This is a genomic window from Arthrobacter sp. B3I9, assembly GCF_030816935.1.
Lineage (GTDB): Bacteria > Actinomycetota > Actinomycetes > Actinomycetales > Micrococcaceae > Arthrobacter.
Window position 1 is genome coordinate 3,077,053 of record NZ_JAUSYO010000001.1, and the last position, 112,201, is coordinate 3,189,253.

General features: G+C 67.1%; 102 protein-coding genes, 3 tRNA genes and 3 pseudogenes (2 of these 108 running past the window's edge). 35 read left to right on the top strand and 73 right to left on the bottom strand.

Annotation, left to right across the window (positions count from 1 at the left end; translation table 11 throughout):
- Together dapA and QFZ65_RS14320 are read right to left on the bottom strand one after the other, a co-directional pair.
- Window positions 1-153 carry the 5' portion of a 4-hydroxy-tetrahydrodipicolinate synthase gene (gene dapA, locus QFZ65_RS14315; protein WP_306911374.1) on the bottom strand. 756 nt of this gene lie to the left of the window's left edge, so the window shows 153 of its 909 coding nt (coding positions 1-153); the start codon lies at window positions 151-153; its stop codon lies off the left edge, out of view.
- A 197-nt stretch (window positions 154-350) separates the two neighbouring features.
- Window positions 351-728 carry a hypothetical protein gene (locus tag QFZ65_RS14320; protein ID WP_306911375.1) on the bottom strand — a complete coding sequence of 126 codons (378 nt, stop codon included), beginning with the start codon at window positions 726-728 and terminating at the stop codon, window positions 351-353.
- Between the two features lie 117 nt (window positions 729-845).
- On the opposite strand from QFZ65_RS14320, the gene QFZ65_RS14325 reads away from it, so the two are divergent.
- The gene (locus tag QFZ65_RS14325) at window positions 846-2,081 is read left to right on the top strand and encodes a heparan-alpha-glucosaminide N-acetyltransferase domain-containing protein (RefSeq protein WP_306911376.1); all 1,236 of its coding nucleotides are present in this window, start codon (window positions 846-848) and stop codon (window positions 2,079-2,081) included.
- On the opposite strand, the gene QFZ65_RS14330 is transcribed toward QFZ65_RS14325, so the two are convergent.
- From QFZ65_RS14330 to QFZ65_RS14360, 7 genes are all read right to left on the bottom strand, one after another.
- Window positions 2,082-2,549, bottom strand: coding sequence for a hypothetical protein (locus QFZ65_RS14330; RefSeq protein WP_306911377.1), 468 nt, complete (start codon window positions 2,547-2,549; stop codon window positions 2,082-2,084).
- A gap of 5 nt (window positions 2,550-2,554) precedes the next feature.
- A complete protein-coding gene (dapB, locus tag QFZ65_RS14335; protein ID WP_306911378.1) occupies window positions 2,555-3,313 on the bottom strand; it encodes a 4-hydroxy-tetrahydrodipicolinate reductase in 759 nt (252 codons plus the stop codon).
- Between the two features lie 93 nt (window positions 3,314-3,406).
- On the bottom strand, window positions 3,407-3,907 hold the full coding sequence (locus tag QFZ65_RS14340; RefSeq protein ID WP_306911379.1) for a molybdenum cofactor biosynthesis protein MoaE: 501 nt from the start codon (window positions 3,905-3,907) through the stop codon (window positions 3,407-3,409).
- Window positions 3,897-4,409: a MogA/MoaB family molybdenum cofactor biosynthesis protein gene (locus QFZ65_RS14345; RefSeq protein ID WP_306911380.1), complete on the bottom strand. Its 513-nt coding sequence runs from the start codon at window positions 4,407-4,409 to the stop codon at window positions 3,897-3,899. The genes QFZ65_RS14340 and QFZ65_RS14345 overlap by 11 nt, the downstream gene beginning before the upstream one ends.
- Complete coding sequence (moaC, locus tag QFZ65_RS14350) at window positions 4,406-4,927, bottom strand: cyclic pyranopterin monophosphate synthase MoaC (protein ID WP_306911381.1); 522 nt, start codon at window positions 4,925-4,927, stop codon at window positions 4,406-4,408. The genes QFZ65_RS14345 and moaC overlap by 4 nt, the downstream gene beginning before the upstream one ends.
- Window positions 4,915-6,138, bottom strand: coding sequence for a gephyrin-like molybdotransferase Glp (glp, locus tag QFZ65_RS14355; RefSeq protein ID WP_306911382.1), 1,224 nt, complete (start codon window positions 6,136-6,138; stop codon window positions 4,915-4,917). The genes moaC and glp overlap by 13 nt, the downstream gene beginning before the upstream one ends.
- A 90-nt stretch (window positions 6,139-6,228) precedes the next feature.
- Window positions 6,229-7,806: a molybdopterin-dependent oxidoreductase gene (locus QFZ65_RS14360; RefSeq protein ID WP_306911383.1), complete on the bottom strand. Its 1,578-nt coding sequence runs from the start codon at window positions 7,804-7,806 to the stop codon at window positions 6,229-6,231.
- A 127-nt stretch (window positions 7,807-7,933) separates the two neighbouring features.
- Here QFZ65_RS14360 and moaA point away from each other — a divergent pair, with 127 nt between their 5' ends.
- The 3 genes from moaA to QFZ65_RS14375 all read left to right on the top strand — a co-directional run bounded on the left by moaA (window position 7,934) and on the right by QFZ65_RS14375 (window position 10,863).
- Window positions 7,934-9,088 carry a GTP 3',8-cyclase MoaA gene (gene moaA / locus QFZ65_RS14365; protein ID WP_306911384.1) on the top strand — a complete coding sequence of 385 codons (1,155 nt, stop codon included), beginning with the start codon at window positions 7,934-7,936 and terminating at the stop codon, window positions 9,086-9,088.
- Between the two features lie 7 nt (window positions 9,089-9,095).
- Window positions 9,096-9,362 carry a MoaD/ThiS family protein gene (locus QFZ65_RS14370; protein ID WP_306911385.1) on the top strand — a complete coding sequence of 89 codons (267 nt, stop codon included), beginning with the start codon at window positions 9,096-9,098 and terminating at the stop codon, window positions 9,360-9,362.
- A 232-nt stretch (window positions 9,363-9,594) separates the two neighbouring features.
- Entirely contained in the window at window positions 9,595-10,863 is a 1,269-nt protein-coding gene (locus tag QFZ65_RS14375; protein WP_306912593.1) for an MFS transporter, read from the top strand.
- Window positions 10,864-10,867: 4 nt separating this feature from the next.
- Here the strand turns inward: QFZ65_RS14375 and QFZ65_RS14380 are convergent, their stop codons facing one another.
- The 7 genes from QFZ65_RS14380 to QFZ65_RS14410 all read right to left on the bottom strand — a co-directional run bounded on the left by QFZ65_RS14380 (window position 10,868) and on the right by QFZ65_RS14410 (window position 18,978).
- The gene (locus QFZ65_RS14380; RefSeq protein WP_306911386.1) at window positions 10,868-11,353 is read right to left on the bottom strand and encodes a DUF1579 domain-containing protein; all 486 of its coding nucleotides are present in this window, start codon (window positions 11,351-11,353) and stop codon (window positions 10,868-10,870) included.
- A 70-nt stretch (window positions 11,354-11,423) separates the two neighbouring features.
- Window positions 11,424-12,767: a pitrilysin family protein gene (locus QFZ65_RS14385; RefSeq protein ID WP_306911387.1), complete on the bottom strand. Its 1,344-nt coding sequence runs from the start codon at window positions 12,765-12,767 to the stop codon at window positions 11,424-11,426.
- A gap of 122 nt (window positions 12,768-12,889) precedes the next feature.
- On the bottom strand, window positions 12,890-15,139 hold the full coding sequence (locus tag QFZ65_RS14390) for a polyribonucleotide nucleotidyltransferase (protein ID WP_306911388.1): 2,250 nt from the start codon (window positions 15,137-15,139) through the stop codon (window positions 12,890-12,892).
- Between the two features lie 244 nt (window positions 15,140-15,383).
- A complete protein-coding gene (gene rpsO / locus QFZ65_RS14395; RefSeq protein ID WP_306911389.1) occupies window positions 15,384-15,653 on the bottom strand; it encodes a 30S ribosomal protein S15 in 270 nt (89 codons plus the stop codon).
- A 139-nt stretch (window positions 15,654-15,792) separates the two neighbouring features.
- Entirely contained in the window at window positions 15,793-17,076 is a 1,284-nt protein-coding gene (kynU, locus tag QFZ65_RS14400; RefSeq protein WP_306911390.1) for a kynureninase, read from the bottom strand.
- Window positions 17,073-17,927, bottom strand: coding sequence for a tryptophan 2,3-dioxygenase (kynA, locus tag QFZ65_RS14405; protein ID WP_306911391.1), 855 nt, complete (start codon window positions 17,925-17,927; stop codon window positions 17,073-17,075). The genes kynU and kynA overlap by 4 nt, the downstream gene beginning before the upstream one ends.
- Window positions 17,928-17,994: 67 nt before the next feature.
- Window positions 17,995-18,978 carry a bifunctional riboflavin kinase/FAD synthetase gene (locus QFZ65_RS14410; RefSeq protein ID WP_306911392.1) on the bottom strand — a complete coding sequence of 328 codons (984 nt, stop codon included), beginning with the start codon at window positions 18,976-18,978 and terminating at the stop codon, window positions 17,995-17,997.
- Between the two features lie 238 nt (window positions 18,979-19,216).
- Here QFZ65_RS14410 and QFZ65_RS14415 point away from each other — a divergent pair, with 238 nt between their 5' ends.
- The 3 genes from QFZ65_RS14415 (at window position 19,217) to QFZ65_RS14425 (ending at window position 21,253) form a co-directional block, all read left to right on the top strand.
- Window positions 19,217-20,002 carry a DUF937 domain-containing protein gene (locus QFZ65_RS14415; protein ID WP_306911393.1) on the top strand — a complete coding sequence of 262 codons (786 nt, stop codon included), beginning with the start codon at window positions 19,217-19,219 and terminating at the stop codon, window positions 20,000-20,002.
- A gap of 96 nt (window positions 20,003-20,098) precedes the next feature.
- On the top strand, window positions 20,099-20,554 hold the full coding sequence (locus QFZ65_RS14420; RefSeq protein ID WP_306911394.1) for a hypothetical protein: 456 nt from the start codon (window positions 20,099-20,101) through the stop codon (window positions 20,552-20,554).
- A 144-nt stretch (window positions 20,555-20,698) separates the two neighbouring features.
- Window positions 20,699-21,253 (top strand): NUDIX domain-containing protein, encoded by a 555-nt coding sequence (locus QFZ65_RS14425; protein WP_306911395.1) that lies wholly within the window; start codon window positions 20,699-20,701, stop codon window positions 21,251-21,253.
- Window positions 21,254-21,363: 110 nt separating this feature from the next.
- On the opposite strand, the gene QFZ65_RS14430 is transcribed toward QFZ65_RS14425, so the two are convergent.
- Together QFZ65_RS14430 and QFZ65_RS14435 are read right to left on the bottom strand one after the other, a co-directional pair.
- Window positions 21,364-22,497, bottom strand: a complete 1,134-nt coding sequence (locus QFZ65_RS14430; protein ID WP_306911396.1) for a glycosyltransferase — start codon at window positions 22,495-22,497, stop codon at window positions 21,364-21,366.
- Complete coding sequence (locus tag QFZ65_RS14435; RefSeq protein WP_306911397.1) at window positions 22,487-23,827, bottom strand: family 1 glycosylhydrolase; 1,341 nt, start codon at window positions 23,825-23,827, stop codon at window positions 22,487-22,489. The genes QFZ65_RS14430 and QFZ65_RS14435 overlap by 11 nt, the downstream gene beginning before the upstream one ends.
- Window positions 23,828-24,209: 382 nt before the next feature.
- On the opposite strand from QFZ65_RS14435, the gene QFZ65_RS14440 reads away from it, so the two are divergent.
- The 4 genes from QFZ65_RS14440 (at window position 24,210) to QFZ65_RS14455 (ending at window position 27,764) form a co-directional block, all read left to right on the top strand.
- Window positions 24,210-25,079 carry a cytochrome c oxidase subunit II gene (locus QFZ65_RS14440; RefSeq protein WP_306911398.1) on the top strand — a complete coding sequence of 290 codons (870 nt, stop codon included), beginning with the start codon at window positions 24,210-24,212 and terminating at the stop codon, window positions 25,077-25,079.
- A gap of 19 nt (window positions 25,080-25,098) precedes the next feature.
- Window positions 25,099-26,859, top strand: coding sequence for a cytochrome c oxidase subunit I (gene ctaD, locus QFZ65_RS14445; protein WP_306911399.1), 1,761 nt, complete (start codon window positions 25,099-25,101; stop codon window positions 26,857-26,859).
- 216 nt (window positions 26,860-27,075) lie between these two features.
- Window positions 27,076-27,333, top strand: coding sequence for a hypothetical protein (locus tag QFZ65_RS14450; RefSeq protein ID WP_306911400.1), 258 nt, complete (start codon window positions 27,076-27,078; stop codon window positions 27,331-27,333).
- A gap of 2 nt (window positions 27,334-27,335) precedes the next feature.
- Window positions 27,336-27,764 (top strand): hypothetical protein, encoded by a 429-nt coding sequence (locus tag QFZ65_RS14455; RefSeq protein ID WP_306911401.1) that lies wholly within the window; start codon window positions 27,336-27,338, stop codon window positions 27,762-27,764.
- 4 nt (window positions 27,765-27,768) lie between these two features.
- Here the strand turns inward: QFZ65_RS14455 and glgX are convergent, their stop codons facing one another.
- From glgX to truB, 4 genes are all read right to left on the bottom strand, one after another.
- Complete coding sequence (gene glgX / locus QFZ65_RS14460; RefSeq protein ID WP_306911402.1) at window positions 27,769-30,003, bottom strand: glycogen debranching protein GlgX; 2,235 nt, start codon at window positions 30,001-30,003, stop codon at window positions 27,769-27,771.
- A gap of 143 nt (window positions 30,004-30,146) precedes the next feature.
- On the bottom strand, window positions 30,147-30,638 hold the full coding sequence (locus tag QFZ65_RS14465) for a hypothetical protein (RefSeq protein ID WP_306911403.1): 492 nt from the start codon (window positions 30,636-30,638) through the stop codon (window positions 30,147-30,149).
- 19 nt (window positions 30,639-30,657) lie between these two features.
- On the bottom strand, window positions 30,658-31,011 hold the full coding sequence (locus tag QFZ65_RS14470; protein WP_306911404.1) for a hypothetical protein: 354 nt from the start codon (window positions 31,009-31,011) through the stop codon (window positions 30,658-30,660).
- Window positions 31,012-31,013: 2 nt separating this feature from the next.
- Window positions 31,014-31,949: a tRNA pseudouridine(55) synthase TruB gene (gene truB, locus QFZ65_RS14475; protein WP_306911405.1), complete on the bottom strand. Its 936-nt coding sequence runs from the start codon at window positions 31,947-31,949 to the stop codon at window positions 31,014-31,016.
- Between the two features lie 85 nt (window positions 31,950-32,034).
- On the opposite strand from truB, the gene QFZ65_RS14480 reads away from it, so the two are divergent.
- From QFZ65_RS14480 to QFZ65_RS14490, 3 genes are all read left to right on the top strand, one after another.
- Complete coding sequence (locus QFZ65_RS14480) at window positions 32,035-33,192, top strand: pyridoxal phosphate-dependent aminotransferase (RefSeq protein ID WP_306911406.1); 1,158 nt, start codon at window positions 32,035-32,037, stop codon at window positions 33,190-33,192.
- 157 nt (window positions 33,193-33,349) lie between these two features.
- Window positions 33,350-33,559: a hypothetical protein gene (locus tag QFZ65_RS14485; RefSeq protein ID WP_306911407.1), complete on the top strand. Its 210-nt coding sequence runs from the start codon at window positions 33,350-33,352 to the stop codon at window positions 33,557-33,559.
- 188 nt (window positions 33,560-33,747) lie between these two features.
- Window positions 33,748-34,890 (top strand): ScyD/ScyE family protein, encoded by a 1,143-nt coding sequence (locus tag QFZ65_RS14490; RefSeq protein WP_306911408.1) that lies wholly within the window; start codon window positions 33,748-33,750, stop codon window positions 34,888-34,890.
- A 7-nt stretch (window positions 34,891-34,897) separates the two neighbouring features.
- Here the strand turns inward: QFZ65_RS14490 and rbfA are convergent, their stop codons facing one another.
- The 5 genes from rbfA to rimP all read right to left on the bottom strand — a co-directional run bounded on the left by rbfA (window position 34,898) and on the right by rimP (window position 40,889).
- Window positions 34,898-35,407: a 30S ribosome-binding factor RbfA gene (rbfA, locus tag QFZ65_RS14495; RefSeq protein ID WP_306911409.1), complete on the bottom strand. Its 510-nt coding sequence runs from the start codon at window positions 35,405-35,407 to the stop codon at window positions 34,898-34,900.
- Between the two features lie 239 nt (window positions 35,408-35,646).
- Window positions 35,647-38,586: a translation initiation factor IF-2 gene (gene infB / locus QFZ65_RS14500; RefSeq protein ID WP_306911410.1), complete on the bottom strand. Its 2,940-nt coding sequence runs from the start codon at window positions 38,584-38,586 to the stop codon at window positions 35,647-35,649.
- Between the two features lie 152 nt (window positions 38,587-38,738).
- Window positions 38,739-39,200, bottom strand: a complete 462-nt coding sequence (locus QFZ65_RS14505; protein WP_373427596.1) for a YlxR family protein — start codon at window positions 39,198-39,200, stop codon at window positions 38,739-38,741.
- A 91-nt stretch (window positions 39,201-39,291) separates the two neighbouring features.
- On the bottom strand, window positions 39,292-40,272 hold the full coding sequence (nusA, locus tag QFZ65_RS14510; RefSeq protein WP_306911412.1) for a transcription termination factor NusA: 981 nt from the start codon (window positions 40,270-40,272) through the stop codon (window positions 39,292-39,294).
- Complete coding sequence (gene rimP / locus QFZ65_RS14515) at window positions 40,272-40,889, bottom strand: ribosome maturation factor RimP (RefSeq protein ID WP_306911413.1); 618 nt, start codon at window positions 40,887-40,889, stop codon at window positions 40,272-40,274. The genes nusA and rimP overlap by 1 nt, the downstream gene beginning before the upstream one ends.
- 105 nt (window positions 40,890-40,994) lie before the next feature.
- Here rimP and QFZ65_RS14520 point away from each other — a divergent pair, with 105 nt between their 5' ends.
- The 3 genes from QFZ65_RS14520 to QFZ65_RS14530 all read left to right on the top strand — a co-directional run bounded on the left by QFZ65_RS14520 (window position 40,995) and on the right by QFZ65_RS14530 (window position 44,121).
- Complete coding sequence (locus QFZ65_RS14520) at window positions 40,995-42,095, top strand: DUF4439 domain-containing protein (RefSeq protein WP_306911414.1); 1,101 nt, start codon at window positions 40,995-40,997, stop codon at window positions 42,093-42,095.
- 180 nt (window positions 42,096-42,275) lie between these two features.
- On the top strand, window positions 42,276-43,010 hold the full coding sequence (locus tag QFZ65_RS14525; protein WP_306911415.1) for a VIT family protein: 735 nt from the start codon (window positions 42,276-42,278) through the stop codon (window positions 43,008-43,010).
- A 58-nt stretch (window positions 43,011-43,068) separates the two neighbouring features.
- Window positions 43,069-44,121 carry an aminoglycoside phosphotransferase family protein gene (locus QFZ65_RS14530; RefSeq protein ID WP_306911416.1) on the top strand — a complete coding sequence of 351 codons (1,053 nt, stop codon included), beginning with the start codon at window positions 43,069-43,071 and terminating at the stop codon, window positions 44,119-44,121.
- Here QFZ65_RS14530 and QFZ65_RS14535 read toward each other — a convergent pair.
- The 11 genes and pseudogenes from QFZ65_RS14535 to QFZ65_RS14585 all read right to left on the bottom strand — a co-directional run bounded on the left by QFZ65_RS14535 (window position 44,118) and on the right by QFZ65_RS14585 (window position 55,901).
- Entirely contained in the window at window positions 44,118-45,533 is a 1,416-nt protein-coding gene (locus QFZ65_RS14535; RefSeq protein ID WP_306911417.1) for a pyridoxal-dependent decarboxylase, read from the bottom strand. The two genes, QFZ65_RS14530 and QFZ65_RS14535, sit on opposite strands and share 4 nt — an antisense overlap.
- Window positions 45,534-45,613: 80 nt before the next feature.
- Window positions 45,614-46,409: pseudogene (locus QFZ65_RS14540) on the bottom strand (sulfite exporter TauE/SafE family protein).
- Between the two features lie 17 nt (window positions 46,410-46,426).
- Window positions 46,427-48,238, bottom strand: a complete 1,812-nt coding sequence (locus tag QFZ65_RS14545) for a proline--tRNA ligase (protein ID WP_306911418.1) — start codon at window positions 48,236-48,238, stop codon at window positions 46,427-46,429.
- Between the two features lie 385 nt (window positions 48,239-48,623).
- Complete coding sequence (locus QFZ65_RS14550; RefSeq protein WP_306912594.1) at window positions 48,624-49,511, bottom strand: GNAT family N-acetyltransferase; 888 nt, start codon at window positions 49,509-49,511, stop codon at window positions 48,624-48,626.
- Window positions 49,474-50,640, bottom strand: coding sequence for a flavodoxin-dependent (E)-4-hydroxy-3-methylbut-2-enyl-diphosphate synthase (gene ispG, locus QFZ65_RS14555; RefSeq protein WP_306911419.1), 1,167 nt, complete (start codon window positions 50,638-50,640; stop codon window positions 49,474-49,476). Before ispG ends, QFZ65_RS14550 begins: the two co-directional genes overlap by 38 nt.
- Window positions 50,641-50,707: 67 nt before the next feature.
- Entirely contained in the window at window positions 50,708-50,998 is a 291-nt protein-coding gene (locus QFZ65_RS14560; protein ID WP_306911420.1) for a YciI family protein, read from the bottom strand.
- Between the two features lie 129 nt (window positions 50,999-51,127).
- Window positions 51,128-51,634 (bottom strand): hypothetical protein, encoded by a 507-nt coding sequence (locus QFZ65_RS14565; RefSeq protein ID WP_306911421.1) that lies wholly within the window; start codon window positions 51,632-51,634, stop codon window positions 51,128-51,130.
- Entirely contained in the window at window positions 51,631-52,383 is a 753-nt protein-coding gene (locus QFZ65_RS14570; protein WP_306911422.1) for a MarR family transcriptional regulator, read from the bottom strand. Before QFZ65_RS14570 ends, QFZ65_RS14565 begins: the two co-directional genes overlap by 4 nt.
- A gap of 171 nt (window positions 52,384-52,554) precedes the next feature.
- The gene (locus tag QFZ65_RS14575) at window positions 52,555-53,886 is read right to left on the bottom strand and encodes an RIP metalloprotease (RefSeq protein WP_306911423.1); all 1,332 of its coding nucleotides are present in this window, start codon (window positions 53,884-53,886) and stop codon (window positions 52,555-52,557) included.
- A gap of 18 nt (window positions 53,887-53,904) precedes the next feature.
- Window positions 53,905-55,089 (bottom strand): 1-deoxy-D-xylulose-5-phosphate reductoisomerase, encoded by a 1,185-nt coding sequence (dxr, locus tag QFZ65_RS14580; protein WP_306911424.1) that lies wholly within the window; start codon window positions 55,087-55,089, stop codon window positions 53,905-53,907.
- Window positions 55,090-55,157: 68 nt separating this feature from the next.
- Window positions 55,158-55,901: a sulfite exporter TauE/SafE family protein gene (locus QFZ65_RS14585; RefSeq protein ID WP_306911425.1), complete on the bottom strand. Its 744-nt coding sequence runs from the start codon at window positions 55,899-55,901 to the stop codon at window positions 55,158-55,160.
- 60 nt (window positions 55,902-55,961) lie between these two features.
- Between QFZ65_RS14585 and QFZ65_RS14590 the strand changes: the two genes are divergently transcribed.
- Window positions 55,962-57,431 carry a lipase maturation factor family protein gene (locus QFZ65_RS14590; protein WP_306911426.1) on the top strand — a complete coding sequence of 490 codons (1,470 nt, stop codon included), beginning with the start codon at window positions 55,962-55,964 and terminating at the stop codon, window positions 57,429-57,431.
- A 66-nt stretch (window positions 57,432-57,497) separates the two neighbouring features.
- On the opposite strand, the gene QFZ65_RS14595 is transcribed toward QFZ65_RS14590, so the two are convergent.
- Both QFZ65_RS14595 and QFZ65_RS14600 read right to left on the bottom strand, forming a co-directional pair.
- Window positions 57,498-58,184 (bottom strand): response regulator, encoded by a 687-nt coding sequence (locus QFZ65_RS14595; protein ID WP_306911427.1) that lies wholly within the window; start codon window positions 58,182-58,184, stop codon window positions 57,498-57,500.
- The gene (locus tag QFZ65_RS14600; RefSeq protein WP_306912595.1) at window positions 58,181-59,776 is read right to left on the bottom strand and encodes a sensor histidine kinase; all 1,596 of its coding nucleotides are present in this window, start codon (window positions 59,774-59,776) and stop codon (window positions 58,181-58,183) included. The genes QFZ65_RS14595 and QFZ65_RS14600 overlap by 4 nt, the downstream gene beginning before the upstream one ends.
- A gap of 310 nt (window positions 59,777-60,086) precedes the next feature.
- Between QFZ65_RS14600 and QFZ65_RS14605 the strand changes: the two genes are divergently transcribed.
- The 4 genes from QFZ65_RS14605 (at window position 60,087) to QFZ65_RS14620 (ending at window position 63,697) form a co-directional block, all read left to right on the top strand.
- Window positions 60,087-61,100, top strand: a complete 1,014-nt coding sequence (locus QFZ65_RS14605; protein ID WP_306911428.1) for a tripartite tricarboxylate transporter substrate binding protein — start codon at window positions 60,087-60,089, stop codon at window positions 61,098-61,100.
- On the top strand, window positions 61,097-61,600 hold the full coding sequence (locus tag QFZ65_RS14610; RefSeq protein WP_306911429.1) for a tripartite tricarboxylate transporter TctB family protein: 504 nt from the start codon (window positions 61,097-61,099) through the stop codon (window positions 61,598-61,600). The genes QFZ65_RS14605 and QFZ65_RS14610 overlap by 4 nt, the downstream gene beginning before the upstream one ends.
- Window positions 61,601-63,217, top strand: coding sequence for a tripartite tricarboxylate transporter permease (locus QFZ65_RS14615; protein ID WP_306911430.1), 1,617 nt, complete (start codon window positions 61,601-61,603; stop codon window positions 63,215-63,217).
- Window positions 63,218-63,307: 90 nt separating this feature from the next.
- Entirely contained in the window at window positions 63,308-63,697 is a 390-nt protein-coding gene (locus QFZ65_RS14620) for a universal stress protein (RefSeq protein WP_306911431.1), read from the top strand.
- Window positions 63,698-63,789: 92 nt separating this feature from the next.
- On the opposite strand, the gene QFZ65_RS14625 is transcribed toward QFZ65_RS14620, so the two are convergent.
- The 7 genes and pseudogenes from QFZ65_RS14625 to QFZ65_RS14655 all read right to left on the bottom strand — a co-directional run bounded on the left by QFZ65_RS14625 (window position 63,790) and on the right by QFZ65_RS14655 (window position 71,891).
- Complete coding sequence (locus QFZ65_RS14625) at window positions 63,790-64,623, bottom strand: CoA ester lyase (protein ID WP_306911432.1); 834 nt, start codon at window positions 64,621-64,623, stop codon at window positions 63,790-63,792.
- Between the two features lie 29 nt (window positions 64,624-64,652).
- On the bottom strand, window positions 64,653-65,246 hold the full coding sequence (locus tag QFZ65_RS14630; RefSeq protein WP_306911433.1) for a MaoC family dehydratase: 594 nt from the start codon (window positions 65,244-65,246) through the stop codon (window positions 64,653-64,655).
- The gene (locus QFZ65_RS14635) at window positions 65,243-66,004 is read right to left on the bottom strand and encodes a CoA transferase subunit B (protein ID WP_306911434.1); all 762 of its coding nucleotides are present in this window, start codon (window positions 66,002-66,004) and stop codon (window positions 65,243-65,245) included. The genes QFZ65_RS14630 and QFZ65_RS14635 overlap by 4 nt, the downstream gene beginning before the upstream one ends.
- A 2-nt stretch (window positions 66,005-66,006) precedes the next feature.
- The gene (locus QFZ65_RS14640) at window positions 66,007-66,792 is read right to left on the bottom strand and encodes a CoA transferase subunit A (RefSeq protein ID WP_306911435.1); all 786 of its coding nucleotides are present in this window, start codon (window positions 66,790-66,792) and stop codon (window positions 66,007-66,009) included.
- Window positions 66,793-66,831: 39 nt separating this feature from the next.
- Window positions 66,832-68,007, bottom strand: a complete 1,176-nt coding sequence (locus tag QFZ65_RS14645; RefSeq protein WP_306911436.1) for an acyl-CoA dehydrogenase family protein — start codon at window positions 68,005-68,007, stop codon at window positions 66,832-66,834.
- Window positions 68,008-68,063: 56 nt separating this feature from the next.
- Complete coding sequence (locus tag QFZ65_RS14650; RefSeq protein ID WP_306911437.1) at window positions 68,064-70,274, bottom strand: biotin carboxylase N-terminal domain-containing protein; 2,211 nt, start codon at window positions 70,272-70,274, stop codon at window positions 68,064-68,066.
- Window positions 70,275-70,281: 7 nt separating this feature from the next.
- Window positions 70,282-71,891: pseudogene (locus QFZ65_RS14655) on the bottom strand (carboxyl transferase domain-containing protein).
- Window positions 71,892-72,051: 160 nt separating this feature from the next.
- Here QFZ65_RS14655 and QFZ65_RS14660 point away from each other — a divergent pair.
- Both QFZ65_RS14660 and QFZ65_RS14665 read left to right on the top strand, forming a co-directional pair.
- Window positions 72,052-72,756 (top strand): TetR/AcrR family transcriptional regulator, encoded by a 705-nt coding sequence (locus QFZ65_RS14660; RefSeq protein WP_373427597.1) that lies wholly within the window; start codon window positions 72,052-72,054, stop codon window positions 72,754-72,756.
- Window positions 72,757-73,271: 515 nt separating this feature from the next.
- On the top strand, window positions 73,272-74,150 hold the full coding sequence (locus QFZ65_RS14665; protein WP_306911438.1) for a hypothetical protein: 879 nt from the start codon (window positions 73,272-73,274) through the stop codon (window positions 74,148-74,150).
- Window positions 74,151-74,188: 38 nt separating this feature from the next.
- Here QFZ65_RS14665 and QFZ65_RS14670 read toward each other — a convergent pair whose 3' ends face one another.
- From QFZ65_RS14670 to pdhA, 4 genes are all read right to left on the bottom strand, one after another.
- Entirely contained in the window at window positions 74,189-75,649 is a 1,461-nt protein-coding gene (locus QFZ65_RS14670) for an FAD-dependent monooxygenase (protein WP_306911439.1), read from the bottom strand.
- Between the two features lie 168 nt (window positions 75,650-75,817).
- Entirely contained in the window at window positions 75,818-77,185 is a 1,368-nt protein-coding gene (locus tag QFZ65_RS14675) for a dihydrolipoamide acetyltransferase family protein (RefSeq protein WP_306911440.1), read from the bottom strand.
- A gap of 8 nt (window positions 77,186-77,193) precedes the next feature.
- Complete coding sequence (locus QFZ65_RS14680) at window positions 77,194-78,204, bottom strand: alpha-ketoacid dehydrogenase subunit beta (RefSeq protein ID WP_306911441.1); 1,011 nt, start codon at window positions 78,202-78,204, stop codon at window positions 77,194-77,196.
- Window positions 78,204-79,382, bottom strand: coding sequence for a pyruvate dehydrogenase (acetyl-transferring) E1 component subunit alpha (gene pdhA / locus QFZ65_RS14685; protein ID WP_306911442.1), 1,179 nt, complete (start codon window positions 79,380-79,382; stop codon window positions 78,204-78,206). The genes QFZ65_RS14680 and pdhA overlap by 1 nt, the downstream gene beginning before the upstream one ends.
- Window positions 79,383-79,577: 195 nt before the next feature.
- On the opposite strand from pdhA, the gene QFZ65_RS14690 reads away from it, so the two are divergent.
- On the top strand, window positions 79,578-80,051 hold the full coding sequence (locus QFZ65_RS14690; protein ID WP_306911443.1) for an Lrp/AsnC family transcriptional regulator: 474 nt from the start codon (window positions 79,578-79,580) through the stop codon (window positions 80,049-80,051).
- Between the two features lie 143 nt (window positions 80,052-80,194).
- Here the strand turns inward: QFZ65_RS14690 and QFZ65_RS14695 are convergent, their stop codons facing one another.
- The gene (locus QFZ65_RS14695) at window positions 80,195-81,811 is read right to left on the bottom strand and encodes a cation acetate symporter (RefSeq protein ID WP_306911444.1); all 1,617 of its coding nucleotides are present in this window, start codon (window positions 81,809-81,811) and stop codon (window positions 80,195-80,197) included.
- Window positions 81,808-82,188 (bottom strand): DUF485 domain-containing protein, encoded by a 381-nt coding sequence (locus tag QFZ65_RS14700; RefSeq protein ID WP_306911445.1) that lies wholly within the window; start codon window positions 82,186-82,188, stop codon window positions 81,808-81,810. The genes QFZ65_RS14695 and QFZ65_RS14700 overlap by 4 nt, the downstream gene beginning before the upstream one ends.
- Window positions 82,189-82,390: 202 nt before the next feature.
- Between QFZ65_RS14700 and QFZ65_RS14705 the strand changes: the two genes are divergently transcribed.
- The 4 genes from QFZ65_RS14705 to QFZ65_RS14720 are packed head-to-tail and all read left to right on the top strand — an operon-like array spanning window position 82,391 to window position 86,233.
- Window positions 82,391-83,605, top strand: a complete 1,215-nt coding sequence (locus QFZ65_RS14705; protein WP_306911446.1) for a sensor histidine kinase — start codon at window positions 82,391-82,393, stop codon at window positions 83,603-83,605.
- Between the two features lie 48 nt (window positions 83,606-83,653).
- Window positions 83,654-84,373, top strand: a complete 720-nt coding sequence (locus QFZ65_RS14710) for a LytTR family DNA-binding domain-containing protein (RefSeq protein WP_306911447.1) — start codon at window positions 83,654-83,656, stop codon at window positions 84,371-84,373.
- Complete coding sequence (locus QFZ65_RS14715) at window positions 84,370-84,759, top strand: hypothetical protein (RefSeq protein WP_306911448.1); 390 nt, start codon at window positions 84,370-84,372, stop codon at window positions 84,757-84,759. The genes QFZ65_RS14710 and QFZ65_RS14715 overlap by 4 nt, the downstream gene beginning before the upstream one ends.
- A gap of 7 nt (window positions 84,760-84,766) precedes the next feature.
- A complete protein-coding gene (locus QFZ65_RS14720) occupies window positions 84,767-86,233 on the top strand; it encodes a cation acetate symporter (protein ID WP_306911449.1) in 1,467 nt (488 codons plus the stop codon).
- Between the two features lie 66 nt (window positions 86,234-86,299).
- Here the strand turns inward: QFZ65_RS14720 and QFZ65_RS14725 are convergent, their stop codons facing one another.
- The 6 genes from QFZ65_RS14725 to rpsB form a co-directional block, all read right to left on the bottom strand.
- A complete protein-coding gene (locus QFZ65_RS14725) occupies window positions 86,300-86,887 on the bottom strand; it encodes a DivIVA domain-containing protein (protein ID WP_306911450.1) in 588 nt (195 codons plus the stop codon).
- A gap of 70 nt (window positions 86,888-86,957) precedes the next feature.
- Window positions 86,958-87,878 carry a phosphatidate cytidylyltransferase gene (locus QFZ65_RS14730; protein WP_306911451.1) on the bottom strand — a complete coding sequence of 307 codons (921 nt, stop codon included), beginning with the start codon at window positions 87,876-87,878 and terminating at the stop codon, window positions 86,958-86,960.
- Window positions 87,878-88,435, bottom strand: coding sequence for a ribosome recycling factor (gene frr / locus QFZ65_RS14735; RefSeq protein ID WP_306911452.1), 558 nt, complete (start codon window positions 88,433-88,435; stop codon window positions 87,878-87,880). The genes QFZ65_RS14730 and frr overlap by 1 nt, the downstream gene beginning before the upstream one ends.
- 130 nt (window positions 88,436-88,565) lie before the next feature.
- Window positions 88,566-89,303: a UMP kinase gene (gene pyrH, locus QFZ65_RS14740; protein ID WP_306911453.1), complete on the bottom strand. Its 738-nt coding sequence runs from the start codon at window positions 89,301-89,303 to the stop codon at window positions 88,566-88,568.
- 157 nt (window positions 89,304-89,460) lie between these two features.
- Complete coding sequence (gene tsf / locus QFZ65_RS14745) at window positions 89,461-90,297, bottom strand: translation elongation factor Ts (protein WP_306911454.1); 837 nt, start codon at window positions 90,295-90,297, stop codon at window positions 89,461-89,463.
- A 143-nt stretch (window positions 90,298-90,440) separates the two neighbouring features.
- Window positions 90,441-91,319, bottom strand: a complete 879-nt coding sequence (gene rpsB, locus QFZ65_RS14750) for a 30S ribosomal protein S2 (protein WP_306911455.1) — start codon at window positions 91,317-91,319, stop codon at window positions 90,441-90,443.
- A 441-nt stretch (window positions 91,320-91,760) separates the two neighbouring features.
- Between rpsB and QFZ65_RS14755 the strand changes: the two genes are divergently transcribed.
- Window positions 91,761-92,354, top strand: a complete 594-nt coding sequence (locus tag QFZ65_RS14755) for a M23 family metallopeptidase (RefSeq protein WP_306911456.1) — start codon at window positions 91,761-91,763, stop codon at window positions 92,352-92,354.
- A gap of 55 nt (window positions 92,355-92,409) precedes the next feature.
- On the opposite strand, the gene QFZ65_RS14760 is transcribed toward QFZ65_RS14755, so the two are convergent.
- From QFZ65_RS14760 to QFZ65_RS14785, 6 genes are all read right to left on the bottom strand, one after another.
- Window positions 92,410-93,600 (bottom strand): acyl-CoA dehydrogenase family protein, encoded by a 1,191-nt coding sequence (locus QFZ65_RS14760; RefSeq protein WP_306911457.1) that lies wholly within the window; start codon window positions 93,598-93,600, stop codon window positions 92,410-92,412.
- Between the two features lie 232 nt (window positions 93,601-93,832).
- Window positions 93,833-93,906: transfer RNA gene (locus tag QFZ65_RS14765), tRNA-Ile, on the bottom strand.
- A gap of 96 nt (window positions 93,907-94,002) precedes the next feature.
- Entirely contained in the window at window positions 94,003-95,199 is a 1,197-nt protein-coding gene (locus QFZ65_RS14770) for a glycosyltransferase (protein WP_306911458.1), read from the bottom strand.
- Window positions 95,200-95,302: 103 nt separating this feature from the next.
- Entirely contained in the window at window positions 95,303-96,208 is a 906-nt protein-coding gene (locus tag QFZ65_RS14775; protein WP_306911459.1) for a DMT family transporter, read from the bottom strand.
- Window positions 96,208-96,849: a CDP-alcohol phosphatidyltransferase family protein gene (locus tag QFZ65_RS14780; RefSeq protein WP_306911460.1), complete on the bottom strand. Its 642-nt coding sequence runs from the start codon at window positions 96,847-96,849 to the stop codon at window positions 96,208-96,210. Before QFZ65_RS14780 ends, QFZ65_RS14775 begins: the two co-directional genes overlap by 1 nt.
- A gap of 56 nt (window positions 96,850-96,905) precedes the next feature.
- Window positions 96,906-97,796 (bottom strand): phage holin family protein, encoded by an 891-nt coding sequence (locus QFZ65_RS14785; RefSeq protein WP_306911461.1) that lies wholly within the window; start codon window positions 97,794-97,796, stop codon window positions 96,906-96,908.
- Between the two features lie 181 nt (window positions 97,797-97,977).
- On the opposite strand from QFZ65_RS14785, the gene QFZ65_RS14790 reads away from it, so the two are divergent.
- Complete coding sequence (locus QFZ65_RS14790; RefSeq protein WP_306911462.1) at window positions 97,978-99,201, top strand: multidrug effflux MFS transporter; 1,224 nt, start codon at window positions 97,978-97,980, stop codon at window positions 99,199-99,201.
- Window positions 99,202-99,633: 432 nt separating this feature from the next.
- The gene (locus QFZ65_RS14795) at window positions 99,634-100,041 is read left to right on the top strand and encodes a hypothetical protein (RefSeq protein ID WP_306911463.1); all 408 of its coding nucleotides are present in this window, start codon (window positions 99,634-99,636) and stop codon (window positions 100,039-100,041) included.
- Window positions 100,042-100,146: 105 nt separating this feature from the next.
- Here the strand turns inward: QFZ65_RS14795 and QFZ65_RS14800 are convergent.
- The 6 genes from QFZ65_RS14800 to QFZ65_RS14825 form a co-directional block, all read right to left on the bottom strand.
- Window positions 100,147-100,219, bottom strand: a tRNA-Asn gene (locus QFZ65_RS14800).
- Between the two features lie 136 nt (window positions 100,220-100,355).
- Window positions 100,356-100,428: transfer RNA gene (locus QFZ65_RS14805), tRNA-Asn, on the bottom strand.
- Window positions 100,429-100,481: 53 nt separating this feature from the next.
- A complete protein-coding gene (gene dnaG / locus QFZ65_RS14810; protein WP_306911464.1) occupies window positions 100,482-102,422 on the bottom strand; it encodes a DNA primase in 1,941 nt (646 codons plus the stop codon).
- A 64-nt stretch (window positions 102,423-102,486) separates the two neighbouring features.
- Entirely contained in the window at window positions 102,487-103,785 is a 1,299-nt protein-coding gene (locus QFZ65_RS14815) for a deoxyguanosinetriphosphate triphosphohydrolase (RefSeq protein ID WP_373427598.1), read from the bottom strand.
- Window positions 103,769-104,950, bottom strand: a complete 1,182-nt coding sequence (dusB, locus tag QFZ65_RS14820) for a tRNA dihydrouridine synthase DusB (RefSeq protein WP_306911466.1) — start codon at window positions 104,948-104,950, stop codon at window positions 103,769-103,771. The genes QFZ65_RS14815 and dusB overlap by 17 nt, the downstream gene beginning before the upstream one ends.
- Window positions 104,951-105,026: 76 nt before the next feature.
- Window positions 105,027-106,484, bottom strand: coding sequence for a YibE/F family protein (locus QFZ65_RS14825; RefSeq protein WP_306911467.1), 1,458 nt, complete (start codon window positions 106,482-106,484; stop codon window positions 105,027-105,029).
- A 355-nt stretch (window positions 106,485-106,839) separates the two neighbouring features.
- Here QFZ65_RS14825 and QFZ65_RS14830 point away from each other — a divergent pair.
- The 3 genes and pseudogenes from QFZ65_RS14830 to QFZ65_RS14840 form a co-directional block, all read left to right on the top strand.
- Window positions 106,840-107,130, top strand: a pseudogene (locus QFZ65_RS14830) (alpha/beta fold hydrolase); the annotation flags it as partial.
- Between the two features lie 361 nt (window positions 107,131-107,491).
- Window positions 107,492-108,310, top strand: coding sequence for a DUF1295 domain-containing protein (locus tag QFZ65_RS14835; RefSeq protein WP_306911468.1), 819 nt, complete (start codon window positions 107,492-107,494; stop codon window positions 108,308-108,310).
- Between the two features lie 72 nt (window positions 108,311-108,382).
- The gene (locus QFZ65_RS14840) at window positions 108,383-109,819 is read left to right on the top strand and encodes a short-chain fatty acid transporter (RefSeq protein WP_306911469.1); all 1,437 of its coding nucleotides are present in this window, start codon (window positions 108,383-108,385) and stop codon (window positions 109,817-109,819) included.
- A gap of 99 nt (window positions 109,820-109,918) precedes the next feature.
- On the opposite strand, the gene QFZ65_RS14845 is transcribed toward QFZ65_RS14840, so the two are convergent.
- Entirely contained in the window at window positions 109,919-110,920 is a 1,002-nt protein-coding gene (locus tag QFZ65_RS14845; RefSeq protein WP_306911470.1) for a GNAT family N-acetyltransferase, read from the bottom strand.
- 2 nt (window positions 110,921-110,922) lie between these two features.
- On the bottom strand, window positions 110,923-112,201 hold the 3' portion of the coding sequence (locus QFZ65_RS14850) for a glycine--tRNA ligase (RefSeq protein ID WP_306911471.1). It continues 107 nt past the right edge of the window; 1,279 of the gene's 1,386 nt are visible here — the last part of the coding sequence; its start codon lies beyond the right edge, outside the window; its stop codon occupies window positions 110,923-110,925.

Consider the following 112,201-nt stretch of genomic DNA (forward strand, 5'->3'; position numbering starts at 1 on the left):
GGAGATCACGAGGGCATCATTGCCGTCTTCCACGAGCTTGTTGGCCAGCTCTGCCGACTGCCGATAATCGACCTCACCGTCGGAGGTGAAAGGCGTGACCATCGCGGTCACAAGGGTTCCGAACGTGTAAGAGCGAATGTCAGAGTCAGCCATGGTAAAAACGTTACCCTGTCCCCTGCGTGTTAAGACAATGGCGGCGGCGTGATGAAGATCAAATCCCGCCGGGTCCACGCCCGGAGGATAAGGGCAGCGGGGGCGCGGCGAGCAGCCCCGGCCTCCGGCGCCTCACTCCCGGCACTCCACCGACACCTCACCTTCCGCACCTCAGGTTCCCCGCGTCATCCTCCGCCTCACCCCGCGGGCCGGGTCCGGAAGGACTGCAATGGGGCGTCCGGCCGCGCCGGCTCCGCCCCGGCGGAGCAGTAACGTCCGACGGCGGTCTCACGCAGGTGCTCCGCCCAGGTGGCGAGCCGTTGGGCGGCGCGCACATAGTGGAAGAGCTCGGCGGGCGTGAGGGCCTCGAGGTCCGTTTCGGCCAGCCGTCGGGCGAGTTCCGCCCCGGGCGCCTGGGCGGAGAGGGCGGTCCCCTCCTGCTGCCAGCGGTGGTCCTCCGCAGGCTCTCCGGCAACCAACTGCCGGAAGAGGAAGTCCACCACGCCCGGGCTCATCGCCTTGAGCACGCCGGACGCCTCGTCCGGACGGAAAGCTGGTTCTGGTGACGTATTCATGGCCCTCATGGTATTCGAACATATATTCGAATACAAGACCTGTGCCGCTCCTGTGAACTTAGCTCAGCCGCGCTCCGGAGAGGGCATCAGCCGGGCAGGTCGTGAGACGATCGGACCATGACCCCGCGCGGAACCGCCCCTGCCTCCCGGACCGCAAAAGGCAGGGCATCAGGGGTGCGGCTGGCCGGTATCGATGCCGCACGCGGGCTGGCGCTCCTGGGCATGATGGCCACTCACGTGCTGCCTATCTTTGAGCACGACGCCCAGCTCACGCCGACGTGGGTGGGGCTCGTGTTTTCGGGACGGGCGTCAGCACTTTTCGCGGTCCTCGCCGGCGTCGGCCTGGCACTTTCCACCGGAAAGGAACGGCCGCTGCAGGGGCCCGAGCTTTCAGCGGCCCGCCGGGGAGTCGCATGCCGGGCCCTGGTGGTGGCCGCTGTGGGTCTCACCGTGGGCGGACTCGAGGTGAACATCGCGATCATTCTGGTCCACTACGCCCTGCTGTTCCTGTGCGTGTTGCCGTTTCTCGGACTCGACGTGGGACGCCTCCTGGTTCTGGCCGCCGGCTGGGTCCTGGTGACGCCGATCCTGGCCTTCCTGCTGCGTCCCTGGCTCCTCGCGGCCCGGCCTGCCCTGCATCTGGGCCACAACCCCCAATGGGAGGATCTCTCCACGCCCGGGGTCCTGCTGGGCGACCTTTTCCTGACCGGTTACTACCCGGTCTTGCAGTGGCTCGCCTACCTGCTGATCGGGCTCGCGATCGGGCGGACGGCCCTTCGCAAGGCGCCCGTGCAGGTACTGCTGCTGGTCGGAGGAACGGTCGTCGCAGTACTGGCGAAGTGGCTCAGCGTGGTGATGATGGAGGACTGGGGCGGCCTGGCCGCCTTGAAGGCCTCCCTGTACAACCCGTCCTATCCGCTGGAGAGCCTTCTAGCGGTCAACCTGGCCGGGGTTGCGCAAACCGGTTCCGGCTGGTGGCTTGCCGCCAGCGCCCCGCATTCCGGCACCACGCTGGATCTGGTGCACACTTCGGGGGTGGCCGCCGCCGTCGTGGGCTTCTGCCTGCTGCTGGGACGGCTGGCCGAGTGGATCGAGCTGGATCTGCTGCTCCCGCTGCGCGGCGCCGGCGCCCTCACATTGAGCTTCTACACCGTCCACTTGTGCGTCATGGCGGCGCTTTACGAGAAGCCGCTGTGGCCCGGCTGGACGGTGGAGGGTGTCTACTGGGCGCAAGCGGCCGCCGTCCTGATGATCGGCTCGGCCTTTGCGGCGCTCTCCTGGCGTGGGCCCCTTGAATGGGTGGCGCATGCCGCAAACCACCTCGGCAGGCACCAGCCGGCACGCACCCGCTAGCTAGGCGCGGAAAAGCTTGACGGCGTCCCGCATGGAAGCCCGGGCCCGCTTGCGGTCGCCCGAGGCGTCGTAGGCGCAGCTGAGCCGGAACCACGAGCGCCAGTCCCCCGGTGACGCCTCCGTCTCAGCGCGGTATTTCTCGAATTCGAGGTCCGCGGCCTCCCGGATGATCCTGCCGGCCGGCGTACGCGGCAAGGTGTCTTCCGGCAACCCGCCTTCGGCTTCCAGGATCCTGGCCATTTTTTCGGTGCGGGCGCCGAACAGCAGCTCCCGGACCAGGGCCCAGGCGCCGACGAGCGGAAGGAGCAGGTAGGCCGCGCCGATGGCCTTCGCCGTCAGGTTCGGGTCCGACATCAACAGCACCGAGCGCTGGAAGGACACCACCAGGTAGAACACCAGCAGCAGGGTGACGGCGCCGACCCAGATCTTGGTGCGGTTGGCTTTCAGGGCGGTAAGCACATTGGCCACGGGGGTCAGACTCCCAGGTCCAGGTAGCCGTCCAGGCCGACTGTCAGGCCCGGGTGCGAAGCAACGTTGCGCACGCCCAGGAGCACCCCCGGCATGAAGGACGCACGGTCAAAGGAATCGTGGCGGAGGGTCAGCTGTTCCCCCGGTCCGCCGAGGAGGACCTCCTGGTGGGCCACCAGGCCGCGGAGCCGGACGCTGTGCACGCGTACGCCGTCGACCTCGCAGCCGCGGGCTCCGGGACGTTCGCTGGTGGTGGCATCCGGGCTGGCGGGGACCCCGGCGGAAGACCGCTCGGCGGCGATCAGCTGGGCCGTGCGCACCGCCGTTCCCGACGGGGCATCCACCTTGTCCGGGTGGTGCAGTTCAATGATCTCAACCGAATCGAAGTACCGGGAGGCCTTGGCGGCGAAAGCGGAGGCCAGAACCGAGCCGAGGGCGAAGTTGGGGGCAATCAGGACTCCGGTCCCCTGCTGGCCGGCGAGGAGTTCCTCGAGCCGTTCCAGGCGGTCCGCGTCCCAGCCGGTGGTGCCGACGACGGCGTGCATGCCGTGCTCGACGGCGAAGCGGACGTTGGCTTCGGTGCTTTCGGGAACCGTCAGGTCCACCACTATCCGGGCCCCGGATTCCACCAGGATGTCCAGGGGATCGTTCCGGCCCAGGGCGGCCACCAGCTTCAAATCCGGGGCGGCTTCGACAGCCTTCACGGCTTCGGCGCCCATGCGCCCGTTCGCGCCCAGCACGGCGACTGCGAGTTGTTCGGTCATGCCATCAACCCTACCGCCGGGGCTTACGTGTCTCTGAACCGGTAGTCCCGCGTTACACTCCCAGAGCCTGCGGCCGCCCGGCCTTCCGGGCTCCTACCCGCCGGCGCCGACCCATTCCACCGTGCCGTCGGTGAAGAACTGTTCCTTCCAGATGGGAACCTGCGCCTTGATCCGGTCCACGAGCTCCGAGCAGACCTCGAAAGCCTGGCCCCGGTGCGCGGCCGACACGGCGCAGACCAGCGCCGGGTCCCCGATCTCCAGCATGCCGATCCGGTGCGCCGCCCAGATCCGCACCGGCGGGCGCTGCCCGCCGTCGGCCTGCCCGGAAGCGAGGGACGCCCCGGCGCCCGCGTCGTCCGCCTGCTCCGCGACGAGGGCAGCGACGACGTCGGCCATCACCTGGTGCGCTGTGGGGTGCGCGCTGTAGCTGAGCCGCCGGACTGGCTTGCCGCCGTCGTGGTTCCTGACCACGCCGCTGAAGCTGACGACGGCCCCCGCCGTGTCGGATTCGACGGCGGCGATGGCCTGGTCCACGGAGATCGGTTCGGTGCTGAGGACCGCGTGGACGATTTCAAAGCCTGTGTCAGTGCCCATGGCTGCCTTCCAGCTGGTCGCAGAGGTGCCCGAGAATGGGATCCAGCACGCTCAGGCCGTCCATAACGCCTTTCGGCGATCCCGGGAGGTTGACAATGAACGTCTGCCCGGCCGCTCCCGCGTGGCCCCGGCTCAGCATGGCCGTCGGCGTCTTGGCCGTTCCCGCGTTCCGGATCCCTTCCATGATGCCCGGAATTTCCCGGTCCAGGAGGGGCAGGGTCTGCTCGGGGGTGGCATCGGTGGGGCTGAGGCCTGTGCCGCCGCTCGTGATGATCACGGCGGGGCGCTGGGTCAGGAGGGCGCGGAGGGCAGCACCCACCGCGTCCCCGTCGGGGACCACGAGCGCCGGGAACGGCTCGAATCCGTGTTCGGTGAGCCAGTCGATGATGACGGGACCGGTGAGGTCCTCGTAGATGCCCGCCGCGGCCCGCGTGGAGGCAATCACGACGCCGGCCTTCCGCCCGGTCGCTTCACCGTGGCGGTGGGGTTCGGGCATGCTCATATGGACCAGTCCCCGCTCTTGCCGCCGCTTTTGGCCAGCACCTTGATGTCTGTCAGGACCGCATGCTTGTCCACGGCCTTGATCATGTCGTACACGCTGAGCGCCGCCACCGAGGCCGCGGTGAGGGCTTCCATCTCCACTCCGGTCGCGCCCCGGGTCTTGACCGTGGCGAAGACGGTGACCCTGGCGGTGTCCAGCTCGAAGTCAACGGTGACCTTCGCGATGGGGAGGGGGTGGCACAGCGGGATGAGGTCAGGGGTCCGTTTCGCGGCCATGATGCCGGCGATCCGGGCGACGGCCAGCGCGTCACCTTTGGGCAGCTCGCCGGCACCTAGCAGGGCCAGGACCTCGGCCGTGCTGTTCACCGTGGCGGTGGCGGTGGCTTCCCGGGTCGTTTCGGCCTTGTTTGAGACGTCCACCATCTGGGCGGTGCCGTCCTGGCGCAGGTGGGTCAGGACCGGCTTTGCGGCCGCTGGGCTCACCGAGGCGGGGGTATCTGCTTCGTTCACAACATCCATACTTCCACCTCAGCGCCCCGCGGGAGGTCAGCGGTTCCTTCCGGAACATGGATCAGGGCGTTGGAGCGCGCCAGGGCGGAGACCAGGTGGGAACCGGCGCCGCCCTCCAACCGGACCGTGCCGTCCGGCTGGAACGTGCCGCGCCGGACCTGATGCTTGCCGCGCGGTGACGTCAGGGCTTCAGCCAGCCGGGCCCGGACCGCCGGGCGGCGTGCGGGCGAGCCGAACAGCTCGCCCAGCACGGGGCGGAGGAACATCTCAAAGGAGACGAGGCAGCTCACCGGGTTGCCCGGGAACCCGAGGACGGGCACGCCGTCGAACGTCCCGATCCCCTGCGGGCCGCCGGGCTGCATGGCGACGCCGACGAATTCGACGTCCTGGCCGTCCAGCGCCTGCCGGACCACCTCGTAGGCGCCCTTGCTGACACCGCCGGTGGTGACGATGAGGTCCACGCCGGGGGCGTGACGGCGCAGCACTGCGGCAAGTTCCTCGGGCCGGTCGGTGGAGATTCCGCTGCGGGTCACGCCGAGGCCTGCCTGGAGCATGGACGACTCGAGCAAGGTGGCGTTGGAGTCGTAGATTTTGCCGGGACCGAGCGGGCGGCCTGGTTCCACGACTTCATCTCCGGTGGTGACGAGCAGGACGCGCAGGGTGCGGTAGACGGCCGCCTCGGTGAGCCCGAGCGCGGCCAGAAGCCCCAGTTGTCCCGGCCCCAGGAACGTCCCGGCGGCCAGCGCCGGTTCCCCGGCGCGAATGTCGCTGCCGGCGCCGCGGATGAAATTTCCGGCGGGGGCGGCGGGCAGGGTCACCGTGGCCGGCTCCCCCGGGACGGGAAAGTAATCGGGAACGGCCTGCTCGATGGGTACGACGGCGTCCGCACCCGGCGGCATCATGGCCCCGGTCATGATGGGCGCAGCCGTGCCGGGGAGGAGCCGCTCCGGAGCGGCACCGGCGGGAATGGGCGCCACGACGCGGAGTTCGGTTCCGCCGTCGGCCACGTCCGCGCTGCGGATGGCGAAGCCGTCCATCTGGGAGTTCGCGAACGGCGGCAGGTCCACCGGGGCCACGACGTCCGCTGCGAGTCCCCGGCCCAGGGCCGCGAGCAGCGGGAGCAGTTCGATCCGGTCCGGGGTGCGGAGCGGGGCCAGCAGCCCGCGGACCGACTCGCGGTGCGCTTCCACGCTGACGCTCCGTGTATCCGTGCGGTGCATACGTCCCCTTGCTCCCTTGTGGTGATCGCGTCCGGCTGTTGCTCCCGGTCCCTCTGTCACCTCACGTCAGCTGTCACCTCACGTCAGCTGTCACTTCACGTCAACTGTAACCGTGTGATAGCCGGTGGCTCCGCTGGGCGCGGGCGAGGCGCGGTCCTCCACCTGCGCGGCGCCGTCGAGGTCGGTGGCCCTTACCTGGACCTCGTAGCGCCCGGCATCCAGCCGCAGGGCAAGCTTCCACTGATACCAGGTGTCCTTGGAGATGCCCGGCGCCAGGTCGGCCTGCTGCCAGCCGCCGCGGTTGACCCGCAGTTCCACTTTGCCGATGCCGGTGTGCTGGGCCCAGGCGACGCCGCCGAAAGTCACCTCCCCCGCCGGGACCGAATTTCCACGGGGAACATCGATGCGGGAGGAAGTCTTGATGGGGCCGCGGTCGCTCCAGCCGCGGGGTGTCCAGTAGCCGACATCGTCCACGAAGCGGGTCACCTTCAGCTCGGTCACCCATTTTGTCGCGGACACATAGCCGTAGAGGCCGGGAACGATGAGGCGCACGGGGAAGCCGTGTTCCAAGGGGAGCGGTTCGCCGTTCATACCGACCGCCAAAAGCGCATCCCGGCTGTCCGTCAGCACCTCCAGCGGGGTGCCGGCGGTCCAGCCGTCGGCGCTCCGGGACAGCACCATGTCCGCACCGGCCTTGGGTCCTGCCTGGGCCAGAAGGTCCCGGACGGGCCAGCCCAGCCAGCGGGCGTTGCCGATCAGGTCCCCGCCCACTTCGTTGGAGACGCAGGCAATGGTGACGTGCCGTTCAATCAGGGGTTTGGCCAGTAGGGCCGCGAAGTCGAGTTCGACCTCCCGCTCCACGAGGCCGGTGACCTTGAGTCGCCACTGCTGCGGATCCACCACCGGGACCCGCAGTGCTGTGTCGATACGGTAGAAGTCCTTGCTGGGAGTCACGAGCGGAACAACGCCATCCAGCCGCACTTCGGCCCCCGCCGGGACCGGCGGCGCGGGAGATACCGGCGTCGAGAGCACGAGTTTGCTCCGCAGCTCATTGACGGCGGCGGCAGCTCCCCTGACAGTGGCGGCGAGCACCGCGCCGACGGCGGCGACCGCGGCTGTTCCGCCGAGCACCCGGAGGAAGCGCCGGCGCGCAGGGACGCCCGCGGGGGCCGCGGAGACCGCAGGGCCTGCCTGCCACTCACGAAGGCGCCCGACCAGCCACCGCAGCAGGCCGATACCCAGCGCAGCGACCAGCAGAGGTATGGGAACCGCGGTGGCCGTCGCTTCGGCCCGTCCCAGCACGGCCGCGACGCCCACGGCCCCGAAGACGGCGATGACGGCGACCCCGGCGAAAGGGCGCCACAGCTCAAGGATTCCGGCGAGGGCCGCCAATACTGTAATCGAGAGCGCCATGCCGCCCAGCAGGGCGACCTTGTCCGCGGTCCCGAACAGAGAAATGGCCCAGTCCTTGACGCCCGGCGGAACGGCATCGATCACCGCTCCCCCGACAGCTGTCAGGGGCGAGACGGAAGGGCTCAGGAGGCCGGCGGCGACCTCACCGAGCATGACGCCGGTGCCTACCGCGACGACGCCCGCCGCCGCGGCCCACCAGCGCAGTTCCCGGTTTCCGCTGGGCGCGGAAGCCGGCGCTGACTGGAGCGTGCCCATGTCTCAAGCATAGGTTCGGGCGCATCCTGGCGTGGCTTTCCAGGCCTGGGGGAACTTGGCTGGCACATGGTTTCGGATCGGGCTGCGCGGGAGTGATGCTAGCAGCAAGGTAGCGTAGCCTGACTCTATGAGTGTTCAGCTTGGCATGCCCCAGCCGCGCGGTGGAACGGGCTCCACTGCTGATGTCTCCGGCGCGGACTCTTCGGGAAGTGCGGCGCTGTCGGGCCGCCCGGCCGGGATGACCGCCGGACTCGTGGACCGGTACGGGCGCCGGGCCACCGACATGCGCCTTTCGCTCACCGACAAGTGCAATCTGCGCTGCACGTACTGCATGCCGGCCGAAGGGCTTGAGTGGCTTGCGAAGCAGGCCGTGATGTCCGCGGACGAGATCGTGCGGATCGTGCGGATCGGTGTTGACCTGCTGGGCGTGCGTGAACTGCGGCTGACCGGCGGCGAGCCGCTGGTCCGGGCCGACCTGCTGGACATCATTGCCGCGCTGCGCCAGGCCCACCCGCAGCTTCCGATCTCCATGACCACGAACGCCGTCGGCCTGGACAAGAAGGCGGCCGGGCTGAAGGCTGCCGGGCTTTCCCGGATCAACGTCTCCCTTGATTCCCTGCATGAGGAGACCTTCACCAAGCTCACACGCCGTCCCTTCCTGGACAAGGTCCTCGCCGGCGTCGACGCCGCCTGGGCAGCGGGCCTGGGACCGGTCAAACTCAATGCGGTGCTGATGCGCGGTATCAACGACGCCGAGTCTCCCGCCCTGCTGGCCTGGGCCCTGGACCGCGGCTATGAGCTCCGCTTCATCGAACAGATGCCGCTCGACGCTGACCACGGCTGGACGCGCCGGAACATGATCACCGCGGCGGAAATCCGCTCTCTGCTCTCCGCCGACTATGTGCTCAGTGCGGATCCGCGGGACCGCGACGGCGCCCCGGCCGAACGCTTCGAGGTCCGGGCCCGCGTCCCCGGCACGGACGCGGCCACCGGACCGGTGCTGGGAACGGTGGGCATCATCGCCTCCGTCACCGAACCGTTCTGTTCCGACTGCCGCCGCACCCGGATCACGGCCGAGGGCAAGATCATGAGCTGCCTCTTCTCCCGTGAAGAGGTGGACCTGCTGGGACTGCTGCGTGAAGGCGCCAGCGACGAGCAGCTGGCCGAACGCTGGCAGGACGCCATGTGGATCAAGCCCAAGGCCCACGGAATGGACCATGTGGGGCTGGGCGCCCCGGACTTCGTCCAGCCGGACCGCAGCATGAGCGCCATCGGAGGCTGAAACACCCATGAATGTACGCTACTTCGCTGCCGCGCGCGCTGCCGCAGGCGTGGACGAGGAACGTTATGAACTGTCCGCCGGCGACACCCTTGCGACCCTGCTCGAGGCGATCCTCGCCGTCGAGCGCCCCGAACCACCCGCAGGAACTCCGCCGCTGCCTCGTATCCTCTCCCGCTCCAGCTTCCTGCTCAATGAGGTTGCCGTGCGAGACCGCAGTGCGGCGCTGAAGCCGGACGACGTCGTGGATGTGCTGCCGCCCTTCGCCGGCGGTTAAGCCCGCTGCCAGGGCTCGGGTTGGGGACATGCCCATTGTTCGTGCCAACGGATGGACTTAACGGGACTATGCCCACTCCGCGGCCTGCGCGGAGGGCATGTCCAGCGGCGGACCTTTGGCTTGCAACGTTATGGCAACGCTTTCCGGGCGACCTGTAGCCGTAGCGCGTAGGCCTGCAGGGGACGACAATGGGCACGTGGCCCCCATTCGCCCCGGCGCGGACGGAGACGCGATGAACGCCGCGTCCCGAAAGATCCAGCGCATCTATCTCACCCTGACGCTGGGAAACACCCTCGCGGCGTCGTTCATCTGGGGAATCAACACACTCTTCCTGCTCGACGCCGGCCTCAGCAACCTCGAGGCGTTCGCCGCCAATGCCTTCTTTACGGCCGGTATGGTGCTCTTCGAGGTGCCCACCGGCGTGATCGCGGACGGGTGGGGGCGCCGCGTGTCGTTCCTCCTGGGCACCGTGACGCTGGCCGCCTCGACGTACCTCTACTACCTGCTGTGGCAGATCTCCGCCCCGTTCTGGTCCTGGGCGGTGGTGTCGGTCCTGCTCGGCCTGGGCTTCACCTTCTTCTCGGGGGCCGTCGAGGCCTGGCTCGTGGACGCTTTGCGCTACTCCGGGTATGAAGGCGCGCTTGAGCCGGTGCTCGGGCGGGGACAGATGGTGTCGGGCGTCGCGATGCTCGGCGGTTCGGTGGCCGGCGGCGTCATTGCGCAGGTGACCAACCTGGGCGTGCCGTTTCTGCTGCGGGTGGGCGTGCTGGTGGCCATGTTCGCTGTGGCCTTCGGGCTCATGCACGACGTCGGCTTCACCCCCGAACGCTCGCCGCGTCCCCTCCAGGCGACCCGGGCCGTGCTGTCCGCCTCGATCGAGAACGGCCTGAAGAACCCGCCCGTGCGGTACGTCATGCTGGCCGCGCCGTTCAGCGCCGGCGTGGCGTTTTATGTGTTCTACGCCCTGCAGCCTTATCTGCTGGAGCTCTTCGGTGACCCCCGTGCCTACTCCATCGCCGGCCTGGCGGCGGCGATCGTCGCCGGCGCCGAAGTGCTCGGCGGCTGGGTCGCACCCCGCATCCGGGGCCTGGTCCGCAAGCGCACCACAGTGCTGGTCCTCAGCGGCGTCGGCAGTTCCGTGATTCTGGTGGCGCTCGGGTTCACCCGGGTGTTCTGGGTTGCCCTGGTGCTGTTGACGCTCTGGGCCGTGGTGTCCTCGGCGGCCATCCCGGTGCGGCAGGCCTATCTGAACGACATGATCCCCTCGAGGCAACGGGCAACGGTGCTCAGCTTCGACTCGCTCATGGGATCAAGCGGTGGTGTGGTGGTGCAACCGCCACTGGGCCGGGCGGCCGACGTGTACGGTTACGCGGCGTCGCTGGCCGCCAGCGGCGTCATCGCTGTGATCGCGGTGCCGTTCCTGCTGGCGAGCCGCCGGCAGGCCCCCGCGGCGGACGAGGCCGCCACTGCAACGCCAGCGGCGAACGCCCCGCCGTCGTAAGCGTTCAGGCAGGTGTCCGGCCGGTTTCCGGCACCCGCCGGCAGACGGAGGTCATGAACGGGGTGAAGTCACTCGCGGCGCCCAGCCGGAGTCCGGCGCCATGGGTCAGGACGTCGTCATCCACCCGGAAGGTATGCCGGGCGATGCCCCGGTCACTTCGCCGCTCGACGGTCAGTATTCCCTCGTGCCAGCGGGCCGGAGCCGGCGCCTCAGGGGGCAGCCCCAGGCTGTTGACGTGGTACCACAGCCTGTCCGGCCGGTCCCTGTCGGCGGTGAACGCGCCATGCCCTTCCACAGTGTTTCCGTCGGCCTCGGTATGGCGGTAGATGGCGGTGACCGCCAGTCCCGCCGCGGCCCGGGCGAAGGTGATCGTCACACCGGCAGAGCGGGCGGGTCCCCAGGGGGTTGCTTCCCACTGCGTGGTGCCGGCCCAGTGGCCCAGGAAAGCCTGGAGCGCCTCGATGGCGCTGCCCGGCGGCGGACGGTCCATATCTTCCTTCCAGGGGGTTCCTTCCAGGGGGTTCCTTCCAGGGGGTTCCTTCCAGGTGGGTCCTTCCGTGTCAGAGACCGAAGGTTTCGCTCTCCTCGAAGGGCCCCACCACGGTGATGGTCCGGGGGGCGGCCGCGAGTTCGCGGGCAAGTTCCTGGACCTCGGCCGCAGTCACGGCTTTGATCTGGCGCAGCGTCTCGTCGATATCCTGGTATTCGCCGGACACGAGCTCGGCCCGGCCCAGCCGTGACATCCGGGAACCGGTGTCCTCGAGCGCCAGCACGATGCCGCCGCACAGCTGCCCGACTGCCTTGCGGAGTTCCTCGTCCGAGATGCCGCCCTCAGCTAGCTTGTCCAGTTCGGCGCCGAGGAGATCCAGCACCTGCCGGACCTTCGACGGCGTACAGCCGGCGTACATGCCGAAGTACCCGGCGTCGGCGTACGAGGACGCGAAGGAGTAGGTCGAGTAGACCAGCCCCCGCTTTTCGCGCACTTCCTGGAACAGCCGGGAGGACATGCCGCCGCCGAGCACTGCATTGAGCACGCTCATCACGAAGCGGCGGTCATCGGTGGCGACGATCGTGGGGCACCCCATGATGATGTTGGCCTGCTCGACGGGCCGCTTGACCACATGCAGGCCGGCGGTGCCGGTGATGTCGGCACGCTCGGTGGAGCGGCGCGGCACCGGCGCGGCGTCCGGCGCCAGGCTCCAGCCGGCTGAGTGCAGGGCATCCACCACCAGCCCGCAGACGACGTCGTGGTCCAGTCCCCCGGCGGCGGTAATGACCAGCTCATCCGGACGGTAATAGCGGCGGTAGTGGTCCCAGACGGAGTCCCGGGGGACGGCGCGGATGGCGTCGGGTGTGCCGCCGATCGGGCGCCCCAGCGGGTGCGTGCCGAGGACGGCCGCGACGAAGTGTTCGTGCGCGACGTCGGTGGGATCGTCGCTGTCCATCGCGATTTCCTCCAGGATGACGTCCCGTTCCTGCTCCATCTCCCGGGGATCGAGGACGGCTCCGGTGATCATATCGGCGATGACGTCGATCGCCATCGGCAGGTCGGTGTCCAGCACACGGGCGAAGTAGCAGGTGCTTTCCTTCGCGGTGGCGGCGTTCGATTCCCCGCCCACCTCGTCAAAGGCCGAGGCGATCTCGAGTGCGGTGCGGCGCCGGGTGCCCTTGAACAGCAGGTGCTCCAGGAAGTGCGTGGAGCCGTGCTGGCCCGGAGCCTCGTCGCGGGAGCCGACGCCGACCCAGAACCCGATGGTGGCCGAACGCTGGCCGGGCATCGCCTCGGTCAACACGCGGACGCCGCCGGGCAGGACCGAACGGCGCACCTCGGAGCCGCCGTCGGCGCCGTGGATCAGGGTGTCAGCATGCAGGTTCTGCTCAAGCGGCAGGGGAACGACAGTCATCAAGGCCTTTCAGTAAACAGTGCCAAATCTGCCTGCAATCGTACCTTTAACAAAAGCGGGGCCTAACAAAAAGCGGGGCCGGTGGAATTCTCCACCGGCCCCGCTTTTGCAATCAGGTGCGACTACTCTGCGGACTCCAGGGAGACCTCAGCGGTGTCAGCGTCCTGCGAGGCTTCCTCGTCCGCCACGACGGGCGAGAGGGAAAGCTTGCCGCGGTCATCGATCTTGGTGATTTCCACCTGGATCTTCTGGCCCACGGAGACGACGTCGTCGACGTTGTCCACGCGCTTGCCGCCGGCGATCTTGCGCAGCTCGGAGATGTGCAGCAGGCCGTCCTTGCCCGGGGTCAGCGAAACGAAGGCGCCGAAGGTGGTGGTCTTGACGACCGTGCCCAGGTAGCGCTCACCGATTTCGGGGACCTGCGGGTTGGCGATGGCGTTGATCGCGGACCGTGCTGCGTCGGCAGACGGGCCGTTCGTGGCGCCGATGTAGACAGTTCCGTCATCCTCGATCGAGATGTCGGCTCCGGTGTCTTCCTGGATCTGGTTGATCATCTTGCCCTTCGGGCCGATGACCTCGCCGATCTTGTCCACCGGGATCTTGACCGCGATGACGCGCGGCGCGAACTCGGAGAGCTCGTCCGGAGTGTCAATCGCGGAGTTCAGGACGTCCAGGATGTGCAGGCGGGCTTCGCGGGCCTGCTTCAGGGCAGCTGCCAGGACCGAGGCCGGGATGCCGTCGAGCTTGGTGTCCAGCTGGATGGCGGTAACGAACTCGGCGGTACCGGCGACCTTGAAGTCCATGTCGCCGAAGGCATCTTCGGCGCCGAGGATGTCGGTCAGGGCGGCGTACCGGGTCTGGCCGTCAACCTGGTCGGAAACCAGGCCCATGGCGATGCCCGCAACCGCAGCCTTCAGCGGCACACCTGCGTTGAGCAGCGACAGCGTGGAGGCGCAGACGGAACCCATCGACGTCGAACCGTTGGAGCTGAGGGCCTCAGACACCTGGCGGATGGCGTAGGGGAATTCCTCGCGGGTGGGCAGCACCGGCATGATGGCGCGCTCGGCGAGGGCACCGTGGCCGATTTCGCGGCGCTTCGGGGAACCGACGCGGCCGGTCTCGCCGGTGGAGTACGGCGGGAAGTTGTAGTTGTGCATGTAGCGCTTGCGCGTCACGGGAGACAGCGAGTCGATCTGCTGTTCCATCTTGAGCATGTTCAGCGTGGTGACACCCATGATCTGGGTCTCGCCGCGTTCGAAGATGGCCGAGCCGTGGACGCGGGGCAGGACCTCGACCTCTGCGGTGAGCTGGCGGATGTCCGTCAGGCCGCGGCCGTCGATGCGGATCTGGTCCTTGAGGATGCGCTGGCGCACAACCTGCTTGGTGACGGAGCGGAAGGCAGCGGAGAGTTCCTTCTCGCGGCCTTCGAACTGGCCGGCCAGGGAAGAGGTGACCTCGTCCTTGAGCGCGTCCGAAGCGTCGTTGCGCTCGGTCTTGTCTGGGATCTGGAAGACGGCGGTCAGCTTGTCGGCTGCGGCGGACTCGACGGCTGCGTAAACGTCGTCCTCGTAGTCCAGGAAGATCGGGAACTCAACGGTCGGCTTGGCGGCGCGGGCTGCCAGGTCGGCCTGAGCTTCACAAAGCGCCTTGATGAACGGCTTTGCAGCCTCGAGGCCCTCGGAAACAACCTCTTCGGTGGGGGCGGTGGCGCCCTGTTCCTTGATGAGGTTCCAGGAGTTGTCGGTGGCTTCGGCTTCAACCATCATGATGGCGACGTCGTCCCCGGCGATGCGGCCTGCAACAACCATGTTGAAGACGGCGTTCTCGAGCTGGGAGTGCTTCGGGAAAGCAACCCACTGGGTGCCGTTCTCGTCGGCGACGAGGGCAACGCGGACGCCGCCGATCGGACCGGAGAAGGGCAGGCCGGAGAGCTGGGTGGACATGGAGGAAGCGTTGATTGCAACCACGTCGTAGAGCTCGTCCGGGTTGATGGAGAGCACGGTGACGACGATCTGGACCTCGTTGCGCAGGCCCTTGACGAAGGCGGGGCGCAGCGGGCGGTCCATCAGGCGGCAGGCCAGGATGGCTTCCGTGGAGGGGCGGCCTTCGCGGCGGAAGAACGAACCCGGGATGCGGCCGGCGGCGTACATGCGCTCTTCGACGTCGACGGTCAGCGGGAAGAAGTCGAAGCCTTCGCGCGGGTGCTTGCCGGCCGTGGTGGCGGACAGCAGCGCGGTGTCTTCGTCGATGTAGACCATCGCTGCGCCGGCTGCCTGCTTGGCAAGACGGCCGGTTTCAAAGCGGATTACACGCTTGCCGAAGCGGCCGTTATCAATGACTGCTTCTGAGAACTGGATTTCGGGACCCTCCAAGAGAGTCACCTCCGTTTCATGGTTCACGGAGTCCAGCCGCATCAACCCAGCCCAGCATCTGTCTACTGGCCTGCACTGCACCCGGTCATCGATCGAGACCCACGGGCCGGGCTTCGTTCCTTTGAAGCCGTTCCCGGGAATCACTACCGAAGACCGCGAATGCGTGATGCGGTTGATCCTCCTGTTGAGTTTTTGAAGAAGGCGGCCCCTTTCCGTTAAGGAGGGGGCCGCCCCCTAAAGCTGACTAGCGGCGCAGGCCGAGACGCTCGATGAGCGCACGGTAGCGGGCGATGTCAGTGTTCTTGAGGTAGGTCAGCATGCGCTTGCGGCGACCAACCATGGCCAGCAGACCGCGCTGGGTGTGGTAATCGTGCTTGTGCACCTTCATGTGCTCAGTGAGATCCTTGATCCGCTGAGTCAGGACTGCAACCTGGACCTCCGGCGAACCGGTGTCGCCCTCGGACGTTGCGAATTCCTGGATGATGGACTGCTTTACAGCGGCTTCAAGTGCCACAATAACTCCTAGAGATGTGCCGTGAGGCCCGAAACAGTAACTCACTGCCGGGGGTGCCGCGCCGGGAATCTCCTCCGAAGAGGACAATCGCCGTTCACAACAAGAGCCAGCCGCCACGGACTGCAGCCGGATCCAACGATTAGTTTACCGGCCCGGCCGTGATCTTGTCGAAACCGGAGCCCCGCAGCCGGTCCCGGATCGCGGCGACGCCGCGGTAGAGCTCGGCAAAGGACGTGCTGAGCGGCGAAAGCCCGATCCGGATGCCGTGCGGGGCCCGGAAGTCAGGGATGACATCCTGCTCCCAGAGGGCAGCGGTCATTTCCCGGAACGCCGGGTGGTCCACCGTGACGTGGCTGCCGCGTTCGTCGGGGTTCCGCGGCGTTGCGAGGGACACTCCCGCCGGCGCGAGCCAGGCGTCATGCAGTTCAATGGCGAACGCAGTCAGCAGCCGGGACTTCTCCCGGACGGCCGCCATGCCCACTTCCTCCAGCAGGTCCAGCGTTCCGCGCATGGCCAGCATCCCGAAGATGGCCGGGGTTCCGCTGAGGAAGCCGCGGATGCCGCTGGCAGCCTCGTAGCCCGGGCCCATCTCAAAGGCATCCTTGCGCCCCATCCAGCCCCAAATCGGCTGCTGCAGGCCGGCAAGATGCCGGGCGTTGACGTACGCGAACGCCGGCGACCCCGGTCCCCCGTTCAGGTACTTGTAGGTGCACCCTGCGGCAAAGTCGACGCCGGCCTCGTCCAGGTTGATCTCCACCGAACCGGCGGAGTGGCACAGGTCCCACACCACCAGCGCGCCGGCGTCGTGCACGGCAGCAGTAATTCCTGGCAAATCCGCGAGGTGCCCGGAGCGGTAGGCGATCTGGCTCAGGACCACGACGGCGGTGGCCGGTCCGGTCACCGCGCGCACCTGTTCGACGGACACACCGGAAGCGGGATCGGCGTCGATCCAGCGCAGGGTGAGCCCCTCTTCGCGGGCGATGCCCTCGACGAGGTAGCGGTCGGTGGGGAAATTCTCGGTGTCCAGCACGATTTCGGTGCGGGCCGGATCGGTGCCGGCAGCCACCGCGGCGCGGATCAGCTTGTAGAGCACCACCGTGGTCGAGTCGGCGATGATGGTCTGTCCCGGCGCCGCGCCGAGGACGGACCGTCCGAGCTGGTCGCCGATGGCTTGCGGGAGTTCCAGCCATTCCTCGTCCCAGCCCCGGATCAGCCGGCCGCCCCAGCCCTCTTCGATGAACCGGCCGATGTCCGCTGCCGTCCGCTTGAGCGGGCGGCCCAGCGAATTCCCGTCGAGGTAGGACAGATCCGTGTCCGTTCCGACGAAGTGCGCGCGGTACGCGGCCAGTGGATCGGCGGCGTCGAGTTCGAGGGCCCGCTGCCAGAGGACGTCCGTTGCCTTGGTGCCGGTGCCGATGCTCACTGGCCGATCTCCGTCCGCACCGCGAAGAGCTCGGGGAAGAACGTCAGCTCGAGGGCCTTCTGCAGGAAGGCCGCCCCGCTGGAACCGCCCGTGCCGGTCTTCATGCCGATGGTCCGCTGCACCGTGCGCAGGTGGCGGAAACGCCAGAGCTGGAAGTTGTCCTCGAGGTCCACAAGCTCCTCGCAGGCCTCGTAGGCGCCCCAGTTGTCCGCGGCGTTCTCGTAGATGTGCTTGAAGACGGGGACCAGCTCGGGGCAGAACTCGTGAGCCTTGGTCACGTCCCGTTCCAGCAGGGACGCCGGGACGTCGAAGCCCTGGCGTTTGAGGTAGGCCAGGAAGTCGTCGTAGATGCTCGGGGATTCGAGAAGTTCCAGCAGCATCGCGTGGGCCTCGGGGTCGGATTCGAAGACCGGGAGCATCTTGCGGTTCTTGTTTCCGAGCAGGAACTCGACCGCGCGGTACTGGCTGGACTGGAAGCCCGATGAATTGCCCAGGAACCCGCGGAACTGCGAATACTCGGTGGGAGTCAGGGTGGCCAGCACGGACCACTGCTCGGTCAGCGTCTTCTGGATGTGCTTGACTCGGGCGATCGCCTTCAGCGCCGAGCCGAGGTCGTCCGCGCGGAGCCACGCCGCCGCGCTGCGGAGCTCGTGCAGGACCAGCTTCAGCCACAGCTCGGTGGTCTGGTGCTGGATGATGAACAGCAGCTCGTCGTGGTGCTCGGGCGAGCTGACCGGCTTCTGGGCACTGAGCAGCGTCGGCAGCTGCAGATAGGACGCATAGCTCATCCGGGAGCTGAAGTCGCGGACAATGTCCTTGTCCAGCTCCCTGGTGTTCTTCTCGAGAGTCACCGTCTTGCCTTTCTTTGCCAGCTCGCTGTGCGCGGACGCAGCTGTGCGGTCCGTGAGCGCCGTGCGGTCAGTGCGCGAACAGGATCTCGTGGGCCTGGACGACGTCCAGCCGCATCTGGTCCACCAACGCTTCAGGGCCACGGTACGCCACCATGCCACGCAGCCTGTCGACGAATTCAACCACCACTGTCTGGTCGTACAGATCGAAGTCCTCCACGGCCTCGTCCGGACGGTCGATGACGTGAGCCTCCACCTGGCGGCTTACGCCGTCGAACGTGGGGTTGGAACCGACGGAGATCGCGGCGGGCCAGCGGGTGCCTGCCTCGTCCACGAGCCAGCCGGCGTAGATACCGTCCGCAGGGATGTAGCCGGTGGCGCTGGACGCGAGGTTGGCGGTGGGAAAGCCGAGGTCACGGCCGCGGGCGGCGCCGTGCACCACTTCACCGCGCATCCGGTGGGGCCGGCCGAGGACGGCGGCGGCGGTGGCGACGTCGCCCTCCCCAAGGGCCTCGCGGACCCAGGTGGAGGAGCAACGGCGGTCCGTGCCGGCGTCGTTATGGATGGGGAACCCTTCGGAACCAAACTCGCTGATGACCAGCACTTCAAAGCCAAGCTTCTTCCCGAGTTCCTGCATGGTGTGCAGGTCCCCCGAATTGCCCCGGCCGAACCGCGCGTCGTGGCCGATCACCACGTGGCTTGCGCGGAGGCTGCCAACCAGGACGCTCGCGACGAATTCCTCGGGCGTCAGGCTGGCCAGTTCAAGCGAGTACTTCATCACCAGCACGGCGTCGAGGCCGAGCTCGCCGAGGGCGGCCAGCTTGTCCTCCAGTCCCATGATCAGTTCGGGGGCCGCCTCAGGCCGGTGCACCTGTGCGGGGTGCGGGTCGAAGGTGATGGCGACGGCGCGGGCATGGTTCAGGCGGGCGATGCGGATGAGCTGGGACAGCACCTGCTGATGTCCCCGGTGCACGCCGTCGAAGTTGCCGAACGTGACGACGGAAGGACCGAAGTCCGCCGGGACCTCGGACGGATCGTTCCAGATGTGGACCATCAACCTCGCCTTTTGCTGCCTGCCATGAGCTTGTCCGGAGAATTAGTGCCGGCTCCGGAACTCTCTAAGATTACCTGCAATCACCGCCGGGCCCGGACGCTCCCGGCGGGCCCCGCAGGCGGCGCCTTCCACGGTGCTTCGGACCCGGTCTAGGATGCTAGGGCAACACTCTTGCGGCGTCTGCGCAGTCGCCGATTCACCTCGTCCCCGCGTTCCGGCGCGGCTGAAGGAGTAGACCATGACTGAGCTCAACGACATCCTCGGGCAGATCCCGGTAGACCAGATTGCCGGCATGCTCGGCACGGACCGGCAGACGGCGCAGGCAGCCGTGGAGGCGGCCGTCCCCACCCTGCTGGCGGGGATGCACAACAACGCCCAGGCCCCCGACGGCGCCGCCTCGCTCGAGTCGGCCCTCGGCCAGCACCAGAACGGTCTGATCGACGGAGGCGTGGACGCGGCGCAGGTCGACACCGCCGATGGGGAAAAAATCGTCAGCCACGTCTTCGGCGGACAGCAGGACCAGGTGGCCAACCAGCTGGCCGGCACCGCGCAGCTGGGCGGCGTCGGCGGGGACCTCGTCAAGAAGCTCCTTCCGATCCTGGCGCCGATCGTGATGTCCTACCTCGCCAAGAAGGTCCTCGGTGGAGGCGGGCAGTCGGATGCGGGTGGGGCCGGCCGGGCCGGCGGCATTGACCTCGGCGGGATCCTGGGCGGGATGCTGGGCGGCGCCGGTGCAGGCAGTGGCGGCGGTCAGGGCGGCATCGGCGACCTGCTGGGCGGGCTGCTCGGCGGCGGCAAGGGGCAGGACAGGCAGCTCGCCCCCGACGCCGGGCTGGACAGCCGGCTGGACCCTCAGTCCGCTCCCATGGACCAGGCCCCGGGCCAGCCCGCCGGCGGCGCACCCGTGCCCGGTGAGCTGGTCGAGGTCGACCTCCCCGAGAGCCAGCCGGAAGAGCGGAAGAACGACGACGGCGGTGACGGCGGCATCGGCGGCCTGCTGGGCGGACTCTTCGGGAAGAAGTAGGGCACTCCCCCGACATTTCCAGCCGGCATGGCCCTGCCGGGCCGTCAGGGCCGGCCCGGCATGGACCGGTCCGCGACGCGCGGCTATCTTCGGAGGATGAGGAGCCAAGCAGGGGCGGTGCTGACATCGCTTCTGGCTTGTGTTCTGACGGCGGGTTGCGGCTTCTTTCCCGGCTCCCGGACCGAGACATGCGTTGACTGGATCCGCTTCGAGACACCGCAGGAACTGTTCGACGATGCCGCCCTGGTGGTTGTCGGCACGCCGAAGGGGCGGGACGGGAAAACCAGCATCTACGGCTACAGCAGCCAGGTGCACCTTGTTGAGGTGGAGACTGTGGTCAAGGGTCAGCCGGGTCCAGGCCTCCTTCGCGTGGTGTCGACTCCGGAAACCTGCACCGGAGGGGTTTCCTACCCGCGCGGAGACCCGCTCGACGGGGAGCAGCGGATGCTGATCTACGCGTCCCGGCAGCAGGACGGATGGTTCACCCTGACACCGGCCCAGGGTGCCGTCCCGTTTGAACGGGGCGCCGCCCTCCCGTTCCGGGCGTCCTGAACGCTGAACCTGAACGCCCGAAGAGGTCGCGGTGTCTGACGCGGACCTAGGTGCGGGGACGGGATGAACCAGACATGGCCCCCCCGCGTTCCCCTCGAGTAACACTTCTGCCGCAACCGAGGGTGCCCGTGGCAAGCTGTAACGATGGACAGAACAACTGCCGCGAACCCGGCCACTGCAGGATCGGCGCCATACAGTTCTTCACCGCCGGACGAATTGCGCCGCCCGCTGGGACCGCGCGACCCGGGCGACGCATGGGTCGAGGGTGACCGCGGACGGTTCTGGGGCCGCTTCGGCTCCGCCGGGCTCCTTGTCCATGACCCCGCCAAGGGCGTCCTGCTCCAGCACCGCGCACTCTGGAGTGACAAGGGCGGAACATGGGGCCTCCCCGGCGGGGCCCTGCACCAGGGCGAGGAAGCCGTGCACGGGGCTCTTCGCGAAGCGCAGGAAGAAGCCGCCGTCCCGCCGGAGAACGTCAGGGTCCTGTTCACCTCGGTGTTCGACGTCGGCTACTGGAGCTACACAACGGTCGTGGTCGAGGTCCTGCAGCCGTTTGATCCGGCCATCAGCGACCCGGAGAGCCTTGAACTGCAGTGGGTCCCGCTGGACCGGGTCGGAGACAAGGACCTGCACCCCGGTTTCGGCGCATCCTGGCCGGACTTGCAACGCCGGTTGCTGGAGGCGTCCACAACGCTGTGACTGGCCCGCCGGAAGGCTCGGGCTGAATTTCGGGGGGCACGGGCGCCGGCGCAGTGGAGTCCCACGATTGCGCCGGCGCCCGCCTGACCTTTCCGCCCGCGGGGAGCGAGTCAGCCGGTGGCTACTGTTTCCAGGGTCGAGCGGTCCTGTGTCCGGGCGGCGATCACGGATTCCCGCATACGCTCGGCGATGGAATCCCAGTGGTATCTCTTGAGCAGCTCTTTTGTGCCGGGATCCGGCCGGGCCGCTGACTTCCGGCGTCCCAGCCGCGTGCACAGGGCGGCGAATTCTTCCGGGCGGCTGCGCAGATGCACCACCGACGAGAAATCGGCGACGACGTCGGGCACGTGCGTGGAAATGACGGGCAGTCCTCCGGCCAGGTACTCCAACGTCTTCGTTGGGCTGATGGCGCGGGTTGCCTCGTTTATGGCAAATGGCATCAGTGCGACGTCCAGCCCGGCCATGACCTCCGGCAGCTCGGCGTAGCACTTGTGCCCTGCGTAGGTGATGTTTGGAGCCTTGGGGAGGTCCCCGGGGTCGATCTTCGCCACCGGACCGACCATTCTGATTTCCCAGTTGGGCAGCGCTGCCGCTATCCCCGCGATCAGCTCCAGGTCCAGGCGCTCATCGATGACGCCGACGTAGCCAGCTACGGGCCGGTCGGAGGCAGGGTCGGGCCTGGTGAGCGCCGGGCGGTAGTGCTCGGGGGCTACGCCGCTGGGCAGGAGCTGCGCATCGGAGCGCCCCTGCCGGACGATGGAGCTGTGGATGGATCGTCCCCCGGCGAAGACGACGTCGGCAAGGCGCAGTGCCTGTTTTTGCCGGACGACAAGCTCCGGAGCGGCGTCCTTGAAGGCAGCGAGGTCGTCCATCACGTCATAGACCAGCGTGGTCGGTTGGAGGGCGAGGGCGATTTCCAGCGCCAGCGGCGTGTAGAGCCACACCACCCTGTCCCCGTCCGGCAGACCGATGAGCTCAGGCAATTGCTCTATGTAGTGGGGCACTATGTGGTCGAAGAACCCGACGTGCCGGCCTTCGTCCGGGATTTCCAGCCAGGCACGCGTCAGTCCGTCAGCCGTGCAACTCGCCATCCGGTTGGGTTCGGACGGGCCTCCCGGTGGTGAGAGGGGTTCTTCGATGAACCAGGTGGCTTGGTGGGCGCTGATCCTGGAGACGAGCTGCTGGGGACGCTGCCATACCCAGTCCCAACGGAGGTGTGAAAGTACTATCAGTTCACTTTTCATCGACGATCCTCAATTCCATGCGGGTTTCCTGATGAAACTTGTGTTCCGGCTCCGGGTCCGGCGTTGGTGACCAGGTCCAGTGGGACATCTGCGGCAGGTAGCCCGTGAGCCAGCTGGCGACGGGTTCGGCAAAGGGGTAGGCGGGCAGGTCAGCCGCAGGGCGACCGAGCGCAGCAAGTGCATACGAGTCGGACATGGCCGAGGGCCTTCGGGTCAGCTCCCGGTCCAGCCAGTAGACCCCGACAGGGTCGATGTTGCCCTTGCAACGGAACAGCAGCGAATCCCAGTCTGTGGAGTCGATGAAGGGGAACCAGCACAGGCCTTCGATCGGCACGCCCATGGCTTGGGCCACCTCGCACTGCTCCAGCACGTATTTGAACCAGGTTGCCCTGTCCGAACTGGTACCACGGATATTGGTTTCCGTGATTATGCAGGGCAGCCGGTACCGCTGCCAGTAGTCGTGGATCTGTTGCGCGAGCGGAAGCGGCTGCAAGGTGGGCGCGCTGCCTCCTCCTGATCCGAAATTCCACTGGCAGTGCGCGTAGTAGTCCAGCCCCAGCGTGTCGATCCGGCCGGGAGCCAGGTCCAGCAAGCGCTTCCCCCCGGCCTCGCGCAGCGGTGCCGCCATCAGCCCGTCAGGGTCGTAGCCCCGTCCAAGGAACGCGTCAATGACGAGGAAACGGCGCTCGTTCGCCATCTGGGCGTAGGCGATTCCGGCCGGGCTGGAGCCGGTGTGGTTTTCGCAGGTATCCACCCAGACGTGCCGGGCGTCGGGCAGCAGTTCCGCATAAAACCGGCTTGCCTCAGCGAGCGAGGGCAGCACGTTCAGGATCAAATCAACGAAAGCGTCCAGCCCCTTGTGGTACGGCGGCCAGATCGCCTCGTGTCCACAGAGGAACAACGTGGAGAACGGCTCGTTGAAGAGAGTGTATTCACGGATCCAGGGATAGCGCAGGGCCAGCGCCTCTGCGTAACGGAGGTAAGCGGATCCGAACCGGGGGTCAGCGAAGCCGCCGGTCAGCCAGCGGGGGTAGCTGGTGTGGTGGACCAGATCGACGATGGGCTCGAACCCATGATCCCGGAGGTAGTGCATGACCTTGTCGGTGGATGACCAGTCGTATTTTCCCTCCTCCGCTTCGACGCGGTGCCACCGCACCGGGTACCGCAGCCGTTTGACGCCAGTGGCCGCGAGTAGCTGAAGGTCCTGCTTCCAGCTGACGTCGTGACCGGTGGTTTCAGCAATGTCCCTGTCGTGCGCCGGGAGATAGGTGGTCTCGAAACCACCGATGATGTCGATGCCTTGTCGGCGCACTCTGGACGGGGCATTCATTCCACCACTCCCCGGGAAAGGGAATGATCCGGTCGTGCACACTTAGCTTTGCGTTGCTCCATCATGACCTTTCAGCCAGTCCCCCTGATTGGGGAACTTTCGCCAGGCAGGGGGGGTAACCCCTGGGACGGATCCTGCATACCGCCGAAGTGGCCACATCATAAGCACACTTAGTTGTTAGTAGCCATAGGCTTCATGAGTATTTCTTGGGACGCCCCCGGCGCCAGTTCGCCGAAATCACCAATAACCCCTCTTCCCATCGCACCGGGGATGTAGGTAGCCTGATGCAATCACGGCTCTGCAATCAGGCTCACCGAGGTCAGCTCAGGGCGGTGACGGCGGCTCGTGAAGCAGGGCCATTTTGCACCGTGGGGAAGAACCTATGACGGCAAAAAGTGCGGAAGTTTCAGTGGTCCGGCGGGCGTCGCAAACCGCCGGTAGTGTGCTCGCGGCAGCGGGCCTGGCGGGTTGTTCTGCGGAGGTGCAGCGGGGCTGGCTTCCGACCGAACGCGATACCACCAATCACACCCCGGAAATCATGGACCTCTGGGTGAACTCCTGGGTCGCTGCCGTGGTGGTGGGAATCATTACCTGGGGTCTCATTCTGTGGTGCGTAGTTGCTTACCGCCGAAGGAAAAACACAGAGGGATTCCCCCACCAGCTCAGCTACAACCTTCCGCTTGAGGTGTTTTATCTCTCCGTTCCCCTCATGATCGTGGGCGTGCTGTTCATCTTCACCACCAGGGAGCAACAGGCCATCGATGCCAGATACCAGGACCCCGACGTCGTAATCGATGTCCGCGGTAAGCAGTGGTCGTGGGACTTCAATTACGTCAAGGAAGATGTCCACGAGGACCCAGGTGTCCAAACGCACCAGACGGGCGCGGTGGGCGCCCGCGAACGCGTTCCCGTTCTTTATCTTCCGGTCGGAAAGCGGGTGGAACTGCAACTCAATTCCCGGGACGTGCAGCATTCGTTCTGGGTGCCGGCGTTCCTGCAAAAGCGCGACCTGTACCCGGACGCCCGCGAAATAAACCGGTACATCAGCGTCACGCCCGGCCGGACCGGCGACTTTGACGGCAAATGCGCGGAGCTTTGTGGCGAATTCCACTCCGAGATGCTCTTTCGGGTGAAGGTCGTCTCGCAGCAGGAGTATGAATCCCACATCGCGGCACTCCGCGCCAAGGGCAACACCGGAATCCGCGGCGATGAATACGACAGGGCCCCGGGGCAGCCCGCGTTGGCACACTGAAAACAGAGGTAGGCAGACAATGGCTGCATCAGCTCAAGCGCCGGCCGGGGCCGGTATGGCCGCTACGGCCGCACCCGCCGTGGTGGCACGGACCAAGGGCAGCATCGTGGTTAGTTGGATCACCTCCACCGACCACAAGACCATCGGCTACATGTACCTGCTGGCGTCCTTCGTCTTCTTCTGCCTGGGCGGTGTCATGGCCCTGCTGATCCGTGCGGAGCTGTTCGAGCCCGGGATGCAGGTCCTGCAGACCAAGGAGCAGTACAACCAGCTCTTCACCATGCACGGAACGGTGATGCTGCTGATGTTCGCGACGCCACTGTTTGCGGGCTTCGCCAACGTGATCATGCCGCTCCAGATCGGCGCGCCCGACGTCGCTTTCCCGCGACTGAACGCCCTCGCGTTCTGGTTCTTCCTCTTCGGGTCCACGGTCGCGATGTCCGGGTTCATCACCCCGCAAGGGTCGGCGTCGTTCGGCTGGTTCGCTTACTCGCCACTGTCCCTTACAACCTTCACGCCGGGCGTCGGCGGGGATCTCTGGGTCTTCGGCCTGGCCCTTTCCGGTTTCGGCACCATCCTTGGCTCCGTCAACTTCATCACCACGATCATCTGCATGCGGGCACCGGGCTTGACGATGTGGCGCATGCCGATCTTCACCTGGAACACCCTCGTGACCGCCATCCTGGTGCTGATGGCCTTCCCGCCACTGGCCGCCGCCCTGTTCGCGCTGGGTGCGGACCGCCGCTTCGGCGCCCACATCTTTGACCCGGCAAACGGCGGGGCCATCCTCTGGCAGCACCTGTTCTGGTTTTTCGGCCATCCCGAGGTGTACATCATCGCCCTGCCGTTCTTCGGCATCGTCTCGGAAATCTTTCCGGTGTTCAGCCGTAAGCCCCTGTTCGGTTACAAGGGCATTGTCTACGCTACGATCGCGATCGGTGCTCTCTCCGTGACCGTGTGGGCACACCACATGTACGCCACGGGCGCGGTGCTGCTGCCGTTCTTCGCCTTCATGACGATGCTGATCGCTGTTCCGACGGGTGTGAAGTTCTTCAACTGGATCGGCACCATGTGGCGGGGTTCCATCACCTTCGAGACGCCCATGCTCTGGAGCATCGGCTTTCTGGTCACGTTCCTGTTCGGGGGCCTGACCGGCATTATCCTGGCCTCCCCGCCACTGGATTTCCATGTCACCGACAGCTACTTCGTGGTGGCACATTTCCACTATGTCGTTTTTGGCACGGTAGTGTTCGCAATGTTCGCCGGCTTTTATTTCTGGTGGCCGAAGTGGACCGGGACCATGCTGAATGAACGCCTGGGCAAGATCCATTTCTGGATGCTTTTCCTGGGCTTCCACGCCACCTTCCTGATCCACCACTGGTTGGGCGTCCAAGGCATGCCGCGGCGTTACGCGGACTACCTGCCCGAGGACAACTTCACGGCCATGAACCAGTTTTCCACCATCGGTTCCTACCTTCTGGGCGCATCACTGCTGCCGTTCCTGTGGAATGTCTACATCACCTGGCGGGCGGGCGAAAAAGTAACAGTGGATGACCCTTGGGGCTTCGGGGCTTCGTTGGAGTGGGCAACTTCCTGCCCGCCGCCGCGGCACAATTTCAGCTCCCTGCCCCGCATTCGCTCGGAACGCCCGGCCCTCGACCTGCACCATCCCGAAATCAGAATCCGGGAACACGACGCCGACTACAGCCCCGCCGCCAGTGCGCTGGGAGCCGCCGACATCGGAGAACGGGACGTCCGCGACCCAAGCCCTGACAAATGACGCCCGGGGGCCCGGAACGCAAGGGCTACAGTCCCAGTGCCCCTCCACCCCGCTATGGACAACGGCGCCAACCACGCTTACATTTGATCCACAGACAAGGGCGCAAACCATCAGAATCTGGCCCCTGGTCCTCCTCCTCCGGTCGTGTGCGGGGCCGGAAGGAATACCCGCTGTAGCCGAACGGCGGCCAAGACGCACCCCGCGGAAGGCCCTGAAATGGCCCCCTCGCATTTCGAACAATTCCTTGATGAAGCCACTGTCCCGGACCCTGACACGGACTGCCCCCTGGGCCCCGATTGCCTCTACGGGTTGTATACCAGCTGGTGCCTGATTAAGGGCCTGGAGCCCAAGCCCGACATCACCTTCCGTGGTGCTATGCATCGATGCGGTGTGGACATCTACGACAGCCGATTGCGGATGACAGGCCCGGCAATGGCGGACTACATCCTGTCCAGCTATCCACCCGCTGCCTGATCATGACGATCGACCCCAACGGGCACACACCCGACAGCCGGCTGCCCCAAGCGTCCCCCCTGCAGTGCACCGACTGCCGCTCGGACAGTCACCTGTCCATCAGCTCCATCGAGTCACTCGGGCCGGCCTCGGAAAACCTGGTCACGGTGTCGTACACCTGCACCGCCTGCGGACAGTTCCTTTCCCACACCGCCGACGTCGCGCAGGTTGCCGTGATCCTCAACAAGTACCAGGGAAGAAACACGGATGTGCTCGTCTTTGGCGGGCACTACATCCACTGTGGCCGGCCCATGGAAAAAGCAGGATCCGGACTGCAACGCATCCACCTGCCAGTCAAAACTGACCAGCCCACCGATGGTGCCCTGGCAGTTTACCTGTCCACCCGCGTCCTGCGGTGCCCCTGCGGCTTCCAGATCGAGCTGCCCGAGTAGAAGCTCACGGGGCCGCTGCCCCGCCTCCGTTCGTGGCTTTTCGCTCCGGATCCTTTCCTGCGGCCGTATCGGGACCCGTGCCGGCGAGGACTGCAAGGGATGCTGACGCGGACACCTCGGGTTCGGCGTCGGGTTCCGTGTACGCCCTCAGCACTGCCAGGGACTTGGCCGGCAGCTTCAGCGTCTGACCGGACTGGACGGGTTTGCCGCCGGTGTCTTCGCCGGCCGTGCTGATGACCACGTCCCAGGCAGGAGCGTATTCGGAGGTGGGAAGGGTGAACTTGATGGTGTCATCATGGGCGTTGAAATACAGCAGGAAGTTCACATCCGTGATTCTCCTGCCGCGGCTGTCAACCCCATGGATGCCCTGCCCGTTAAGAAAGACGCCGATGCTGCGGTCAAAACCGTTGCCCCAGTCTTCCGGGAGCATCTCGGCGCCCTCCGCGTTGAGCCAGACGATGTCGGGAAGTTTTGCGCCCTCCACGCGGAGCACCGGCCTGCCGTCAAAGAAGCGCCGGCGGCGGAAGGTCGGATGGTCCGCCCTGAGGCGGCTGACCACAGCGGTGAACTCCATCAGGGGCTGGTCGATCTGGTCCCAGTGGACCCAGCTCAGTTCAGAGTCCTGGCAGTAGGTGTTGTTGTTGCCCTGCTGGGTGCGGCCCAGTTCGTCACCATGCAGGAGCATCGGCACGCCTTGGGAGAGCAGCAGCGTGGCAATGAAGTTACGTTGCTGGCGGGCCCGCAGCGACAAGATGTCCGGATCGCTGGTCGGACCTTCCACGCCGCAGTTCCAGGACCGGTTGTGCGATTCGCCGTCGTTGTTTCCTTCGCCGTTGGCGTCGTTGTGCTTCTCGTTGTACGACACGAGGTCGCGCATGGTGAAGCCGTCGTGGGCCGTCACGAAGTTGATGGATGCGACCGGGCGGCGGCCCGAGTGCTCGTAGAGGTCCGCGGAGCCGGTGAGCCTGGAGGCGAACTCGCCCAGGGTGGAGGGCTCGCCGCGCCAGAAGTCCCGGACCGTGTCGCGGTACTTGCCGTTCCATTCGGTCCATTGCGGCGGGAAGTTGCCCACCTGGTACCCGCCGGGGCCGACGTCCCACGGCTCGGCGATCAGCTTGACCTGGGACACGACGGGGTCCTGCTGGACGAGTTCGAAGAAGGTGGAGAGCTTGTCCACGTCGTAGAACTCGCGGGCCAGGGTGGAGGCGAGGTCGAAGCGGAAGCCGTCCACGTGCATCTCGGTCACCCAGTAGCGCAGGGAGTCCATGAGCAGCTGCAGGGAATGCGGGTGCCGCACGTTCAGGGTGTTGCCGGTTCCCGTGTAATCCATGTAGTAGCGCTTGTCGTTGTCAACCAGCCGGTAGTAGGCGGCGTTGTCGATGCCCTTGAAGGACAGGGTGGGACCAAGGTGGTTTCCTTCCGCGGTGTGGTTGTAGACCACGTCCAGGATCACCTCAATACCAGCCGCATGCAGCTCGCGGACCATGGCCTTGAATTCCTGCACCTGTTCCCCCGTGTCGCCCACGGAGCTGTAGGTGTTCTGCGGGGCGAAGAAGCCGATGGTGTTGTAGCCCCAGTAGTTGGAGAGGCCCTTGTCCTGGAGAGTGCCGTCATTGACGAACTGATGCACGGGCATCAGCTCCAGGGCTGTGATGCCCAGTTTCTGCAGGTGTCCGATGACTGCGGGGTGCGCGATGCCCGCGTACGTCCCGCGCTGCTCCTCCGGAATCTCCGGGTGCAGCTGGGTAAGTCCCTTCACGTGGGCTTCGTAGATCACCGAGCGGTGGTACGGGGTCCTGGGGGGCCGGTCACCGGCCCAGTCGAAGAACGGGTTCACGACGACGCCCAGCATCACGTGCGGAGCGGAATCCTCATCGTTGCGGGAGTCCGGGTCCCCGAAGTTGTAGGCGAACAACGCGGGGTTCCAGTCCACCTGCCCGCAAATGGACTTGGCGTATGGGTCGAGCAGCAGCTTGTTCGGGTTGCAGCGCATGCCCCGCGCGGGATCGTAGGGGCCGGTGATCCGGTAGCCGTACCTTTGCCCTGGCAGAACGTGCGGCAGGTAGCAATGCCACACGTATCCGTCGACCTCCACGAGGGGAACCCGCGTCTCGGCACCCTCGGGGCTGATGAGGCACAATTCCACCGACTCTGCGGCCTCGCTGAACAGCGCAAAGTTCGTGCCGATACCGTCAAAGGTTGCGCCAAGGGGGTAGGCGCTTCCTGGCCAAACTTCCATCGAAATCTCCAAGCCTGAGCGGGGCCGTTGTATGGGCTTATTCAATCAAAGGTAAGCCTACTGATGAAAGTCAGGATGCCAAGGTCTTGCTGGGGCCGCCGGATCCTGCCCCTGCCTGTTTCGCTCCGGGGCACCACCAGCCACTAGGGCTGTGGTGTCCCCGCGGGCCTCGGGGCCGGCCGGCGGCGGTAGAGCCACACGAGTCCCAGGATCGGCAGCAGGAGCGGGATGAAGCCGTAGCCGCGGCCGAACAGGGACCAGACGGTCTCGTGCGGGAAGTTGACGGAGTCGAAGACGCTCAGTGCCCCGATCACCAGCACGCCGACCAGCTCGGTCAGGACGGCGGCGACCGAGACCTTGAACCAGGTGCGGCCGGCCTTCGCGAGGGACACCGTGGCCACGATGTAGACGACGGCGGCGAATGCGGACAGCGAGTAAGCCAGGGGCGCTTCGGAGAATTTGGTGAGGATCTGATACCCGGCCCTGGCGGTGGCCGAAATGGCAAACACCGCATAAACGGCGATCAGGAGCCGGCCGGGGCCGGTGTTGCGGGTGTCTCTCGCCGGAGTCGCGGCGCTTGCCGCCGTCGCGCCTGTAGCGGTCCCGGCGTCCTGTGGGGACGATGGTGGGGTCACGTTTTTTGCCTCTTCCAAGTCAGTACCAGATCTGGTTCATTCGGGCGGCCATCACCAAGGCTGTGACGCCGACGGCGGCCAGGACGAAGTTGCTCCAGCGCGTGCGTTCCAGGATGGACCAGTACACCGCGCCGACGGGCAGCAGGAGGGCCGTCAGCAGGTAGCCCCAGAACTCCCAGATTTCCCCGGCGATGTGTTCGCCCGCCGCGACCCGGATGACGGAACCCACCAGGTACACCAGCAGGGACAGCTCGACGGCGGCCACGGACAGGATCGTCACGTCGTTCGGGGCCTTCTTCAGGATGCCTGCGGCGAGGCAAATGAGGCTGGAGATAAGCCCGACAGTCAGGATGATGTAGAAATACGCGTCCAAGGCTAGTCGGCCCGCTTTTCATTGTCGCGCTTTTCATTGTCGGGCGCGAAGACGAGCACGGGCTTGGCGTAGCTTCCCGCGTCGGCCAGCAACGCCACGAGCGTGCCGTCCGGGGCGAACGCCGCTGCCGGGGCGTCAGCGGTCGCCGCGTCCGCGGTGCCGGCGGCGGGCCCGGCAGCGATCCGGCGGCCGAAGGAGATCTCGGTTGTTTCCTCGTCGCTGAGTTCACGGTTCGGCATGAGCGCCCGCGCGGCCTGGGACATTTCCAGCACGTCCAGTTCTTCGGCCAGCTGCTCGAGGGTGTGGGCCTGGTCGAGGGTGTAGGGACCGACCTGGGTCCTGCGCAGCGCAGTGAGGTGGCCGCCGACGCCGAGCGCGTTGCCGAGGTCGCGGGCCAGCGCCCGGATATAGGTGCCGGAGGAGCACTCCACCGTGACATCGACATCCAGGGTGGCCCCGCCGGCCGCCGGGCGGAGCCCGTGGACCTCGAAGCGGTGGATGGTGACGGGCCGCGCGGCCAGCTTGACCTCTTCGCCGGAGCGGACCCTGGCGTAGGACCGTTCCCCGTTGACCTTGATGGCGCTTACGCTGCTGGGAATCTGCTCAATCTTGCCGGTCAGGGCGGCGACGCCGGCCCGGACGCCTTCCTCGGTGACCGCGGCGGCGCTGTGCGTAAACGTGACGTCCCCTTCGGCGTCGTCAGTTACTGTCGATTCGCCGAGGCGGATGGTGGCCGTGTAGGTCTTGGAGGTGCCCACGATGTAGGTCAGGAGCCGGGTGGCCTTGTTGATGCCGACCACCAGGACGCCGGTGGCCATCGGATCCAGGGTGCCCGCATGGCCCACCTTTCGGGTACCGGCGAGCCGCCGCATCCGTCCAACCACGTCGTGGCTGGTCCAGCCTTGCGGCTTGTCCACTATCACCAGTCCAGAAAGCACGCTTCCCAGTATATCTGCGCCGCAATGGCGCCCGATCCCGCCTCCGGGGCCGCCCCGGCAAAGGGTGCCGGTTAGGATGGCAGACATGCCCGAGCTTGCCGCCCATGTCCGCGACGTTCCCGTCAACCAGATCCGCGAGATCACCGAAGCCGCCTGGGCCACGCCCGGCGCCATCGTCCTGAGTATCGGCGAGCCGGCCTTCGCCCTGCCGCGCCACATCCTTGAGGCCGGGATGGCGTGCCTGGACCGGGACGAGACAAATTACACGCCGAACGCCGGTATCCCGGCCCTCCGGGAGGCCTTCGCCGCCCGGTTCCGGGAACACAACGCGACGGCGGTCGGCGCGGACCGCGTGTACGTGGTTGACGGCGCCCAGCAGGGCCTGCACATGGCCATGAGCCTGCTCCTCTCCCCCGGCGACGAGATCCTCATTCCCAACCCGGGCTACCCCACGTTTGCGATGACCAGCAGCCTGCTCCATGCCGTTCCCGTGCGGTACCCGCTGTACCCGGAGCATGACTTCCAGCCGCGGCTCGAGGACATCGAAGCGCTCATCACGGCACGGACCAGGGTGTTGATCCTGAACTCGCCCTCGAACCCCCTGGGCGCGGTGCTTGGTGAGGAGCTCACGCGCGGCCTCGTTGACCTGGCCCGGCGCCATGACCTCTGGATCATCTCCGACGAATGCTACGAGGCGTTCACCTACGACGTCCCGCATGTCAGTCCTGCCCGCTTCGACAGCGACGTGCCTGGCGAAGCCCGCGTGTTCACCTCGCTGACCCTCTCCAAGACCTATGGGCTGACGGGGCTGCGGATCGGGGCGCTGATCTGCCCGCCGGGTCTGGAGCAGAAGATGAACAACGTGATGGAGTCCATCGTCTCGTGTGTCGCTTCGCCGTCGCAGTACGCCGGGCTGGCCGCGCTGACCGGCCCGCAGGACTACGTGGGCGAGGCGCATGCCCACTACCGGTCCAACCGGGACGCCGCCTCGGCGGTCCTGGCCTCCAAGGGGATTCCGTTCCTCACCGCTCAGGGAGCCTTCTACCTCTGGGCTGACGTCTCCCACGTCAGCGGCGGCGATGTCCGGGCCTGGGTCCGGAGATTCCTGGTGGACGCCAAAGTGTCCTTCGCCCCGGGTACCGCCTTCGGCTCGATCGGCGAGGGCTGGATCCGGATCGCGCTCTGCAGCGGACAAGAGGATCTCGTCGAAGGGCTCAGCCGGCTGCCGGCCCGCCGGGCCTGACGCGCGCGGCTGAGCCGCGGCTCCCCGGGCCAGACGCGCGGTTCCCGCGTCGCCGATGAGGGGGTACATGGGCCCTATCGCCTCGGCGGGGGTTGCCCCTAGCCTTGGCCCACGGCGCCTTGCGCCGGAGTTTCCGGGCCCGATCAGGAGGCATGCCATGTGGTGGGAGGACTTACTCTGGGGCTTCTGGAACGGGATCACAGCCTGGATCGTGCTGATAGTCCACGTCTTCGGGCAGTGGGGAGAGTTTCCGTTCTACAACACGGCGCGCGCCGGAAACTGGTATGACTTCGGCTTCCTGCTCGGAATGGGCTCACCCCTGCTGGGCGGCTTTGGTGCCCGGCGCTCCGGGTTCAGGCGCCGCTGACCGCCGCCTGTACTGACCGCAGACCAGGCAGGATCGAGGCCGGGGCCCTAGCGATCGCCGAAGTCATCGACATCGCGCCGGGAAGAGCCTAAAATCCGCTCGTGAGGTAGACGTAATTTTCGGTTGCCCCGCAAAGGTCTCATTGGTCTCGCTGCTGTGAATTCTGGGTACCGGCACTGGAGCACACCATGAGAAAACAAACATCGTTCTTGGCCACGGCTGCCATCGCCGCGGCGCTGCTCTCCCCTGGGGCGGCTGTCATCGCTGCATCGGACGGTTCCCGGGCCGGGGAATCCCCCTCCACGCTGGTAGCCGGGCTGGCCAATCCGCTGCACCTCAGTACGGGGCGCGACGGCTCGGTGATTGTCAGCGAGCAGTTTGACGGGCGGCTGACCCGGGTGGACTCCGGGGGAAACAAGACTGTCCTCTATGAGCACGGCGACTGGGGCGTGGCCGGGAACATGCAGTGGCACGGTTCAACGTATTTCCTGGAGAGCCAGGGCGCCGGGCCGATGGACCCAGGCAAGCTCGCAGGCCACATCCGGATCATCGCGGAGGACGGCAAGGAGCGCACCATCGGTGATTTCGCCGCACTGGAAACAAAGAACAATCCCGACGGCGATCACCGGTACGGCTTCGACAACCTGCCCGCCGACTGCGCCGCCCAGATCCCGCCGGACATCCCGGCAAGCTACAAGGGGGAAGTCGACTCCCACCCGTACGGCATCGCCGCAACGGGAGACACCATCTACGTGGCCGACGCAGGAGCCAACAGCGTGGTGTCGGTGGATTCCCGCAGCGGCAAGACCAGGACCGTCGCCGTCCTGCCCCCGCGGCCCTTCAAAATCACCACGGCGGAAATGGCCAAGGCCGCCGGGCTCCCGGAGTGCGTCGTAGGCCGGACCTACGCCTTTGAGCCCGTGCCAACAGACGTGGCGGTGGGCCGCGACGGCATGCTCTACGTGACGTCCCTGCCGGGCGGACCCGAGGGGCCGGAACTCGGCGCCCGGGGCGCCATCTTCAGAATCGATCCGGACAATGGCCGCGTGAAGCTGGTGGCAGATGACATCGCTTCCCCCACCGGACTCGCCCTGGACGTCGACGGCGACATGTACGTCGCCTCCCTGTTCGGCGACGGTGTAGTCAAAGTCGACCGGCACTCGGGAAAGCAGACCCTCGTGCTCGCCGCAAAGCTGACCGCCGACGTCGACCTCCGGGACGGCACCCTGTACGCAACCACCAACGCCCTGCCGGGAGAGGGATCACCTCCTGACGGCCAGGTCCTGTACGTGAAGCTGAAGCACGGCTCGCACGACGACGACGACGACTGACGAAGGACTACTTGCTGCTGTCCTCGTCGACCTCGTCGGCGTTCCCAAGGTCGAGGTCCTCTTCGTCGAAGTCGTCCTCATCCAGGTCGACATCCTGCGGGATGTCGCTCTTGTACGGGTCGGGGTCCCCGGCATGCTGGGCGCTGGCCGCGAGGGCCGCCACTTCGGCGTCCCGCTTCTTCGCCTCCCGCAGGAGTTCTTCGAGGTTCGAGGCCACAACGGGGATCTGGTCGGCGACGAATTCCAGCGTCGGCGTCAGCCGGACGGTGATGTTGCGGCCGACTTCCTGGCGCAGCACACCCTTGGCCTTCTCCAGACCCTTCGCCGCATCGGCCTGGGCCACCTCGTCGCCAAACACGGTGTAGTAGATGGTGGCGTGCTGCAGATCGTTGCTCACGCGCGCGTCGGTCACGGTCACGCCTTCCAGCCGCGGATCCTTGACCCTCCGGCCCAACGCCTCAGCAACGACAACCTTAATCCGCTGCGCCAACTTGGCAGCCCGTGCGGGATCAGCCATTTCCACTCCTAAAATTCTTGGATGTACGACGGCGCGTTAACACAGGCCGCACATTGGTGAGTTTGGTGCCACGCGCCTAAGGCAAGCCTACGACGGACTCCCGTTGGAATTTTTCCGGCGGCCTGGGAGTGGCATCGGGCCTGACGGAGCCGGACGGTTTGCGATCGGAGATCGAAAACCGTCCGGCGAAGGGGCGGGGCCGCCGGAAAAATTCCGACGGCCCCGCCAGCGAAACCAACTTAGACGCGCGGCTTCTCGCGCATCTCGAAGGTCTCGATGATGTCACCTTCGTTGATGTCGTTGTACGAGCCAAGGCCGATACCGCACTCGAAGTCCGTGCGGACCTCGGTGGCGTCGTCCTTGAAGCGCTTGAGCGTCTCAACGGTGAGGTTGTCGCCGATGATCTTGCCGTCGCGGCTGACGCGGGCCTTGGCGTTGCGTCGGATAACACCCGAGCGCACGATCGAGCCTGCAATGTTGCCGAACTTGGAGGAACGGAACACTTCGCGGACCTCGGCGGTACCAAGCTGGACCTCTTCGTACTCCGGCTTGAGCATGCCCTTGAGGGCTGCCTCGATGTCATCGATTGCTGCGTAGATGACGGAGTAGAAGCGCATGTCCACGCCTTCGCGGTCTGCCAGTTCGGCAACACGCTCGGCCGGCTTGACGTTGAAGCCGATGATAACGGCGCTGTCCACCGTGGCCAGGTTGACGTCGTTCTGCGTGATCGCACCGACACCGCGGTGGATGACGCGGAGCTGGACACCCTCGCCGACGTCGATCTTGAGCAGCGCGTCCTCGAGGGCTTCCACGGCACCGGACACGTCACCCTTGAGGATGAGGTTGAGGGTGTCGATCTTGCCTTCGGCGACGGCCTGGTCGAAGTCTTCCAGGCTGATGCGCTTGCGGCGCTTGGCCAGGGCGGCGTTGCGGTCCGCAGCTTCACGCTTCTCGGCGATCTGGCGGGCGGTGCGCTCGTCAGCGGTCACGAAGAAGGTGTCACCGGCGCGCGGGACGTTGGACAGACCCAGCACCTGCACGGGGCGGGACGGGCCGGCCTCGGTCAGGGCGCTGCCGTCGTCGTCGAACATCGCACGGACACGGCCATGGGCTGTGCCGGCCACGATCGTGTCACCGACGTGCAGGGTGCCGGACTGAACCAGGACGGTGGCAACGGAACCGCGGCCCTTGTCCAGGTTGGCTTCAATCGCGATACCGCGGGCGTCCTTGTTCGGGTTGGCGCGCATGTCCAGGGCGGCGTCTGCGGTAAGCAGGACCGCGCCGAGCAGCTCGTCAATGTTGAGGTTCTGGCGGGCAGAGACCTCAACGAACATGGTGTCGCCACCGTACTCTTCCGGAACCAGGCCGTACTCGGTCAGCTGGCCGCGGACCTTTTCCGGGTTGGCGCCTTCCTTGTCGATCTTGTTCACAGCCACAACGATCGGCACATTGGCGGCCTGCGCGTGGTTGAGGGCTTCAACGGTCTGCGGCATAACGCCGTCGTCCGCTGCGACCACCAGGATGGCGATGTCGGTGACCTTCGCACCACGGGCACGCATGGCGGTGAACGCCTCGTGGCCCGGGGTATCGATGAAGGTGATCTTGCGGTCTTCGCCTTCGTGCTCGTGGGTGACCTGGTAGGCACCGATGTGCTGCGTGATGCCGCCGTGCTCGCCCGCCATAACGTCGGACTTGCGGATGGCATCGAGCAGCCGGGTCTTACCGTGGTCGACGTGACCCATGACGGTGACAACCGGAGGACGTGCCTCGAGGTCTTCATCGCCTTCGGCCTCAAGCTCGGCTTCAAAGTCGATGTCGAAACCGGAGAGCAGCTCGCGCTCCTCATCCTCCGGGGACACAACCTGGAGCTTGTAGCCAAGCTCCTCGCCGAGCAGCGCGAAGGTCTCTTCATCCAGCGACTGCGTGGCCGTGGCCATTTCGCCGAGGTGGAAGAGCACCGTCACCAGTGCGGCGGGGTTCGCCTCGATCTTGTCGGCAAAGTCCGTGATGGACGAGCCGCGGCGGAGCCGGACTACGGTGTTGCCGTCGCCGCGGGGCACGCTTACGCCACCCAGCGACGGAGCACTCATCTGCTCGAGTTCCTGACGCTTGGCACGCTTCGACTTGCGCTGCTTGCCACGGCCTGCGCCGCCCTTACCGAAAGCACCCTGGGTGCCACCGCGGCCGCGGCCGCCCTTACCAAAGCCACCGCCTGCAGGAGCGCCGCCGCCACCGGTGCCGGGAGCACCGGTTCCCGGAGCGCCACCCGGACGGCCGGGACCCCGGGCGCCGCCACCGGGACGGCCTGCACCAGCGGGTGCGGGACGTTCGGTGCGGTTCGGCATCATGCCGGGAGTCGGACGGTTTCCGCCGGCTCCGGGACGTGCGCCGGGGGCGCCGGCCGGACGCGGTGCGCCCGGGCGGGCACCCGGAGCGCCGCCGGTGCGGGGGGCACCCGGACGGGGACCGCCTGCGCCTGCTGCGGGACGGGGACCGCCGGGACGTTCGCCCTCGGTACGGCTTCCGCCCGGCCGGGGCATGCCCTGGGACGGAGCGAACGGGTTGTTACCCGGACGCGGAGGACGTTCGTTGTCGCCGCCGCGTCCCCGGGGCATACCCTGGGACGGAGCGAAGGGGTTGTTGCCCGGACGGGGACCGCCCGGCCGGGGTGCCGATCCGCCCTGGCGTGCCGGAGCAGCAGGAGCAGCCGGCGCGGCGGGTGCTTCAGCCTTCGGAGCGGGCCGTGCGCCGGGCTTGATGCCCGAGGACGGTGCCGCCGAAGGAGCGGCCGGAGCCTGGGCAGCGGGTGCTGCCGGAGCGGGTGCGGCGGACGGTGCCGGCGCAGCGAACGGACCCGGAGCTGCTGCTGCCGGAGCCGGAGCTGCCGGAGCCGGAGTTTCGGCCTTGGGTGCTGCTGCCTGCGCCGGGGCGCTGGGCGCAGCCGGTGCGGGAGCGGTTACTGCCGGGCTGGCGGGTGCCTTGGGGGCAGCCGCGGGGGCATCGGACTTGGCAGCCGCCGGGGCGCCGGGGAAAGCGTTGCGGAGTTTCCGCACAACGGGGGCCTCAATGGTGGAAGAGGCGGAGCGAACGAATTCGCCCAGTTCCTGCAGTTTGGTTACTGCATCTTTGGAAGTTATACCGAGCTCTTTAGCAAGCTCATGTACGCGGACCTTGGCCACATTTCTCCTGTCTCGGTCCGCACCGAGCCAGGCACGAACCGTCTACTTCTTACTGCGGGCCTCCGCCGCGAGTGCAGCTGAAAGGCCCATTGCAGAGCGCAACAAATCTGTCATCGTTGCGCACTCATCGCTGGGAACTCATCGGGTTTCCATCAGTTTTCTGACCCGCTTTCAGGTTGGACGGTTGTCGCTGCGGCCACCGGAGTGTCCACGGCTTTCGTGCCTGCCATAATCCGGCGTTCGACGTCGGCTGTGCCGGTTGCGCCGTTGAGGGCGCGTCCGAACGCCCGACGTTTGACCGCCAGTGCCAGGCACTTTTCGCTGGGGTGCAGCCATGCACCCCGGCCAGCCATCCGGCGTCGTTCATCCACTACGACGGCGGATGAACCGCTGCCGCCGGAGACGAGCCGGAGTAGCTCAGACCGCGGGCCCTTTTGCCGGCATCCGATGCAGGTCCGTTGCGGTTGATTCTCGAGGTGCTGCACTTGTGCCACGTTTCGAGTATCTTCCTGCTGTACCTGCCTGCCTGCCCGGTCTTCCAGCCGGCCCGGCCCGGGCGTCCTGTAACTGACACCTAGGCGAGCTGAAGCCGGATGCTGAGGGCACGCGGACACCGGCCCTTAGGCGCGGTCATGTCTATTCTAGCCCCTCCGGCGCCGGGACCCCGAACCCGGGGCCCCGGACGCTGCAGGTGCTGGAAGGGGGCTAGCTGTCGCGGGCCACCGCGGCGTCGGAGACAATGTCGATCCGCCAGCCGGTGAGCTTGGCGGCGAGCCGTGCGTTCTGGCCTTCCTTGCCGATCGCGAGGGACAGCTGGTAGTCCGGAACGACGACGCGGGCGGAGCGGGTGGCTTCGTCCGTGATGGTGACCGAGTTCACTCTCGACGGCGACAGTGCGCTGGCGATGAAGGTTGCGGGATCGTCGCTGTAGTCGACGATGTCGATCTTCTCGTCGTTCAACTCTGTCATGACAGCCCGGACACGGGAGCCCATTTCGCCGATGCAGGCACCCTTGGCATTGATGCCTGAGGCGTTGGCCTTGACCGCAATCTTGGTGCGGTGACCGGCTTCGCGGGCCAGCGCCACGATCTCGACGGAACGGTCCGCGATTTCCGGGACCTCCATTTCGAAGAGCTTCCGGACCAGGCCGGGGTGCGAGCGGGAAAGCGTGATGGACGGGCCCTTGGTGCCGCGGTGCACATCGATCACGAAGGCGCGGAGGCGGTTGCCGTGGATGTACTTTTCGCCCGGTACCTGCTCGGGCGGCGGAAGCAGCGCCTCGACGGTGCCGAGGTTGACCTGGATCATGTGCGGGTTGTTGCCCTGCTGGATGGTTCCGGCCACCAGCTCGCCTTCGCGGCCCTTGAACTGGCCAAGGACGTTGTCGTCCTCGGCGTCGCGCAGGCGCTGCAGGATGATCTGGCGGGCCGTGCTGGCGGCGATGCGGCCAAAGCCGGCGGGGGTGTCTTCAAACTCGCCGATCGGCGCGCCGTCGTCGTCGATCTCGGTAGCCCAGATGGTCACGTGCCCGCTCTTGCGGTCCAGCTCCGCGCGGGCCTTCTCGAAGGCTCCGGGAGTCTTGTGGTAGGCCACCAGGAGGGCCTGCTCGATGGTCGGAATCAGGAGATCCAGCGGGATTTCGCGCTCACGCTCCAGGAGTCTCAGTGCGCTCATGTCAATATCCATCAGGCCTCCTCAGAAGGTCCATTATTTGCGTTTTCCAGCCCGGCCTCATCGAGGTGGCTGAACTCTATCTCGACTTTTCCACTGCGGATCCTGTCGAAAGGAATCTTGACCGGCTCGCCCTGTTTGGGCTTCATGCCCTTCTTCACGGCGATTTCCGGGATGAGGGTGACGCCGCCGTCATCCACGGAGTGGATCCTGCCGGTGACGTTCTCGCCCTGCAGGACGTTGACTTTGGCCATCCGACCGCGGGCACGGTGCCAGTGCCTCGGCTCGGTCAGGGGGCGCCCGACTCCGGGCGATGAAACCTCAAGTTCGTAAGGGCGGGCATCGGTGCTGGGATCGTCGTCCAGCATGTCGGACAGGGTCTTGGAGATCTCGGCGATGACGTCCAGGGTTACGCCGCCTGTCTCTTCCTGAGGCAGGTCCACCACAACGTGGACCACCCGGTTGGCGCCGGCGACCTGGATGGAGACGTCTTCAAGGTAGAGGCGGTTGGCGTGCACTGCGGGTTCAAGGAGGGCGTGCAGGCGCTGGGCCTCCAGATTCTGTGCGGGTGCGGCCTCAGCCTTCCCCGTCCCGGTCCGGTCTGATGAAGTCGTGGCTTCTGCGTTGGTCATGATGCCGGCCGCCTCCCGTTAGATGATGTTGTGTGTACTAGCCTAGCGATTTTCCAGGCGCCGTGGTGCACCGGGTTCCCGGCCAGCATGACAACATGGTCTGTTGTGAAAGAGGACACCGGGGAAAAGCAAGGGCGGGGGCTCACGGCCCGCTTACTGCCCCGCATTGCCCTCCTGGCCTGTATCGCCCTGGTGGCGCTCGGCATCGGTGTGGCGTTGACGCCCGGCACCCCGGAACCCGCCGCAGAACCGCCGTTTTCCGAGCGGGCCCGGGCTGCGGCCCTGAGCGAAACCCTGCGGCTCCGCGCGGCCGTCGAGCAGCTGGGCAGCACCGCGCCGGGCGCCGGACGGGCCCCGCTCACACAGACTGTGACATTGCTGACAACGCAGGCCAGGGCGCTGCTCTCCCCCGGCGGGGACGACCCCGCGGCGTTGTTTCCGCAGGAGCCGCAGACACCATCGGCTGCCGCTCCTACCCCCGCATCGGCGGCCGGGGTAGCTACCGAACTCGCGGCCAGCGCCGCGCAGCGGCTTGCGGATGCTGCGGTGGCCGACGGCGGCATGGCCCGGCTGCTCGCCGCCGTCGGAACCGCCCAGCTGCTGCAGGCATCAGCCCTCGCGGCGGGCACCGGCACGGACCTTCCCGCTCAGGCGGACCCCGCCGCCCCGCAGGTAACCGGCACGTGTCCGGCGGCCGTTGCGTCCGCCCCGCCGGCCGTTGAAACGCACGGCAGCGGCGCGACGGCTGCCCGCGCGCTCGAGGCCGCCGTACGGACCGAGCAGCAAAACGTCTATGGCTACCAGCTGGCGCTCACCCGGTTGCGCGGCGAACCGGCAAAGTCCGCCGCCAGCCAGCTGGCCCGCCATGAGGCACTCCTCACGGGAGCCCGGTCATTGAGCCTCGGCCGCTGCCTCACCCCTCCCCCGCCGGAGGCCGGCTATTCCCTGTCCCCGTCCTTCCTGGCTGCCCCCGCCGCCGGACTGACCGGACTGGAAGCCGGGTCACTGCCGGTCTATGGCGACCTGGTGGCGCTGAGTGATGGCGACGCCCGGCGCTGGGCCATCTCCGCCCTGCTGGAAACCGCGCGCGGGGCCGTCGTGTGGGGCGCCGAGCCGGGGTCCTTGCCCGGACTGCCAGCGGACCCGGAATCCTTCCCGCCACTGCCCGCGCCCACGCCCTCCCCTGCCCGCTCCCAGGGCGGGTGACTGCGCCGGCACTGTCCGGGGGCACTTTGAGCCTGCAAAGGGCAGCACTCCCGGGTGGATCACGGCGAGTCCGTGTCAATGTGCTCCCGCCCGGCAAGCCGCGGCCGGACGAAGCTCCGGCTTACATTGCTTAGCCTTCCAATACTGGCCAGTCGAGGGCGCCGATGCTTTGCTGTAACCATGGACAGCACGGACGCACCCGCCCTTCACCAGAACGAGCCGCACCGTAACGACCTCGCGCACCGCCTCAACTGGCTGCGTGCCGGCGTGCTGGGCGCCAACGACGGGATCGTCTCCGTCGCCGCGATCGTTGTCGGCGTCGCTGGTGTCACCACGGAGTCCGGCCCGATCCTGATCGCCGGTACCGCGGGCGTGGTGGGCGGGGCGATCTCCATGGCCCTGGGCGAATACGTCTCGGTCAGCAGCCAGAAGGACAGCCAGCAGGCGCTGATCGACAAGGAAAGGCTGGAACTGCTGGAGCAGCCCGAGGAAGAGCTGGAGGAGCTCGCCGCTATCTACCAGGGCAAGGGACTCAGTGCGGATACAGCCCGCACGGTTGCGATGGAACTCACCGCCCATGACGCCCTCGGCGCGCATCTCTCCGCGGAGCTCAACATCGACGAGACGGACATTGTCAGCCCCTGGCATGCCGCGTTTGCGTCCGCCATCGCCTTCCTGGCCGGAGCGGTCCTGCCCATGCTGGCCATCCTGCTGCCGCCGGAGAACATCCGGGTGCCGCTGACCTTCGTGGCCGTGCTCGTGGCCCTGGCCGCGACGGGGGCACTCGGCGCCTGGATTGGCGGGAGTTCGCGGCTCAAGGCGGCCGTCCGCGTGGTGGTGGGCGGCGCCCTGGCACTGGCCGCGACCTTCCTGATCGGCAACCTGCTCGGCGCAAGCGGCGTAGGCATCGGCTGACCGCGGCGCTGTCCGAAGCGCCCGGCGTCGCGGCGAACAACGAATTACGCTGGATCCGATGAGCACGCCTGCAGAGTTCCCGATTCCGCCCGGCCTGAGCCGGCGTTACAGCGCCACCGCGTCCGGCCGCGACTGGCTGGCGTCGCTCCCCCGGTTGATCCGCCGCTGCCTGGACCAGTGGGACCTGGCCCTGGACCTGGCGCCGGGATGCCTGCCCTGGCACGGCCACGGGGCCATGGTGTTGCCCGTCCTGCAACTGGCAGCCGAGGGCGGGACTCCTGTTTCCTCCGTGCTGAAAATCGCCTATCCGCACGACGAAGCACTCGCGGAACGGCAGGCGCTCACGCTGTGGGCGGGCGACGGCGCCGTCCGGCTGCTGGGCGCCGACGCCGATGGCGGCGCCCTGCTGCTGGAGCGCCTGGACGCGGGCCGCTCCCTGCGGGAGGTGCCCGTGGACACGGCAGTCCCCATCTGGGGAGACCTGGTCCGTCGGCTCGGCCTGCTGCCCGACGGCAGGCCGGAGTGGCAGGAGTTCGGCCAAATTGCCGCCCGTGCCGAACAGTGGAGCGACGAGCTGCCGGATACGTGGGAACGCCTGGGCCGTCCCTTCCCGCGCTGGCTGCTGGAAGCCGCACTGGAAGTCTGCCAGACGCGCGGGACCGTCGGCCGGCGCGCGGGCAAGGATGTGCTGGTCCATACCGACCTGCACTTCCGGAACGTCCTGGCCCGACCGGAACAGGCTGGCAGCGCGGCCGGCCCGGGCGCGGTCAGCTACGCCGCCATCAATCCGCAGCCCTTGGTCGGCGAAGCGGAATTCGCGGTGGCTCCCCTGCTATGGCACCGGATTCCCGAGCTGCCGCGTGCGGACCCGGAACGGGGACTGCTAAAGCGGTGCAGGGTCATAAGTGCCGCCGCCGGTCTTGACCCCGAAGCCGCCCGCCAGTGGAGCCTCGCCCGGGAAGTGGACAACGCCCTGGCGTATGCCTCGGCACCCCGGCGCGAGGGGGATGTGCTGCGCTCGCTTTGGGTGGCGAGCACGCTGGCCGGACGCACCCTGCCGGGGCTGCCCGCCGCGCACGACCTGCCGGTTCCGGGGACGGCTGCATTCTAGCGGGTGTCCGCGTGGACTGCCGCCACGGCGTCCCGGACCGCGCCGACCGCGGACGCCACATCGGCGTCGTCCGTGCTCCAGTTGCTGACCGAGATCCGCAGGATGTCCCGTTCCTGCCAGCGGGAACCGGACATCCAGACCCGCCCGTCGGCGATGATCCGTGCAGTGACCGCTCGCGTCGTGGCGTCGTCGCCAAAGGCCAGCGAGACCTGCGTGTAGTCGACGTCGTTCAGCACCTCAACGCCGTCCACCGCCGACAGCTGTTCGGCCAGCTGCGCGGCGCGGTGCACGAGCGTCCGGACCTGCGCGGCGACCCCGTCCCGGCCGAGCTCCTTTAGGGCCGCCCACACCGGCACGCCCCGGGCCCGGCGGGACAGCTCCGGGACGGTCTCAAACGGATCCGCGGGACCCTCCGCCTCCTGGATGAGGTAGCTGGTGTGCAGGCCCATGGCCGAACGGAGCGCACTGGAATCCCGGACCACTGCGATCCCGCAGTCATAGGGGACGTTGAGTGTCTTGTGCGCGTCGGTGCCCCAGGAGTCCGCCAGCTGCAGCCCGGCGGTCAGGGCAGAAAGCTCCGGCACGGCTGCTGCCCAGAGCCCGAACGCGCCATCCACGTGGACCCAGGCCCCGTGCGCCTTCGCGACGGCGATAGCCTCCCGGAACGGATCGAACGCTCCGGAATGCAGGTTCCCGGCCTGCAGGCAGACCAGCAGCGGGGCCGGCCCGGATGCGTCCAGCGCCACCCGGTCCAGGGCGCAGTCGAGTTCCGCGGCGTCGATCCTGCCCTGCCGGTCGGCGGGGACCACCGTGGGCCGTCCCAGCCCCAGGTACCGGAGACCAAGGTCCACGGTGTCGTGGCGTTCCTGCCCCACGAAACAATGAATGCGGGGGGCGCCAAACAGGCCGTCACGGTCAAGGTCCCAGCCGGCGTCGGCCAGCAGGCGCCACCGGGCCGCGGCGAGGCCAGTGAAGTTGGCCATCGTGGCACCGGTGGCGAAACCCACGCCCGATTCCTCCGGTAACCCCAGCAGTTCCAGCAGCCACTTGCCAGCGGCCTCTTCTATGGCGGCGGTCGCGGGAGTGGCAAAGCGCAATCCGGAGTTCTGGTCCCAGGCACTGACCAGCCAGTCCGCGGCAAGGGCGGCCGGGAGGGTGCCGCCGATAACCCAGCCAAAAAACCGTCCCGACGGCATGGCCATCAGCCCGGGTTCGGCCTTCGTGGCCAGGTACTCGACCACCTCCGCGGCCGGCATGCCGCCCGCCGGAAGTGGTCCGCCGAACTCCGCCGCGAGCCCGGAGGCGGTGGCGCCCGGACCGACCCGGCGGGTTTCCTGGCTCCCGAGCCACTGGCGCGCGTGCCGGACTGCGGCCTCCAGGGCGTCGCTGTAACGGTCCTCAGGTGCTGACATAGGTGCATGCTACGCCCGCGGCTTCCGTCCCGGGAATGGGCCCGGGAGTAGGTCCGGACTGCGCCTTCCGCAGGAGCGGGTCAGGCCAGCGAATCTTGCCAGATATCGGAACCGAGCTTGAGGATCAGCGCCGCCACCACCACGAGGAAAACGATCCGGATGAACCTGCTCCCCTGTTTGACCGCCGTCCGGGCGCCGAGGTAGCCGCCGGCCATATTGGCCGCGCCCAGCACCAGCCCAAGTCCCCACAGCAGCGAGCCGTGCGGAAGGAAGAACAGCAGGGCTCCGGCGTTGGTGGCCATGTTCACGATCTTGGCCTTGGCGCTGGCTTCCAGGAAGGCATACCCCATGGCCGAAACGAGCGCGATGATGAGGAACGAACCCGTCCCCCGGGCCGATCAGCCCGTCATAGAAACCGATCACGCCGCCGATGAGGCAGGCCACCACGTAGTGCCGGTGGCCGTCATGGCGCAACTTGGTCAGCTCCCCGACGCTCGGGCGGAACGCCGTGAACAACGCGACGGCCACGAGCGCGGCGACGATGATCGGCTTGAAGACACTTGCCGGGAGCGTGGCCGCGAGGATCGCGCCGCCAAAGCTCCCGGCCAGCGCAATGACCGCCATGGGCACGGCGGTGCGAAGGTCCGGCCGGACGCGCCGGTAGTACGTCACGGCACTTGTTGTGGTGCCGAAGATCGATCCCATCTTGTTCGTGGCCAGTGCCTGCACCGGGCTGATGCCCGGTACCAGCAGCATGACGGGCAACTGGATCAGTCCCCCGCCGCCCACGACGGCGTCCACCCAGCCCGCGCCGAAGCCGGCCACGACGATCAGGATGAGGGTGCTGAGCTCGATCGACTCGAGTCCTGAGATCACGCCTGCCTAGGCGGGCGTCAGCTGTTGCGGACGGCGTTGACCACGTAGTCAACAGCCTTCTCGACAGCAATGTTTTCGGCGTTGCCGCTGCGGCGGTCCTTGATCTCCACGACGCCGTCCACCAGCCCGCGCCCGACGGCGAGGATGGTGGGGACGCCGACGAGTTCGGCGTCGCCGAACTTGACGCCCGGGGACACCTTGGGACGGTCGTCGTAGATGACGTCGAGACCGGCGGCTTCGAGTTCACGGGAGAGCTTCTCGGCGGCGGCGAAGATCTCCTCGCCCCGGCCCACAGCCACCACGTGGACGTCGGCCGGAGCCACCGCACGCGGCCAGACCAGGCCCTTGTCGTCGTGGTTGGATTCGGCCAGGGCTGCCACGGCGCGGGTGACACCGACGCCGTAGGAGCCCATGGTCACGACAACCTGTTTGCCGTTCTGGTCCAGGACCTTCAGGTCGAGGGCCTCGGCGTACTTGCGGCCGAGCTGGAAGATGTGGCCCATTTCGATGCCGCGGGCGGTTTCCAGCGGGCCGGATCCGTCCGGGGCCTCGTCGCCGGCGCGGACCTCCGTGGCTTCGATGACGCCGTCCCAGCCGAAGTCCCGCCCGGCGACCAGGCCGAAGACGTGCTTGCCGGCCTCGTTGGCGCCGGTGATCCATGCCGAGCCGCTGACGACGCGCGGGTCCACGAGGTAGAGGAGCTTGGCGGCGCCTTCGGTGCCGAGCAGGGGCGCGTCCAGGGACAGGCCCGGGCCGAGGTAGCCCTTGACGATGAGCGGCTGCTTCTTGAGGTCTTCCTCGTTCGCGGCCTCGAGCGTGATCTCGCCGGCGATCGGCAGGAAGGACCCGATGTTCGCCTCGACGCGCTTGAGGTCCACGCCGCGGTCGCCCGGCACGCCGATGACCAGGATCTGGCGTTCCCCGGTGGGCAGGGTGACGGCGAGCACGACGTTCTTGAGCGTGTCCGCGGCCGTCCACGCGCCGCCGTCGCCCTCCGCGCGGGGAGCCAGGACGTTTGCGGCGTCCACGAGCGTCTCGATCGTGGGGGTGTCCGGGGTGTCCCGGACCTCGGCGGCGGGGGCGTCGGTGTAGTCGATGTCGGCAGGAACAACCGTGGTGACCGCCTCGACGTTGGCGGCGTAGCCTCCGGCCGACCGCACGAAGGTGTCCTCGCCGATCTCGGTGGGGTGCAGGAATTCCTCGCTCTTGGACCCGCCCATCGCCCCGGCGGTGGCCGCAACGGGAACCACCTCGAGGCCGAGGCGCGCAAAGATGTTCAGGTACGCCCTGCGGTGCGCCGCGTAGCTGTCGTCCAGCCCGGCGTCGTCGACGTCGAAGGAGTAGGAATCCTTCATGATGAACTCGCGGCCGCGCAGCAGGCCGGCCCGGGGGCGTGCCTCGTCGCGGTACTTGTTCTGGATCTGGTAGATGCTCAGCGGCAGGTCCTTGTACGAGGAGTACAGGTCCTTCACGAGCAGGGTGAACATCTCCTCGTGGGTGGGCGCCAGCAGGTAGTCGTTGCCTTTGCGGTCCTTGAGCCGGAAGATACCTTCGCCGTACTCGGTCCAGCGGTTGGTGGCCTCATAGGGCTCCTTAGGCAGCAGCGCAGGGAAGTGCACTTCCTGCGCGCCGATGGCTGACATCTCCTCGCGGATGACCTGCTCGACCTTGCGCAGCACACTCAGGCCCAGCGGCAGCCAGGTGTAGATGCCCGGTGCGGCCCGGCGGATATAGCCGGCGCGCACCAGCAGGCGGTGGCTGGCCACTTCGGCGTCGGCGGGATCTTCACGCAGGGTGCGCAGGAACAGCTGGGAGAGTCGAAGGACCACTGGAGGGATTTCCGTTTCTGGGAGTGCAGGGCAACTCAGTAAGACCGAGCAGAACTGGGTGAACCGTCTAGGTACGAACAGTCTAGGTACTAATCTACCGTCAGCCCGGACGCGGAAGAGCCACGCCATGGCTGGAGGAAGCCCCTGGCCGGTCCCCGGCTGGTCATCCCGACATGGCGTGGCTCTGCGGCCCCCATCACCGCCAGATCTCCGGCTCTGAGCTGCCCGGGCCGCCCCGAGGGGCGTTTGCGGACAGGAGTACCCGTGGCCGCGCGTGCGCGAGCGGCACGACTAGGTCGAACTTATGCGATGCCCGCCGCGAAAACAAGAGTAAGCATTCGGTTAGTGGCTTGCTGGTCCGGACGCGGCCCGACGGCGGCACAGGCTAGAAGAGAACCGTCGCGAACGTGCCGACCTGCCGGAAGCCCACCCGCTCGTACGTGGCCCGGGCCCGGGCGTTGAAGTCGTTGACATAGAGGCTGGTGACCGGTGCGAGGTTCTGTGCGAGGTCCACGACGGCGGCCATGTAGCCGGCGCTTTCACCGCGCCCGCGGTAGGCCGGATTCATCCAGACGCCCTGGACCTGGGTCACTTCCCTGGTGACCGCTCCCAGTTCGGCCTTGAACACCACGACGCCCTCCTCGTTGAGGTGCACCAGTGAATGTCCTTGGCGGATCAACCCCTTCACGCGACGGCTGTAATACTCCCGGCCGCCCAGATAGGGCGAGTAGCCGACTTCCTCCTCGAACATGGCCGCGCACGCCGGCAGGATCCTGTCGAAATCCGCGAGCTGGCCTAAGCCAAGGGCCGGATTCGCCGGGACGGCAGGAGGCCCCGAGATGGACATCAGCGGTTGGTCATTCCGGATTTCGTGGGCCTCGTGGCCCAACTGCTCGAGGCCGGCGTACAGTGCCAGCACCGTCTCGGCCGGACCGAAGATGGATGCGTAGCGACGCCCGGAGGTGTTCCCCGCCGTCGCGACGAGGCCGGCGAATTCCGGGTCGAGCTGCACCGGCACCAGGTTCGCGCCGGCCCAGCAGGCACCCAGGAGTATCCCGCCGTCGAACACTCCAAGAATGCTCGCTCCCCCGGCCGTCGGAGCAGCCGAACCGGCTGCTTCAAGATGGGAAAGGATGAAGACGTTCGCGACCGGGTCCCGTTCCGCAAGCTCCAGCAGTTGTGCTGTGTCCGAACCCGACAGGATCCGGACGGCGGCGCCGGACTCGGCGCCGTCCCTACGAGACGCTAACCACGGGGCTACCCTTGACAGCATCTTCGCCATCGGCCTCACCCATCTCTTCAGCGATACGCATGGCTTCTTCGATCAGTGTCTCAACAATCTGGTCCTCGGGAACAGTCTTGATGACTTCACCCCTCACGAAGATCTGCCCCTTGCCGTTTCCGGACGCAACCCCGAGGTCGGCTTCGCGGGCTTCACCCGGACCGTTCACGACGCAGCCCATGACGGCCACGCGCAGCGGAATCTCCATGCCTTCCAGGCCGGCCGTTACCTGCTCTGCGAGCGTGTAGACGTCCACCTGGGCACGGCCGCACGACGGGCAGGAGACGATCTCGAGCTTGCGCGGCCGCAGGTTGAGGGACTGCAGAATCTGGTTGCCGACCTTGATCTCCTCGACCGGCGGGGCCGACAGGGACACCCGGATGGTGTCTCCGATACCGCGGGAGAGCAGGGCGCCGAAGGCGGTGGCCGACTTGATGGTGCCCTGGAACGCCGGTCCGGCCTCCGTGACGCCGAGGTGCAGCGGCCAGTCGCCCTTTTCGGCGAGCATCTCGTAGGCGGCCACCATGATCACGGGGTCGTTGTGCTTGACGGAGATCTTGAAGTCGTGGAACCCGTGCTCCTCGAACAGCGACGCTTCCCAGACCGCGGACTCCACGAGGGCCTCCGGCGTTGCCTTGCCGTACTTCTTGAGGATGCCGGGCTCCAGGGAACCGGCGTTGACGCCGATCCGGATCGAGGTGCCATGGTCCTTGGCGGCCCTGGCGATCTCCTTGACCTGGTCATCGAACTTCCGGATGTTTCCCGGGTTCACGCGCACTGCGGCGCAGCCGGCCTCGATGGCAGCGAAGACGTACTTGGGCTGGAAGTGGATGTCCGCGATGACCGGGATCTGGGACTTCCGGGCAATGATGGGCAGCGCTTCGGCGTCGTCCGCGGACGGGCAGGCCACACGCACGATGTCGCAGCCCGAGGCCGTGAGCTCAGCGATCTGCTGCAGCGTGGCGTTGATGTCGGTGGTCGGCGTAGTGGTCATCGACTGCACGCTGATCGGGAAATCCGAGCCGACGCCCACCGAGCCCACCTTGATCTGCCGGGTCTTCCGGCGCGGGGCGAGTACGGGGGGCGGTGCTGACGGCATTCCCAGGCTGACCGAGGTCACATGGACTCCTTTGGGGATCGAACGATCGAAGGTCTGTTGCAGACCGGGTAGGCGGCGCGCGGACCGGTTAGGCGTGGTTGGCCAGGAGGCCGGTGATAGGCGCCCAGACGGTGCTGCGGGTGCCGGAGATGGCGCCGGCGGCGGCGAACGGATCCTGCTTGAGGATCTCGTTCAGGGCCATCTCATCGGCCGCCTTGACGATCAGGAGCGCTCCCGCACCGTCGCCGTAGGGGCCGCTGGCGAGCAGCGTGCCCTCCTGGGCCAGTCCCGACGTCCATTCGCGGTGCGCGGGGCGGGTGGCGTTGCGGACTTCGGTGGATTCGGCGTCGTACACATACTCAACAGCAAAAACAGTCATATGGACACACTATCGCCCCCGGCGGCCCGGCACCCATCCGGCCGCCCGACGGTACGGCCCGACGACGGCCCGACGGTACGGCCCGCGGCAGTGCCTGGGGCAGCACGGGGCAGCACGGGGGCAGCACGGTCAGCCGAGAAAGTACACCTTGGCCAGCGCTGCCATGCCCGCCGCCCACAGCATGGAGGTGAGGGTCCCGATGATGAACCGCTCCGCCGCCACGGGTGTTTCCTTCAGCTCGGCGAAGCGCCCCAGGCCCTTGATGGCGACCACGTAGGCGATCGCGACCGGCTGTCCGGCCAGGACGGCAAGGCACACCGCCAGCCGTTCCAGGATGCCGATTATCGCCCCTCCCCGCAGGATCCGGGCGCTGCTGACCACGTCTACTCCCTCGACGCCAGCCGCTGCCGCGGGGACGACGTCGGTTGTGGTGTCCGCAGCAGGATCGCCGACGGCGGCCCGGTCATCGGCTGCCCCGCCGTCGCCTGCCCTGCCAGCGCCGGTCCGGTCGTCGCCGGTCCGGTCGTCGATGGTCCGGTCGTCAATGGTCCGGGCCAGCCGGAAGACCAGGGCCGTGACCGGCCAGCCGGCGAACCCGGCCGCGAGCAGGGCCAGGCTGATCCACAGGGCGTTCACCGGTCTCCTTCCGGGGTGCGTTCTGCACCGGGGCAGTCCGTTCCCGTGATTAGTCCATGCGCGAGGGACAGCAGCGACTCGGCCGCCGGCCTCGCCGCCCACTCTTCCTGCCAGCCGGAGCGCAACAGGGCGCGGCTTACCGATTGTTCGGTGATGCCGAGTTTCCCGGCCGCGATTTTCTGGGTGCCGTGCATGCTTGCCTGTCCCTGCTGCACGGAGCGCAGGACGTCCAGGACTTTCCACTGGGCGTCGGTGCGGTCCTGGACGAGCCGGCCGATCAGCCGGAGCACAGCCTCGGCGTTGGCGCAGGCCCTGGCGCCTGGGGATGCTCCAGCACCCCCGCCGGCAACACCGGCGGACGGCCCATGCGTCGGCACGGAATGTCCCCGCCGGGCACCGCCGGGAACGACGGCGAGCGGCACATGGGCGGCCGAGGCTTTGGCGCGGTCCACCGCCAGGCGGGCGGCCACGAAGGCGGGACCGGATCCTTCCCGCGGGCTCGCCGGCAGCGGCAGGTCCACGGAGCCTACTCCGATCCCCACGTACCAGCGGTCACCACGCAGGGCATGCAGGGCGACCTCCACCACCTCTTCCGGCCGCTCCAGAACGCCCTGCACCTCGTCGCCGACCGAGCGTTCGAACCGGCCGGCGCTGGACAGCGCGGACAGCGCGGACAGCTCAGCGAGCAGCTCCGGGACGCGGTCGACGTCGGAAGTGCTCCCCCGCTGGTCGATGGTCAGAACGTACATGAGCCCAGCGTAGGGTGCCAGGCGCGGCTAATCAATCGATTACAACTGATTTATCCGAATTAGCCGCTTTCGGCTGATATTTGAATCTCACCGCATTCCGGTTCAGATCGGGGGCTTCCGTCGAACTGGAGAGCCCGGGCTCGGCTGAACTGCCCCGACCAGGAGGCCAGCCTAACCGAAAAGGTTGACCGGCTTCACGATGTCAGCGTAAATCAGCAGCGCGCCCATGCCCATCAGCAGCGCCGCCACCACGTAGGTCACGGGAAGCAGCTTGGCGATGTCGAAGGCACCGGGGTCCGGGCGGCCGAACAGTTTGGCGATCCTCCTCCGGGCGCCCTCATACAGCGCGCCCGCGATGTGGCCGCCGTCGAGCGGCAACAGCGGAACGAGGTTGAAGACCGCCAGAGCAAAGTTGAGTCCGGCCAGCAGGCCCACCAGGGCGGCGAGCCGGGACTGCAGCGGGACCTGCTCCATCGCCGCAACCTCGCCGGCCACCCGGCCGACACCGACCACGCTGATGGGTCCGTTGGGGTCCCGGGGCTCCTCGCTGAAGGCAGCCCTCGCCACCCCGGCCACCCGCGCCGGGAGGTTAAGCACGACGCCGGCCACCTGCTTGATGTTCTCGCCCGCCATCGGGAGCACGGCCGTCGCCGGTTGCTGCACCAGCGCGGTCTGCGCCCCGATGCCCAGGAATCCGACGTCCTGGTAAAGCAGCTTGCCGCTGGCGTCAGTGGCCTGGCGGCCGTCGTCGCCGATTACCGGCCGGGCCGAGAGGACCGGGGTAACCGTGGTGGTGACCGGGACGCCGTCGCGCTGCACCGTGATGCTGACCTGCTTGTCCGCAGAGGCGCGGATCAAGCCGGTGAGTTCATCCCAGCCGGTTACGGTCCTGCCGTCGAAGCCCATGATGACGTCGTTGGGTTTGAGCCCGGCAGCCGCAGCCGGCGTGAGCTTGCAGTCGGAGGAGTCAGGGTCCACCGTCTCGCCGGCCTTGACCTGGCACTTGGAGACCTCCGCGATGGTTGTGGTCTGCGCCGCGACGCCGAAGCCCATCAGCAGCACGGCGGTGAGCACGACGCCGATCAGCAGGTTCATGGCCGGGCCGCCGAGCATGATGATGATCTTCTTCCAGACGGGGAGGCGGTAGAAGACACGGTTTTCGTCCCCCGGGCCGACTTCCTCGTGGGCCATGGAGCGGGCATCACTGGCAAGCGACTGGAACATGCCGGTGCTGGAGGGCCGTACGGTGCCGTCCTCCTTGTTCGGCGGGTACATGCCGATCATGGAGACGAAGCCGCCGAGCGGGATGGCTTTGAAGCCGTATTCCGTCTCGCCCTTCCGCCGGGACCAGACGGTGGGGCCGAAGCCGATCATGTACTTGGTGACGCGGACCCTGAACAGCTTGGCCGGCAACAGGTGTCCCACCTCGTGCAGGGCGATGGACACGGCGATGCCGATCGCCACAAAGACGACACCGAGGATAAAGAGGAGGACGGGGCTCATGCTGTGATCTGCTGCTTCCTAGACGCTTCTGACGGCCAAACGTTCGTGGGTGCGGGCGCGTGCCCACCGTTCAGCATCCAGCACGGACTCCACCGTCAGCCCGGAGGACCCTGTGTGTTCGCTGAGTACGGCTTCGATGGTATCTACGATGTCGGTGAAGCGGATCCGGCCCGCGTGGAAGGCCATCACCGCCTCCTCGTTCGCGGCGTTGAAGACTGCGGGGTACGTGCTCCCCTGCCTGGCTGCGTCCTTGGCCAGCCCGACGGCGGGGAAGGCCGCGGTATCGAGCGGCTCAAAGGTCCAACTGGTGGCCTTGGTCCAGTCGCAGGCCGGGGCGGCCCCGGCGACGCGGTCCGGCCAGCCAAGGCCCAGGGCGATCGGCAGGCGCATGTCCGGCGGCGAGGCCTGGGCAATGGTGGAGCCGTCAATGAACTGCACCATCGAGTGCACCACGGACTGCGGGTGCACCACGACGTCGATCTTCTCCAGCGGGATGTCGAAGAGCAGGTGCGCCTCGATCACCTCAAGGCCCTTGTTGACGAGGCTGGCGGAGTTGGTGGTGACCATCAGGCCCATATCCCAGGTGGGGTGCGCGAGGGCATCCTGCGGGGACACATCGTGGAGCTGCTCCCGGGTCTTGCCGCGGAAGGGCCCGCCGGAGGCCGTGAGGACCAGGCGGTCCACTTCAGCGGCGGTGCCCGAGCGCAGGCACTGGGCGATCGCCGAATGCTCGGAGTCCACCGGGACGATCTGGCCGTCCCGGGCTGCGGCTTTGACGAGGGAGCCGCCAACGATCAGGGATTCCTTGTTGGCCAGCGCCAGGGTGGCGCCGGAGCGGAGCGCGGCCAGGGTGGGGGCCAGGCCGATCGAGCCGGTGATGCCGTTCAGGACGACGTCGGCTTCAATCTCCGCGATCCGGGCGGACGCGTCGGGGCCGGTGATGATCTCCGGGCGGTAGCCTGTCACGCCGGCCGCGCGGGCGGCGTCGTCGATCAGGTCCTGGAGCGCCGCGGCGCTCCCGCTGGCGATGCCGACCGCCCGGGCGCGGGTGTGCACGGCCTGCCGCGCCAGGAGCTCGGGGTTGCCGCCGCCGGCGCTGAGGGCCACGACGTCGAAAAGGTGCGGGGCGCCGTCGACGACGTCAATCGCCTGTGTGCCGATGGAACCGGTGGATCCGAGGAGGACGATTTTGCGCGGCTGCATGGGTTAAGTATCGCGCACCGGGGGCGTGGCCCCATTCCGCGAGTCATCGGACCGCCGGGGCCGGGCGTTTAGCCGAACAAGAGCTCCGTCATGCCCTTGGCCATGGTCGAGACAGCTCCGGCGTAAGCAATGATGACCACGATTCCCCGGACGACGCCCGGGCGGATCCGCGCCGAGAGGACATCGCCGGCCGCGATGCCCGCCACCATGGACCCCAGGATGCCCAGCCACTGCCAGGTCTCAAGGGCCGGCAGGTGGCCGCCGGAAAAGAGGTATTTGGTCAGGAGCGAGGAGAGCCCGGTGGTGATGAAGTACGGCTGCAGCGTGGCGCCGAAGGTCTTCTGGTCCCAGCGGGTGGCGACGGCGTAGGCGGTGATCGCCGGCCCGCCGACGCCGGCCGCCGCGTTCATCAGGCCGCTGGAAAATCCCAGTCCGACCATGGGAACCGGGCCGCTCGCGCGCCAGGAGCTGCGGTTCAGCCGCTGGGACGCCAGCAGGGCAAGAACGAGGAGCACGCCGATGCAGATCTCCAGGGGCGCCGGGGGGACGTGGCTGGCCAGCCAGGCGCCGGGAACCACGCCGAGCAGGGCGGAGGGGGCGAGGCCGGCGTAGCGCCGCCAGTTGACGTGCCGCCACACCCTGGACAGGATCAGCAGCGACGACGACGCGCCGCAGAGGTTGATGATCATCACGCCGTCAAAGGGACCGAGCAGGACCACGAGGACCGGGGATACGAGCAGGCCGAAGCCGAGGCCGGCCAGGCGCTGGGCCAGTGCCCCTGCCACTACGGCGATGAGCACCAGAGCAAACATGCTTCGATCCTAGTGCCGCGCCGGATTGACGGCGTGCGCGGCAGGCGTAACGTGTCATTCGTGGAGTGGACGGCATGGTTCGACGCGCCGGATTACGAGTTCGCCCGGCAGGTGCTGCAGCGCGGCATTGCCACGCTCTTCTTCGTGGCCTTCCTCTCCTCGCTCAACCAGTTCCCGGCCCTCCTCGGCGAGCGCGGCCTGCTGCCGGTTCCGGACTATCTGTCGGCATTCCGCCGGCTGGGCAGGCCCAGCCTTTTCCACTGGCGGTACTCGGACGGGCTGCTGCGGGCCGTCTGCTGGGCCGGGATGGCCATTGCCGCGACGCTGGTCCTCGGCCTGCCGCAGCTCGGCCCGCCGTGGGTTCCGCTGCTGGCCTTCCTGGCCCTGTGGCTGTTGTACATGTCGATCGTCAATGTCGGCCAGACGTTCTACGGCTTCGGATGGGAGATGCTGCTGCTCGAGGCCGGGTTCACGGCGGCTTTCCTTGGCTCGGACCAGACTCCCCCGCCGCGGCCCATCCTGATCCTGCTGGTGTGGCTGGTGTTCCGGCTGGAGTTCGGCGCGGGCCTGATCAAGATCCGGGGCGGGACCGAGTGGCGGGACCTGACGGCCCTGTACTACCACCACGAGACCCAGCCGATGCCCGGTCCCCTGAGCCGGCAGGCGCATCTGCTGCCCAAGGCGTGGCACCGGCTGGAGGTCCTGGGCAACCATTTCGCCCAGCTGGTGGTTCCGTTCTTCCTTTTCTTCCCGCAGCCGGTCGCGAGCGTGGCGGCCGGGGTGGTCATCTTCACCCAGCTCTGGCTCGTGGTCAGCGGGAACTTTGCCTGGCTCAACTGGATGGCGATCCTGCTTGCCTTCGCCGCCGTCAGTGATCCGGTGGCGCACGCCGTGCTGCCCGCCATCCCGCTGGAGTGGCACGCCCCGTCTGCGGGAGCAGCAGCCACGGCCGGCAGCCAGGCACCGGTGCCGTGGCTCGTGGTGGTCCTCTTTGCCACCATGCTCCACGTGGTGCTGAGCTACCGGCCCATCGAGAACCTTCTTTCCCGCCACCAGCTGATGAATGCCAGTTTCAACCGCTGGCAGCTCGTCAACACCTATGGCGCGTTCGGCACCGTCACCAAGCGGCGGATCGAGATCGTGGTGGAGGGGACCCTCGCCGAAGAGCCCGACGACGGCGACTGGCAGGAGTATGAATTCAAGGGAAAGCCGGGCAACGTCCGCCGCCTCCCGCGGCAGTACGCGCCGTACCACCTCCGGCTTGACTGGCTGATGTGGTTCCTGCCGCTGCGCACGGTGCACGAGGAATGGTTCTACGCGTTCCTCGCGAAACTGCTTGAGGCGGACCGGCCGGTGCTCCGGCTGCTGCGCCACGACCCGTTCGACGGCGCACGCCCCCGCTGGGTGCGGGTCCGCAGCTACCTTTACCGCTTCGCCACCAGGGCCGAGTTCCGTGCGACCGGCGAGCGCTGGGTCCGGATCCCGCTGGCTGTGTCCATCCCGGCGGTAGCCCTCCCGGCGGACAGATAAGCGCACAGATAAGCGCACAGATAGGCGGGAGTAAGGCGCGCACCGACGGGACGGGTCAGAGCGGCTTCAGGACTGGAGCGGTTTCAAGACATAGCGGCGTTCCGGACGTCCGGCGCCATACTTGAGCCGCACGTCCACCCTGGCCTCGTCGGAAAGGTACTCGAGGTAGCGGCGTGCGCTCACCCGGGACGTGCCGGTGAGATCGGCGACCTCTGCCGCCGACAGGTCCGTCTCGGCCGAGCGAAGGACACGTTCGACCATCTTGAGCGTCTCCGGGCTGCACCCCTTCGGCAGCGGACGTTGGGCCGCCTCGCGCTGCCGCTCCACGCCGAAGACCCGGTTCACGTCGGACTGCTCCGCGACGTCCTTTGTGGAGTCCAGGCCCTGGTAGGCACTGCGGTAATGCTCCAGGCGTTCCTGCAGGTCGGACTGGGAGAACGGTTTGATGAGGTAATGGACGATCCCGCCGCGGAGGGCCCGCCGGACGGTCTCCACCTCCCGTGCCGCGCTGATCACCAGCACGTCGAGTTCGGGGGCGATTTCCCGCAGCTGGAGCATCAGGTCGAGCCCGTGGGCGTCCGGCAGGTGGATGTCGAGCAGCACCAGGTCCGGTCGAAGATCCCGCGTCTTGGCGAGCGCCTCTGCCCCGCTGTGGGCCGCGCCCACCACGGAGAATCCGGGAGTCCGCTGGATGAAGCCGGCGTGGACCTTGGCGACCATGAAGTCGTCATCGATTATCAGGACGCGGATCACGGCTGCGCCTTTCTCGGGTGTGAGCCGGGCGTCGGTGTGAGCCGGGCTGTGAAGACGGCACCGCCGTCGTTGTGCACCGAGAGCTGTCCGCCGCGGCGCTGGCAGACAACGCGGGACAGCGCCAGGCCGTAGCCGCGCCCGCCGTCAGCAGTGGCCTGTTTGGTCGTGAATCCCTGGCTGAAGATGGCATCCCCGTGTTCGGGCGGCACCCCGGGGCCGGAGTCCTTCACGGTGACGCGCAACCCATCCGCGCCGTCGTCGATAAGGACTTCGACGGACGCCTCCGGGGTGCCCCGCACTGCGTCGAGCGCGTTGTCCACCAGATTGCCGACGACGGTGGTCAGGTCCCGGGACAGGTCCTCCCCAACCGGTCCAAGGTGCGAGTCCGGGGAGAGCTGTAACGTCACTCCGCCTTCGGCCGCGAGGCTGGACTTTGCGATGAGCAGGGCCGCCAGCGCCGGATCGCCGATCCTGCTGGTCACTTCCTCGTTAAGCCGGGTCCGGTCAAGGGTTGCCCCGTTGACGAACTGGACGACGGCGTCATATTCGCCGATCTGGATGAGGCCGGAAATGATGTGCAACTGGTTCGCGAATTCATGGGCCTGGGCGCGGAGGGTGTCCGTTGCGGTGCGCGTGGTCCCCAGCTCACGCTCGAGTGACGAGAGTTCGGTGCGGTCACGGAGGGTGGTCACGGATCCGATGGTGCGCCCGTGGGACAGCATGGGCATGCGGTTCAGGACAACAAGGCGCTCACCTACCAGCACAAGCCTGTCCGGACCGGGCTGTTCCCGGGTGAGAACCTCGCGCAGGGCCGGCTCCACGGCCAGGGCGCTGAGATTCTTGCCGACGCAGTCGGGCGAGAGTCCGAGGAGTTGCCGGGCACTGTCATTGGCCACAGTGATCCGTTCGGAGGGATCCAGGGCCACCACGCCTTCCTTGAGGTTGTGCAGCATGGCCTCCCGGTTTTCCACCAGATTGGTGATTTCCGTCGGCTCCATGCCGAGGGTCTGGCGTTTCACCCTCCGTGCCAGCAGCAGCGACCCCGCGACGCCGAGCACACTTGCCACGCCGAGATACGTGAGCAGGTTCGGTACCGCGTCGCCAAGCCGCTCCAGGGCAGACGGGTAGTTCCGGCTGATGGAGGCGATGCCGATCATGGTTCCGGTGTCGTCCAGAACCGGGACGTGCGCCGACAGGTACACGTTGCCCGAGCCATGGACCACTCCGGTCCAGGCCCGGCCCTCCATGACCCGGCTCGCTCCCAGTTCGAGGGGCCGGCCGAGTTGGCCGGGGTCCGACGACGCCACCACGATACCGTCCCGCCTGGCCAGGGCGACCTGCGACGATCCGGAGAGGGTCCGGATGGATTCGGCCACCGCGGGCAGTCCGGAGCCGCTGCCGGGCTCGGCGCCGGGAAGCAGGATGCGGACCGTGGGATTGCCGCCCAGGGACTCGGCGGCGGACAAGGCCCGCCGGCCCTCGATCCGTTCAAAGGCGGCGGCGGACTGCTCCAGCGAAATCGCGACCACCGCGACCAGGACGGCCAGGACGATCAGCAGCTGCAGGACCAGGTACTGCCCGGCGAGCGACATTGCTCTTCGTCGAGTCACGTGCTGTCTTTCCTTGAAGTGGTCGAGCTTATAGTGGCCGCGCCTGCAGCGGGGGCCTTAGGCCCCGACGCCGCACGCGCACGGGCGTCGAACGGATCCGGCGGCGGTGGGGTGAACTATACCGGACGCCGAGCGCCGGGTTTGAAGCCTGAAGGCGCCCGGTTGGCGTGCCGAAACGTGAACGAAATGAACTTAACTTTCTCTGCGTACACAAGAGTGATCCCCGTCACGGGGGCACTTAGCATCGGAACACCAGTCAGTTTTGCTGATCAGTTTTATCGAGAGGAACACCATGCGCCAGATCCGCGCATTGCGAATTGCCGCCGTCGCTGCCGGCATTGCCCTGATGGCCACCGGGTGCGGTGCCACGGGCAAGAGCTCCACCGCCGCTCCCGCCAGTTCCGGCGCCGCGGCAGGCCCCATCACGGGGCTGCAGATCCTGGTTCCCAACACCGCCGGCGGCGGATACGACACCACGGCCCGCGTGGCCGCGAAGGTTCTCGACGACGAGAAGATCGCCACGAACACAGAGGTCTTCAACCTCGCCGGCGCCGGTGGCACCGTGGGCCTGGCCCGGGTTGTGAACGAAAAAGGCAACGGCGATCTTGCCATGTTGATGGGCCTCGGCGTTGTGGGCGCGAGCTACACGAACAAGTCCCAGTCCAAGCTCACGGACACGACCCCCCTGGCCAAGCTCATCGAAGAGCCGGGCGCCATCATGGTCAGCAAGGATTCGCCGTACAAGACCATTGGTGACCTGGTGACGGCCTGGAAGGCTGATCCGGGTGCCATCAGCGTCGGCGGCGGTTCTTCCCCCGGCGGTCCGGACCACCTCCTGCCGATGCAGCTGGCCGGGGCCGTGGGCATCGATGCCACCAAGGTCAACTTTGTCTCCTACGACGGCGGCGGCGATCTTCTTCCTGCCATCCTGGGCAACAAGCTGGGCTTCGCTGCCTCAGGTGCCGGTGAGTACCTGAAGCAGATCGAGTCCGGCGAGGTCCGGGTCCTTGCCACCAGCGGCGACAAGCGCCTCGAAGGTGTCGACGCCCCCACCCTGAAGGAATCCGGCATCGACCTGGTCTTCACCAACTGGCGCGGCGTCGTGGCCCCTCCCGGAATCAGCGACGCTGACAAGGCGTCCCTGATTGCCGCCCTTGAGAAGATGCACGGCACCCAGGCCTGGAAGGACGCGTTGAAGTCGCACAGCTGGTCCGACGCTTTCGTCACCGGCGATGGCTTCAAGTCCTTCCTGACCGAGCAGGACAAGCGGGTGGCGGACGTCTTGACGAAGCTTGGCCTGGCGTGAGTTCCATGACATCCGGGCTCAAAGGCCGCTCCGAGCTGGGGGTCGCCCTCCTGCTCGGGGCGGCCGGCGGGCTGGTCCTCTGGGACGCCGCCAACCTCGTGACGCCCTACTCCAAGTCGGACCCCGTGGGGCCGAAGACGGTTCCCTACATCGTGGCCGGCCTGCTGATCATCTGCGCAGTGATGCTGGCCGTCAATGTCCTGCGCGGCGGACACGGCGAGGCTGAAGGCGGCGAGGACGTCGACCTGACCCACCCTGCCGACTGGAAGACCGTGCTCCCCCTTGCCGGCGCCTTCATTGCCAACATCCTGCTCATCGACTGGGCCGGTTGGGTCATCTCCGGCACCGTCCTCTTTTGGGGCAGCGTCCTGGCGCTGGGCAGCCGGCACTATGTCCGCGACGGACTTCTCTCCGTTGCGCTCTCACTCCTCACCTTCTACGGCTTCTACCTCGGCCTCGGAATTGCGCTCCCCGCCGGGCTGTTGGAAGGGATTCTCTAAATGGACGTCTTCAGTTCCCTCATGGACGGCTTCGCCACGGCCCTGACCCCCATGAATTTCCTCTACGCCGTTATCGGCGTCGTCCTGGGCACCGCCGTCGGCGTCCTGCCGGGACTGGGCCCGGCGATGACCGTGGCCCTGCTGCTTCCCGTGACGTACGTCCTGGAGCCCACCAGCGCCTTCATCATGTTCGCCGGCATCTACTACGGCGGCATGTACGGCGGATCCACCACTTCCATCCTGCTCAACACGCCCGGCGAGTCTTCCTCGGTGGTCACCGCCATCGAGGGCCACAAGATGGCCAAGGCCGGCCGGGCCGCGCAGGCGCTGGCGACGGCGGCCATCGGCTCCTTCATCGCCGGGACCATCGGCACCACCCTGCTGGCCGTCTGCGCGCCTGTCGTGGTCAAATTCGCCGTCAGCCTGGGCTCCCCCAGCTACTTCGCCATCATGGTCCTTTCGCTCCTAGCCGTCACCGCCGTGCTGGGGTCGTCCCGGCTCCGCGGCTTTGCCTCGCTGGGCCTGGGCCTCGCGATCGGCCTGGTCGGAATGGATTCCGTCACAGGGCAGCGGAGGCTCACCTTCGGCCAGCCGCTTCTCACCGACGGGCTGGACATTGTGGTGGTGGCAGTCGCGATCTTCGCCGTGGGCGAAGCCTTGTGGGTGGCCGCCCATCTGCGCCGGACTCCACTGAACGTCATCCCGGTGGGGCAGCCCTGGATGGGCAAGCAGGACTGGAAGCGGTCCTGGAAGCCCTGGCTGCGTGGAACCGCCTTCGGCTTCCCGTTCGGCGCGCTTCCGGCCGGCGGCGCTGAGATCCCGACCTTCCTGTCCTATGTCACCGAAAAGCGCCTCAGCAAGCACCCCGAGGAGTTCGGAAAGGGCGCGATCGAAGGCGTAGCCGGGCCGGAAGCCGCGAACAATGCAGCCGCGGCCGGCACCCTGACCCCGATGCTGGCACTGGGACTCCCGACCAACGCCACTGCGGCGGTGATGCTGGCGGCGTTCACCTCCTACGGCATCCAGCCGGGGCCCCAGCTGTTCGCAAGTGAGGGACCACTGGTCTGGGCACTGATCGCCAGCCTCTTCATCGGCAACTTCCTGCTCCTGGTCATCAACCTGCCCCTGGCACCGCTCTGGGCCAAGCTCCTGCAGCTGCCGCGCCCCTACCTGTATGCCGGGATCCTGTTCTTCGCCACTTTGGGCGCCTACTCGGTGAACCTGCAGGCGTTCGACCTGGTGATCCTGCTGGTGCTCGGTGCGCTCGGGTTCATGATGCGGCGGTTCGGGCTCCCCGTCCTGCCCCTCATCCTCGGCGTGATCCTGGGCCCGCGCGTCGAAGGCCAGCTGCGCAAGACCCTGCAGCTCAGCGGCGGAGACGTATCAGGACTCTGGAGCGAGCCCATCGCCATCGGCATCTACATCATCGTGGCGATCATCCTGCTCTGGCCGCTGCTCTTCAAGCTGTTCCGCCGGAACCGTCCTGCTGCAGCACCGGCGGGCACGCAGCTTCAGTCCGGCTCATCGATTCCCAGAGATGCGGGTGGCACTGTCAGCCATGCCAGCCACGGGCACCTGCGCGGGGATGCGCCAGGCGACGGGGACGGGGACGGCTAGCCACGTGTTTCCCGCACGGAAACCCGCACCAATCCGGAACAGTCACTGATCCGGCACCCAGACCGGACACACCGTTAGTTAGGAACAACAATGACAATCGTGGTGGGATACGTCCCTACACCCCAGGGCGAAGCAGCGCTGACCCAGGCCATTGCGGAGGCACGGAAGAGCAATACGACATTGCTCGTGATCAACTCCTCCAAGGGCGACGCCCTGGTGGACAACAGGTACGCGCAGGAACCCGAGATCCAGAGCATCGAGGACCGCCTGGCCACTGAGGGCATTAACCATGTCATCAAGCAGCCGGTGCGTGGCCATGACGCGGCGGCCGAGGTCCTGGAGGCCGCGGAGGAGAACAACGCAGAAATGATCGTGATCGGCCTGCGCCGCCGCACCCCTGTCGGCAAGCTGATCATGGGCAGCGTGTCGCAGCGCATCCTGCTCGAAGCTGACTGCCCGGTCCTCGCCGTCAAAGCCTAACCGTCAGGGCATAACAGTCGTGGCTTAAGCCAAGGCACGCAACAGGCCGGGAGTCCCAGGACTCCCGGCTTGTTGCATGTCCGGAACCGTTTCTAGCGGCCCGCGCGGCGGAGCGTGGACTCGGCGTGCCGGAGGATGGGCCCGTCGATCATCTTGCCCTTGTGCTGGAAAACGCCTGCGCCTGCTGCGGCGGCGGCATCGAGCAGCTCGGCCGCGGCCGCGACGTCTGTTTCGGAGGGAGCATAGGCACCGCGGACCACCGCCACCTGGTTCGGGTGGATGCAGGCCTTGGATGCGAAGCCTGAGGCGGCGCCGTCCTGGGCCTCGAGTGCCAGGCCGGAGAGATCCGGAATGTTGACGTACACGGCGTCGACGGCTTCCTTGCCGAACGCCCGGGCGGCCAGCAGGACGCTGGAACGGGCATGCAGCGCCACGGCACGGTAGCCGCCGTCGTCGGTCCGGCTGGAGGTGCCGCCGAGGGAGGCGAGCAGGTCCTCGGCCCCCCACATCAGGCCCACGACGTTCGGCTCGGCAGCGATGGCGGCCGCGTTCAGGATGCCGGCGGCCGTCTCGCAGAGCGCAATCACGCTGTAGCCCTCAAGCTCCCTGAGCTGGGCGGCGCCTTCGGCCTTGGCCAGCATGACGTGCCGGTACGGGGTGTGCTTCAGGCAGTGCAGGTCCTTTTCGAACTCCTCGGTGCCCGCCGGGTTCACCCGGATAATGGTCCGGCTCGGGTCAAGTTCCGGGACATCGCCCGCGGACCCGAGCTGGGCGAGGATGGCGCCGCGGGCGCGCTGTTTGTCAGCCGGCGCGACGGCGTCTTCCAGGTCGATAATGACGGCGTCGGCGCGTTCGGCAGCTTTCTGGTAGCGCTCGGGACGGTCGGCTGGGCAGAACAACAGGGCAGGGCCCATGAGGAAGGTCATGTGTCTATTCTGCCCTTCGGAGCGCGTTCTTACAGGTCGGTTTCTACCCGGGCGGTTTCTGCCCGGTCGGTTTCTACCCCGGCGGTTTCTGCCCCGGCGGCGTTTTGCTCCGGCGCCGCGGCGTGGGCCGCCCGCGTCCACATCAGGCAGCTGCGCGTAGCGAGGGCCACAACGTCCCCGTGCTGGTTCCGGCCGGTGTGCTTCAGCGTCACGATCCCCTGGCCGGGCCGGGAGGAGGACAGCCGCTTCCCGGTCACCACGGTCTCGGTGTACAGCGTGTCGCCGTGGTACAGCGGGTGCGGGAAAGACACGTCCGTCATGCCCAGCTGGGCGACGATGGTGCCCTGCGTCAGCTGTGCGACGGACTGCCCCACCACGGTGGCCAGGGTGAACATCGAGTTCACCAGGCGCTGCCCGAACGGCTGCTCCGCGCTCCAGGCGGCATCGAGGTGCAGGGCCTGGGTGTTCATGGTCATGGTGGTGAACAGCACGTTGTCCGTCTCCGTCACGGTGCGGCCGGGCCGGTGCGCGTAGACCACGTCCTCCTCAAGCTCGTCGAAGTACAGTCCGCGCTGCTCGATTACCCGCGGCCCGGCGGGGTGTGATGCCCCCATCGTCGTCATACGGTCAGTTCCTGGTCTTCCTCGAAGAGGTCGGCGCCGGTGGCCGCGGCCACGTCCTCGATGGATACGTTGGGTGCCAGTTCGCGGAGCACCAGGCGGGACTTGCCGCCCTCGGCCACGACGTCGATAACGGCAAGATCCGTGATGATGCGGTCCACGCAGCCCTTGCCGGTCAGCGGCAGGGAGCAGCGCTCCACGATCTTCGGCCTGCCGTTCCGGTCCACATGCTCCATCATCACGATCACTTTCCTGGCGCCGAAGACCAGGTCCATGGCCCCGCCCATCCCCTTGACCATCTTGCCGGGGATCATCCAGTTGGCCAGGTCGCCGTTGGCGGCGACTTCCATGGCGCCGAGCACGGCCACATCCACGTGGCCGCCCCGGATCATGCCGAACGACGCGGCGGAGTCGAAGAACGCCGCGCCCTTGTTCACCGTGACGGTTTCCTTGCCCGCGTTGATCAGGTCCGGATCCACCCTGTCCTCGCCGGGGTAGGGCCCCACGCCGAGGATGCCGTTCTCCGAATGCAGCACCACCTCGACGCCGGCGGGGATGTAATTGGGGATCAGGGTGGGCATCCCGATGCCGAGGTTCACGTACTGTCCGTTATGCAGTTCCTGCGCCACCCGGGCGGCCAGTTCATTGCGGGTCCAGCCTTTGATGCCGTTCCCGTCGCCGCCGGGGTGTTCGACGGCGGATCGGCGGTATTCGTGCCGGACGGCTTCGGGGCGCGGAGCGTAGGGGCTGTTCGGATCCATGGCTAAAGTCCTGCCTGCTCTGTTGCGGGGGCGGCCCCGGTTGCCGAAACCGTCCGCTTTTCGATGCGCTTCTCGATCTGCGGTGCGAGCACCACGCGCTGGACGAAGATCCCCGGAACGTGGATGTGCTCCGGGTCCAGTTCCCCGGGTTCCACGAGCTCCTCGACCTCGGCGATGGTGATCCGGCCCGCCATGGCGCAGAGGGGGTTGAAGTTCATCGCGGTGGCGTGGAAGACCAGGTTGCCGTGGCGGTCGCCCTTCCACGCGTGCACCAGGCCGAAATCGGGGTTCAGCGATTCCTCCAGGACGTAGTCGGCGCCGTTGAAGCCACGGACCTCCTTGGGCGCCGAAGCGATGGCGACGTTCCCCTCGGCGTCGTACTTCTGCGGCAGCCCGCCTTCGGACACCTGGGTGCCGACCCCTGCCGGCGTGTAGAAGGCGGGGATGCCGGCGCCGCCGGCGCGCAGCTTCTCGGCCAGCGTGCCCTGCGGGGTGAGGACCACCTCGAGTTCACCGGCGAGGTACTGCCGGGCAAATTCCTTGTTTTCCCCCACGTAGGAGCTGATGGTGCGGCGGATCCGACCGTCCTTGAGCAGGACGCCGAGCCCCCAGTCGTCCACTCCGCAGTTGTTGCTGACGGTTTCCAGGTTTGTGGTCCCGTGCTCATGGAGGGCACTGATCAGGGCCACGGGAATGCCGCAGAGTCCGAACCCGCCGACGGCCAGCGAGGCGCCGTCGGGGATGTCCGCCACGGCCTCGGCAGCGCTGGCAACAACCTTGTCAATCATTGTTGATCCTTCTCTCGACGGGTCCTGCCAGCGGCCGGGTCAGAGGCCGAGTTCGCGGGCGATCAGCATCAGCTGCACCTCCGTGGTGCCCTCGCCGACTTCAAGGATCTTGGAGTCGCGGTAGTGGCGCGCCACGGTGAATTCGTTGATGAAGCCATAGCCGCCAAACACCTGGGTGGCGTCCCGCGCGTTGTCCATGGCTGCCTCGCCTGCGACCATCTTAGCGATGGCCGCCTGTGTCTTGAACGGCTTTCCGGCCAGCATCCGGGCGGCCGCGTCGTAGTACGCCAGGCGGGCCGTGTGGGCGCGTGCTTCCATCCGGGCGATCTTGAACGCGACCGCCTGGTACTTGCCGATGTTCTGCCCGAAGGCGCTGCGTTCCTTGGCGTATTTCACCGACTGGTCCACGCAGCCCTGCGCGGCGCCGACGGCGAGGGCTGCGATTGCGATCCGGCCCTCGTCCAGGATGGAGAGGAAGTTGGCGTAGCCGCGGCCCCTGGTGCCCAGCAGGTTGGCTTCGGGGACGCGGACGTTGTTGAGGGTCAGCGGGTGGGTGTCCGAGGCGTTCCAACCGACCTTGTTGTAGGCCTTTTCCGCCGTGAAGCCCGGAGTGTTGGTGGGCACCAGGATGGTGGAGATTTCCTTCCTGATGCTGCCGTCCGGCCGTTCTTCCTGGCCCGTGACGGCGGTGACCGTGACGAGCCGGGTGATGTCCGTGCCGGAGTTGGTGATGAATTCCTTGCTGCCGTTGATGACCCAGGTTTTTGCGTCTCCGTTGCCTTCCAGCCGGGCGGTGGTCTTGGTGCCTCCTGCATCCGAGCCGGCTTCCCGCTCGGTCAGGCCGAAGCCCGCGAGCGCCTTGCCGGAGGCCAGCAGGGGCAACCATTCCTCCTTTTGGACCTGGTTGCCGAAGCGGTGGACAGGCATGGCGCCGAGGGAGACGCCGGCCTCGAGCGTGATGGCAACGGACTGGTCCACACGGCCAAGCTGTTCGAGGGCGAGGGCCAGGGCGAAGTAGTCCCCGCCCATGCCGCCGAACTCCTCCGGGAAGGGCAGGCCGAACAGGCCCATGTCGGCCATCTGGGCGACCACTTCGTAGGGAAAGCTGTGTTCCTCGTCGTGCTTGGTCGAGACGGGGGCCACGACTTCGTCGGCAAACTCCCGGACGGTGTTGCTCAAGTCCTGGTATTCCTCGCTGAGTTCAAAATCTGCCATTGGGAAAACTCCTGTGTCTGGATATGGCGTGGTCTGGTGGCTGTTGTCGGACGTTGCTAGTCCGACGCGCCCATTGCGATGACGGAATCTGCGACGGCGTCATCCGCGGCAACGGCCTCGTCCGCAACGCCCGCAGTTGAGTCGTCCATTGCGGGCGGAGCCGCCGGGTGGACGGTGGCGAGTACCTGGTCTGCCTTGACGAGGTCTCCGGGGCTGGCGCTGAGATGGACCGTGCCGTCCGAGGGTGCCACCAGCTGGTGCTCCATCTTCATCGCCTCCACCGAGAGCAGCACCTGGCCGGCCTCCACGGTGTCGCCGTTGCTGACGGACACGGACACCACGGTGCCGGGCATCGGTGAGCGCACGGCCGGGTCGGCGGCGCCTTCCTCGCGGTGGATCTCGGCGAGCACCCGGGCCAGCCGGGCCTCGCGGGTGAGCACCTCGAGCCGGCAGGACCACCCCTCGTTGCCGAGGAAGAGCTCGGTCGGCTCCGTGCCGTCACCGCCCTGGCCAAGCGCTCTCCGCGAGACCGACGTGAGCGAGTACACCCGCGCTTCGCCGTCGAGGGTCAACTCTGCGTGGTCCCGTTTGGGGAAGCGAAGGGATGCCGTGCGGCGCGGGCCGCCGTTGATGGTCACCCTCGCCGTCCCATCCCCCGCCATGCCGGAGACCTCAACGGTGGCGAGACCGCCGTCCGGTGTGCCGAGGCTGATCCGCCGTGGGGCGCGTGCTCCGAGCCTCCATCCGTCGCGGAGGTGCCAGGGGCCCTTCCAGGCGTCCTGCGGACCGGGCTCCTGCATCGCCGCGACGAAGACGGCAGCGGCGGCCACCTCGAAATCGCCCGCATGGCGGAAGCTGAACTCGGGCATCCGGCGTTCGATCAGGCCGGTGTCGAGCCGACCGGCGCGGACGTCGGCGTCGTTGATCAGCAGGCGCAGGTATTCGACATTGGTGTCGATGCCCAGGGCGGTGTACCCGGCGAGCGCCTCATCCAAGGTGTCCAAGGCCGCCGCGCGGTCCTCGCCCCACGCGATGACCTTGGAAATCATCGGGTCGTAGCTGCTGGAGATTTGGAGTCCCTCCAGCAAGGCCGAATCCACACGGACCTTCCCACTCGCGGTGTCCGGCAGCTCGTCGAGCAGCACGACCTGTCCAATGGACGGCAAAAAGTTCTTCTCCGGCACCTCGGCGTACACGCGCGCCTCCACAGCGTGGCCGCGGAGCACGACGTCGTCCTGGCGGACGGTGAGTTCCTCGCCCGCGGCGATCCGGACCTGCCATTCGACGAGGTCGACCCCGGTGACCATCTCGGTGACGGGGTGCTCAACCTGCAACCGGGTGTTCATTTCCATGAAGAAGAACTCGTCCGGCGCGTTGTCGGAGACCAGGAACTCCACGGTGCCTGCACCGGAATAGTTGACGCTGCGCGCGGCGTTGCAGGCTGCCTCGCCGAGGCGGGCACGGAGGTCCGCCCCGTTCGGCAGCGACTCCAGCAGCGGCGACGGTGCTTCCTCGATGACCTTCTGGTGGCGGCGCTGCAGCGAGCATTCACGCTCGCCCAGATGGATGACGTTGCCGTGGTTGTCCGCCAGCACCTGGACCTCGATGTGCCGGGGGGTGGTGACGAGCCGTTCCAGAAACAGCGTGTCGTCGCCGAACGCGCTGGCCGCGACCCGGCGGGCGGTGGCCAGGGTTGCTTCCAGCTCCTCAGGCCGCTCGACGATGTGCATGCCCTTCCCGCCACCGCCGGCCGAAGGCTTGATCAGCAGCGGGAAGCCGACGCCGGCCGCCGCCTCGATCAGCGCGGCGTCCGTCATCCCCGGCTCGGCGATACCCGGGACCACCGGCACGCCGTAACCCGCGACGTGGTTCTTGGAGCGGATCTTGTCCCCCATCACGTTCAACGCTTCGACGCCTGGGCCGATGAACGTTATTTCCGCCTCTTCCAGCGCCCGGGCAAACTCGACGTTTTCGCTCAGGAAGCCGTAGCCCGGGTGGACGGCCTCGGCTCCGGTGTCACGGCAGGCCCGGATGATGGCCTCGATCCTGAGGTAGCTTTCGGCAGCGGCCGCGGGGCCGATCCGGACGGCGACGTCGGCCTCCCGCACGTGCCGGGCTCCGGCGTCGGCGTCGGAATAGACCGCCACCGAACGGATGCCGAGGGCGCGGAGGGTCCGGATCACCCGGCAAGCGATTTCGCCGCGGTTCGCCACGAGGACGGTGCCGAAGAGCGGCTTCGAGGGATTGATCGGTGAAGAGATAGTCACTGCTGACTCACATCCGGAACAGGCCGAAGGAGGTCTCCGGCAGCGGGGTGCGGGAGACGACGTCGAGCGCCAGTCCCAGGACGGTGCGGGTGTCCGCGGGGTCGATGATCCCGTCATCCCAGAGCCTGGCCGTGGAATAGTACGGGCTGGCCCTGGTCCTCGTACTGCTGCTTGATCGGGGCCTTGAAGGCGTCCTCGTCCTCGGCGGACCATTCCTCGCCGCGGGCCTCGTACTGGTCCCGCTTCACGGTGGCGAGCACGCTAGAGGCCTGGTTTCCGCCCATCACCGAAATCCGTGAGGCCGGCCACATCCAGAGGAAGCGCGGGGAGTAGGCCCGCCCGCACATGGAGTAATTGCCCGCACCGAAGGATCCGCCGATCACGACCGTCAGCTTGGGCACCCGGGCGGTGGCGACGGCGGTGACCATCTTGGCGCCGTTCCTGGCGATGCCGCCCTGCTCCGAATCCTTGCCGACCATGAAGCCGGAAATATTCTGCAGGAAGATCAGCGGAATCCCGCGCTGGTCACACAGTTCGATGAAGTGGGCGCCCTTGAGCGAGGACTCGCTGAAGAGCACGCCGTTGTTGGCGACGATACCCACCGGATGCCCGTGCAGCTTCGCGAACCCGGTGACCAGGGTGGTGCCGTAGTTCTTTTTGAATTCGTGGAAGCGGCTGCCGTCCACAAGCCGGGCGATCACCTCGCGCACGTCGTACTGGGCGTTGACGTCGGTGGGAACGGCGCCATAAAGCTCGTCCGGATCAGCGATCGGCTCGACGGCGGTGTCCACGTCCCAGGCAGGGGCGGCCGGCCGGGGCAGGGTGGCGACGATGTCCCGGACGATCTGGAGGGCATGCTCATCGTTCTCAGCCAGGTGGTCGCTGACGCCGGAGATTTTTGCGTGCACCTCGCCGCCCCCGAGTTCCTCGGCGGTGACGATCTCGCCGATGGCGGCCTTCACGAGCGGCGGCCCGCCCAGGAAGATGGTGCCCTGGTTGCGGACGATCACGGTCTCGTCACTCATGGCCGGGACATAGGCGCCGCCGGCCGTGCAGGAGCCCATAACGGAGGCGATTTGCGGGATTTTGGCGGCGGACAGCCGGGCCTGGTTGAAGAAGATCCGGCCGAAGTGTTCCTTGTCCGGGAAGAACCTCGTCCTGCCTCGGCAGGAAGGCGCCGCCGGAGTCCACGAGGTAGATGCAGGGCAGCCGGTTCTCGAGGGCGATTTCCTGCGCCCTCAGGTGCTTCTTCACCGTCATGGGGTAGTAGGTGCCGCCCTTGACGGTGGCGTCGTTGGAGATGACGAGGACCTGCCGGCCGTGGATCAGGCCGATGCCTGCAATCACACCGGCTCCCGGGGAGTCGTCGTCGTACATGCCGTTCGCTGCCAGGGGCGCGATCTCGAGGAACGGGCTGCCGTTATCGAGGAGCTGGTCGATGCGTTCGCGCGGCAGCAGCTTCCCCCGGGCCACATGGCGTTCGCGGGACTTCTCCGGCCCGCCCAGCGCCGTCCTGGCGAGCCGTTCCTTCAGTTCGAGGGCCAGCCCCAGCTGGGCGTCCCGGTTCGCGGCGTAGCCGGCGCTCGTGGCGTCGACCTGGCTGGCGATTGTCTCCATTGACTGCTTCCGTTCCCGGGCCCCATGCTGGAGGCCCACCTAGCGGGCTTCCCGCCATTTCAGTTAGGACCGCATAACTGGAATTTAGGTTAGTCTTTATTAACTGGAATGTCTATGGCAGAACGATGCGACCAGCTGGAAGGGAGTTGATGATGTGCCGGTGACCGAGCCCAGCGACGGGGCGGACGAGCAACCGCAATCGGCCGCGCCATCAGCCGAGGCGACGGCGACGCAGGCCCCGCTGGCCCCGCTGGCCCCGCCGACCCAACGAAGCCGGGCGAAGCAGAACCGCCGGCAGGCGCTGCTCTCGGCTGCCGCAGCCCTGTTCGCAGCGGAGGGTTTCAACAGGGTGTCCCTGGAGGACCTTGGTTCCGCAGCGGGTGTCAGCGGACCGGCGGTCTACCGGCATTTCGCCGGCAAGCAGGCCGTCCTCGGTGCCCTGCTGTTGAGCGTCAGCCATGAACTCCTCGACGGCGGCCGCCAGGTGGTGGCGGAGTCCGACGGAGCCGCGGCAGCGCTGAGCGGCCTGGTCGAGTTCCACGTCGACTTTGCCTTGAGTAACCCCGATGTCATCCGCGTGCAGGACCAGGACTTCAGCAACCTCGCCCCGGACGACCAGGCCGAGGTCCGCACCCTCCAACGCAGTTATGTGGAACTCTGGGTGGAGGTGCTGGCGAGGCTGCATGCGGGCACCGAGCCTGCCGAACTCCGGATGCGCGCCCACGCCTCCTTCGGTCTGATCAACTCCACACCCCACTCCGTCCGCACCCACGGCCGGCGGGTCGCCGCCAAACGCGCCCGCCCGCTGCTCGAGAGCATGGCCCTGGCCGCCCTGATGGCACCCGTGGGGCCTGCGCCGCTCTGATTGGAGCCGCACCGCTGACCTGCGCCGGTCCGGTTCTGCGCAGGCCTGTTCTGCGCCGGTCCGGTTCTGCGCAGGGAAATGCTGGGTTGAAGGTAGCCGATACCCATCCGGGCGCATATTGACAGTAGATAGCCGCGGGTTCAATGTTTTAGCTAATCGGCGCTGACGTAACTCATTCGGAGTTTCAAAGACATAGCCCGGGACCTTCTCCGGGTTATGTCGGTTTAAAATCAAACTCTCATGCAGGTTGAGACGGAGAGAACCGTCCCATGTTTTCCCACCGAAACAAACTCCATGTCGAAGTTGTAGTGGACTGGTCCCGCTGTTCACGGGGAAACTTTTGGCCCGAAGTTCTCACGGAGCTAAACAGGCGGCGGCTGGTTCCCAACACAACCCGTCTCTACCCGCTGGCTGATTGGACCTGGCATCCGGCGCCCGGATTGTGGCGGCAACAACTCGTCAGGGTGCCCGGAGAGTCCCTCCTTCAGCGCTTGGACCGTTGCGATGTACTGATCTTGAACTGGGACGTTGCCAATGGAGACCCTGACTTCGGCGCAGATCTTGCGATGCGCTGGTTTTCCCACAGGCGCCCGGAGATTCTTCATTGGGTCCGGGAACGTGGCGGAATTCTGATCATCGAAGGTGAAGCGCGCCTGGGAGTTCCAGCGCAAGCCTCGTACGACGCTGTATTGGGTGAGTTTCAAGTACAGGTTTGCGGGGAGGCCGATTCTCTTCGGCCCCGCAGGCAGGTTGAACGAAACGGCACCCGCTGCAAGATGACTAATGCAGCGCGGTTTCCGGCCCTGGCGAACACCTCTGCTGCCCCTTTCATCCACCTGCAATCGCTAACTGCGCGGCAACGGTCATTCGATGACATGTTTCCGGGAACTGCCGGGCTAATGCTGTCTCCGTTCCTGTCCACCGGGGATTGGCAACTGCTGTACCGCGGATGGTTCCGCTGGAATCCATTCCGGCGGAAGCGCATGCCCTGGGTACCCTTCGCCAAGACCGCGGACCGTAAATTCAACCATCCGACAATGCTGGTCGCTAAACACGGCACGGGCGCGGTGTTCGTTTCGACCATGTTCCTGGCCAGCAGCAACCAGCTGCAGCTGGTCGAAGCCATGCTGCGCTGCCACGGCGACGTCGCGAGGTTGCCCGACCCGCCCCGCCGTGTCCTGTTTGTCAGGAAATGGATATTGAGCAACATGGTTCCACTGATCGCCGCAGTGGCAGCACTGCTTCTTGGACGCCAGCTCGGATGGGATCAGGCCGTAGGAGGAAACGAAGTTCTGAGACTGGGATTTCTTGCCCTGCTTGCGCTGACAGTTGCAGTAGTCGCGAAGCTTCGCCATCGGCTGGCGGGTCTCGTGCGTGAGGTCACGGGGCGCTAAGCGGCCGTTGTGGCCGCCCGAACCAGGTGTTGAGCGCATCAGCGAGCCCCACCTGGTCCTGGTCTCCCAACCCAGGCCACATAGCCGTCGGGCCGGATCAGCACGGCGGCGGGACCGGGGACCTCCCCGAATACCGGAAGCTCCCACAAACCGCTGTATCGGGCGTCGACCAGCTGGACGCGGTCCGGCAGGGGGGTGGTGCTGAAGCGGCCCGGCTCCCCGAGGTTCAGCAGGACCGGCCGTGCCTCGTGCAGCAGCGCAAAGACCCGCACCGGGCCGCCCGCGGTGACAAGGTCAAGATCCGGCATCCGGCGTCCGAGCAGCGGGTGCCCCTCGCCAAGGTCATAGTGGATGTCCAGGCCGGACTGCATGGCGGCGAACCGCCGGCGTGGCTCGTCCATGCCGAGGAGTTCGGAAATGACCTCACCCACGGCCTTGATGCGGTCATCCGGGCGGCGTAGCGCGGACTGCGCCATGGTGTTGCGCAGCACGCGGGCGGCAACCGGGTGGCGCTCGGCGTGGTACGTGTCCAGGAGGCTTTCCGGGGACGTCTGCTTGACCACCTGCGCCAGCTTCCATCCCAGATTCACCGCATCCTGCACACCGGTGTTAAGCCCCTGCCCACCGTCCGGGGCATGGACATGGGCGGCGTCCCCGGCCAACAGGATCCGCCGGTCGCGGTAGGCCGCGGCCTGCCGCGTCATATCCGTGAACCTGGAGATCCAGATGGGGCTGTGGGCCCCGTAGTCGGTCCCGTACACGGCGATGAGCGCTTCGCTGAGGTCGCGAAGGGTCGGTTCCCTCGTGGACCCCACGTGCTCCTCGGTCACCATGACCCCGACCGGCCCGCTATCCGCGTAGACAACCTGGCCGTCGCGGATCTCGTACTGCAGCCTGCCGAAGGAATGGACGCCGAAAGCGTTGCGGTGGATGCCCAGTTCGGGTTCCTCTGCCATCTCCACCTCGGCGATCAGGCTGCTGGTGGTCGGATCCCACCCGGGGAACTCGATACCGGCTGCTTTGCGGACAAGGCTGCGGCCGCCGTCGCACCCGACGAGGTATTCCGCCCGCAGCGACCGGCCGTCCGAAAGCCCGACGTCGACGCCGGTATCGTCCTGCGCGATGCCCGTGACGTCCCGTCCGCGGTAGAACGTCACCCCCACTTCTGCGACCCAGCCGGCAAGTATGCGCTCGATGTGGTTCTGCCACAACCCGAGCCCGTAGGGGTGCCGCGTGGGAAAGCCGCTGATGTCCAGGCGGGTGGAGGCGAACCCCGCAACCTGGGCTATCTGTCCCTCCGAGAGGAACCGGTCAGCGATCCCGCGCTGGTCGAGGACCTCGATGGTGCGTGAATGCAGGCCACCTGCGCGCGCACCCGCGAGGTCCTGGCTGGGACGCCGCTCGACAACGGCGACGTCGACGCCCGCCAGCGCCAACTCGCCCGCCAGCATCAGCCCGGTCGGGCCTCCTCCGGCAACCACCACCGCATGCACTGTCATCGCGATACCCCCGCTCTCCTGGTTCTTGCCTTCGGCGAGTATGCGCTCCGCCCCGGGGCTTGCCGCAAGCCCCCGGGCGGGCGATACATTGGAAACAAGAGGAGATTCAAAAATAAGGTTGCCGGCCGCCCCTCGAGGGAACAGCCGGCAGCCTGTGATTCGCAGTGGCTAGACCATCGCCAGCGCCATGCCCGGATCGGCCAGGATGGTGCCGAGATCCTGGAGGAACCGGGAGCCCTGCTCGCCGTCCACCAGCCGGTGGTCGAAGGAGAGGCTGAGAGTCATGACCTGGCGCAGGGCCACCTCGTCCTGATACTCCCAGGGCATCTTGCGGACTGCGCCGAGGGCCAGGATGGCGGCCTCGCCGGGGTTCAGGATCGGGGTGCCGGCGTCGATGCCGAAGACACCGATGTTGGTGATGGAAATGGTGCCGCCAGCGAGATCGGCCGGGGCGGTCTTTCCTGCGCGCGCGGTATCGGTGAGTTCGGTCAGGGCAGTGGAGAGTTCCTTCAGGGACAGCCGGTCCGCGTCCTTGATGTTCGGCACCGTCAGTCCCCGCGGAGTCGCCGCGGCAATGCCGAGGTTGACGTAGTTGAACTGGACGATCTCCTGGTTGGCCTCATCCCACCGGGTGTTAAGCGTGGGGTGGTTCCGCAGCGCGATCAGGACGGCCTTGGACACCAGGGTCAACGGAGTCAGTTTGTAGCCGGCGAAAGCAGGGCTGGCCTTGAGCCGTGCAAGCAGTTCCATGGTGGCGGTCACGTCGATGGTCAGGAACTCGGTGACGTGCGGGGCTGTGAAGGCACTCGCGACCATGGCGGCAGCCGTGAACTTGCGGACGCCCTTGATCGGGGTCCGCGTCTCCCGCGTTGCCGGCTCCTGCACGGCACCCGCGGCCGGGGAACCGGCGAGCTGGCTCGACGCCACCGGCAAGTCACCGCCGCCGACGAAGTTCCGGACGTCGTCGCGGGTGATCAGCCCGTGTTCACCGGTACCGGCAAGGTCCTCGAGGTTGACCCCGAGATCCTTCGCCAGCTTGCGGACCGGCGGGGTGGAGCGGGGACGCTCGGCCGGGCGGTCCGCAGCCGGGGCTGCTAGTCCCGAGCCGTTCCCTGCCGGGGGTGCGGGCACGGCCGCCGGTGCGGACCGGACGGCGGCTGACGCGAAGCTGCGGGAGCGGCGGGCCGGCCGGCCGGCGGTTTCGAGGACAGCGCCGTACCCGACGAGGTTTGGCTCGCGCCGCGCCTCCTGGCCGGCAGCGTCGTCCGGGCCGGGCGGGACCCCTCCGCCGTCGTCGCCCTCAACCTCGAAGGACACGATCGGCTTTCCGACTTCGACGACGGTGCCCGGCTGCTCGTGCAAGGCGGTGATGACGCCGGCGAACGGGGAGGGCAGCTCGACAACTGCCTTGGCGGTCTCCACCTCGGCAATGATCTGGTTGAGGGAGACCGTGTCCCCCACTGCCACCTTCCAGGCAACGATTTCCGATTCGGTGAGACCTTCGCCGAGGTCAGGCAGCCTGAATTCCTTGATCATGGTTGCGGTCATCCTTCCAGCCCGCTGAGTGAGTTGGGGCGGGCAAGGGCACGGTCGACGCCGTCCAGGATCCTGTCCAGGCCGGGCAGGTGGTGCATTTCAAGCTTTGAGTACGGGTACGGGACGTCGAAGCCCGTCACCCGGACCGGGGCGGCTTCAAGGTGGTAGAAGCAGCGTTCCGTGATGCTGGCAGCCACTTCCGCACCGATCCCGCCGGACTGCGCCGCCTCATGCGTGATGACGAGCCGGCCGGTTTTGCGGACAGAGGCCTCCAAAGTGGCGAAGTCGAGCGGGGCCAGCGAGCGCAGGTCGATGACCTCCACCGAGACGCCCTCATCGGCAGCGGCGAGGGCGGCATCCTTTGCTGTCTTGACGAGGGGTCCGTAGGCCACCAGGGTCACATCCTTGCCCTCGGCCACCACGCGGGCCTTTTCCATGGGCAGAGCGGCCCGGTGGTCCTGGGACTCATCCACCTCGCCCTTGTCGTGGTAGCGGCGCTTCGGTTCGAAGTAGAGCACCGGATCGTCGCAGGCAATGGCCTGCTGGATCATCGTGTAGGCATCCTGCGGATTGGACACGCTCACCACGCGAAGACCCGAGGTGTGCGTGAAGTATGCCTCCGGGGATTCGGAGTGGTGTTCCGGCGAGCCGATGCCGCCCCCGAACGGAACGCGGATGGTGACCGGCATCTTCACGGCGCCCTGGGTGCGGTAGTGCATCTTGGCAACCTGGCTGACGATCTGGTCGAACGCCGGATAGATGAAACCGTCGAACTGGATCTCCACCACCGGGCGGTATCCGCGGTAGGCCAGGCCCACAGCGGTGCCCAGGATGCCGGACTCGGCAAGCGGCGTGTCCACGACGCGGTGCTTGCCGAAGTCTTTCTGCAACCCGTCGGTGACACGGAAAACGCCACCGAGCGAGCCGATGTCCTCCCCCATCAGGATCACCTTGGAATCGCTTTCAAGGGACTTGCGCAGGCCCGCATTAAGGGCTCGGGCAAAGGTCATCTGGGTCATCAGCGTGCACCTTCTTCAGAAGCGGCCTCTGCGGGGTCACCGAACGAAGCCAGGTAGCGGGAATAGTGGTCCTGCTGGCGGTCAAGCCAGGAATTCGGCGTGCTGTAGACGTGCTTGAAGATATCCAGCGGCTGCGGGTCGGGCATGTTGATGGTTCCGGCCCGCAGCGCCTTGGCGACGGCGTCCGCCTTCGCGGCGACGGTGGCCTCGAGTTCCCCCGTCAGCAGGCCCTTGCGTTCCAGAAGGTGCTTCACCCGGGCAATCGGGTCCTTGGCGGCCCAGTCCTCGAGCTCGTTGGCATCCCTGTACCGGGTGGGGTCATCCGCCGTCGTGTGCGGGCCCATCCGGTAGGTGACGGCCTCGATGAAGGTGGGACCGCCCCCATGCCGTGCCCTGTCGAGGGCGATGCGGGTAGCCGCCATCACGGCCAGGACGTCGTTGCCGTCGACGCGCATGCTGGGGATGCCGAAGCCCGCGGCACGGTCCGCGATCTGGATGTGGGACTGCACCTTGACGGGCTCGGAGATGGCCCAGTGGTTGTTCTGGCAGAAGAACACCACCGGCGCCTGGAAGCTTGCCGCGAAGACCAGGGCTTCATTGACGTCGCCCTCACTGGTGGCGCCGTCGCCAAAGTAGGCCACCGCCACCGAATCGGCGCCGTCATTCTGGATCCCCATGGCGTAGCCCGTGGCGTGCAGGGTCTGGCTGCCAATGATGATCTGCTGGGTCGCGACGTTCACGGTAAAGGGGTCCCAGCCGGAGAGTGCGTTGCCACGCCAGGCCCGCACAATGTCCTCAATGTTGACTCCCCGGCAGTAGGCGACGCCGTTGTCGCGGTAGCTGGGAAAGACGAAGTCGTCGTCCCGGAGGGCCCTGGCCGAACCGATCTGCGACGCCTCCTGGCCAAGCAGCGGGGGCCACAGGGCCAGCTCGCCCTGGCGCTGCAGGGCGGTCGCCTCGGCGTCGATCCGGCGGATCACCACCATGTCTTCGTAGAGTGCGCCGAGCTGCTCGTCGCTGACATCGCGGATCCAGGAGTCGAACTCCGGATGGCTGACCCGTTCACCCCCCGGAGTGATCAGCTGGACGAGGTCCCCGCCAGTCCGCCTGCTCGATTCTGCGCTGTTTCCGGGGCCGCCGGCGGCAATGCCGCCCTTGCCCGCGTCGTCGGTAAACATTTTGTCCGCAACCTTCTGACGTCGTCTGACCGGTGCTCTGGGGACTCGTGATCCCCGGGCACACCGGCCGCCCGGGCCCCGTTGCCCCGGATAATTGTGACCCTACTCACAAAGGACAGGGGGTACAACCACTTCGTCAAAAATTGAGCATTGTGCCCTGCCCCGGTGCCGGAGACCGTGCTAATCTTGCGCATTATGCAAACCCTGGATGGCACCGACACCCGACTGCTGTCGGCCATGGCCCGGGACCCGCGCGGGACTGTGGTCGCGCTGGCCCAACGGCTCGGCCTGTCGCGGAATACCGTGCAGGCGCGGATGGCGCAGCTGGAGAAGAAGCACGTCTTCCTCTCCTTCGAACGGCGCATCAATCCCGCCTCGCTGGGCTATCCCCTGATGGCCTTCATTTCGGTGCACGTCCAGCAGCAGAAACTGGGCACGCTGGCGGAGGCGCTCGCCGACATCCCCGAAATCCTGGAAGGCTACGGCCTGACCGGCTCGGCGGATCTGCTGCTGCGCGTCGTGGCCCTGGACGCCGAGGACCTGTTCCGGATCAACGGAAAGATCCTCGCCTGCGACGGCGTGGACCGAACGGACACGGCACTGGCCATGGGCGAGCTGATTCCGTTCCGGATCCAGCCGTTGCTCGAGCGGGGCGCTGCGGAAGGCTGAGCTGCGGGCAGTTCGGGTGGCCCACGCGCCGGCGCTCGGCAAAGCAACATGCTGCAGACAAGAGGAGCTCCCGTGCGGTCTGAACCGCACGGGAGCTCCTGTTGCAACGGCCGGTGCAACTGCCGGCTGCCGGCTTTAGGGACCTAGTGGTCGGTGGCCTTTTCGGCGCCCACTCCTGTGAGGGAACGGACTTCCATTTCGGCCTGCTTGGTGGTGTCCTCCAGCTTCTTATCCAGCACCGTACCCAGCCAGCCCAGGAAGAAGGCGAGCGGAATGGAGACAATGCCGGGGTTGCTCAGCGGGAAGACGGCGAAGTTGGCGCCCTGGATCATGGAGGTCTTGGTCCCTGACACCACCGGGGAGAGCGCAATCAGTATGATGGCCGAACCGAGGCCGCCGTACATGCTCCAGAGGGCGCCCTGGGTGGTGAACCTGCGCCAGAACAGCGAGTAGATGATGGTGGGCAGGTTGGCCGAGGCGGCCACTGCGAACGCGAGCGCCACGAGGAACGCGACGTTCTGGCCGTTGGCGAAGATGCCGCCGACGATGGCGAGGATGCCGATGACCACCACCGTGCGGCGGGCAACCTTCACCTCGGTAACAGCATCGGCCTTGCCCTTGGCGATCACGTTGGCGTAGATGTCATGGGCAAAGGATGCCGCGGCGGTAATGGTCAGGCCGGCGACGACCGCGAGGATGGTGGCAAAGGCGACGGCCGAAATAAAGCCCAGCAGCAGCGGGCCGCCCAGGTGGAAGGCGAGCAAAGGCGCAGCCGAGTTGACCCCGCCCGGGGCCGCCTTGACCGTCTCAGCGCCGACCAGCGCTGCGGCACCGTAGCCGAGGACCAGGGTGAACAGGTAGAACAGGCCGATCAGCCATATGGACCACACCACGGACTTGCGGGCTTCCTTGGCGGTGGGCACAGTGTAGAAGCGCATCAGCACGTGCGGCAGGGCTGCGGTCCCAAGTACCAGTGCCAGGCCGAGGGACATGAAGTCGAGCTTGGAGGTGTCGGACTTGCCGTACTGCAGGCCGGGGTTCAGCACGGCCGGGTTCTTCGCGGTCTCGACCGCGCCGCCGAGCAAGTCGGAAAGGTTGAAGCCGTAGATCGCAAGGACCCAGAAGGTCATCACCGCGGCGCCGGCAATCAGCAGCATGGCCTTGATGATCTGCACCCAGGTGGTGCCCTTCATGCCGCCGATCAACACATACATGATCATCAGGGCGCCGACGACGATGATGACCAGGGCCTGTCCGCCCCAGTCGCTGATGCCCAGCAGGAGTGAGATCAGGCTGCCCGCACCGGCCATCTGGGCCAGAAGGTAGAAGAAGCACACCGCAAGGGTGGAGATGGCGGCCGCAATGCGCACCGGGCGCTGCTTGAGACGGAAGGAGAGCACATCCGCCATAGTGAACTTGCCGGTGTTGCGCAGCAGTTCCGCGACCAGCAGCAAGGCGACAAGCCAGGCGACGAGGAAGCCGATGGAGTACATGAAACCGTCGTAGCCGTTGACCGCAATCGCGCCGGTGATGCCCAGGAAGGAGGCTGCGGAAAGGTAATCGCCGGCAATGGCCGTTCCGTTCTGCGAGCCGCTGAACGAACGTCCGGCGGCGTAGTAGTCGGCCGCGGTCTTGTTGTTGCGGCTGGCCTTGATCACGATCACCATGGTGATCGCGACGAACAGGGCGAAGATGCCCATGTTCAGCAGCGTGGTGTCCTTGAGGTCCGCTACGTTCACTGCGGGAACCAGGACTGTCATTTGTTTACCCCGCTGATCTTGTTGCCGTCTGCATCGAATTCGTGGCCTTCAATCCCGTGGCGGATCTCCGCGGCGATCGGGTCAAGCTTGCGGTTGGAGTAGCTGACGTACCAGCCCGTGATAGCGAAGGTGGACACGAACTGGAGCAGGCCAAGGATCAGGCCGACATTGATGTTGCCCCACACCTTGGTGGACATGAAGCCGACTGCATAGTCGGCCAGCAGAACGTAGGCGAAATACCAGAGCAAGAACGCTATGGCCATCGGAAAGACGAAGCTGCGGTGACGTTTGCGCAGTTCCTGGAACTGCTCCGTCGACTGGACTTCCTTGAAGTCCACGGCCGCCGCTGCGTCCGTTTCTGGGGCGTCGTGACCCATCGTTCCTCCTCATTGAGACTGGCGGTGCACACCGGCTGCCGTCGCTGCACGTGGACAGTCCGCCGCCAATGTGACTTCAATCACTGTGCAACCGGTGCAGTCCAGATTCCAGCTCCGCGGAGCCCTGCGTCGCTCAGCGGTCCTGATGCTGCGCCCAACGGCGGGCGCAATACGCCGCCGGCCCCGCGATACGCTGGGCAGCATGCCGGATTCTCCGCTGTACACCGCCGCCGCCATCGCCGTGATCGCCATGGCGATCGCCGTCGTCGTCGCGGTTGGCCTCAAGGTCCTCCGCTCCTTCCGGGACCTCGGCACCGACGCCGAGCAGGCCACCTACAAGACCCTGCACGCCGCGTCCCGCGCAGGACAGCACCTGCGCACCGGCCTTAACCCCGCCGGCGCGGCCAAGGCCAGCCGGCAGCTGCGCAGCCTCCTGGGCTGTGACGCGCTCGCGATCACCGACACGGCCGGGGTGCTCGCCTGGGACGGGGCCGGCGAGGAACTCAAGCCGGCGCTGATGGGGCTTGCCGCCCGGGTGCTCGACGGCGGCCACACCGCCGTGGTCCCCGCCGCCGAGCTGCAACTGGCGGCCACCGGCGGTTCCCCGGCGCAGCCGCCGGACGCGGAGGGCGCCGTCGTCATCGCACCGATCAAGGCCGGCACCCGGGTGGTGGGCGTCGTGGCGGCCTTGGCGCCCTCCGCCGGGGCGGGGCTTGTCCGCGCCACGGGTGAGGTGGCCGAGTGGGTGGCCACCCAGGTGGAACTGGCGGAACTCGACGCCTCGCGGACCCTCCTGATGGAGGCGGAGGTCCGGGCCCTCCGCGCCCAGATCAGCCCGCACTTCATCTACAACTCGCTGAATGCGATTGCTTCCTTCATCAACACCGACCCCGTGCGGGCCCGCGAGCTCGTGGTGGAATTCGCCGACTTCACCCGCTATTCGTTCCGCCGGCACGGCGACTTCACCACCCTCGCCGAGGAACTGCGCTGCATTGACCGTTATCTGCTGCTGGAACGTGCCCGGTTCGGTGACCGCGTCCAGGTGAGCCTCCGGATCGCCCCCGAGGTGCTCAGCACGGTGATCCCCTTCCTCAGCCTGCAGCCGCTCGTCGAGAACGCGGTCCGGCACGGGCTCGAGGCGAAGGGGGGTCCGGGGCACATTTCCATCACCGCGGAGGACTCCGGCGCCTTCGCCGAGGTCACCATCGAGGACGACGGCGTGGGCATCGACCCGGAACAACTGCGGTCCGTCCTGGCGGGGCACAGCGACGGCGACCACGTCGGGTTGCGCAACGTCGACGCCCGGCTGCGCCAGGTCTATGGCGAGGAGTGCGGGCTCGTGATTGAGACGGCTCCCGGGGAAGGCACACTCATCACGATGCGGGTGCCCAAATCACAGCCCCGCCACGACGCCTGATCCCTTGCCTGATGCGGTCCGGAATGTCCACGGCAGTAGTCTTGACCCATGATTAACGTCCTCGTCGCCGATGACGAGCTTCCCGCCGTCGAGGAACTGGCATACCTGCTCGGCAGGGATGACCGGATAGGTACCATCCACCGCGCCTCCTCCGGCGCGGAGGCCCTGCGGGTGCTCGAAGCCGCAGAGGTCGACGCGGTGTTCCTCGACATCCATATGCCCGCCCTCTCCGGCCTGGACATTGCCCGGGCCATCGCCCGCAGTGCCCGGCCCCCGGCCGTTGTGTTCGTCACCGCTGACGAGGAACGCGCGCTGGAAGCGTTCGAGCTGGCGGCAGTGGACTACCTGCTGAAGCCCGTGCGGGCCGAGCGGCTGGCAAAATCCATCGGCAGGATCAGCGAGCTGCTCCGGGACGGCGCGCCGGCGCCGGAGATGATCACGGTGGACCTGGGCGGCCACACCAAGATGATCCGCCGGGAGGACGTCAGCTACGTCCAGGCGCAGGGCGACTACGCCCGGCTCCATACTTCGGACGCGAGTTATCTGATCCGGGTCCCGCTGGCCGATCTCGAGCAGCAATGGTCCGACGCCGGCTTCATCCGCACGCACCGTTCCTACCTGATCGCGCTTGGCCATGTGAGCCACCTCAAGCTCGCGGCGGCACGCCCCAGCGTCACCGTGGCCGGGGCTGACCTGCCGATCAGCCGGCGGCACCTGCCGTCCGTGCGGGAGAAGCTGGAGTCGACGCGGATCCGGCCGCACGTATGACCCGCGTCCGCGTCACCGCACCTCGCGCCCTCACTTCGCGCAGTTCGCCTCCGAACGGGACGGGGCAGGCGGCCCGATCATCCGCCGCCGCCCGCGACGCCGCGGAGCAATCCGACGCCGGCCAGATCTTCATCCGCTCGCTGATCCGCTCCCAACTGCGGCTGGGCCTTGTGGTGGCGGTCGGGTTCCTGCTGATCCTGCTTGCCTTTGTGCTGATGCTGGGACTGGTTCCCGGCTTGGCGCACTCGACCATTGCAGGGCTGCCGTTCGACTGGGTCCTGCTGGGCGCCGGGATCTATCCCGTGACCGGCCTCAGCGCCTGGCTGTACGTGCGGACGGCAGCCCGGAACGAGGCCCGGTACCGGGACCTCGCCGGAGACAAGTGAGGCACCGGTGAACCCGGCCGTCGGCATCGCGGCGTTCGCCGCCGTCTCTCTCGCGACGGCGGTCATCGGTTTCTACGGCCTCCGGATCTCGCGCACCACCGGGGATTTCTACGTGGCCTCGCGCACCGTCCGGCCCTGGTGGAACGCCTCGGCAATCGGCGGGGAGTACCTCTCCGCCGCCAGCTTCCTTGGGGTTGCCGGGCTGATCCTGCTCTCCGGCACGGATGCCCTGTGGTTCCCGGTGGGTTACACGGCCGGGTACCTAATGTTGCTGCTCTTCGTGGCCGCACCGCTGCGGCGTTCCGGCGCGTACACCATTCCCGACTTCACCGAAGCCCGGCTGGACTCCCGGACGGTCCGCCGCGTGACCAGCATCGTCGTGGTCCTGGTCGGCTGGCTGTACATCGTCCCGCAGCTGCACGGCGCCGCGCTGGCCATCCGGATCACCACCGGACTGCCGGCCTGGGTGGGCCAGGTGGCCGTCGTCGCCGTTGTCTGCGTGACCGTAGTGGCCGGCGGGATGCGCTCCATCACCTTCGTCCAGGCGTTCCAGTACTGGCTCAAGCTGACCGCGCTGGCCGTGCCCGTCCTGTTTATCCTGTTCGTGCTGGCCGGAAACGGCGCGCCCGCCGTAGCCGAGGCCGGGGCGAACCCCACCGCCGCGGTCCCGGCGAGCCCGTACCAGAACATCTCCCTGCTGGTGGCACTGCTGTTCGGCACGCTGGGCCTGCCCCACGTGCTGGTGCGGTTCTACACGAACCCGGACGGCCAGTCCGCGCGGCGGACCACCCTGATCGTGCTGGGCCTGCTCTCGGTCTTCTACCTGTTTCCCACCGCCTACGGCCTGACCGGACGACTCTTCGCCCCCGATCTGGCCCGGAGCGGCCAGGCCGATGCGCTGGTGCTGCTGCTGCCGGGCCGGATGATCGGCGGCCCCACGGGGGACCTGCTGTCCGCCCTGGTCGTGGCAGGGGCCTTCGCTGCCTTCCTTTCCACGACGTCCGGGCTGGTGGTCTCACTCGCCGGCGTCATCAGCCAGGACGTGCTCGGCGGCAGCGTCCGGGGCTTCCGGCTCGCGGCGGTCCTCTCCGCCGTCGTGCCGTTGGGGATCGCGTCCATGACGGATTCCCAGGCGCTGGCCGGAAGCGTGGGACTGGTGTTTGCGTTCACGGCCTCGACTATCTGCCCGGTGCTGCTGCTGGGGATCTGGTGGACCGGACTGACGGATGCAGGGGCCATCGCCGGGATGGTGACCGGCGGCCTGCTGTGCGGCGGGGCCATGGTGGCCGGCTCCCTGCTGGGCAGCGCCGCCACGCCGCCCTGGCTGGCGCAGCCCGCTGCGTGGACGGTCCCGGCGGCCTTTGCCGTCATGGTCCTTGTGTCCCGGGCCACGAAGCACCGGGTGCCCCGCACGATCACCCGGCTGATGACGCGGCTGCACACCCCCGAACGGCCGCTTGCGACGGACCGGTAGGAACCCCCCGGCAGGAACGCCCAGTTAGGAACATCCGGTAAGAACGACCGGTTAGAACCCCCGCCGTCAGTCGATGGCGGCCATCAGCTGGACGACACGGTCAAGGAACGCGTCCACTTGGCTTTCCTCGTAGCCGTCGCGGCCCATGGCCGGCCGGAAGACGGCCCGCCGGACGTTGTCGACGCTCAGCGGGCGCTCCGATTCCAGGTAGCCGATCAACTCATGGCACAGGTCATCGACGTCGGCGGTGTTGTAGCTGCGCGCCTTGGCTTTACTGGGACGGCGGAACCGCTCGCCATCGGGGCGGTGGAGACGTCCGCGCAGCAGGCCGGCGAGCCGGCCGATCTCCCGGAGCCAGGCTTCCTCGCCGCGTTCCCCGATCAGCTCATCGCGCTCGCGCAGGGCAAGGACGTCCTCGAGCCGGTCCAGGGCGGCATCGACGCCGGCGGCTGAATAGCCGCCCTTGACGGGGTCGAAGGTCACTGCCCGGACGTCTGCGCTCTTCACCGGACGCCCGGCGGAACCCTGGGCTTCAAACGACACCCGTGCGCGCTCCAGGAACTGATCAACCTGCTTGGCGTTGTAGCCGTACTGGTTCCGCTGCACGCGGTCAAAGGAAGCAGGAATCTGCCGTTGAATGTCCACTGTAACCATGTTTCCTTCAATGCCGTTCGGCTGTTAGCTGGCACCATTCTATGGGCCGGGGGTGTGGAGCGAAGCCGAGTTAAGTGCCGGCGACGGCCGAAAAGAGGATGAAGGCCACCGGCGAAGCGAAGACGATCGAATCCAGCCGGTCCATAACTCCCCCGTGGCCGGGCAGGATGCTGCTCATGTCCTTGATGCCCAGTTCGCGCTTGACCATGGATTCGGCCAGGTCCCCGGCCGTGGCTGCCGCGACCATGCCGACGGCGAGCACCGCGCCCACCCACCAGGGCTTGTCCAGCACGAAGAGGCAGGCCAGCACCCCGATCACCATCGCCCCGGCGATGGAACCTCCGAAGCCTTCCCAGGTCTTCTTGGGGCTGATTTTGGGCGCCATCGGGTGCTTCCCCAGCGAGGCTCCGACGAGGTAGCCGAAGGTGTCGTTGGAGACCACCAGCAGCAGCAGGGTCACGATCTGCCAGGCGCCTGGCGGAACGACACCCTCGGGCCAGAGCCCCACCGGGGTCCGGCCGCCGGAGGTGTGCAGGGGCAGCACCGCGAAGCTGATCAGGAACGGAACCCACGCCAGGGTGAAGACTCCCGCGAAAATGCCGCGCGCAGAACCGGCCGCACCCTCCAGGGAGCGCCACAGCAAAACGGCCACACTGCTGATCAGCATGGCGAAAAGCAGGCTTTCCGAGCCGCCGAAGTAAGCGCCGAGCGGCATGGCCACCGTTCCGGCCATCACCGGGATGATGGGCAGCCTGGTGCCGGCGGCTTCCAGCGCCCGGAAGATCTCCCAGACGCCGAAAACCGCGAACGTGGTGGTGACGAGCACGAAGCCCAGCGGCAGGAACAGCAGTCCGCCCAGGACGAGGAAGAGCATGCCAAGGCCCACCGCAGTGGCGGCTGGAAGGTTCCTGCCGGCTTTGGGCGTCGGGTTACTGCGCTGCTTGCCCGGCCCCCGGAGGGGTGGCCCGGGGGCCTGCTGTGCCTGACCCATCAGACCTCGAGCAGCTCGGCTTCCTTGCGCTTGAGCAGATCGTCGATGCCTTCGACGTGCGCCTTCGTCATGGCGTCCAGTTCCTTCTCGGCGCGGCTGCCCTCGTCCTCGCCGGCCTCGCCGTCCTTGACGAGCTTGTCCAGGGACTCCTTGGCCTTGCGGCGGATGTTGCGGATGGAGACCTTGGCATCCTCGCCCTTGGACTTGACGATCTTGACGTATTCCTTGCGCCGCTCCTTGGTCAGCTCGGGAATGGTGATCCGGATGACATTGCCGTCGTTGGACGGGTTGGCGCCCACCTCAGAGTCACTGAGGGCCCGTTCGATGTCGCGCAGGGCGGTCTTGTCGAACGGCGTGATGAGGATGGTGCGGGCGTCCGGAACGGCGAAGGAAGCCAGCTGCTGCAGCGGTGTCGGCGAGCCGTAGTACTCCACGAGCACACGGTTGTACAGGCCCGGCGTCGCCCGTCCCGTGCGGATCGAGGCGAAGTCTTCCTTGGCTACCTCAACCGCCTTGTCCATCTTGTCCCCGGCTTCGAGCAAGGTTTCTTCGATCACGGTCTCTCCTCAGAAATTGGTGCATCCCGGCTGGCGGGAACGCTGCGCGGTCTTGGTTCCGTCTGTCTTATCCGCCTGGTGGCCCCCTGGTCCGGGGAGCGGAACTGTCCTCAAAACATCCTAGCCGTAGCTAGGGGGTGACCACGGTGCCGAGGTCCTCGCCCAGGATGGCACGCGTGACGTTGCCTTCACCCTCCATGCCGAAGACCACCATGGTGAGGTTGTTGTCCTTGCACATGGTCATCGCGGTCTGGTCCATCACCCGGATATCGCGGCGCAGGGCGTCGTCGTAGCTCAGGCGGGAAAGCTTCTCGGCCGTCGGGTCCTTTTTCGGGTCGGCGGTGTATACGCCGTCGACGCCGCTCTTGGCCATCAGGACGACGTCGGCGTGGACCTCCATGGCGCGCTGCGCCGCGACCGTGTCGGTGGAGAAGTACGGGAGTCCGGCGCCGGCGCCGAAGATGACGACGCGGCCTTTCTCCATATGGCGGATGGCACGGCGCGGAATGTACGCCTCGGCCACCTGGCCCATCGTGATGGCGCTCTGCACGCGGGTCTCGACGCCGGCCTGCTCCAGGAAGTCCTGGAGGGCCAGGCAGTTCATTACGGTGCCCAGCATCCCCATGTAGTCGGCTCGGGAACGATCCATCCCGCTCTGCGACAGTTCCGCGCCCCGGAAGAAGTTGCCGCCGCCAACGACGATTGCCACCTCGACGTCGGGCACGGCCGCTGCGATCTGCTTGGCCACGTCACGCACGGTGTCCGGGTCAACGCCCAGCTTCCCGCCGCCGAAGACTTCCCCGGAAAGCTTCAACAGGACTCTGCGCCGGCTCTTCTTCGGCTGGGCTGAATTGGTGACGGTTTCCATGGTGCCTTCCCGTTGGTGAACTCTGAAAAAAGGTTATCGTGCCGGGGGCCAAAGGCGTCATTCCACCCTGGCCGGTGTCCGCATCGCATGCAAAAGGGGTGGCCACCTCGGTGACCACCCCCTTAGCGCGCCTGGCTAATGCCGGACGGTTCCTGAACTAGGAACCGACGCGGAAACGCGTGAACGCGGTGCCCTTGACGCCGGCCTCTTCGAGGACCTGCGCGACGGACTTCTTGGCGTCCTTGGCGAATGCCTGGTCGAGGAGAACCTCGCCCTTGTAGAAGCCCGTGACACGGCCTTCGACAATTTTGGTCATTGCGGCCTCGGGCTTGCCTTCAGCCTTGGCCGTCTCCTCGGCGATGCGGCGCTCGGATTCGACGAGCTCGGCCGGAACATCCTCGCGGGAGAGGTAGTTCGGGGACATCGCGGCGACGTGAACGGCAACGTCGTGAGCTGCGGCAGCAGCGGCTTCGCCTTCGCCGTCGACAGCGAACAGGACGCCGACCTGGGCCGGGAGGTCCTTGGAGGTCTTGTGCAGGTAAGCGTCGACCGTTGCACCCTCGATGCGGGAGATGCGGCGGACAACGACCTTTTCGCCGAGAACTGCGCCCTCTTCGATGACAACCTCGGACAGCGGCTTGCCGTCGACCTCGGTGGCCAGCAGGGTCTCGAGGTCGGCAGCGCCGGACTCGACTGCAACGGTGAGGACCTTGTCGGCGAGCTGGATGAACTTGTCAGCCTTGGCGACGAAGTCGGTCTCGCAGTTGACTTCGATCATCACGCCCACGCCGCCGGCGACCTTGGCAGCAACCAGGCCTTCTGCGGTGGAGCGGCCTTCGCGCTTGGTAGCGCCCTTCAAGCCCTTGATGCGGATGATTTCGATGGCCTTCTCGGCGTCACCGTTGGCTTCGTCAAGAGCCTTCTTGACATCCATCATGCCGGCGCCCGTGCGCTCGCGCAGTGCCTTGATATCAGCGGCAGTGTAGTTCGCCATGTGAACCCCTCTGTCTAGAAATGTGTGTGGTGTACGGACCGACAGGACGGCTGCTCACGCGGTGAGCGGCCATCCTGTCGGTACCCCGGCGCCGCGGACAGCGCGTGGGGAGGTCCAGATTTACTTGTCAGTGAACTGACGAGCTACTTGGTTTCGCCAGCGGCGTCGTCGGCAACCGGGGCGGCCTCGGCAGCGGGAGCCTCTTCGGCGGCCGGAGCTGCCTCGGCTTCCGGAGCGGCGGCAGCGGCTTCGGCCTTGCTGCCTTCGAGGAGCTCGCGCTCCCACTCAGCCAGGGGTTCTTCCGGAGCTTCGGTGGTGCCGGTTGCGCGCTGGTTGCGGGCGATCAGGCCCTCAGCAACGGCGTCGGCCACAACGCGGGTCAGGAGGTTGACGGAGCGGATGGCGTCGTCGTTGCCCGGGATCGGGAAGTCGACTTCGTCCGGATCGCAGTTGGTGTCAAGAATGGCAACAACCGGGATGTTCAGCTTCTTGGCCTCGTCAACAGCGAGGTGTTCCTTCTTGGTGTCCACGATCCAGAGCACGGACGGTGCCTTGGTCAGGTTGCGGATACCGCCGAGGTTGGTTTCCAGCTTGGTGAGCTCACGGCGAAGGAGCAGCAGTTCCTTCTTGGTGTAAGCGGAGCCGGCGACGTCGTCGAAGTCGATCTCTTCGAGTTCCTTCATGCGCTGGATGCGCTTGGAGACCGTCTGGAAGTTGGTCAGCATACCGCCGAGCCAACGCTGGTTCACGTACGGCTGGCCAACGCGGGTGGCCTGCTCGGCGATGGCTTCCTGTGCCTGCTTCTTGGTGCCGACGAAGAGGACGGTGCCGCCGTGTGCGACGGTGGCCTTCACGAACTCGAAGGCGCGGTCGATGTAGGACAGCGACTGCTGAAGGTCAATGATGTAGATGCCGTTGCGCTCCGTGAAGATGAAGCGCTTCATCTTCGGGTTCCAACGACGGGTCTGGTGTCCAAAGTGGACGCCGCTGTCAAGCAGCTGGCGCATAGTTACGACGGGCATGCCGGCGCTCCTTCCGGCAGGTCATTCATGAGAGAGCCCATGGGCTGTCTTACCCTGCCAATAGTTGACGGTTGATTAGCAATCACCCAGGCGGGCGTTGCTCCTGGCATCCACTGCGCCACTCACCCGGATTAAGAGCCCGGACCGCAAGAGGCACAGTCCTCCGCACTCTGAAGAATTTAGGCTTCGAATGGTGAGGGCTGGATACGCGTAGTCAGCCGCTGCTCCCCCGCACCCCTGAATGAGGCGTGCCGGCTTAACAATTACCTTGATTCAGCGTGAGGGCACAGCAAACTGCTCCACCAAGTGTACTACAGGAGCACTGCCGGACCGGACGGTTTTCCGCGGCCACCCGGGGCTGCAGGAGGCGCTGCCGGAACTTGTCCACATGGCTGGGGCTGGGGCTGCCGGCTGTCCAGGAGGCCCGGGCAGAGTGGGTCCATGAAGACCCACACCCTGCTTGCGGCTTTGGTCCTGGCCCTCTCCCCCGTCGTGGCCGGAGCGAGTGGTCCTGCACCGCCCGTGCCTGCGGCGTCTGCGACCGCGGAACTCGTGCCGACGGGGCCGGCGGCGCCATCAGAGCCAGTACCGGCGGCGCCGCCAGAGCCGGCCGGCTGGAGCTGGCCGCTGAGCCCGGAACCCGCGGTCCTGCGTGCCTTCGAGCCACCGCCCAAGCCGTGGCTGCGCGGCCACCGGGGAGTCGACCTCGCGGCCACGTCCTTCGGCGCACCGGTCACCGCTCCGGCGTCAGGAACCGTGAGTTTCGTCGGGGTCGTCGTGGACCGGCCCGTCATCACTCTCGACCACGGCAACGGCCTGAAGAGCAGTTTCGAACCTGTGCAGAGCGAGCTGGTAAAGGGTGCCTATGTCGCGGAAGGCGGATCGTTGGGCACCGTCCTGCCCGGCCACTGCGCCACATCACCGTGCGTCCACTGGGGCGTGCGGCGCGGCGAGGACTACGTCAACCCGCTGGCGTTCGTGATGGACCTGCGGCCTTCCGTCCTGCTGCCGCCGCTGGACCCGGCGCCCGGTTAGCCGCAATTCCAGGCGCCGGGCTGGCCGCGACGCTAGAGCCGGGTTGGCCGCAACCCTAGACGATGGCGGAGATCCCGGTGATCGCCCGGCCGGTGACGAGGGTGTTGATCTCGTGCGTGCCTTCGTAGGAGTAGATGGCTTCGGCGTCGGCGAACACCTTCGCCATCTCGTAGTCCGTCACGATGCCGTTGCCGCCGAGCAGGCTGCGTCCGATCGCCACGCTTTCGCGCATGCGGGCCGTGGTGAAGGCCTTGGCCAAGGCCGACTGCTCGTCCCTGGCCTGGCCGGCGTCCTCGAGCTGCGAGAGCCGGACCATCATGCCCATGGAGCTCACGGCGTTGCCGAGGATCTGGACGAGCTGCTGCTGCACAAGCTGGAAGGAGGCCAGCGGGCGGCCGAACTGGTGGCGCTCGACGGCGTAACGCCGGGCAACGTCGAAGGCAGCCAGCTGCTGCCCGACGGCTTGCCAGGCTACCGCGAGGCGGGTGACCTTGAGGACCTTGTTGGTGTCGCGGAAGCTGTTGGCGTTGGCCAGCTTGAAGAACTCCGGAACCACGACGTCTTTGAGCGTGATGTCGGCGTTCTGCACGGTGCGGAGCGAGATCTTGTTCTCGATCTTGGTGGCACTGTAGCCCTCCGCCTTGGTGTCCACGAGGAACCCCTTGACCTGGTTGTCGGCCAGATCGCGGGCATAGACCACCACCCAGTCGGAGAACGTGGCGTTGCCGATCCAGCGCTTTTCCCCGTTGAGGATCCAGCTGCCGCCTTCGCGGCGGGCAGTCGTACGGGTGCCGCCGGCGACGTCGGAACCGCCGAGCGGTTCAGTCAGCCCGAAGGCGCCGATTTTCTTGAGGGAGTAGATGTCCGGCAGCCAGGCGTCCTGCTGCTCCTTCGAGGCGAGTGCCTCAATTGAGCCCGTGAAGAGTCCGTCATGGACGCCCATGAAGGTAGCAATGGACGAGTCGGCCCGGGTGGCTTCGGCGTGCAGGATCCCGGCGAACAGGTTCGAATAGCCCTGCCTGCGGACCGGACTGACCAGGTCGATCTCGGCCAGCTTCGGAATGAGCTCCATCGGGAACTCGCCCCGGTTCCAGCAGTCCACCGCAATCGGCTTGACCTCGCGGGCCAAGAACTCCCGGACCTCTGCCAGCCGGTCCTGCTCTTTCCCGCTGAGCAACTGTTCGAAAGCGAAGAAGTCCCCGTCGGCGTAGGGGAGGTTGTTGATGTCGACAGCAGCCTTGGACATGGAGCTCCTTTACTTGTGGCGGGCGGTTGCCCCGCAGGGCCCGGTTCGCACACGGCAATATGTTACTGGCCAGTAACTTACCGCAGCGGGAGGGCGGCCCGCAAGCCTCTCGGCCGGGCTGCGAGGGGTCCGGATACCCGGAAGAGTTCCCGGCAAACGAAAGAAGCCGTGGCCGACGTCGTAACATCGGCCACGGCTCCCGCGGGGATCCCGAAACGGGTTCCGGCGAAGGTAGGGCTACTCGGACTTGAACCGAGGACCTTAGGATTATGAGTCCCGCGCTCTAACCAGCTGAGCTATAGCCCCGTGCGCCCGGGCGCCGGCCCCTGGACCGGGCCGCGTACGAGCAAAAAACACTCTAACAACATTAGCCGGTGGTGCCTGCCAGCCGCGCCACGGACCTCAGATGACCAGGTCGTCGTGGCTGGCTCCGCGGTAGATGTCTTCGAACGTCTGGAGCGTGCGCTCGAGGCTGTGGTTCTCCACCATCTCCCGGCTCGTCTTGCCCATGGCAGCGAGCTGGTCGTCGGGAAGCGTGAACAGCCGGACCAGCTTTGCGGAGAGGTCGTCGCTGTCATTGGGCGTGAACAGGTAGCCGTTCTCTCCGTCGCGCACCAGGTGCGGCAACGCCATGGCATCGGCCAGCAGTACGGGGGTGGACGCCGACATCGCCTCGAGAGTGACCAGCGACTGGAGCTCGGCGGTGCCGGGCATGCAGAAAACGTCCGCCTGCAGGTAGGCCTTCCGCAGCTCAGCGTCGGTCGCCAGGCCGAGGAACGTCACCCTGTCCTGCAGGCCGAGCCGGGCTACCTGGGCTTCGAGGCCTTGCCGGACCTCCCCGCCGCCGACGATGTCGAGGTGGACGTCCAGCTGGGCAGGTGTCTTGGCGACGGCGTCGATGAGCACGTCGACGTGCTTTTCCTCTGCGAGCCTGCCGACAAAGAGCACTGTAGGGCTGGAATGGCGTTCCAGGGTTTCACCGGCCCGGAGCTCGTAGGCGGCGGCGTCGATCCCGTTGGAAAGCGGGAGGACCTTACGGAGGAAGGCGTGCTGGTGCATCGCCTTGGCGGCCAGCGGCGTCGGCGTGGTGACGACGTCGGCCTGGCCCATGACCTTGCCCATGTCCTTCCACGAGATGCGCCCGATGATGTCCTTGAACCACTGCGGGAACGGCAGGAACGGGTTCAGGTTCTCCGGCATGAAGTGGTTGGTGGCAACGATCCGGATGCCGCGTTTCACGGCCTCGTAAAGTACATGCTCGCCGATCATGTAGTGGCTCTGGATGTGCACGACGTCGGGCTGGACGCGGTCGAACAGCAGGCTGATTTCCTTCTTGATCTCCCAGGGAAAGGTGACCCGGAAGTACTCGTGGGTCGGCACCGAATGGGACCGCAGCCGGTGGACGGTTGCCTCGTCCCGGAACTCGGTGAAGCTCTTGCCCTTGTCAGCTCGGCAGGCAAGGACATGCACCTCGTGCCCGCGGGCCGTCATCCCCCTGGCCAGGCGGTAACCGAACTGGGAGGCCCCGTTGACGTGCGGCGGGTAGGTGTCCGCGGCGATCAGGATGGTCAGCGGGCGCTGGGTGTCAGGCATGGTCACGTGGGGAGCTCCTGGTGGTCACGGTGCGGGCAGCTGGGGCTGTGGTGGCCGGTTGGCCGTCGGCGCTGGCGGTGGCCGGCTGCTGAAGTCTGGTGCGGATGCCCTAGGACGACCGGCCGGCGGCCTTCCGCGCGTCCTTCTTGCGCTTGGTCACCTCGGGGTGGTGTCTGGACAGGGCTATCACTCCCACGATAGCAAGGGAAGCGGCCGTTCCCATTGCAATTGCCATGACGGCGTGGACATCCGGCCGGAGTTCACCCAGGATCGCGATGCCGATCGCGATGCCCACGATCGGGTCGATAACGGTGAGTCCTGCGATCACCAGATCCGGCGGACCACCGGAGTAGGCGCTCTGCACAAACCACGAACCGAGTCCTCCGGCGGCCGCAATCGCGACCACGGAGTACCACTGCACATTCAGCAGACCCAGGCCGTTCGGATCGAGCAGGTGCTTGCCGATGATCCGGGTCAGCACGGCCACAAAGCCGAATAGCACACCCGCGCCGAGGATGTAGATGAAGGCGCTCATCCGGTGCTTGAACATCAGCGCCAGTGAACCGAACAGTCCCACGGCCAGGGCCAACAGCAACACGATGGTCAGCTCGTCTGAGCCGCTGACGTGGTGGTTCTCCTGCGTTACATTGACGGCGAGGACAACGAACAGCGCTGAACCCGTGACGCACGCCGAAATGGCGACCACTGTGGCCCGGTTGATGCTGAGCCCCTGGTCCTTGGCGTTCACGATCGTGGTGATGACGAGGGCTATCGCCCCGATCGGCTGGACTACGGTGAGCGGTGCAGAGACCAGTGCAATCGCATTCATCACCATGCCGGTGGCCAGCAGCAGCAGGCCAAACATCCAGCGGGGGCTGCGGATCAGGCGGAGCATGCCGTGGCTGCTGAGCGCCAGCCCGCCGGTGTCGGCCTTGACCGCGCTGCCCTGGCGCTGCGCACCGAAGGCAAGGAAACAGGCGCCGAGGACCGCCAGCAATACCGCAATCCATACCATCAGCGCTGACCGCCGTCGTCTGAGGTCCCCGCGCTGCCGGCCCGAAGACGCTTGCCCTTGCGGATGATGGCCCGCAGATAGTTGTAGCCGGCTATCCAGTGCCCCAGGAGGCCGAGTCCCAGGAAGATCCAGGCGACGACGGCGAAGCTCCCGCTCGCGGGGATGGCCAGTTTGGAGAGCACGAGCAGGGGCGTGCCAGCCAGCAGCAGGCCGGTGCGGATCTTCCCGACCCGGCTGACCGGCAGGTCCGGGTGGCCCCGGAAGTAGTGGAGCGAGACCGCGAGCAATATGGTGTCCGGAACGAGAAGGGCGGTCAGATACCACCACGCGACAACTCCGGCGACAACCAGGGTCACGGCAACGGCGATGAGCGCCAGGCGGTCGGCGATGGGGTCCAGGATCCGGCCCAGATGGGACATTTGGTTGAACCGCCGTGCGATGTAGCCGTCCACCCAGTCGGTGCTGGCCATGACCGCCAGGACCAGGGCGGCGTATCCGTATTCCCGCGGGCCGAGCACGAGCCAGATGAAGAGCGGGACGCCGAGGAACCGGACCACGGTCAGCACGTTGGGGATGGTGAAGACGGCGTCGTGGTGGATCTGGGCCTGCCCGGGCCGGGCACCAGCACCGATGAATCTCATCCATTCCCCCCTCTCCGTGGCCGGCAACGTCAGGGCGTCGCAGTTCAGCGGGCTGCCTAGCCCTTGAGCAGTCTGCGCAAGAGGAATACAAGTGCAGCGGTTGACGCGGCGAGGGCAGCGAGCGGCTTCCACCGCTGCCCCAGCTGCTCCGCCGTGCCCTGGGCGTTCAGCCAGGCGGGAGTCCGGGACGAGCCCGTGGCGGAGGACCTGAGGCTCGCCACCTTGGAGCTGAGCTGCGCCTTGCCGTCCCGGAACCGGGCCTGGACCATCGCAAGCAGAACCTGTGCCTGCGTCTTGACGTCCAGCTCATCGGTAAGTTCGTCGCGGACTCCGGTGAGGTGCGTGCGGCGCTGTTGCAGCCGGAGCCGCAGTTCCGTCTCGGTGGGCGGCGGGCCGAATTCCGGCTCGGCGGCCTTTTTGGCTTCCTTCTCCGCCTTCGCTTTGGCGTCGGCCTCAGCCTTCGCCGCCTTTGCGGCCTTGTACTGGCGGGAGTCGGGGTCCAGAAGCTTCGGATCGAAGGCGGAGCCCTCCTTGGCGATGCCGAGGTCGTACTTCAGGCCGCGGACGGTCTCTTCCGGCATCAGCGGCATTGCGTTCTTCAATTTCCGGTACCCCACCAGTCCAACGATCAGGGCAATCAGCAGGAACACGCCGCAGACCAGCAGGGCCGCGAGCCAGGCGGGCATGATCGTGGCCAGGCCCATGATGGCGGCCACGATCAGGCCGATCACCAGGAACACCACGAAGACCAGTGCGACGGCGAGGAACGCGGCAGCGACTCCCAGCTGGATGCCCTTGCGCTTAAGTTCGATCTTCGCGAAGGCAATCTCGTCGTTAAGCTGCCGGGGCACCAGCTTGTAGATCCATTTCAGGGTCCGGGGAAGCGCGGCAATACGCAACCCGCCGCTTGTGCCGCCGCTTGTCCCGCCGCTGTGACGTCCGCTCATCGGTTCCGCCTAACTGGTTACACCTGTCATTCCGCTTGCGCGGGCTTACCGGTCTGCGCCGCTTGACGCACACTCCGGTGACAAAAGTACCATTCGGGCGCGTAGCCGGGCCTTGCGGGCGCGGTGTGGCGTGCCCGCGCTGCCGCAGCGGGCCGGTGAGGCGGGCCTAGGATTGAGCACTGTGACTACACCCTCCACTCCCGGCGATTCGCTGAGCCGCCGTCGCAAGCTCCTCTACATCCTCATGCTTGGCGCGCTGACGGCCTTGGGGCCGTTCACGGTGGACCTGTACCTGCCGGCGTTCCCGGCATTGGAGGCAGACCTCGGCGTTTCCGAAGCGGCCGTGCAGCTGACCCTGACCGGCACAACCGTGGGCTTCGCCCTGGGCCAGCTCGTGGTGGGGCCGCTGAGCGACAAGTTTGGCCGGCGGACTCCGTTGATTATGGCCACGGCGCTGCACATCACCGCCTCGCTGGGAGCCGCCTTGTCCTCAGATATCGCCACTCTGGGAATCTTCCGTGTCCTGATGGGTATCGGCGCTGCCGGCGGCGGAGTGGTGGCCATGGCGATGGTCCGTGACCTCTTTACCGGCTATGCCATGGTCCGGATGTTTTCCAGGATGGCGCTCGTTAACGGGCTCGCACCGATCCTGGCCCCCGTGATCGGTTCGCAGCTGCTGCTGCTGACGCCGTGGCCGGGCATTTTCGTTTTCCTGGCAAGCTACGGGACGTGTGTGATCATCGCGGCGGTCTTCGTGGTCCGGGAAACCTTACCGAAAGAGCTGCGCGGCAAGACCGGGATGACGGCCCGGCAGCGCTACGGCGTCCTGTTCAAGGACCGGGTCTTCGTGGGCCTGCTGATGCTGGGCGGCATGAATTTCGCGGGCCTGTTCACGTACCTTTCCGCCTCGCCGTTCCTCTTCCAAAACGTCTACGGCTTCAGTCCGCAGCAGTACGGGCTGCTCTTCGGCATCAACTCGCTGGGCATCGTCGCGGGCGTCCAGACCAGCTCGCGGCTGATCCGCATCGTCCCGCCGCAGTGGATCCTGGCGTGCTCCACGGCCTGGATGTTCCTCATGGCCCTGCTGATCGTTATTTTCGACCAGCTTGGCTTCGGCCTGTGGGGGGTCATGGTGCCGCTCTGGTTCTACATTCTCGGTGCCGGCTTCACCTTTCCCTGCGTCCAGGTCCTGGCGCTGGCCAAGCACGGCGCGCAGGCAGGAACCGCGGCTTCCTTGCTCGGAGCGGCGACCTTCATGATGGCCGGCCTGATCTCCCCTGTGGTCGGCTGGCTGGGCCTTGGCTCCGCAACCCCGATGGGCGCAGTACAGGCCGCCTGCATCTTGCTGGCCGCGGCCGCCCTCTGGCTCGTAGTCCGTCCGCGGACCGTCCCCTCGATCCACTAGGTCCGGCGGGACCCTCCTGCCCCGCGGGAGGACATGCCCATTCTTCGGGCGCCGGACTGAGCATGTCCAACCCGCAAGGGGCACAAGCACGACCCCGGGAGGACATGCCCAATCTTCACGGCCAGGAATGGACATATGAGGTCTATGTCCACCCGCCAGCCCCAGCAGGGAGCATGTCCAACGGGCAGCCCCAGCGCTGAGCATGTCCCACCTGCGCGGGCGCAGGCACTACCCCGGATTGAGCTCCCTGGGAGGACATGCTCATTTTTCCCGGCCAGGAATGGACATATGAGGTCTATGTCCACCCGCCAACCCCAGCGCGGAGCATGTCCAGCACCAGCGCGGAGCATGTCCAATCCTGCGTGCGGCGCGTGTGGAAACCCCGTTGCCGCGGCCCTGTTCGGGGTCGGTTCCGGGCGATAAGGTTGGTACGTGCCCCACCGGCAGGACCCTCAGCCCCTTCCGACCATGTGGCAGCGGTGTGACACCGGTATCCTGCCCCTGTGGTGGGATCGGCTGTGCAACCAAATGGGGCGCCAGTCGGCGGCTCTCTTCGCGGGAGGGCTGTTCACGGAGGACCGGCGGCGTCCAATCGCCCAGTGGTACAACCCCGCCCAGGAATCAGCGCTTCTGGTTGCCCCGGAGAGTTCGCCGGAATGGCCGGTACAGCGCTTCGGCATCTTCTACGCCCCGCCCGGCGGCGGCTTCACCCAGGTCCATTCAGCTCCGCACGAGTGGCATCCGCGCGAACCGCGGAAGTCCCCCACCGAGCTTGAGGCGTTCCAGGCCGCCGTCGCGGAAGCTGAACAGTTCCTCCAGGTGGAGATGTTCTTCGTCTGAGCCCCGGCCCTCACCCGCACCTCGGGGGACAAAATGCGGGGCACAACGTGCAGGGCACAAAAAAGGTCCCGCAGCCGGTTGTCTACCGGCTGCGGGACCTGCGCGCTCCTCCTGCTGGACTTGAACCAGCAACCCTTCGATTAACAGTCGAATGCTCTGCCAATTGAGCTAAGGAGGAATGAAGCAGGTACGACATTAGCAAAGGTTTTGCCGCTATGGAAATCGGCGGCCCGCCCTGCTCGGCCAAACCCCGCAATACCCCACGGGGGTATTAAAAAGTCCCCGCCCCGGGGAACCGGGACGGGGACTGCGCGCTCCTCCTGCTGGACTTGAACCAGCAACCCTTCGATTAACAGTCGAATGCTCTGCCAATTGAGCTAAGGAGGAATGAAGCGGGTACTAGCCTAGCAAACCCTGCGCCCGGAAGCGAAATTGACGCCCTAGCCGTCGGAGCGCAACGACCTGCGCTCCACTTCAAGCGCCATAAGCTCGCGGTTCAGCCGCTGGAAGGCCTCCGGATCCGCGGCCGCGTCCAGGCGCTGCAGCTGGCCCATCTTGTCGGCCTTGACCCGGGTGATCTGGAGCTCGAACAGGCGCGCCAGGATGTCCCTGCAGTAGCGCTGTACGGCTTCCGCTGTGCTGGCCGGCAACGGCACGACTGCAAGCTCGGACACGAGCGGCCGGAGCGGCTCTGGGACTTCCTGCAGCAACTGCTCCACCCACCGCACGGGGTCCCCCGCGGAGGCCAGTCCGGTGGCGCGGATCGCCTGATGGACGGCCAGGTACGCGGGAGTGGAGAAACGGGCTTCAGAGAACCGCTGCCACGTCTCGCCTTCCAGCATCCCGGGCTCCTGCAGGGCGACCTCGAGCGCCTGGCGCTCCATCGTGGCCACGGGGTCGCGCGGGTCCGGCCGGTTGTAGGACGGAAGAACGGCCGACGGCGGCAGCGGCGCGACACCGGGCGCGGCTCCCGCTCCCGCTCCTGCTCCATAACCGGCGCCCTGTGCCCGGGCCTGCACCGGCGCTGCACCGGAGGGCCCAGGGCCCTGCGCGGCACGTTTGGTTGCCGCCCCGACCGCCCGGCTGACTTCCTCCACCGGCATGCCCAGCCAGCCGGCCAGTTCGCGGGCGTAAGCAGGGCGGATGCCGGCGTCGCGGATCTGGGCCACCACGGGCGCGGACTCGCGCAGGGCGGCGATCCGCCCCTCGACAGTGTCCAGGTTGTGGCGTTTCAGGGCGGCGCGGATGGCAAACTCAAACAGGGGGCGCCGGGTACCGATGAGGTCCCGGACGGCGGAATCGCCCTTGGCTTGGCGCAGCTCGCACGGGTCCGCTCCCCCGGGTTCCACCGCTACGTAGGTCTGGGCCACGAAACGCTGGTCCTCTTCGAAGGCCCGCAAGGCCGCCTTTTGCCCGGCAGCATCGCCGTCGAAGGTGAAGATGACCTCACCGCCGCTGCCGTCGTCGGACAGCAGCCGCCGGGCGATCTTGATGTGCTCTGTACCGAACGCTGTGCCGCAGGTTGCCACCGCGGTCGGGATGCCGGCCAGGTGGCAGGCCATGACGTCGGTGTAGCCCTCCACCACGACAAGCTGGCGGTCCTTGGCAATGTTCCGTTTGGCGAGATCGATCCCGTACAGGACCTGCGACTTCTTGTAGAGCGCGGTCTCGGGGGTGTTGAGGTACTTGGGGCCCTGGTCGTCCTCGTAGAGCTTGCGGGCTCCGAAGCCGATGGTGTCCCCGGCGATGTCCCGGATCGGCCAGATCAGCCGGCCGCGGAAGCGGTCGTAGATTCCCCGGCCGCCTTCCGAAAACATCCCCGTGAGCTTGAGCTCGGCATCGGTATAGCCGCGGCCGCGGAGGTGCTTGAGCAGCGAGTCCCATCCCTGCGGGGCGTAGCCGACGCCGAATTGTTCTGCGGCGGCCCGGTCAAAGCCGCGGCCGTGGAGGAAGTTGCGGCCCTCGGCGGCCCCCGGGGTCAGCAGCTGGGCGCGGAAGAACTCGTCAGCGACCTTATGGGCGTCCAGCAGGCGCTGGCGCCGGCCGATGTCCTCCCGGTTCGGGCCCGAGCCGCCGTCCTCGTAGCGCAGCTCGTAGCCGATCCGGGCAGCCAGCTTTTCCACGGACTCGGAGAAGGAGGTGTGGTCCAGTTTCTGCACGAAGGAGATGACGTCGCCATCCTCGCCGCAGCCGAAACAGTGGTACCTGCCCACTTGGGGGCGGACCGTGAACGAGGGCGAACGCTCATCGTGGAACGGGCACAAACCCTTGTAAGAGCCCAGGCCCGCGACCTTGAGGGTCACATAGCCTTCAACGACTTCCCTGATGTCAGTGCGCTGGCGCACCTCGTCGATATCTTCACGCTTGATCAGGCCGGCCACAGTGCCATCCTAATGCGCTGGTCCGACGCCGATGCTCCCGTTATGGTGCCGGTCACCGTACCAGTCACCACAGGGAGGGCAGGCTGCCTACGAGCCGCTCATACATGGCAAGCGCCGAGCCGTCGGTCAGCGAGGCGACCTGGTCAATCACGATGCGCAACCGCCCGGCGTCGTTTTCCGCGGCGCGCCAGTCGGCAGCGTACATCGGCTCCAGGTGGCGGTCCCCGGTGGCGTTGAGCGCCGTGACGAGCGCGTGCAGGACCTCGCGTTGCCGCTCGTAGATCGGCTGCCGGTGTTCCGTGGTCATCACGAAAGTTGTGGCCAGGCCCTTCATCACGGCGATTTCCATCACGGTTTCATCAGGAACGATCAGTTCGGCGTTGTAACGGGTGAGGTTTTCCGGCCCGTAGACGGCACGGGTGGTCTCCAGTGCGCTCTGGCAGAAACGGCCGATGAGCTGGCTGGTCATGTCCTTGAGGGCAGCCATCGACTTCCGGCTGCCGTCGGCCTCGCGCACCCAGACACTGGTGGCTTCCAGGCGGGCCAGGGCCGCGTCGATTGCCGCCGGATCATTGTGCGGCAGGTACCACTGCTTGGCGTAGCCAACCACCCGGGCGCGGTGGTCCGGGTTGTCCATCCAGCGCAGCTGGAAGTGCCCCGCCACGATCGCGTCCTCGACGTCATGCACCGAGTAGGAGATATCGTCCGCAAGGTCCATGACCTGGGCCTCGAGGCAGGAGCGGCGGTCCGGGGCATCCTCGCGGATCCAGTTGAAAATCGGCAGGTCGTCCTCGTAGGCGCCGAACTTGCTGGTCCGCTGCCCATGGATGACCGGCGCGTTCTCTGCCGACCACGGGTACTTGGCGGCCGCGTCGAGGCTTGCCCGGGTCAGGTTCAGCCCGGCCGGGCGGCCGTCAGCGTCCAGCACCTTCGGTTCCAGGCGGGTCAGCAGGCGGAGGGTCTGGGCGTTGCCCTCGAAGCCGCCGATCCCGTGGGACACCTCGTTCAGCGCGGATTCGCCGTTGTGGCCGAAGGGCGGGTGGCCGAGGTCGTGGCTGAGGCACGCGGTGTCCACGACGTCGGGGTCGCAGCCCAGCGCACGGCCGAGTTCCCTGCCGACCTGTGCCACTTCGAGGCTGTGCGTGAGGCGGGTGCGGACGAAGTCGTCGGTGTCCGGTGCGACGACCTGCGTCTTTGCACCGAGCCTGCGCAGCGCCGAGGAATGCAGGACGCGGGCACGGTCGCGTTCGAAGTCGGAGCGGTACGTGCTCTTGGCCGGCTCCTCCACCCAGCGTGCCCAGTCGCGGCCGGTGTAGCCCGCCAGCACCGGGGCTGCGGTCCGTGTCTCAGCCACCGGACACATCCAGTTCGGCGTGGCTGATCTCGCGCGACTGCTCCGCGTCCATGGTGCGGTTCAGCAGCCAGTCCTTGGGCAGCGCCGGCTTTTTGGGCGAGCCCGCGCGGCCGCGGGGGCCTTCGGCGTCTACACCCGGGTAGGGTGACTCGAGGTCCAGCTGGTCGAGCGTGCCACGGAGCTCTTCGAGACTGGTCACCAAGGCCAGCTTGGTCCGCAGCTCGCTGCCGACCACGTAGCCCTTGAAATACCAGGCCACGTGCTTGCGGATCTCGCGGAGTGCCTTGCCTTCGTCGTTGCCGAAGGTTTCAACCATCAGCTCGGCGTGCCGGTACACACCTTCGGCCACCTGGCGCAGGTTCGGCTTGTGCCGTTGGTCGCTGCCTTCGAAGGCTGCCATGAGGTCGCCGAACAGCCAGGGCCTGCCCTGGCAGCCGCGGCCAACGACGACGCCGTCGACGCCCGTCTCGCGGACCATGCGGACGGCGTCCTCGGCGGACCAGATGTCGCCGTTGCCAAGCACCGGGATATCCGGAAGCGCGTCGCGCAGGCGGGCGATGGCGGACCAGTCGGCCTGGCCGGAGTAGAACTGGGCCGCTGTGCGGCCGTGGAGTGCGACGGCGGCTACTCCGGAATCACGGGCGATGCGGCCGGCGTCAAGGTAGGTGAGGTGGTCCTCGTCGATGCCCTTGCGCATCTTGATGGTCAGCGGGACGTTGCCCTTGGAGGCTTCCTTCACGGCGGTCTGGACGATCGAGGTGAAAAGGTCGATCTTCCAGGGCAGGGCCGAACCGCCACCGCGCCGGGTCACCTTGGGTACGGGGCAGCCGAAGTTGAGGTCGATGTGGTCCGCCCGGTCCTCCTCGACGAGCATCCGGACGGCCTGGCCGACAGTCACCGGGTCCACGCCGTAGAGCTGCACCGAGCGGACCTTCTCGTCGTCGTCGTGCGAAATGATGCGCAGCGACTCCGGCGTGCGCTCAACGAGGGCACGCGAGGTGACCATCTCCGCGACGTACAGTCCGCCGCCGTATTCGCGGCACAGCCTGCGGAAGGCGGAGTTGGTTATTCCGGCCATGGGGGCAAGGATCACGGGGGTGTCCACCGTGATCTGGCCCAGCTTCAGGGGCGGGAGTTCCAGCTTGGGGGCGGGAGGCGTTGCTACAACAGTCACCAGATCATTGTCTCAAAGCCGGGCAAATCGGGCGGATCACCGGCGCGTATGTGGACAAACAGCTGGAAAACCGCGCTCAGTCACGCGCCGCCGCCCGCCGTCCGCGGCGCGTTTCCGGGGGCGCTGCGCCGCCGTCGCGCGCGTCGCCGACGGCGGGCACAACGGCGGCGGGAGCGACGACGTCGGGAGCCCCGGCGGTCCCGAGTGCGAAGGCGCCCGACGGCGCCGTCGAACCCACGGTCCTGGAAGCGGCGCTTTTGATCCCGGTTGCCTTGACTACCAGCACCGCGATCAAAGTGGTGACCGGAATCGCCAGCACCAGCCCGACGGAGCCGACCAGGGTCCGGATCACTTCCTCGGCGAGTTCCGCGCTCGTCAGGGCATCGCCGAGGGGACGTTCGTACAGCATCACGAGGATCAGCACCGGCAGGGCAGCACCGGCGTAGGCGAAGGCGACGGTGTAGACCGTGGAGGCGATGTGGTCGCGGCCGATCCGCATCGCGGCGGCAAACAGCTGCCGTGAGGACGTTTCCGGGGCCAGTTCCCAGAGTTCCCACACGGCAGAAGACTGTGTGATGGTGACGTCGTTGAGGACACCCAGGCCGGAAATGATGAGTCCGCAGAGGATGATGCCGGAGATCGAGATGTGGTCCGAGATGTTGACCAGCGAGGCGGCATCGTGGCTGCCCACCCCGGCCAGGTTGGCAGCGTCCGTGGCCCACGCGGCCAGCAGGGCAGTGATGCCTAGCCCGAAGATGGTGCCCAGCAGGGCCGTCGAGGTCCGGGCGGAAAAACCGTGGGCGAAGTAGAGGACCCCGATCATGATCACGGTGGAGCCCACCATCGCCAGCAGGAGCGGAGGTTTGCCTTCCACCAGTCCGGGCAGGATAAAGGCCACGAGTACGGCGTACGCGCCGGCCAGCCCGATCAGCGCCCGCAACCCGCGCCAGCGCGCAACGGCAATCACGACGAAGGCGTACAGCACGGCCAGGAAGATGATGGGCAGGGTCCGGACGAAGTCGACGAAAATGTACGCGGGGGTGCCCTGCGATGCGGAGGCGCCCTGGGCTTTGGAAAGGTTCAGGTAGCGGATGGTGTCCCCGACCTTGACTCCGTGCGACTTGGCGACGTCCGGGTTGATGACCACCTTGACCGGATTGCCGCCCTTGTCCGGCTCCGTGAACGCGAACATGCACTGGGAGCCCTGCCCGGGTGCGCCGTCCCCCGCGGCCGGAACCTGGCCGGGGTCACCGGCCTGTCCCCCGGCGTCGGCCCCGTCCATGCAGCTGCCGGTGACGACGCGCTGGATCTTTCCGGTGTCAAAGGTGACGCCGGGCGCGGCGGCGTAGGGGCTGGCGAGCGTGATGCCCTCTTTGCTGCCGGAGGGCCACAGCATGGCCATCGCGGCAAGAGTCAGCAGGGTCAGCGGGATCAGGACGGCGGCCAGGATCTGGTTTGCCTTTTTCCTCGCCGCGAGCGCCTGAAGCGTCGGCTCGGCGCGTTCTCCGGGAGCGTGTGCATGTCCGGCGCCCATCAGTAGTTCAACCTCATGCCGAAAACATTACGGCGTCGGCGGCGCCTCTCCCGCCGGATGACGCGGCCGACGGCGGTCGGCGGCCCGGCGGCCGGGTCACGCGGCGGCGCCCCCTGGAACCCATCCCCGGAAGCCCCGGCTCCGAATGTCCTGCGAAAGGGATCGGGGGGAGGACCACCCGGGGGGGGAATGCCGTCCGGGAACCTGCCGTTGGATATGAACGGATGACGTTGGAGAGGGCACCGGCGTGGTGATACACAAAATAGACGGCCGCGAGGCAGACGAGGCAGCCTCCGGTGCGGCGGCGAAGGCGGTGCTGAGCGTCGCCGCGGCACGCGGGAAGACCCGCGGCGTGGTGCTGGTCCTGCACGGGGGCCGGGCCAACAGCTACGAATCGGTCCGGGGCCGGCATCTCAGCCCGGCCCGCATGTTGCCCTTCGCCCAGACCCTCCGCGCCAAGGGCGGGCCGCAGGGCCTGGCCGTGTGGACGCTGCGGAACCGGTACCGCGGCTGGAACGGGGCGGACATGTCCCCCGTCCAGGACGCCCGCTGGGCCCTGTCCCATATCCGCCGGGACCATCCGGATGTTCCCGTTTACCTGCTGGGCCACTCGATGGGCGGATTGACTGCGCTCTGCGTGGCCGATGACCCCCAGGTGCGCGCCGTCGTGGCACTCGCGCCGTGGTTGGACCGCGGTACGCAGGTGCAGCGCGTCGCCGGCCGCCGGGTGCTGATCGTCCACGGCACCGAGGACCGCTGGACCAGCCCCGCCAACTCCCTGGCCTACGCCCGGCGCGCCGAGGGCGTCGCGGAATCGGTGGCCTATGTGTCCCTCAAGGGGGCGGGGCACTTCATGGTCCGGCGGCTTGGCCTCTGGAATTCCCTCGCCACGGGCTACATCCTGGACGTGTTCGCCGCGGACAGCGGAGCGTCGGTACCCCGCGCAGCGCCCGGGCTTTCCGCAACCTTTTGCCGGCCGCCGGCGCCAGCCTCCCCGTGGTCCTGTGATGCCCCACTTCCCCCTGGACGCCTTCCTGTCCAGCCTGCCCTGGACAGCCGGCGGGCTCGCGGTGCTGCTGGCAGGCACGTTCGCCCTCGCTGTGCGGCAGAACCGGCACTCCGTCATGGACGCCGCCTGGGGGCTGGGTTTCGTCCTGGTCACGGCAATCTCCTGGCTGCTCTCGGCGGGCGAGGGCGACGACGGGCGCCGCCTGCTGCTGCTGGTCCTCGTGGCCGTCTGGGGCCTGCGGCTCAGCGTCCATATCGGTCTGCGCGCCCTGGGCGGGCACGAGGACCCGCGCTACGTGGACCTGCTTGCGTCGGCCCCCGGCTCCCGCAACGCCTACGCCTTGCGCCGGGTCTACCTCCCCCAGGGCCTGGTGCTGTTCTTCGTGTCCCTCACCGTCCAGGTGGGCATGTTCAGCACCGGCAGCCTGGGCTGGGTGGCGGTGCCGGGCGTCCTGCTCTGGCTCCTGGGCGCCGTGTTCGAGACGGTCGGCGACCGGCAGCTGGCGCAGTTCAAGGCCGATCCGGCCCGGCGTGGCACCGTCCTCAGCACCGGGCTCTGGCGCTACACGCGCCACCCGAACTACTTCGGTGACGCCGCCGTCTGGGCCGGCCTGTTCCTGGTGGCCGCCGACTCCTGGCCAGGCGTCCTGACCGTCCTCTCCCCTGCCCTGATGATCTGGACACTCGCCGGAAAGACCGGCAAGCCACTGACCGAGAAGGCGATGTCCGGCCGGCCAGGCTACCAGGAGTACATAGAGTCAACGCCCGGTTTCCTGCCGTTGCCACCGCAGCGGCGCGCGCCCGGCCGGCGCCGATAAGCCCGCTTGCCGCCGGATCGGCACTAAACTTCACCGGGTACAAAATCGCACTCAATGGAGAGGTACCCCTCTGTGTCACACACAGTCCTGACTAAAAGCGGAGCCGAAGAACGTGGTCTCGCCCGGATAGCCCAACGGATGGCGGCCTGGACCGAAAAGTGGTTCCCGGATGCCTATATCTTCGCCCTGGCCGGCGTCGTCATCATCGCCGTGGCGGCCCTGGCCATCGGCGCCTCACCCCAGTCGATCGCCGACTCCTTCGGCAACGGCTTCTGGGACCTGACCGCCTTCACGCTTCAGATGGCCATGGTGGTGCTCACCGGATACGTCGTGGCGACCTCCCCGCCGGTGGCCAAACTCATCGCCCGGCTGGCCCTCGTCCCGTCCACGGCCCGCACGGCCGTCAGCTTCGTGGCGCTGATGTCCATGTCCGTGTCCTTCCTCAACTGGGGCCTGAGCCTCATCTTCGGCGGCCTGCTGGCCCGTGCCATCGCCCGCCGCAAGGACCTCAGCGTGGACTACCGGGCGCTCGGCGCGGCCGCCTTCATGGGCCTCGGCGCCGTCTGGGCCCTGGGGCTGTCATCCTCCGCCGCGCAGCTTCAGGCCACCGCGGCGTCGTTGCCGCCCGCTTTGCTGAAGATCACCGGCATTCTGGACTTCGGCACCACCATCTTCACGTGGCAATCATTGCTGACCCTTGCCATCCTGATGGCCCTCACTACAGTGATCGCCCACTTCTCCGCACCCCAGGGCGGTGCGATCCGCACCGCCGAGGACCTGGGCGTCGACCTCGACGACGAACCCACCGCGGCGGCGCCCCGCTCCCGCCCCGGTGAGTGGCTCGAATACAGCATGATCCTGCCGATCCTGGCTGGCATCCTGACGCTCGGCTGGCTGGTCTCCCAGTTCCTGACGAAGCCGTTCCTGTCCGTTGTCAGCAGCCTCAACGGCTACCTGCTGGTCTTCCTGATCCTTGGCCTGGTGCTGCACGGAACCCCGCGGAACTTCCTCCAGGCCGTGACCAAGGCCGTCCCGGCAACCGCCGGAATCCTGGTCCAGTTCCCCCTGTACGCCGCGATGGCGGCGATCCTAACCAAGGCCCCCGGCCATGGCGGGATGACGATCTCCGCGCACCTGGCCGAGTTCTTCGCGGACATCGGCGGCAGCGGCGCGTTCGCCGTCGTGATTGCGCTCTACACCGCGGTCCTGGGCCTGCTGGTCCCGTCCGGCGGCGGCAAGTGGCTGGTGGAAGCGCCCTACGTGATGCAGTCCGCCACCGATGTGCAGATGAACCTCGGCTGGACCGTGCAGATCTACAACATTGCCGAGGCCCTCCCGAACCTGGTCAACCCGTTCTTCATGCTGCCCCTGCTCGCGGTGCTGCGGCTCCGGGCCCGGGACCTCGTCGGCTTCACCTTCCTGCAGTTCGTCTTCCACCTGCCGGTGGTGCTGCTGCTGGTCTGGCTGCTGGGAATGACCTTCGACTTCGTCCCCCCGGTTATCCCGTAAAGGCGCAAGTAACAGCCGCTAAACCCAACTGACCCGCAGTTGTTGCCGTTATGACGAGTCAAAACGGCAACAACTGCGGGTCAGTTGGGTTCAAGAGGGTCAGGCCGGGTCGGAGACCACCAGGGTCTCGGCGCCCTGGACCCGCGCCTTGCCGTTGTGCAGCAACGGTTCGACGACGCCGAGCAGCGCGGCCATGGAATCGTCCAGTTCCAGCAGCACCGGGTGCTGGAACGCGATCAGCGCCAGCAGGTCGCGCACGGAAGCCCGCGCTTCCTCCAGGGAGAGCTGCGGCTCGTGGCCGAGGAAAACCTCGGTCGGCTGGCCGGACGCGGCCTGCGCCGGCTCCTCCCCCGCGGCGGGGGCAAGCTCCGCGTAACTGACGGCAAACGCCTCGATCCGGCCCTTCTTGCTGGCCGGCACCCCTTCGCCGAAAGCACTGGACTTCGGGGCCCGGAGCACGATCGCGCCATGGGCACCGCTGAGTTCGTTCAGGAACAACCGCTGCACCGTGGCGATGCTCAGGTCGCCCGGGCTGTCCCAGGCGTGCACCACCGTGTAGTACCGGCCGACGACGTCGCTCAGTTCCACCGACCCGGTGGCGAGGTCCTCGACCTGCTCCGCGGCGGCAGCTTCGGAACCGTCGCCGAAGACCGGCAGCTTCAGGGCCCCCGGTTCCACCACAACAAGGCGGGAACGCTGGATCGGCTCCAGGCCGGCCGCCGCGGCGAAGGCGGCGCCGGGCGTGCCCGGCTCCACTTTGCAGCGCAGCCGGGTGATGCCCGACGGCGACTGCTCCGCTTCGTGCCGGAGCATGGTCAGCAGCGTGGACCCGACGCCCGTGCGGCGGTGGTGCCGGTCGACCTCGATGTAGGCCCAGAGCCGTTCCGGATGCAGCGACGCCTCATGGACGACGCCGGCAGCGACCGGAATCGCGACGCCGTCGACGACGTCCTCGGCCACGATGCAGCGGCGCCACGGGGAATTGCCCGAGGGCGCCAGCGTGCCGCGGAACTGGCCGGCCTGCACGGTCTCCGGGTCGCCCCAGATTTCCATCAGGGCAAGGTCGTCGCCCTCGCGCCACTCACGGTATTCAATCGCCACGGTCAGGCGCCGATCAACCGTGCGGCGAGGTAGCCCTCCACCTTGTCCAGGGAGACGCGCTCCTGGCTCATGGTGTCGCGTTCGCGGATGGTCACCGCCTGGTCATCGAGCGTCTCGAAGTCCACGGTGATGCAGAAGGGAGTTCCGATCTCGTCCTGGCGGCGGTAACGGCGGCCGATGGCGCCGGCGTCGTCGAAGTCGATGTTCCAGTTCTTGCGGAGCTGGGCGCCGAGGTCCTTGGCCTTCGGGGAGAGGTCCTCGTTGCGGCTCAGCGGCAGGACCGCTGCCTTGACCGGGGCGAGCCGCGGGTCAAGCTTGAGTACGGTGCGGACGTCGACGCCGCCCTTCGCGTTGGGTGCCTCATCCTCCGTGTACGCGTCGACCAGGAAGGCCATGAAGGAGCGCGTCAGGCCGGCGGCCGGCTCGATCACGTACGGGGTGTAGCGCTCGTTGGTGGCCTGGTTGAAGTAGCTCAGGTCCGTGCCCGAGGCCTTGGAGTGCGTTGACAGGTCGAAGTCGGTGCGGTTGGCGATGCCCTCCAGCTCGCCCCATTCCGAGCCCTGGAAACCGAAGCGGTATTCGATGTCCGTGGTGCCCTTGGAGTAGTGGCTGAGCTTGTCCAGCGGGTGCTCGTAGAAGCGCAGGTTCTCCTCGCGGATGCCGAGGCCGGTGTACCAGGACATGCGTTCCTTCATCCAGTACTGGTGCCACTCTTCGTCCGTGCCGGGCTCGACGAAGAATTCCATCTCCATCTGTTCGAACTCGCGGGTGCGGAAGATGAAGTTGCCCGGGGTGATCTCGTTGCGGAAGGACTTGCCGATCTGGCCGATGCCGAAGGGCGGCTTCTTCCGGGAGGCCGTGAGGACGTTGTTGAAGTTGACGAAGATGCCCTGGGCGGTCTCCGGACGGAGGTAGTGCAGGCCTTCCTCGCTGGCCACGGGACCCAGGAAGGTCTTGAGCAGGCCGGAAAATTCCTGCGGCTCGGTCCACTCGCCGCGGGTGCCGCAGTTGGCGCAGGCGACGTCCTTCAGCCCGTTCTCCGCAGGGCGGCCCTTCTTCTCCTCGTATTCCTCCAGGAGGTGGTCCGCGCGGTAGCGCTTGTGGCAGGAGAGGCACTCGACGAGCGGGTCGGAGAAGACCTCGACGTGGCCGGAGGCTTCCCAGACCTGGCGGGGCAGGATGACGGAGGAGTCCAGGCCGACGACGTCTTCGCGGCCACGGACAACGGACTGCCACCACTGGCGCTTGATGTTTTCCTTCAGTTCGGCGCCAAGGGGCCCG

What these genes read in the sequence shown, in the direction of transcription:
- QFZ65_RS14320 (WP_306911375.1), bottom strand. Translation starts at nt 728, where the DNA reads ATGAATACGTCACCAGAACCAGCTTTCCGTCCGGACGAGGCGTCCGGC.
- QFZ65_RS14325 (WP_306911376.1), top strand. Translation starts at nt 846, where the DNA reads ATGACCCCGCGCGGAACCGCCCCTGCCTCCCGGACCGCAAAAGGCAGG.
- dapB (WP_306911378.1), bottom strand. Translation starts at nt 3,313, where the DNA reads ATGACCGAACAACTCGCAGTCGCCGTGCTGGGCGCGAACGGGCGCATG.
- QFZ65_RS14340 (WP_306911379.1), bottom strand. Translation starts at nt 3,907, where the DNA reads ATGGGCACTGACACAGGCTTTGAAATCGTCCACGCGGTCCTCAGCACC.
- QFZ65_RS14345 (WP_306911380.1), bottom strand. Translation starts at nt 4,409, where the DNA reads ATGAGCATGCCCGAACCCCACCGCCACGGTGAAGCGACCGGGCGGAAG.
- moaC (WP_306911381.1), bottom strand. Translation starts at nt 4,927, where the DNA reads ATGGATGTTGTGAACGAAGCAGATACCCCCGCCTCGGTGAGCCCAGCG.
- glp (WP_306911382.1), bottom strand. Translation starts at nt 6,138, where the DNA reads ATGCACCGCACGGATACACGGAGCGTCAGCGTGGAAGCGCACCGCGAG.
- QFZ65_RS14360 (WP_306911383.1), bottom strand. Translation starts at nt 7,806, where the DNA reads ATGGGCACGCTCCAGTCAGCGCCGGCTTCCGCGCCCAGCGGAAACCGG.
- moaA (WP_306911384.1), top strand. Translation starts at nt 7,934, where the DNA reads ATGAGTGTTCAGCTTGGCATGCCCCAGCCGCGCGGTGGAACGGGCTCC.
- QFZ65_RS14370 (WP_306911385.1), top strand. Translation starts at nt 9,096, where the DNA reads ATGAATGTACGCTACTTCGCTGCCGCGCGCGCTGCCGCAGGCGTGGAC.
- QFZ65_RS14375 (WP_306912593.1), top strand. Translation starts at nt 9,595, where the DNA reads ATGAACGCCGCGTCCCGAAAGATCCAGCGCATCTATCTCACCCTGACG.
- QFZ65_RS14380 (WP_306911386.1), bottom strand. Translation starts at nt 11,353, where the DNA reads ATGGACCGTCCGCCGCCGGGCAGCGCCATCGAGGCGCTCCAGGCTTTC.
- QFZ65_RS14385 (WP_306911387.1), bottom strand. Translation starts at nt 12,767, where the DNA reads ATGACTGTCGTTCCCCTGCCGCTTGAGCAGAACCTGCATGCTGACACC.
- QFZ65_RS14410 (WP_306911392.1), bottom strand. Translation starts at nt 18,978, where the DNA reads ATGGTCCACATCTGGAACGATCCGTCCGAGGTCCCGGCGGACTTCGGT.
- QFZ65_RS14415 (WP_306911393.1), top strand. Translation starts at nt 19,217, where the DNA reads ATGACTGAGCTCAACGACATCCTCGGGCAGATCCCGGTAGACCAGATT.
- QFZ65_RS14420 (WP_306911394.1), top strand. Translation starts at nt 20,099, where the DNA reads ATGAGGAGCCAAGCAGGGGCGGTGCTGACATCGCTTCTGGCTTGTGTT.
- QFZ65_RS14425 (WP_306911395.1), top strand. Translation starts at nt 20,699, where the DNA reads ATGGACAGAACAACTGCCGCGAACCCGGCCACTGCAGGATCGGCGCCA.
- QFZ65_RS14430 (WP_306911396.1), bottom strand. Translation starts at nt 22,497, where the DNA reads ATGAAAAGTGAACTGATAGTACTTTCACACCTCCGTTGGGACTGGGTA.
- QFZ65_RS14435 (WP_306911397.1), bottom strand. Translation starts at nt 23,827, where the DNA reads ATGAATGCCCCGTCCAGAGTGCGCCGACAAGGCATCGACATCATCGGT.
- QFZ65_RS14440 (WP_306911398.1), top strand. Translation starts at nt 24,210, where the DNA reads ATGACGGCAAAAAGTGCGGAAGTTTCAGTGGTCCGGCGGGCGTCGCAA.
- ctaD (WP_306911399.1), top strand. Translation starts at nt 25,099, where the DNA reads ATGGCTGCATCAGCTCAAGCGCCGGCCGGGGCCGGTATGGCCGCTACG.
- QFZ65_RS14450 (WP_306911400.1), top strand. Translation starts at nt 27,076, where the DNA reads ATGGCCCCCTCGCATTTCGAACAATTCCTTGATGAAGCCACTGTCCCG.
- QFZ65_RS14455 (WP_306911401.1), top strand. Translation starts at nt 27,336, where the DNA reads ATGACGATCGACCCCAACGGGCACACACCCGACAGCCGGCTGCCCCAA.
- glgX (WP_306911402.1), bottom strand. Translation starts at nt 30,003, where the DNA reads ATGGAAGTTTGGCCAGGAAGCGCCTACCCCCTTGGCGCAACCTTTGAC.
- QFZ65_RS14480 (WP_306911406.1), top strand. Translation starts at nt 32,035, where the DNA reads ATGCCCGAGCTTGCCGCCCATGTCCGCGACGTTCCCGTCAACCAGATC.
- QFZ65_RS14485 (WP_306911407.1), top strand. Translation starts at nt 33,350, where the DNA reads ATGTGGTGGGAGGACTTACTCTGGGGCTTCTGGAACGGGATCACAGCC.
- QFZ65_RS14490 (WP_306911408.1), top strand. Translation starts at nt 33,748, where the DNA reads ATGAGAAAACAAACATCGTTCTTGGCCACGGCTGCCATCGCCGCGGCG.
- rbfA (WP_306911409.1), bottom strand. Translation starts at nt 35,407, where the DNA reads ATGGCTGATCCCGCACGGGCTGCCAAGTTGGCGCAGCGGATTAAGGTT.
- nusA (WP_306911412.1), bottom strand. Translation starts at nt 40,272, where the DNA reads ATGGATATTGACATGAGCGCACTGAGACTCCTGGAGCGTGAGCGCGAA.
- rimP (WP_306911413.1), bottom strand. Translation starts at nt 40,889, where the DNA reads ATGACCAACGCAGAAGCCACGACTTCATCAGACCGGACCGGGACGGGG.
- QFZ65_RS14525 (WP_306911415.1), top strand. Translation starts at nt 42,276, where the DNA reads ATGGACAGCACGGACGCACCCGCCCTTCACCAGAACGAGCCGCACCGT.
- QFZ65_RS14530 (WP_306911416.1), top strand. Translation starts at nt 43,069, where the DNA reads ATGAGCACGCCTGCAGAGTTCCCGATTCCGCCCGGCCTGAGCCGGCGT.
- QFZ65_RS14535 (WP_306911417.1), bottom strand. Translation starts at nt 45,533, where the DNA reads ATGTCAGCACCTGAGGACCGTTACAGCGACGCCCTGGAGGCCGCAGTC.
- QFZ65_RS14550 (WP_306912594.1), bottom strand. Translation starts at nt 49,511, where the DNA reads ATGCTGTCAAGGGTAGCCCCGTGGTTAGCGTCTCGTAGGGACGGCGCC.
- QFZ65_RS14560 (WP_306911420.1), bottom strand. Translation starts at nt 50,998, where the DNA reads ATGACTGTTTTTGCTGTTGAGTATGTGTACGACGCCGAATCCACCGAA.
- QFZ65_RS14570 (WP_306911422.1), bottom strand. Translation starts at nt 52,383, where the DNA reads ATGTACGTTCTGACCATCGACCAGCGGGGGAGCACTTCCGACGTCGAC.
- QFZ65_RS14575 (WP_306911423.1), bottom strand. Translation starts at nt 53,886, where the DNA reads ATGAGCCCCGTCCTCCTCTTTATCCTCGGTGTCGTCTTTGTGGCGATC.
- dxr (WP_306911424.1), bottom strand. Translation starts at nt 55,089, where the DNA reads ATGCAGCCGCGCAAAATCGTCCTCCTCGGATCCACCGGTTCCATCGGC.
- QFZ65_RS14585 (WP_306911425.1), bottom strand. Translation starts at nt 55,901, where the DNA reads ATGTTTGCTCTGGTGCTCATCGCCGTAGTGGCAGGGGCACTGGCCCAG.
- QFZ65_RS14600 (WP_306912595.1), bottom strand. Translation starts at nt 59,776, where the DNA reads ATGTCGCTCGCCGGGCAGTACCTGGTCCTGCAGCTGCTGATCGTCCTG.
- QFZ65_RS14605 (WP_306911428.1), top strand. Translation starts at nt 60,087, where the DNA reads ATGCGCCAGATCCGCGCATTGCGAATTGCCGCCGTCGCTGCCGGCATT.
- QFZ65_RS14615 (WP_306911430.1), top strand. Translation starts at nt 61,601, where the DNA reads ATGGACGTCTTCAGTTCCCTCATGGACGGCTTCGCCACGGCCCTGACC.
- QFZ65_RS14620 (WP_306911431.1), top strand. Translation starts at nt 63,308, where the DNA reads ATGACAATCGTGGTGGGATACGTCCCTACACCCCAGGGCGAAGCAGCG.
- QFZ65_RS14625 (WP_306911432.1), bottom strand. Translation starts at nt 64,623, where the DNA reads ATGACCTTCCTCATGGGCCCTGCCCTGTTGTTCTGCCCAGCCGACCGT.
- QFZ65_RS14630 (WP_306911433.1), bottom strand. Translation starts at nt 65,246, where the DNA reads ATGACGACGATGGGGGCATCACACCCCGCCGGGCCGCGGGTAATCGAG.
- QFZ65_RS14635 (WP_306911434.1), bottom strand. Translation starts at nt 66,004, where the DNA reads ATGGATCCGAACAGCCCCTACGCTCCGCGCCCCGAAGCCGTCCGGCAC.
- QFZ65_RS14640 (WP_306911435.1), bottom strand. Translation starts at nt 66,792, where the DNA reads ATGATTGACAAGGTTGTTGCCAGCGCTGCCGAGGCCGTGGCGGACATC.
- QFZ65_RS14645 (WP_306911436.1), bottom strand. Translation starts at nt 68,007, where the DNA reads ATGGCAGATTTTGAACTCAGCGAGGAATACCAGGACTTGAGCAACACC.
- QFZ65_RS14670 (WP_306911439.1), bottom strand. Translation starts at nt 75,649, where the DNA reads ATGACAGTGCATGCGGTGGTGGTTGCCGGAGGAGGCCCGACCGGGCTG.
- QFZ65_RS14675 (WP_306911440.1), bottom strand. Translation starts at nt 77,185, where the DNA reads ATGATCAAGGAATTCAGGCTGCCTGACCTCGGCGAAGGTCTCACCGAA.
- QFZ65_RS14680 (WP_306911441.1), bottom strand. Translation starts at nt 78,204, where the DNA reads ATGACCCAGATGACCTTTGCCCGAGCCCTTAATGCGGGCCTGCGCAAG.
- pdhA (WP_306911442.1), bottom strand. Translation starts at nt 79,382, where the DNA reads ATGTTTACCGACGACGCGGGCAAGGGCGGCATTGCCGCCGGCGGCCCC.
- QFZ65_RS14690 (WP_306911443.1), top strand. Translation starts at nt 79,578, where the DNA reads ATGCAAACCCTGGATGGCACCGACACCCGACTGCTGTCGGCCATGGCC.
- QFZ65_RS14695 (WP_306911444.1), bottom strand. Translation starts at nt 81,811, where the DNA reads ATGACAGTCCTGGTTCCCGCAGTGAACGTAGCGGACCTCAAGGACACC.
- QFZ65_RS14700 (WP_306911445.1), bottom strand. Translation starts at nt 82,188, where the DNA reads ATGGGTCACGACGCCCCAGAAACGGACGCAGCGGCGGCCGTGGACTTC.
- QFZ65_RS14705 (WP_306911446.1), top strand. Translation starts at nt 82,391, where the DNA reads ATGCCGGATTCTCCGCTGTACACCGCCGCCGCCATCGCCGTGATCGCC.
- QFZ65_RS14710 (WP_306911447.1), top strand. Translation starts at nt 83,654, where the DNA reads ATGATTAACGTCCTCGTCGCCGATGACGAGCTTCCCGCCGTCGAGGAA.
- QFZ65_RS14715 (WP_306911448.1), top strand. Translation starts at nt 84,370, where the DNA reads ATGACCCGCGTCCGCGTCACCGCACCTCGCGCCCTCACTTCGCGCAGT.
- QFZ65_RS14725 (WP_306911450.1), bottom strand. Translation starts at nt 86,887, where the DNA reads ATGGTTACAGTGGACATTCAACGGCAGATTCCTGCTTCCTTTGACCGC.
- QFZ65_RS14730 (WP_306911451.1), bottom strand. Translation starts at nt 87,878, where the DNA reads ATGGGTCAGGCACAGCAGGCCCCCGGGCCACCCCTCCGGGGGCCGGGC.
- pyrH (WP_306911453.1), bottom strand. Translation starts at nt 89,303, where the DNA reads ATGGAAACCGTCACCAATTCAGCCCAGCCGAAGAAGAGCCGGCGCAGA.
- tsf (WP_306911454.1), bottom strand. Translation starts at nt 90,297, where the DNA reads ATGGCGAACTACACTGCCGCTGATATCAAGGCACTGCGCGAGCGCACG.
- rpsB (WP_306911455.1), bottom strand. Translation starts at nt 91,319, where the DNA reads ATGCCCGTCGTAACTATGCGCCAGCTGCTTGACAGCGGCGTCCACTTT.
- QFZ65_RS14755 (WP_306911456.1), top strand. Translation starts at nt 91,761, where the DNA reads ATGAAGACCCACACCCTGCTTGCGGCTTTGGTCCTGGCCCTCTCCCCC.
- QFZ65_RS14760 (WP_306911457.1), bottom strand. Translation starts at nt 93,600, where the DNA reads ATGTCCAAGGCTGCTGTCGACATCAACAACCTCCCCTACGCCGACGGG.
- QFZ65_RS14775 (WP_306911459.1), bottom strand. Translation starts at nt 96,208, where the DNA reads ATGGTATGGATTGCGGTATTGCTGGCGGTCCTCGGCGCCTGTTTCCTT.
- QFZ65_RS14780 (WP_306911460.1), bottom strand. Translation starts at nt 96,849, where the DNA reads ATGAGATTCATCGGTGCTGGTGCCCGGCCCGGGCAGGCCCAGATCCAC.
- QFZ65_RS14785 (WP_306911461.1), bottom strand. Translation starts at nt 97,796, where the DNA reads ATGAGCGGACGTCACAGCGGCGGGACAAGCGGCGGCACAAGCGGCGGG.
- QFZ65_RS14815 (WP_373427598.1), bottom strand. Translation starts at nt 103,785, where the DNA reads ATGTGTCCGGTGGCTGAGACACGGACCGCAGCCCCGGTGCTGGCGGGC.
- QFZ65_RS14825 (WP_306911467.1), bottom strand. Translation starts at nt 106,484, where the DNA reads ATGGGCGCCGGACATGCACACGCTCCCGGAGAACGCGCCGAGCCGACG.
- QFZ65_RS14835 (WP_306911468.1), top strand. Translation starts at nt 107,492, where the DNA reads ATGCCCCACTTCCCCCTGGACGCCTTCCTGTCCAGCCTGCCCTGGACA.